Genomic DNA, 92,099 nt, shown 5'->3' on the forward strand with positions numbered 1-92,099 from the left:
GGCTAAGGCAACGAACTCTTTTTTCAGGCTCATGGCGTCTCTCGTATTCCAGGGCATGATGGTTTTCCGGCGTAGTTAGCTCGCCGAAAAGTGTCCACCATGTCCCCGTACACCCGTCAACCATGTGTCCGGTCCGTACACGCTTTTGCAAAGTGACTCGCTGTAAGAGCGAAACCATAAGCAGCCGTTACCCAAATAACGGATATACACACCATCACTCCGGCAAAGGAATCACCCGCAACGGCCGCACCGACTTATAAGAAAAACTCGAGTAAATCTCCTTAACACACGGCAACCCCTGCAACACCTCCCGCGCAAACTCTCCAAACGACTCCAGATCCTTCGCCACCACTTCCAACAAAAAATCATACCGCCCCGAAACGTTATGACACGCCACAATCTCGGGAATCTCCAGCAACCTTTGCTCAAACGCCCGGGCAACTTCCCGGGAGTGCGTATCCATCATGATGCTGACAAACGCCGTCACCCCATACCCCAGCGCCTTGGGCGACAGGATCGCCTGATAACCGCCGATCACCCCGCTGTCCTCAAGGTTCTTCACCCGCCGCCAACACGGCGAAGTGGTCAGCGACACCCGCTCCGCCAACTCCGCCACCGTCAACCGCGCATTACCCTGCAAGGCGTTTAAAAGTGCCTTGTCAGTCCGATCCAGATGCATGGGCATATCTTGCCTCAAAACGTCGTTTTTATTGTTTTTCATCCCAATCTACCGGCCTTTCCCAGCAAACTATGGAACGTTCGGCCGCCGTTATAAGCATAGCATTGTAGGAAATAAGGAGCGTCCGACCATGAAAAATAAACACAACACGTTCGGCTTTTCCACCCGCGCCATCCACCACGGCTATGACCCCCAGGACCACCACGGCGCCCTCGTGCCGCCCATCTACCTGACGGCAACCTTCGCCTTCCCCACCGCCGAATACGGAGCCGCCTGCTTCGCCGGCGAAGAGAGCGGACACTTCTACACCCGCATCTCCAACCCCACCCTGGCCCTGCTGGAATCGCGCATGGCCACCCTGGAAAACGGCGGAGCCGCCGTCGCCTTCAGCTCCGGCATGGGCGCAATTGCCGCGACGTTCTGGACCCTGCTGCGCCCCGGTGACGAAATCATCGTCAGCCAGACCCTCTACGGCTGCACCTTCGCCCTGCTGCACCACGGCATCGGCGAGTTCGGCATCAAGGTGCGCCACGTCGACCTCACCGACCTGAACGCCATGAGCGAGGCCATCAACCCGGCCACGCGCATGATCTACTTCGAAACCCCGGCCAACCCCAACCTGCAACTGGTGGACATCGCCGCCGTCGCCGAGATCGCCCACCGGCAACCCGGTATCACCGTGGTGGTGGACAACACCTACTGCACGCCCTACCTGCAACGCCCGCTGGAAATGGGCGCCGACGTGGTGGTGCACTCGGCCACCAAATACCTCAGTGGCCACGGCGATATCACCGCCGGCATCGCCGTCAGCAGCCAGGCCCTGGCCCAGCGCATTCGCCTGCAAGGGCTCAAGGACCTGACCGGTGCGGTGATGTCACCCCAGGACGCCGCCCTGCTGATGCGCGGCCTCAAGACCCTGGCCCTGCGCATGGACCGCCATTGCAGCAACGCCCTGGCCATCGCCGAAGCCTTGCAGGCCCATCCCCTGGTGGAATGGGTGACCTACCCCGGCCTGCGCTCCTTCCCTCAATACGAACTGGCCACGCGGCAGATGAAACAATCCGGCGGCATGATCGCGTTTGAACTCAAGGGCGGTATCGACATGGGCCGACGCTTCATGAACGCCCTCAAGCTGTTCACCCGGGCCGTGAGCCTGGGGGACGCCGAGTCACTGGCCCAGCACCCGGCCAGCATGACCCACTCCACCTACACCCCGGAGCAGCGCGCCCACCACGGGATTTCCGAAGGGCTGGTGCGACTCTCGGCGGGCCTTGAGGATGTCGCCGACCTGCTGGCCGACGTTGCCCAAGCCCTGCAGGCCTGTGCCGTAAAGCCGAAATCCCGGGCGGTGCAACACAACGTTCATCACGCTTGAAGTAAATTCACAGGCAGGCGCGACGTTTATCAATAGCCCGGCCTGAAAAGGTCGGGCTTCTCCCGTTGCGCCCTGCACCGCAAAAAATTTGATCCATTCATTGGCCCGTTTGCGAAAGCCTGTACTAGCATACGAGGCGGCAGTCATGGAGATCACTGCCCTGTACGCCGCCCTCATTGAAACTCATGGATGAAATGATGAACTCACACCTGTTCCCCCACATTGGCAAAGTAATCGCCAGCACCGGCAGCCGGCATTTCCCGCGCATGCTGCATGACCTGATCCTCACCCAACTGGCGGTCGACGCCACGCACATCACCCAAATGCCTGTGAGTTCACCGCGCAAGGCAGGCAGTTCGCGAATGACGGGGGTCAGCCCGGTGTACACCGACCCGCTGCCAGGGCTGGAAGAGGCCCAGGCCGCCGCCCAACTGCACCTGACCCGGCGCAAGGATGACGTCAGCTACGTGCTGTCGGTGTATCGCTCCAACCCCTGCGAAAGTTTTTCCCAGCAGGAGCGGATCATCCTGCAAGACTTCTCCTCCCTGCTGCTGCCGATGGTTGAAAAACACATCAGCGCCCTGCAACCCAGCGGTCCGGACAGCGAAGCGCCGCAGCAACAAGGCATCGACACCTTGCGCCGGCGCTTTGAAGAGCGCCTCGCGCAATCGGGGCTGGCCCTGTCCAGCCGGGAGCTTGAGGTGTGCGTGGGGCTGCTGGCCGGGCGTACCGCACCGGAACTGGCAGAGCAGTTGGCACTGAAGGTCAATACCATCGAGAGCTACCTCAAGCGGGCTGCGATCAAGATGGGCATCAGTGGCCGGCATTCGTTGATGCGGTGGATGTATTCCACAGAAGAAAACGCCACTCTCTAGAACACCGAGGAACAAATGTGGGAGCGGGCTTGCTCGCGAATGCGCAGTGTCAGTCAATACATGTGTGACTGATCCAGCGCATTTGCGAGCAAGCCCGCTCCCACATTTTTTGATCTCTGCCCGGCCTAATCCCGGGCCAGGGCTTCAATCGGATCCAACCGCGCCGCATTCCGCGCCGGCACAAACCCGAACACAATCCCGATCAACGTCGAACACGCAAACGCCGTCACCACCGAGCCCAGGGAAAACACCATTTCCCACTCTTTCACAAACAACGAAAACAGATAGCCGATGGCGAATGACAGCGAGATTCCGATCATCCCGCCAATCAGGCAGACCATCACCGCTTCCACCAGGAACTGTTGGCGAATATCCGATTGCCGCGCGCCCACTGCCATGCGAATCCCGATTTCGCGGGTGCGTTCGGTCACCGACACCAGCATGATATTCATCACTCCGATGCCGCCCACCAGCAACGAAATCACTGCAATCAACGACAGCAGCAACGCCAGGGAACGGCTGGTTTTCTGCACCGTCTGCATGATGCTGTCGAGGTTGTTGGTAAAGAAGTCCTTGGTGCCGTGACGTTGCAACATCAGCTTGGTGACGTTCTCTTCCACCACCTTGCTCGGCTGGCCGTCCTTGATGCGCACCGTGATGCTGTCCAGATGACGCTGGCCCAACAGCCGCCCCGCTGCCGTCTCGTACGGCACCCACACGTTCAACGCCTTGCTGGCGGCGAACATGTTTTTGTTGTCGGCCGTCACCCCGATCACGGTGCAGGGCAGGTTGCCCACCAGGATCACCTGGCCCAACGGATCCACGCCGGGCGCGAACAGCCGATGGCGCGCGTTGTGGTCGATCACCACCACCTGGGCCTGGCGCCGGGCGTCGCTTTCGCTGAAGGTAATTCCGGCTTCGAGCTTCAGGCCCTTGACCTGGAAATAGCGATCGCTGACCCCATTGACCTGGGCGTCCAGGTCGATATTGCCGTAACGCAGCAACAGGTTGCGCCCCACCACCGGCGTGGCGCTGTCGACGTAATACAGCTGGTTCAGCGCATCCACATCCGACGGCAACAACGTCTCGATGGCTGACGCACGGCTGTCACCAAAACTCTTGCCGGGAAAGATATCAATGGTGTTACTGCCAATGGCCTGGATGTCCTTGAGCACATAGCGCTTGGCGCCTTCGCCGATGGCCGAGATCGACACCACCGAGGTGATGCCGATGACAATGCCGAGCATGGTCAGCAAGGTGCGCATGCGATGGGAAATCAGCGCCACCCAGGCCATGTTGAAGGCCTCCTTGAACAGCCCGAGGCTCGCCACCAACTTGCGCGCACCGCTGCGCTTGGGCTCGATGGGCGCTTCGGTGGGCAGGTCGAGGCCGACACTCTGATTGGCGCGGTCACTGACGATCTCGCCATCGCGCACCTCAATGATCCGCTGGGCATTGGCCGCGACTTTCGGGTCATGGGTAACGATGATCACCGTGTGCCCGGCGGCGTGCAGCTCGGCCAGGATGCGCATCACCTCCTTGCCGCTGTGGGTATCGAGGGCGCCGGTGGGTTCGTCGGCGAGGATCACTTCGCCGCCGTTCATCAAGGCCCGGGCGATACTCACGCGCTGTTGCTGGCCGCCGGACAGCTGGCTCGGGCGATGGGTCAAATGCCCCGACAACCCCAGGCGTGCCAGCAATTCCCCGGCGCGGCTATGCCTGGCGGTTTCCGGCGTACCGGCATAAATCGCCGGCATTTCCACGTTGTGCAACGCGCTCAGGTGCGCGAGCAAGTGGTAACGCTGAAAGATAAAACCGAAGTAGTCGCGGCGCAGCTCGGCCAGTTGCTCATCCCCCAGGGTGCGGGTTTCGATGCCATTGATCTTGTAGCTGCCGGCGGTGGCGTAGTCGAGGCCACCGAGGATGTTCATCAGGGTGGATTTACCCGAACCCGAGGCCCCGGTGATCGCGACCATTTCCCCGGCGTGGATGGTCAGGTCGATGCCCTTGAGCGCAATGAATTCGCGGTCACCGGCCATGAAACTGCGCACGATGCCTTTAAGCTCCAGCAGTGGCTGAGTCATCAATCAGCCCCCCGCCACGGCAGGCGATGGGTCGCCGATCACCACCTTGTCGCCTTCGGCCAGGCCATCGAGGATCTGCACCTTGACGTTGTTGTTGATGCCCGTCTGCACCTGCCGCGTGTTGGCCTTGCCCTTGGCGTCCAGCACCCGCACCGGGAAACTGCCATCGGCATTGCGCGGGCCGAGTGCGGCCACCGGCACGGTCAGTGCGGCCTTGGCGGTGTCGAGCACGATGCGCACCTGGGCGGTCATGGCGATGCGCAGGCGGTGGTCGGGGTTGGGTACGTCGAACAGCGCATTGTAGAACACCGCGGTGTTTTGCTTGGGGGTGCCGGCGGTCTGGGTTTCGAGGAAATTCTGCGGGGCAGGTTCGGTACCGCGCAATTTGGCGTAGTAGCGTTTGTCGGCCTCGCCGAGGATGGTGAAATACACCTGCTGGCCCGGACTGATGTGGATCACGTCCGCTTCGGAGACCTGGGCCTTGACGGTCATGGTGTCCAGGTCGGCGAGTTTGAGCAGCACCGGTGCCAGTTGGCTGGCGATCACGGTCTGGCCTTCCTGGGTGACGATGCCCACTACATCGCCGTCGATTGGCGCGACGATGCGGGTGTAGGCCAGGTTGATCTTGGCGGTGTCGATCTGGATGTGCGCGCTTTTGATCTGGGCGTCGAGGGACATCAGGTTGGCGCGCTGTACCTCGTAATTGGACTCGGCGGTTTCGAAGTCCTGGCGGGACACGGATTCGTCCTCCTGCAGGCCCTGATAGCGTTCGTAGACGGATTTGGTTTCCTTGAGTTGCGCCGCAGTGGCGCGGCGTTGGGCCTGGAGGTTTTCTTCGTCGACCTGGGCTTTGCGCAGGGTGTTCTGCAGGATCAACGGGTCGATTTCGGCCAGCCATTGGCCCTTCTTGACCTTGTCGCCGACCTTGACCTTCAGGGATTTGAGTTGGCCGGAAACCTGGGCGCCGACATCGACCTGCTTGACGCCTTCGAGCAGGCCGGTGGCCAGGACGGCGTTTTCGATGTCACTGCGCTCGGCGGTGGCGGTCAGGTATTGCGGCGCGTCTGCGGGGGCCTGCACGGTGTAGATGGTCAGGGCGGCGGCGATTGCCAGGGCCAGGGCCATTCCTGTTTTGCGAAGCTTTGACTTTTCCATAAGTGACCACAGAAGACGTTGAAGTTGGTCCGGCTTTTGGCTCGGAGTACATATCCGTTTTTTTAGTAACGGCTGATATGGGTTCCGCTCTTACAGCGGCTCACTTTTGAACAGCGCAAAAGTAAGCAAAACGCTCTTGCCCCACCACTCGGCACCTCGCTTAGGCTCGGTGTGCCCTCACTCCGGCTTTGGACCGTGGGCCGCCGTCATGGGCCATCCCTGGCCCAGGACGGCTAACCTGGCGTCCTGCCAGGTTACCCACGCTCCAAAGCCTGCGTTCGGCCAGCGTGGTTTAACGGGGCGCCTAAGATCAAAATCAAGATCAAAAGCAAGAGCACAGCGGCCTGAGAGCCGGCTTGAGTGTGGTGAAGCAAAGGCACAAGCCAAATCAAGAGCGGGCACGGTCAAATGTGGGAGCTGGCTTGCCTGCGATGGCATCAACTGGGTCTGCCTGATCCACCGAGGTGTCTGCATCGCAGGCAAGCCAGCTCCTACAGAAAAGCAGCTTTTGCCTTTGCTTCTAACACTCAGGTCGGCTTTCAGGCCGCCGTGCTTTTGATCTTGATCTTGATCTGCGGGCCCCGTTAACCACGATGGCCGCAAGTAGGCACGGTGGAGCGGGTAAATCGGCAAGGATGCCGATTTAGCCGCGCCGGGCCATGGATGGCCCGTCGCGGCGGCCCGCGCAAGCGTGCCGGAGTGCGGGCATGCCGAGCCTGGGCGAGGCACCGAGTGGTGGGGCAAAGACCTTTTGGTTACTTTTGGGGCGTTTGCCAAAAGTGACCCGCTGTAAGAGCGGAACCCTAAGTGGCCGTTACCGCAGCAACGGATATGTACACCATCAAAAGTCCTCACGAAACCCGCTCCCCAACCACAACCCCATCCCGCCACCAAGCCGCCAAACTAAAGACGTTCGGCGCCTTGAGCAGCGAAAAATGATTCCCCGGCCCATACCAAACCTCCAACACCCCCACGCACCCGCGCCACCCCTCAACCATCAACCCCTGCTCCCGCTGATTCCCTGCCGCGTCCAGGGTCGGATCCTCCGCCAACACCAACCGCACCACCCCCTCATACCGCCGACCAGGCCGATAAACCGTGCGCAACGCCGACGCATACGTACGCGCCGGCCCATCCATGGCATCCACCGAAGACCGCGCAGGCAACAACCCAACCCCCACCATCCCCCCATGCAACAACCTTCGCTGCTCCACTTCATCGCGCCCGGCAAAATCCACCGCATCAATCCCAAGCGACTTACCCGAAGCCACCTGCATCGACTCAATCAGCCGCAACAACGCCGCCGTCGTGGTATAGGGTCGGCCCACCACCCCATTGCCCCCGGGCGCCTCGCTGTCGATCAACGTCAACGACGCCACCTCACGCCCCTGAGCCTGCAACCGCGTGGCCATCTCGAACACCACCCAACCGCCAAACGAATGCCCCACCAAATGCACCGGCCCCGAAGGACATTCCTGCTCCAGGGCCTGCAAATAACAGCGCGCCGCCGCCTCAACCTGGCTATGGGGCACCACCTCCCCATCCAGCCCACGGGGCTGCAAGCCAAAGATCGGCCAGTCCCGGCCCAACGCCTCGGTCAACCCCACAAACCCCGTCACGCTATCCCCCGCCCCCGGCACACAGAAAATCGGCGCATGCGCGGCGCGTCCGCTCTGGATCCGCAACAACGGCTGATGCACCGCCACCGCCGGCGCCTCACTCAACGCCAGGGCCTCACCCATCGCCTGCCCCAGCGCCTGGATATGCGGTGCCTGCATCATGCTCTGGTGATCCCCCGGCACCTCAATGCGGCGCAATTGCCCCGCGGCCAGTGCCTCATCCCATCCCAAATCCAGGCTGCGCCGCGACAGCTCCGTCGGCCGCTCTGCGGCGCTGAACAGGTGCACCGCCAACGGCATCGGGAACAGGCTGTAATGCGCCAACGCATGCCCATGCCCGACTTCCCGCTGGATAAAACTCAACAGGTCCGCGTCCGAAGCCGCCGCCATCTGCGCGTACAACAAATGCCGATCGCGGCAGCGTTGCAGCAAACCCGCAAAGTCCAGCTGTCCAATGTCCGCTTCCAGTTGCTCAAGGCTCGCCAACTCATCCACACCTCCCTGTGCCTTCCAATACGCCGTGCACTGCAACAGCAAATGCCGCTTGAGGGCATCCGGCCCGCTCCAGCGCGCCTTGCCCTGGTCGGTCATGCGCGGCACGTAGCTGTCGATCAACCCGAGGAATGCCACCGGTTCGTCCAGCCCCTGCAGTTGCATCGCCACTTCATAGGCCAACACCCCGCCGAACGACCAACCCGCCAGCCGATACGGCCCATGGGGCTGCACCGAGCGGATAATCCCCACCAGCCGCGCCGCCAGGCCTTCCATGGTCTGCAACTGCACCTCGCCAAGGGGCGTACCGGGCAGGCCATAGATCGGGTAGTCCCCCGGCAGGTGCCGGCCCAGCGCCGGGAAATACACGTCCATGCCGCTGAACTCATGCACCAGGAACAACGGCGGCTGGCTGCCGCTGGCGCGTACGGTGATCAGCGAGCTGTTGTCCTCCCGCGCCGTGCGCTGACCGAGCATCGAGGCGACCGAGGCCACGCTGGCGTGCTGGAACAGCTCGGCCAACGACACCTCAAGCCCCGCCTCTTCCATCAGGTTGACCAGCCGGATCGCCAGCAACGAATGGCCGCCCAGTTCAAAGAAACTGTCATGCCGACCGACCTGCTCCAGCCGCAACACCTCGGCCCAGAGGCGTGCCAGGGTCTGTTCCAGCTCGTTCGCCGGCGCCTCGAACACGCGGCTCGCCGATGCCTCCAGCGCGGGCACCGGCAGGGCCTTGCGGTCGACCTTGCCGTTGGCTGTCAGGGGCATTTTTTCCAGCGGTACATAGGCCGATGGCACCATGTAGTCCGGCAGGTGCTGCAGCAGATGACTGCGCAACACTTCGATGGCCAGCGGCTCGCCGGTGTAGTACGCCACCAGGCGCTTGTCCCCCGGCGCATCTTCTCGTGCCAGCACCACCACATCCTTGATGCCGCTGCAGGTGGCCAGGCGTGCTTCGATCTCGCCCAACTCGATGCGGAAGCCGCGGATCTTCACCTGGTCGTCATTACGCCCGATGCACTCCAGCAGTCCGTCCGCCGACCAGCGCCCAAGGTCGCCGGTGCGGTACAACAAGCCATCGCCAAACGGATCATCGACAAACTTCTCGGCCGTCAGCTCCGGCCGGTTCAGGTACCCCTTGGCCACGCCATGCCCGCCAATGCAGATTTCCCCGACCACGCCCAGCGGCACCGGCTGCAAGTGCGCATCCAGCAGGTGGATTTGCGTGTTGGCAATCGGCCTGCCGATCGGCACGCTTTCGGCATCGGCGGCGATGGCCTGCACTTCATGCGTGGTGGCGTAAGTGGTGGTTTCCGTCGGGCCGTAGCAATGCACCAGCCGCAGTGCCGGCGCCTGGGCCAGCAGGCTGCGGAACGCCGCCGGATCGGCCCGTTCGCCGCCGCACAACAGGATGCGCAGCCCGGCCAACGCGTCGGGAATCAATTGCACGTACTGGTTGAACAGCGCAGTGGTGACGAACAGGATCGTCGCCCCGTCCGCCTTCAGTGCCCGGCCAAACGCGCCGGGGTCGAGCAAGGTCGCATGGTCGATCACCAGCACCTGGCCACCGTTGAGCAAGGGGCCCCACACGTCCATGGTGCTCGCGTCGAACGCCGGGTTGGAAGCGAACGCCACGCGGTCATGGGCGTTGAAATCGGCGTAGCCGTTATTGATCACCAGCCGCGTGATGCCTCGGTGCGGTACCAGCACACCCTTGGGGGTGCCGGTGGAACCGGAGGTGTACATGATGTACGCCACGCGCTCCGAGGACTGCGACAGGTCCGGGTTGTGGCTCGGTTGCGGGTCCAGCGCCAGGGTGTCGAGGTCGATACGTCGGGCCGGGTAAGCGACAGGCTCGCTGCTGTGGGTCAACAGCCACACCGCGCCACTGTCCTGCACCATAAAGGCCTGGCGCTCGGCCGGGGCGTTGATGTCCAGCGGCACGTAGGCCGCCGCGCATTTGAGGATTGCCAGTTGGCTGAGCAACAGGTCAATCGAGCGCGGCAACAGGATCGCCACATGGTCGCCGGGCTGCACGCCCAGGTTGCGCAGGTGGTGCGCCAACTGGTTTGCTCGGGTGTTCAGCGCGCCGTAACTCAGGGTGTGTTCACCATGCACCACTGCGATAGCACCCGGGCGTGCCTGGGCCTGGGCTTCGAACAAACGCTGCACCGTATGTTCGTGAGGGAATTCGCGCTGGGTGGCGTTGAATTCCATCCGCAGTTTTTCACGCTCCGCCGCCGGCAGAATCGACAGTTGGCTGATTGAGCCCCCTGCATTCTGTTCCAGGGCCTGCACCAGTTGCTCCAGGGCAACATGCAGGTACTCGCAGAGGCGTGGCGCGCCCTGCCCCATGGCGTCAAAGCCAAACCCGTCGCCCAGGTCATCGACACTCAGGGACAGCGCAAAGTTGGTACGTTCCTCGGCCTTGAGCACCTGCATGCCCTGCCACGCCTCGGCTACGCCGCCAGCGTGCGGGGCGCTGTGGCGATAGTTGAACAGCACGCTGAACAGCGGCGTATTGGCCGGCAGCCCGCTGCAACGCTGGGCCAGGGCCAGTGGCGCATGTTCGTGACTGAGCAACCGGGTCAGGCTTGCGTGGGTGGCAATCAGCGCTGCGTGCACCGTGCGTTCACCCAGGTCGACCCGCAGCGGCAAGGTGTTGATGAACACACCCAAGGCACGTTCGGCGCCTTCGCCGCCTTGCAGCCGGCCCAGCAATACGGTGCCGAACACCACCTGCTCGCGGCCGGAAACCTTGCCCAGCACCTGCGCCCAGGCCAGGTGCATCAGGCTCGCAGCACTCACCCCAAGCTGCCGTGCCAGGGTGCGCAGGCGCCCGTTCAACAGCGGGTCGACGCGCAAATGTGCCTGTTGCGCTTCACCCGGTGCACTCAATGCCAGCGTCGGCTCATCGACCTCCCCGAGCATCTCGCGGAAGAACGCTTCGTGCTCTTCCTCGCGCATGCCCAACCGCGTCTGCGCCACATAATTGCGATACGGCACCGCCGCACCCAACTGCTCGCGCCGGCCGAGCAAGCACGCCTGCATCTCGTGCTGCAGCACCTCCAGCGCAACGTGGTCCATCACCAGATGATGGAACAGCAACAACGCAACCACCCGCTGGTTGGCCGGGTCCTCGGCGTACACCAGGCGCATCAGCGGTGCCTGAGCCAAGTTCAGCCGATGCTGTTCGAAGCGCGCCTGCAATTGCTCCAGCACATCGCCCGCCAGTTGAATCGGCTCAACCCGCAGCGAGGCCTGGCGCCACACCACCTGCACCGGTTCTTCCAGCCCGTCCCAGTGCATCGACGAGCGCAGGATATCCTGCCGCTCGATCACCGCCTGCAACGCCTGGGCAAACGCTTCAAGGCGCTCGACGCTGGCGAAGGCAAACTGCGCCTGCAACAGGTACGCGTCACCCTGTTGCACTGCGCGATGGTGATACAGGATCCCGGCCTGCAACGGCGCCAGCGGGTAAATGTCCTGAACGTTGGCCGCGCCACCGGGAATGCTCGCGACAAGGCGGTCGATGGCGGGTTGCTTCAAGTTCACCAGCGTCAGCATGTCCGGGGTGATCCGCGTGCAATCCGCGGCGATCCCATTGGCTGGCACCACCACTTCGCGACCACCACCCACGGCAGCCGCCAAGGCTGCAAGGGTGGGTTGACCAAACAGGACTTTCACATCCGCCGACAACCCGACCCGACGCATGCGGCCGATCAGGCTGGCGGCCAGCAGCGAATGGCCGCCCAGCTCGAAGAAATGGTCGTGCCGACCCACACGCTCCACCTTGAGCAAATCCGCCCAGAGGCCGGCCAGGGTGATTTCGGTTTCCCCCACAGGCGCGACGTACTCCCGGGCGCTCACCGATTCCAGGCCTGGCGCCGGCAGTGCCTTGCGGTCGAGCTTGCCATTGGGACTCAGGGGCAAGGCGTCCAGGTGCATGAAGGTGGCCGGTACCATGTAGTCCGGCAGGTGTTCCAGCAAATGGCTGCGCAAAGCGTCGATTTGCGCCGGCACGCCGGTGTAGTAAGCCACCAGCCGTGAATCGCGGGCGACCACGGCGGCTTCATTGATCTGCGGGTATTGCAGCAGTCGCGCCTGAATCTCCCCCAGTTCGATGCGCAAGCCACGGATTTTCACCTGGTCGTCATTGCGGCCCAAATACTCGATGGTGCCGTCCGGCAGGTAGCGCCCGACGTCGCCGGTGCGGTACATCCGGCCCGCGCTGAACGGGTCCTTGAGGAAGCGCTCGGAAGTCAGCTCAGGACGGTGCAGGTAACCCCGCGCCACTTGCACACCGCCGATAAACAGCTCGCCCACCACACCCAATGGAACAGGCTGCAACTGCCCGTCCAGCAGGTACATGCGGGTGTTGGCAATCGGCTTGCCGATGGGGGTGTTGTCCGGCGTGACGGGCCCGGCGCAATCCCACGCCGTCACGTCCACCGCCGCTTCCGTCGGGCCATAAAGGTTGTACAAACCGATGCCCGGCAACTGCTGTTTGAAGCGGCGCACCAGGCTGCCGGGCAACGCTTCACCACTGCACATCACCCGCACCAGCCCGGCGCTCTGGCTGACGTCGCCGTGGGCCAGGAACACATCGAGCATCGATGGCACAAAGTGCAGCGTGGTGATCTGCTCCGCCTCGATCACCTCACACAGGTAGGCCGGGTCTTTATGCCCGCCAGGACGCGCCATCACCAACCGCGCGCCGGTGAACAGCGGCCAGAAGAACTCCCACACCGACACGTCGAAGCTGAACGGGGTTTTCTGCAACACCCTGTCCTGGGCAGTCAGTCCGTACTCGTCCTGCATCCACAGCAGGCGGTTGACCACGCCCGCGTGCTCGTTGATCACGCCTTTCGGTTGGCCGGTAGAACCCGAGGTGTAGATCACGTAGGCCTGATGCTGCGCGGTCAGCCCATCCACTCGTGGGTTGGACGTTGATTGGTGCTGCCAGGTGTTCCGGTCCAGGTCCACCAGCGGCACCGTGACGTCGCCCAGCAACGAACGGGTTTCGCCCTGCACCAGCACGGCGGCCGGGGCGCTGTCCTTGAGCATGTAGGCGATACGGTCCAGCGGATACGCCGGGTCCAGCGGCACATAACCGCCGCCCGCCTTGAGGATTGCGAACAGGCCGATGACCATCTCCAGGCCGCGCTCGACGCAAATCGCCACCCGCGAATCCGGCTGTACACCCCGCTCCCGCAGATGGTGCGCCAACTGATTGGCCCGTTCGTTCAGCTCGCGATAGCTCAGGCACTCCGAGCCTGCCTTCACCGCAAGCGCATCCGGCGTTCTCGCCACCTGGGCTTCGAACATACCGTGCAGCGTCTGGTCGAGGTTGTAATCCACTGTGGTGTTATTGAAGTCGAACAGCAGATGCTGGCGCTCCTGATCGTCCAGCAAGTCAGCCTGCTCCAGCACCGCCTGATCGTTATCCACCATGGCCTGTAGCACGCGGCTGAAATAGCCGACATAGCGTTGCATGGTCGACTCGTCGAACAACGCGATGGCGTATTCCAGGGTGCCGCGAATTTCGCCCCGGGTCTCGCCGAGGTTCAGGGACAGGTCGAACTTGGCAAAGTGACTGTCCTCCACAATGCCTTCAAGGCTCAGGTCGCCGAGGGCCAGCACCGGCGCGTCACTGTCCTGCCAGGTCAACATCGTCTGGAACAGCGGGCTATGGGCCAGGCTGCGCAATGGCCGGGTGATTTCCACCACCTGCTCAAACGGCAGATCCTGATGAGCCTGGGCGTCCAGCGCCAGCCCCTTGACCCGCGCCAGCAGCGCCTCGGCGCTCAGTTCGCCCGAGGTATCAATGCGCACTGCCAGGGTGTTGACGAACAACCCGATCAGGCCTTCCACCTCGGCCCGCTGGCGGTTGGCGACCGGCGAGCCGATCACCACTTCCTCCTGCCCGGCCAAACGCGCGAGCAACGAGGCCCACGCCGTCATCATCACCATGTACAGCGTGGTGCCGTGGCGTTGGCTGAGGGCCTTGAGCCCGGCGCTCAGGCGCTCATCCAGGTGCACCTCGACGCTGCTGCCGGCGTAGTCCTGCTGGGCCGGGCGTGGACGGTCGGTCGGCAACATCAGCAACGCCGGCGCACCGGCCAGGGTGTGTTGCCAGTAGCTGCTCTGGCGATGCAGCACTTCGCCGCTCAGCCACAGGCGCTGCCATACGGCAAAGTCGCTGTACTGGATCGGCAACGGCGGCAGTGGGTCAGCCTCACCGTGGCTGAACGCCTGGTACAGCGCCATCAGTTCGCGGGTCAGCACGCCCATGGACCAGCCATCGGACACGATGTGGTGGATAGTCAGCAGCAACACGTGGTGATCGTCGGCCATGATCACCAGGCGCCCGCGCAACAGCGGGCCGCGCTGCAAATCAAAAGGCGCCGAGGCTTCGCCCTGGATCAACGCGTCGAGCACCTGCTGTGCTTCGGGGTGGCGGCGCAGGTCCTGGACTTGCAGGGGCATCACTTCTTCAGGCGGCACGATCAGCACCTGGGCGTCGTCATCCTGCTGGGCAAACCGGCTGCGCAAGGTCTCATGCCGCGCGACGATCCGTGCCAGGGCCCGTTGCAGCGCGTCGACGTGCAACTGCCCGCGCAGGCGCAGGCCGATGGGAATGTTGTAGGCGGTGTTGGCGCCCTCCATCAACGCCAGGAACCACAGGCGTTGCTGGGCAAACGACAACGGCAACTCCGTGTCCCGCGCCGCCGGCAGGATATCCGGCAAGGTGCTGCGCCCGGCCTGGGCCACTACCTGCGCCACCGCCGCCAGTTCGGCATTGGCGAACAGTTCGCCCAGTGCCAGGTCGACCCCCAGTTGCTGGCGAACCTGGGACACCATGCGCATGGCCAGCAACGAATGGCCGCCCAACTCAAAGAAATGATCCTGGCGCCCAACACGTTCCACTTGCAACACATCGGCCCAGATCTGCGCGAGGACGGTTTCGATATCGCCATGAGGCGCCTCGTATTCGCGGGTGAAGACGGCGGCCAGGTCCGGCTTTGGCAGCGCCTTGCGGTCCAGTTTGCCGTTGGCGGTCAGGGGCAACGCATCGAGTTTCACGTAGGCCACCGGGACCATATAGTCCGGCAGGTGCGCCACCAGGTGGGCGCGAATCGCGCCCACTTCAAGCGGTTCGAATTGCGGGTTTTCGGTGAAGTAAGCCACCAGCCGGGGCTGGCCCGGTTGGTCTTCACGGGCCAGCACCACGGCTTCCTGGAGACCGGGCAGCTGGTTGAGGCGGGTTTCGATTTCCCCCAGTTCGATGCGCACACCGCGGATTTTCACCTGGTCGTCGTTGCGGCCCAGGTACTCGATATTCCCGTCCGGCAACCAGCGCGCGAGGTCGCCGGTGCGGTACATGCGGCCCGAATTGAATGGGTCATCCAGGAAACGTTCGGCGGTCATTTCCGGGCGATTGAGGTAACCCCGCGCCACGCCCTTGCCGCCCACGTACAGTTCACCGGCAACCCCCAAGGGCACCGGGCGCTGCTGTTCGTCCAGCAGGTAAACCGTGGCATTGGCGATGGGTTTGCCGATGTGCAACGGCTGCCCGGGCTCGATCCGCCCGGAGGTGGCGACCACCGTGGCTTCCGTGGGGCCGTAGTTGTTGATCACCTCGAAACGCTGGGCCCGGGTGAACTGGCGCAGGCGGTCGCCGCCAATCAGCAAGGTGCGCAGGGTCGGGTGCTCGATGTTCTGGCTGAACGCATATTCGGCCACCGGCGTGGGCAGGAAACACACGTCCAGCGGTTGTGCGCGCCACCAGTCCAGCAGCGCGTCGATATCTTCAGCGCCGTCGTGGGCCGGCGGCAGGTGCAAGGTGGCCCCCACGCACAGTGCCGGCCAGACTTCCCAGGCCATCGCGTCAAAGCCAAACCCGGCAACGCTCGCGGTGTGGCGGCCTGCGCACAGGTCAAACGCGGTGCAGTGCCAGTCCACCAGGTTGGCCACGGTGTGATGTTCCACCATCACGCCCTTGGGCAGGCCGGTGGAGCCGGAGGTGTAGATCACGTAGGCCAGGTTGGTGGGCGTGACGGCCACCTGCGGGTTGCTCGCCGAATGGTGGTGCCAGGTAAAACGGTCCAGGTTGATCACCGGCACATCGAGCGCGGGCAGGCGCTCCAGCAATGCATGTTGGGTCAGTACCGCGACCGGGGCGCTGTCGCCGAGCAGGTAGCTCAGGCGCTCGGCCGGGTGCGACGGGTCCACCGGTACATAGCAGGCGCCGGACTTGAGGATCGCCAGCAACCCGGCCAGGGTGTCCAGCCCGCGCCGGGCAACGATGGCCACGCGATCGTCGGGTTTTACCCCCAGCGCCAGCAGGTGATGGGCCAGCAGGTTGGCTTGTTGATTCAACTCGGCGTAGGTCAGCTGGCGGCCTTGATACACCGCGGCCACCGCGTCCGGGGTCAGCAGGGTCTGGGCCTCGATACGCCCATGCAGGGTGGTGCCTTGGGGGAAGTCGATGGCTGTCGCGTTGAACTGCTCCAGCAAGTGCCGCTGCTCCGCCTCGGGCAACACCGACAAGCGATTCAAGGGTGTTTCGGGTGCCTGTTCCAGCGCCTGAACCAGGTTCCCCAGGGCAGTTTGCAGATAAGCGCACACCCGCTGCGGATCAACCTGGGCGCTGGCCAACAGGCTCAGGCTGAAGTCTTCGCCCAGGTCGTCGACGCTCAGGGTCAACGGGTAGTTGGTGCGTTCCTCGGAGCGCAACGCTTGAATACCCTGCCAGGCCGAGACCGCTTCGGCGCTCGCGCCGCCTGCGCTATGGCGGTAGTTGAGCAACGCGCTGAACAGCGGCGTCGGCGCCACTACACCGCTGCAACGCTGGGCCAGGGCCAGCGCCGCGTGTTCGTGACGCAGCAAGGTGGTCAGCCGGGCATGGGTCGCCTTGACCCCGGTGCGCACGTCTTCGGCGCCTACATCCACCCGCAATGGCAAGGTGTTGATAAAGATCCCCAGGGCACGGTCGGTGTCGTGGCTGCCCTGCATGCGGCCCATCAGCACCGTGCCGAACACCACCTGTTCCTTGCCCGCCAGCACTCCCAGCACCTGGGCCCAGCCCATGTGGAACAGGCTCGCGGCGCTGACGCCCAACTGCCGGGCCTGGGCGCGCAAGCGCCGGCTCAACTGCGGGGCCAGCGGCAGGCTGATCTCCTGGATGTTGTCGCCGTCGCCCTGCACATCCTGCAGGCCGTAGGGCAAGGTCGGCTCGCTGATGTCGCCGAGCATCTGCCGGAAGAACCCTTCGTGCTCCTGCTCGCTGATGCCCAGGCGCGCCTGGGCGACATAGTTGCGAAACGGCACCGCCTGGCCCAGTTCAGCCGCCCTGCCCAGCAGGCAGGCTTGCATCTCGTGGCAGACCACTTCCAGCGCGCTGTGGTCCAGGGCCATGTGGTGGAACAACAGCATCGCCACCACCCGTTGGCCGGCTTCATCCCAGGCCCGCACCAGGCGCAGCAGCGGCGCGCGGGTCACGTCCATGCGGTAGTGGCGGCCATCGAACAGGCGATGCAACTGGGCGGCGATATCGCCGTCTGCCGGGTCCAGTTCAATCGCCTGCACCGGCAGGCGCGCCGTGCGCCAGACCACTTGCGACGGTTCTTCCAGGCCTTCCCACACCACGCCGGTCCGCAGGATGTCGTGACGGTCGATCACCTGTTGCAAGGCCAGGGCAAAGCCCTCGAAACGCTCAAGGCTGTCGAAGGCAAACAGCGACTGCATGATGTACGGGTCGCCGTGCTCGGCACTCACATGGTGGTAGAGGATGCCCTCCTGCAACGGTGCCAGCGGGTAGATGTCCTGCACATTGGCGACGCCACCCTCGACGGTCTCGAGGATACGGTCGATGGACGCCTGGCTGAGGGTCGACAGGCTCAGCATCTGCGGGGTAATCGAGGTAGCGCCCGGTGGAATGCCATTGGCCGGCACCTGCACCTCACCGGCCTTGGTGGCCGAGTACTCCCCGGCCTTGATCAGCTCGATCAGCGCCGGCTTGTGTTCGCGCAGCGAGGCCACCAGTGCCGCGTCGCTCAGGGCCTGCTTGTTGCCTTGCACCGACAACTGATCGCCCTTGAGCGCCAGTTGCACATCCTTGGCCTTGAGTGTCGCCAACAGTTCGATGATGCTCACAGGACGATCTCCATTCGTTCGGTAATTGCGGCGTAGCCGGCCAGGGTCGGCTGTTCGAACAGGCCCCGCACATCGGCTTCCATGCCTTCCTGACGCAAGCGTCCGATCAAGCTGACGGCCAGCAACGAGTGCCCGCCCAGCTCGAAAAAGTTGTCGTGACGCCCGACCCGCTCCACCTTCAGCAGCTCGGTCCACAGCCGCGCCAGGGTGATTTCGGTAGCGCCCACCGGGGCCTCGTACTCGCGCACGATCAGTGATTCCACACCCGGCGTCGGCAAGGCCTTGCGGTCGAGCTTGCCGTTGGGGCTCAGGGGCAGAGCGTCGAGATGGACGAATACCGCGGGCACCATGAAGTCCGGCAAGCGCGCCAGCAGGTGCGCCCGCAACTGTTCGATATCGGCTGGCACGCCGGTGTAGTACGCCACCAGGCGTTCGTCGCGGGCCAACACGGCCGCTTCCTTCACCTGTGGGTACTCGGTCAGCCGCGCCTGGATTTCTCCGAGTTCAATACGCAGGCCACGGATTTTTACCTGGTCGTCATTACGGCCCAGGTACTCGATATTGCCATCCGGCAGGTAGCGCCCGACGTCACCGGTGCGGTACATCCGGCCTGGGTTGAACGGGTCCTTGAGGAAGCGCTCGGCCGTCAGTTCGGGACGGTGCAGGTAACCGCGAGCCACTTGCACACCGGCGATAAACAGCTCGCCCACCACGCCCAGCGGCACCGGTTGCAACCGGGCATCCAGCAGGTACATGCGGGTGTTGGCAATCGGCTTGCCGATAGGCGTGTTGTCCGGCACCACGGGCCTGGCGCAGTTCCAGGCGGTCACGTCCACCGCGGCTTCCGTCGGGCCATAGAGGTTGTACAAACCGATGCCGGGCAATTGCTGCTTGAAGCGCCGCACCAGGCCGCCGGGCAAGGCTTCGCCGCTGCACATCACCCGCAGCAGCCCGGCGCCCTGGCTGACATCACCGTGGGCCAGGAACACATCGAGCATCGACGGCACGAAGTGCAAGGTGGTGATCTGTTCTGCCGCGATCACCTCGCACAGGTAAGCCGGCTCCTTGTGCCCGCCGGGGCGTGCCATGACCAGCCGCGCACCGGTGAACAGGGGCCAGAAGAACTCCCACACCGACACATCGAAGCTGAACGGGGTTTTCTGCAGTACCGCATCAGTGGCGTTCAGGCCGTAGGCGTCCTGCATCCACAGCAGGCGGTTGACCACACCCGCGTGCTCGTTGATCACGCCCTTGGGTTGGCCGGTGGAGCCGGAGGTGTAGATCACGTAGGCCTGGTGCTGCGCGGTCAACCCGGGAACCTGTGGGTTGGACACCGGCTGGTGCGCCCAGGTGTTCTGGTCAAGATCCACCACCGGCACCGTCACGTCGCCCAGCAACGAACGGGTAGCGCCCTGCACCAGCAGCGCCGCGGGCTGGCTGTCTTGCAGCATGTAGGCGAGGCGATCCAGCGGGTACGCCGGGTCCAGCGGCACATAACCACCACCGGCCTTGAGGATCGCAAACAGACCGATGACCATCTCCAGACCACGCTCGACGCAAATCACCACCCGCGCATCCGGCTGCACGCCCAGTTCCCGCAGGTGGTGCGCCAGTTGGTTGGCGCGCTGGTTCAGCTCGGCATAGGTCAGGCATTGCTCACCCGCCTTCACCGCCAATGCATCCGGCGTGCGCTCGACCTGGGCCTCGAACAGGCCGTGCAGGGTCTGCGCCAGGTCGTAGTCAACCTCGGTGGCATTGAAATCAAACAGCAGTTGCTGACGCTCTGCATCCCCCAGGATCGGCAGGCGGTCAAGGGCCTGGTGCGGCGCGTGCTCCAGGGCCCCCACCAACTGGGTCAACGCCATCTGCATATAACCGCAGACCCGTTGTGCGCCTACCTGGGCCGGGGTCAACGCGGTGAAGTCATAACCATCACCCAGGTCATCGACGTTCAGGGTCAACGGATAGTTGGTGCGCCCGTCATTGGTCAGGGTCTGCATGCCTTCCCAGGCGTGCTGCGCGTCCTGTGAACGGGTGGCGCCGCCCCGGTGGCGATAATTGAGCATCGAGCTGAACAGCGGCAGCGGCGCCGCCACCCCGCTGCAACGCTGGGCCAGGGCCAGGGAAGCATGTTCATGGCCCAGCAGCGCGGTGAGCCGGGCATGGGTGCTGCGCACGCTGTCGCGCACGCCTTGCCCGTCGATATCCAGGCGCAATGGCAGGGTGTTGATGAACACGCCAAGGGCCCGGTCCGCGCCCTCGCCGCCCTGCATCCGGCCGACCAGCACCGTGCCAAACACCACATTCGGCTTGCCCGACGTCACCGCCAACACCTGCGCCCATGCCAGGTGGAACAGGCTCGCGGTGCTCACGCCCAGCAGGCGTGCCTGGGCCCTGAGGCGCCGGCTGACGGCAGCGTCCAGGTGATGCGTGAATTCTTCGATATCCCGACCATCGCCCTGCACATCCTGCAAGCCAAACGGCAGCGTTGGCTCATGGATATCGCCAAGCATCTCGCGGAAGAACCCTTCATGCTCCTGCTCGCTGACACCCAGTCGCGCCTGCGCCACGTAGTTGCGATAAGGCATCGGCGCGGACTGCGGTGCGGGGTGCCCCAGCAGGTAGCCCTGCATTTCCCGCAGCACCACGTCGAACGCGGTGTGGTCCAGCACGATGTGGTGATACAGCAGCACCGCCACCACCCGCTGATTGGCCGGGTCGTTGGCGTACATCAGGCGGATCAGCGGCGCCTGGGCGATGTCCAGCCGGTAGCGCCGGGCGTCGAAACGCTGATGCAGGCCGGCCAGCACATCACCGTCCAGATGCAGCGCTTCGACCGTCAATCGAGCCTTGCGCCACACCACTTGCACCGGCTGCGCCAAGCCTTCCCAGACCACACCGGTACGCAGGATGTCGTGGCGGTCGATCACCTGCTGCAAGGCCTGGGCGAAGCTGTCCAGGCGCGCCTGGGTATCGAATGCCAGGTGCGATTGCAGCAGGTACGGATCGCCCTGCTCCGCCGTGATGTAGTGGTAAAGAATGCCTTCCTGTAACGGTGCCAGCGGGTAAATATCCTGCACATTGGCGGCGCCACCCGGCACGCTGGCGACGATCTGGTCGATCATCGGCTGATCCAGCTCCACCAATGGCAGCATCGAGGGCGTGATGCGCGGGCAATCGGCGGCGATGGCATTCACCGGCACCACCACTTCCCGGCCACTGCCCACTGCCGCTGCCAATGCCGCCAGCGTCGGCTGGCTGAACAGCACCCGCACATCGGCGCTGAGGCCGGCCTGGCGCATGCGCTCGATCAGGCTTACCGCCAGCAAGGAATGGCCGCCCAGCTCGAAGAAGTGGTCATGGCGACCCACTTGCTCCACCTGCAACACCTCGGCCCAGATCCGCGCCAGGGTGGTCTCGACTTCGCCGCGTGGGGCTTCATATTCCCGGCTGAGCACGGCGGCCTGATCCGGTGCCGGCAGCGCCTTGCGGTCAAGCTTGCCGTTGGCGGTCAACGGCCAGCTGTCGAGTTTGACGTAGGCCACCGGCACCATGGCCTCGGGCAGTTGGCTGTGCAGCTCGGCGCGCAGGGTTTCGATAACCAGCGGGGTTTGCTGGGTGAACCAGGCCACCAGGCGGCCGTCGCGCACCAGCACCACGGCTTCCTTGACGCCGTCGACGGCGGCCAGGCGGGTTTCGATTTCTCCCAGCTCGACGCGCACGCCCCGGACTTTTACCTGGTCGTCGTTGCGGCCCAGATATTCAATGTTGCCATCCGGCAGCCAGCGCGCCAGGTCGCCGGTGCGGTACATGCGGCCCGGGTTGAACGGGTCATCGAGGAATCGCTCGGCGGTCAGGTCCGGGCGATTCAGGTAGCCGCGGGCCACGCCGCGGCCGCCTACATACAGCTCACCGGCCACACCCACCGGCACCGGCCGTTGTTGTGCATCCAGCAGGTACACCGTGGCATTGGCCATCGGCTTGCCGATATGCAGCGGCTGGCCGGCGCGCACCCGGCCAGAGGTGGCGACCACCGTGGCTTCGGTGGGGCCGTAGTTGTTGATCACCGCGAAACGTCGCTCATGGCTGAACTGGCGCAGGCGATCACCGCCGATCAACAGGGTGCGCAGGCTTGGGTGCTCAAGGTCCTGGCTGAACGCGTACTCGGCCACCGGGGTGGGCAGGAAGCTCACGTCCAGCGGCTGGGCCAGCCACCAGGCCAGCAGTTCGTCGATGTTTTCATTGCCGACATGGGCCGGTGGCAGGTGCAAGGTCGCCCCCACGCACAATGCCGGCCAGACTTCCCAGGCCATGGCATCGAAACCGAAGCCGGCCACGCTGCTGGTGTGGCTGGCGGCCTGCAGGTCGAAGGCTTCACAGTGCCAATGCACCAGGTTTTCCACGGTGCGGTGTTCCACCATCACGCCTTTGGGCTGGCCGGTGGAGCCGGAGGTGTAGATCACATAGGCGAGGTTCGCCGGGGTCAGGCTGGCGACGTGGGGATTGGTGCCGTCGGGATAGGCGCCATGCAGATCGACGATGGCGATATCACCGAGCACGCCACGGGTGCTCTCTTCGGCCAGGACCGCGACCGGTGCGCTGTCTTGCAGCAGGTAAGCGATGCGCTCGGCCGGATAGGCCGGGTCTACCGGGACGTAGGCCGCGCCCGCCTTGAGAATCGCCAGCAGGCCCGCCAGCATCTGCGGGCCGCGTCGGCAGCAGATCGCCACACGGTCGTCGGGCTGTACGCCCAGCGCCAGCAGGTGATGGGCCAGTTGGTTGGCGCGTTGGTTGAGCTGTTGGTACGTCAGGTGCTGGCCGTCCTGGCTCACGGCAATCGCCTGCGGCAGGCGCAGGGCCTGGGCTTCGAAAGCGCCGTGCAGGGTCTGCCCTTGCGGGTAGTCGCGGGCGGTGGCGTTGAAGCTGCGCAGCAGGTGTTCGCGTTCGCGGGCAGGCAGTACCGGCAACTGATGCAACGGCGTTTGCGGCGCGTGCTCAAGGGCCTCCACCAGTTGCTCCAGCGCACTGTGCATGGAGTCGCACAGGCGCTGCGCGCCGATGGATTCCAGCGCCAGTACCGTCAGGCCGAAGCCTGTGCCAAGGTCGTCCACACTCAGGGTCAGCGGGTAGTTGCTGCGTTCTTCGCCGCCGAGCAATTGCACGCCTTCCCAGATACCGTGGCCGTCGCGGGCCATTTCGCCCGGGGTGCTGTGGCGGTAGTTGAGCAAGGCGCTGAACAACGGCATCGAGGTCGGCACGCCGCTGCACCGCTGGGCCAGCGCCAGGGACGCATGTTCATGGCCCAGCAAGGCACTGAGCCGGGCGTGGGTCGCCTTGACGCCGGCACGTACCGCGTCGGCACCCACCTCCACCCGCAGCGGCAAGGTGTTGATGAACATGCCCAATGCCCGGTCGGCACCTTCGCCGGCTTGCATGCGGCCCATCAATACGGTGCCGAATACCACGTCCTGACGGCCCGACACCAGCCCGAGGACCTGGGCCCACGCGAGGTGCATCAGGCTCGCAGCGCTGACCCCCAGTTGCCGCGCCTGTTCACGAACCCGCAGCGCCAGCCCTGCATCGACGGGCAATTCGGCCTCTTCGATATCCCGGCCATCGCCCTGCACATCCTGCACGCCGAAGGGCAGCGTGGGCTCGTCGACATCGGCGAGCATTTCGCGGAAGAACTGCTCGTGTTCCTGGGCGCTGACACCCAGGCGCGCCTGTGCCACGTAGTGACGGAACGGTGCCGCGGCCGGCAAGTCATCGGCCTGGTTGAACAGGAACGCCCGCATTTCCTGGCCGACCACTTCCATGGCGGTGTGGTCCAGTGCCAGGTGATGGAACAGCAGGATCGCCGCGACCCGCTGGTTGGCCGGGTCCTGCGCATACACCATGCGCAGCAGCGGCGCCTGGGTGATATCCAGGCGATAGTGGCGGGCATCAAAACGCGCGTGCAGTTGTTCGATCACATCACCATCGGCCGGGTCCAGCGGGATGTGCTGTACGACCAATTCGGCATGACGCCACACCACTTGCACCGGGCTGTCCAAGCCTTCCCACACCACGCCGGTGCGCAGGATATCGTGGCGCGCCACGACCTTTTGCAGCGCGCCCATGAAGGCCTGCAAACGCTCGACGCTGTCAAACGCCATGCGCGATTGCAGCAGGTAGGGGTCACCCTGTTCGGCGCTGATGTGGTGGTAGAGGATGCCTTCCTGCAACGGCGCCAGCGGGTAGATATCCTGCACGTTGGCCGCACCGCCGGGCACCGTGGCCACGATGCGGTCGATGGCCGGCTGGTCCAGCTTGACCAGGGTCAGCATCGACGGCGTGATGTGCTCGCAGCCCGGCGCAATGCCGTTGGCCGGCACCACGATTTCCCGGCCACTGCCCACCGCCGCCGCCAGCGCCGCCAGGCTTGGCTGGTTGAACAGCACCCGCACATCGGCGCTCAGGCCAGCCTGGCGCATGCGCTCGATCAGGCTTACCGCCAGCAACGAATGGCCACCGAGTTCAAAGAAGTGGTCATAGCGCCCGACACGCTCGACCTTCAGTACGTCCTGCCAGATTTGCGCCAGCAGGGTTTCCACCTCGCCCTCCGGGGCTTCGAAACCACGGCTGAGCAGCGACGCCTGATCCGGCGCAGGCAGGCCCTTGCGGTCCAGCTTGCCATTCGCGGTCAGCGGCAACAGTTCCAACCAGACATAGGCCGACGGCACCATGTAGTCCGGCAGCCGGCTTTGCAGGTGCGCTCGCAACGCTTCAATACTCAGCGGCGCCTGGGCGGTGTAGTAAGCCACCAGGCGCTTGTCGCCGGGCTCATCTTCACGGGCCAGCACCACCGTGTCTTTCACGCCGGAATAGCTGGCGAGGCAGCTTTCGATTTCACCCGGCTCGATACGGAAACCCCGGATTTTCAGTTGATGGTCATTGCGGCCCTGGTACAGCAAGGTGCCGTCCGCCTGCCAGCTCGCCAGGTCGCCGGTGCGGTACAGCAGCCCATCGCCGAACGGGTCGACGATAAATTTCTCTGCGGTCAATTGCGGCTGGTTCAGGTACCCCTTGGCCACACCCGCGCCACCGATGTACAGCTCGCCAACCACGCCCAGCGCCACCGGCTGCTGCCGTGCATCCAGCACGTAGGCACGGCTGTTGCCAATTGGTCGACCAATCGGAATACCGCCCTCACCCACCGACTTGATCTCGAAGGTGGTGGAAAACGTCGTGGCTTCGGTGGGGCCATAGCCATTCAGCAGGTGCTGCGGCGCGCCGTGCTCAAGCACCCGGGCGATCACCTGCGGGTCGAGCACATCGCCGCCGACGATCAGGTAGCGCAGTTGCCGGAACATCGGCATCAACCCGTCGGCGTACTGATGGAACAGCCCGGCGGTCATCCACAACACGCTGACGGATTGCTCCTGCAACAGGGCGCCAAACGCGGCCTGGGACAGCAACGTGGCATGCTCGACCACCACCACGCAGCCGCCGTTGAGCAACGGCGCCCACACATCGAGGGTGCTGGCGTCGAACGCCGGGTTCGAGGCGAAGGCCACCCGGTCGCGGTGATTGAAGTCGGCATAACCGTTGTTGATCACCAATCGAGAGACGGCGCGATGGGGCACCTGCACACCCTTGGGCGCGCCGGTTGAGCCGGAGGTGTACATGATGTACGCCACGCTTTCGGCAGACTGGGACAGGTTCGGATTATGGGCCGGCTGATTGTCGAGGTTCAGCCCGTCGAGATCACGCAGCACCTGCCCGGCGTGACTGTCCTGCACCATGAACGCCTGGCGTTCGTCCGGCGCATTGATGTCCAGCGGCACGTACGCCGCCGCGCACTTGAGGATGGCCAGTTGGCTGACCAGCAGGTCGATGGAACGTGGCAGCGCGATGGCCACGCTGTCGCCCGGTTTTACACCCTGGTCGATCAAATAGTGGGCCAGGCGATTGGCCCGCAGGTTGAGTTCGCGGTAAGTAAGCGACACGTCGCCGTGCACCACCGCCAGCGCGTCGGGGCTGGTCAGGACGCTGGCTTCGAAGATCCCGTGCACGGTGTGCGCAGCCGGGTAGGCGCGGGCAGTGGCGTTGAAGTCCACCAGCACTTGATGCCGCTCGGCGGGTGGCAGGATCGACACTTGATGCAGCGGTGTGGTCGGCGCCTGTTGCAGTGCCGTGGCCAGGTTGCGCAAGGCACTGAGCATGTAGTCGCCGACGCGCCGCACATCCACCTCCGCCACGCCTTGCACGGTCAGGGCAAAACCTGCGCCGAGGTCGTCGACGTTCAGCACCAGCGGGTAGTTGCTGCGCTCCTCGGAACTGAGGATTTCGATCCCGGCGTCGGCGAACGGGCTGGCGCCCGGCGCTTCACCCGGCGCGCTGTGGCGGTAGTTGAGCAAGGTGCTGAACAACGGCAGCGCACCGGACACGCCACTGCATCGCTGGGCCAGGGACAAGGAGGCATGTTCATGCCCCAGCAACTGTGCCAGCCGCGCATGGGTGGCGCGCACGCCAGCCTGCACGCCCACCGCGCCGACACTGACCCGCAACGGCAAGGTATTGATGAACATTCCCAGCGCCCGGTCGGCGCCCTCGCCGCCGTGCAGCCGGCCCAGCAGCACGGTGCCGAAGACCACGTCGTCCTGGCCCGAGACCTGGCCGAGGACCTGGGCCCACGCCAGGTGCACCAGGCTTGCGGCACTCACCCCCAGTTGCCGGGCCTGCTCGCGAAGGCCCAGGCTGAGGGCCGGTTCCAATGCCACGTGCGCTTCGCGCACACCGCTGCCGTCGCGGTTCACGTCCTGCAAGCCGAAGGCCAGGGTCGGCTCGTCGATGTCGCCGAGCATTTCGCTGAAGAACGCCTCATGCTGCGCAGCGCTCACACCGAGGCGCGCCTGGGCCACGTAGTTGCGGTACTGCATGGCGTCGGGCAGCAAGCCGGTTTCGCCTGCAAGGCTCGCGCTCATTTCCTCCACCAGCACCTGCAACGCGGTGTGGTCCAGCAGGATGTGGTGCAGCAGCAGGATGCCGACGTAACGGCCGTGATCCTCGGCGTAGGCAAACCGCATCAACGAGGCGCGGGACAGGTCGAGGCGGTAGTGGCGTGGGTCGAAGCGTTCCTGCAGTTGCGCCAATACGGCACTGGAAGGATCGGCTTCAACCTGCTCAACCACCAGCAGCGCCTGGCGCAAGACCACCTGCACCGGCTCGTCCAGGCCTTCCCAGACAATCCCGGTACGCAGGATATCATTGCGCTCGATCACACTTTGCAGCGCACGGATAAACGCCTCGACCGGCTCATGGCCGCTGAAGCTGAACTGCACCTGCAACACGTAGGGATCGCCTTCGGTGGTTGCCAGGTGGTGGTAGAGGATGCCGGCCTGCAACGGGGCCAGGCCGTAGATGTCCTGCACGTTGGCGATGCCGCCGGGGACACTGGCGATGATATGGTCGATGGCCTGCTGGTCGAGATTCACCAGCGGCAGCATGTCCGGGGTGATGTGCCGCGTCGCTTCGCCGATCAGGTTGGCCGGGACCTGCACTTCATGCTGCCCGCCCACCGCAGCGGCCAGCGCAGCCAGGGTCGGCTGGCCGAACAGCACCCGCACATCGGCGCTCAGCTCGAGCTGGCGCATGCGCTCGATCAGCTTGACCGCCAGCAACGAATGGCCGCCCAGCTCGAAAAAGTTGTCCTGGCGCCCGACCCGGTCGACCTTGAGCAGGTCTTGCCAGAGATTCGCGATCGCGGCTTCCACCGCGCCTTGTGGCGCTTCATAACCACGACGGGCCAGGGCATCGGCGTCCGGTGCCGGCAAGGCCTTGCGGTCGAGCTTGCCGTTGGTGGTAAGCGGGAACGCGTCGAGCAGCACAAAGGCGCTGGGCACCATGTACTCGGCGAGGGACAGCAGCAGGTGGTCACGCAGCTCAGCGGCAGTGGGCGTGTGTTCAGGCTGGGCAATCACGTAGGCCACCAGGCGCTTGTCGCCCGGTTCGTCTTCGCGGGCAATCACCACGGCTTCGCGCACACCTTCGCAGGTGGCCAGGCGTGCTTCGATTTCCCCCAGTTCGATACGGAAACCGCGAATCTTCACCTGGTCGTCGTTGCGCCCCAGGTACTCGACACTGCCGTCGGCCAGCATCCGGCCGAGGTCACCGGTCTTGTACAGGCGCAGGCCGGTTGCGGGATCCGTCAGAAAACGTTCGGCCGTCAGCTCATCGCGGTTGAGATAACCCCGCGCCACGCCGGCACCGCCGACGTACAACTCCCCGACTACGCCGCTCGGCACCGGTTCGCGGCGGGCGTCCAGCACATACAGTTGCAAGTCGGGAATGCGCACGCCAATCGGGCTCACGCCCACCCGCTGTGCATCCGCCGCCTCCAGGGCACGGTAGGTTACATGCACGGTGGTTTCGGTGATGCCATACATGTTGACCAACCGCGTACCAGCGTTGGTCACCCGGGCGTACCACGGCTTGAGAATCCCCGGTTCCAGGGCTTCACCGCCGAAGATCACCTGGCGCAGCGAGTGCAGTTGCTGGCTGCGGCCCTGTGCCGCGATCAACTGGCGGAACGCGCTCGGGGTCTGGTTGAGAATACTGACGCCGGCTTCGCACAGCAGTGCGTAACACTCGTCCGGCGAACGGCTGACCAGCTGCGGCACCACCAGCAACTGCCCGCCATGCATCAGCGCGCCCCAGATCTCCCACACCGAGAAGTCGAAGGCAAACGAGTGGAACAGCGCCCAGGTGTCATTGGCGTTGAACTTGAACCAGTGCTCGGTGGCGCTGAACAGTCGCGCGACGTTGCGGTGTTCGATCATCACGCCCTTGGGCAGGCCGGTGGAGCCGGAGGTGTAGATCACATAGGCAAGGCTGGACGCGCTGATTGCAACGTTGGGGTTGACGATGGGCTCGTGCTGCAGGCTGTTGAGGTCGATCGACGTGACGTCGCCCACCAGGTGGCGGGTGTCGTCCTGCACCAGCACCGCCAGCGGCGCGCTGTCTTTCAGGGTGTAGGCGATACGGTCCAGCGGGTAGGCAGGATCGATCGGCACATAACCCGCCCCAGCCTTGAGAATCCCCAGCAGGCCAATGATCATTTCCAGCCCGCGTTCGACACAGATCGCCACCCGGTCATCGGGGCGGATGCCATGCTTGAGCAGGCAATGCGCAACCTGGTTGGCGCGCTCGTTCAGCTCGCGGTAGCTCAGGTGTTCGTGTTCAAAGCGCAGCGCGATGGCTTCGGGATGGCTGGCGGCATGAGCTTCGACTTGCTGGTGGATCAGGGCCGAATCGGCGTAGTGCTGGGTGCTGGCGTTAAGGCCGTGCAGCAGATGCTGGCGTTCGGCGGCAGGCAGGATGCCCAGGATGTGCAACGGTGCATCTGGCGTTTGTTCCAGGGCCAGCACCAGGTTTTCCAGGGCGGTGTGCAGGTAACCGGCAATGCGCGTCGCGCCGATGGAGGCGTCCACCATCACGGTAAAGGCAAAGCCTTCGCCCAGGTCATCGACGTTGACCGTCAGCGGGTAGTTGGTGCGTTCTTCGGCGCCCAGCACCTGGATGCCTTCGGCGATGTCGATCACCGCCTGGGTGTCCGAGGCATCGCTGTGACGGTAATTGAGGATGGCACTGAACAACGGCGTGGGTGCGGCCACACCGCTGCAACGCTGGGCCAGGGCCAGGGAGGCGTGTTCGTGATCGAGCAATTCGGTCAGGCGTTTATGGGTGGTTTGTACGCCCTCGCGCACGCTTTGTTCGCCTACATCTACCCGTAGCGGCAGGGTGTTGATGAACATGCCCAGGGCCTGGTCGGAGCCCTCGCCTGCGCCCATGCGGCCGAGCATCACGCTGCCAAATACCACGGCTTCGCGAGCCGAGACCTTGCCCAGCACCTGGGCCAGCGCCAGGTGCATCACACTGGCGGGACTGACACCCAACGGTCTCGCCTGGGCCCTTAGACGGCGACTTAGATCGCCGTCGACGGCAATGCGGGTTTCGTCGATGCCATGCCCGTCACCCTGCACATCCTGCAGGCCGAACGGCAGGGTTGGCTCGTCGATATCGGCGAGCATCTCGCGGAAGAAGGCTTCGTGAGCCTGTTCGCTGACGCCATGGCGGACCTGGGCGATGTAGTTGCGAAACGGCACCGGTGCACTGGCGTGTTCGGTCTGGCCGGCGAGGTGCAGCTGGATCTCCCGGCGCACTACGTCGAGGGCGGTGTGGTCGAGGATGGTGTGGTGGAACAGCAGCATGGCGACCACCCGCTGGTTGCGCGGGTCTTCGGCGAACACCAGGCGCAGCAGCGGTGCCTGGCCGAGGTCCATGCGGTAGTTGCGGGCGTCGTAGAGGGCTTGCAGTTGGGTCAGTACATCGCCGTCGAGGCGGGCTTCTTCGCAGGCCAGCGAGGCCTTGCGCCAGACGACTTGCAGGGGTTCGTCGAGGCGATCCCAGGCCATCGAGGTGCGCAGGATATCGTGGCGGTCGATGACCCATTGCAAGGCCTGGGCGAAGGTTTCAAGACGGGCACGGCTGTCGAACACGAACTGCGCGTGCAGCACGTAGGGGTCGCCCTGGTGCGCTGACAGATGGTGGTAGAGCATGCCTTCCTGGAGCGGCGCCAAGGGGTAGATATCTTGCACATTCGCCGCCCCGCCGGGGATCGCGGCGACGATGCGGTCGATGGCGGGTTGGTCGAGGTTGACCAGGGGCAGCATGTCCGGGGTGATGCGATAGGCCGGGCTGAGCCAGTCGCCGCCGTGTTGGGCGACGAGGTCGAGCAGTTGGGGTTTGTGGGCGATCAGTTGGTCCCATAGGGCGTCATCCAGCGCGTCGTCGTCACCCAGGATGATCAGGTCGCCTTCGTCCATTTGCAGGCGGATCGGGTGGGTGGAAAGAGCTGCCAGTAATTTGCTGAACTGCATGGGGTAACCTGCTTTTTTGAGTCGGATACGGTTGAGGAGAAAGTCCGTTTTCAGCTGTCGCGTAAGTGCCTGGGAGGCCCGGTTTAAAGCGCGGGCGCAGTCGTGGGCCGGGAGGCTTCCCGCAGGGTTGGGAAATTAGAGGATTCGGGGGGTGGGGGGTGACATGGGAAGCGGGGACAAAGCGGCTGGCGTGGGGGAACTTTCGTATTTGTTGGATGGGGGGCATATCCGTTATTTGGGTGATGGCTTCGATTGGTTCCGCTCTTACAGCGGCTCACTTTTGAAGAGCGCAAAAGTAAGCAAAACGCTCTTGCCCCACCACTCGGCACCTCGCCTGGGCTCGGTGTGCCCTCACTCCGGCTTTGGACCGTGGGCCGCCGTCATGGGCCATCCTTGGCCCAGGACGGCTAACCCGGCGTCCTGCCGGGTTACCCACGCTCCAAAGCCTGCGTTCGGCCAGCGTGGTTTAACGGGGCGCCCAAGATCAAGATCAAAAGCAAAAGCACAGCGGCCTCCCGGCCGGCTTGAGTGTTAAAAGCAAAATCAAAATCTAAAGCGGGCACAGTCCAAATGTGGGAGCGGGCTTGCTCGCGAAGGTCGTTAACGAAGACGCGGGCATCCTGAATGAACGCGGCGCTCTCAGGTTCTTCGCGAGCAAGCCCGCTCCCACAGAAAAGCAGCTCTGCTTTCGCCCTGGATCTTGCCTCTGTTTTTAACACTCAAGCCGGCCGGGAGGCCGCTGTGCTTTTGCTTTTGACCTTGATCTGACTGCCCCAATGAGCCCGAGGCCGAACGCAGGCAGTGCGAAGCGGGCCGCTGTAAGAGCGGAACCATCAGCGGCCGTTACCGAAATAACGGATATGCCCCCACCTCAAATCCACCCCAACCAACTCCAATACGTAGCCGCAAATACCAACATCAACCCATATCCAATCAACGTCACCAAAATCCCGACCTTGGCAAACTGCCGCGCGGTAAACGTGCCGGTCCCCAAACACACCATATTCTGCGGCGCATTGATGGGCAGGATAAACCCGTAGCTCATCACAAACCCCAGGAGCATCGTCATCCCCAGCCGACTGAACTCCCCGGGCAACGTCTGCAACACCGCAATCAAAATCGGCAACAACGCCGAGGTCAACGCCGTGGCACTGGCAAACCCCAAATGAATCACGATCAAAAACACACCCAGAATCGCAAACACCCCCAGCGGCCCCACCTGGTCCAACCCGGTATGCGCCACCACCTGCGACCCCAGCCACTGCCCCGCCTGGGTGGTCAGCAACGCCGTCCCCAGGCTGATGCCAACCCCAAACACAATCACCGTGCCCCACGGAATCCGCGACTGCACATCCTTCCAGGTCATCACCCCGATCCCCGGCATCAGCAAGAACACCAGCCCGGCATACGTCGTTGAGGTCGTATCAAAGCTGTGCAACCGCCCCTCAGTCGCCCACGCCAGCAACAGCAACACCGACACCGTCAGCAAGCGCTTCTGCGGCCCCGTCATCGGCCCGATGTCCACCAGCGATTGCGCCACCGCCTCCTTGCCTCCGGGAATGCTGTCACTCTCCGGCGGCAGCAGCTTCAACACCAAAAACAACAACACCGCCGACATGATCAGCGCCCACGGCGCCCCGGCGATCAACCAGTCGATCCACGACACCCGCTGCCCCAGCATCTTGTCCATGAAGCCAACCGTCAGCAGGTTCTGCGCCGCCGCCGTCTGGATACCGACGTTCCAGATGCTCGTACCCTGGGCCACGACGATCATGATCCCGGCCGCAATATTCGAACGCTTGTCCACGCCAAACGCGGCAATCACCCCCATCATGATCGGCACCACACACGCACTGCGGGCCGTGGCGCTGGGCACCACCAGGCTCAAGAGGATGGTCACGGCAACTGCTCCGACGAGAATGCCCCGGGTGCTGGTACCCACGCGGGTCAGGGTGACCAACGCGATGCGCCGGTCCAGCCCGGTATGGGTCATGGCTGCGGCGATAAACAGCGCGCCGGCCACCAGCGCCAGCGCCGGGTTGGAAAACCCCGTCAACGCCATGCTGATCGCCGGGCTGGAACCGATCAGGTGCGTCGGGTCTTGCAGCGACGGCGCAGTGCCGAGCAAAAACGCCATCAACGAGGTGATCATGATCGCGCTGGCCTCGTAGGAGACCGCTTCGGTGATCCATACCACCACCGCAAACGCGAGGATCGCCAGCATCCGGTGCCCGGCCACCGGCAAGTCGGCCGGCAGCGGCAACAGCAGCACGCCGACCATCACCAGTACGCCGACCACCAGGCCCAGGGGCAACTTGAATGAAGCAGCTGTTGTTGCGGGGGCACTCATGGGGTTCTCCGTCGGCCGTGAAATCTGGCCCACAGCATGAGGCAAAGCGTCACGCCCGGTGTTGACGGGTATCAAGTGGCTAGGCCAATAACTGGGTCAACACCGCTCGCAACTTGCCGGGCTTGACCGGCTTGTTGAGCAATGGCACGTCCAGGCGCTGCAATGCACGGCGGCATTGGTCGGTGCGGTCGGCGGTGATAATCACTGCCGGAATCCTGCAGCCAAAATGCTCGCGCAACTGGTGCACGACCTCACAGCCCACCACGCCATGGTCCAGGTGATAGTCCGCGAGAATCAGCTCCGGTGCCCGGCCCTGCAACGCAACCAGTGCGCCGGCCTGATCGGTCGCAGTGACCACTTCGCAGCCCCACTGCCCAAGCAGCGCGCTCATGCTGTCGAGGATGCCGACTTCGTTGTCCAGCACCAGCAGCCGCCTCCCCGGCAACGGGTTGCCGGTGCTCGGTTGCGCGGCCACCACACTGATGGGCAGCGGCATGTCCTCGCTGATGGGGACTTCGATGCTGAACATCGAACCGCGCCCCGGCCACGAACGCACCGCCACCGGATAACCGAGGACCTCGGCGATACGCTCGACAATCGCCAACCCCAGTCCCACGCCCTTGCGGTCGGCGGCGCGGCCCACGTCCAGTTGATTGAACTCCAGGAAGATGGCGTCCAGGCGGTCCGCCGCAATTCCGCGCCCGGTGTCCCACACCTCCAGGCGCAACCGCTCACCCCGGCGGCGGGCGCCCAGCAGGATGGAGCCCGCGCTCGTGTAGCGGCAGGCGTTGCTGAGGAAATTGCGCAGGATCCGCGTCACCAGCCGCAGGTCGGTGTTGATTGCGTAATGGCCTGTACGCGCCCGCAGGTTCAGCCCGGACGCCGCGGCCACCGACTGGAATTCCGAGACCAGCGGTGCGAACAGTTCGTCGAGACGGTACAGGGCGATGTCCGGCTTGACCGCCGCTTGATCGAGTCGGGAAATGTCCAGCAAGTCGGTGAGCAAATCCTCGGCGCCTTCCAGGGCCTGATGGGTGCGCTCCACCAACACGTGTTCGACGCTGGGCAAGTTGCGCTCGCGCAGGGTGGAAATCAGCAAGCGTGCGGCGTTGAGGGGTTGCAGCAGGTCATGACTGGCGGCGGCAAGGTATTTGTCCTTGCTGCGGTTGGCGGCCTGGGCGGCATCCCGAGCATCGCGCAAGTCCTGCTCGATCTTCTCGCGCTGGGCGATTTGCTGTTGCAGGTTGCGGTTGGCTTCCAGCAACTCGTCGGTACGCGCCGCGACCCGCTGTTCCAATTCGTCGTTGAGGCGGATGTAGCGATTGCGCTCGGCTTCCAGCTCGTCGAGGCGCGCGGTCAGTTCGGGGTAATGACTCTTGCGCGCCGAGTGGTTGCCCAGCCCCAGGAGCCCCGCGAGTGCCCGTTGCTGATCGTCAGAGAGCTTCGCCATAGACGACCTCGACGTCACGCTGGCTGGATTCACGCGGGTTGGTAAGGATGCACGGGTCGTGCATGGCGTGCTGCGACAGAAAGGGAATGTCCGCCACTCGAATCCCATGCAGGCCGAGGGTTTCATGGAAGCCGATCGCATGCTTCAACGCGATCAAATGGTCCACCAGCCGGCCGCAGATTTGCCGGTGGTTGAGGCCCCGGCAATCAATGCCGAAGGTCTCGGCAATCACCTTGAAACGCTCCGGTGCCGCGCTGTAGTTGAACGCCACCACATGTTCCACCAGCACCGCGTTGCACAGGCCATGGGGCAGGTCGAGAAAGCCGCCAAGGCTGTGGGACATGGCATGCACCGCGCCGAGGATCGCGTTGGAAAACGCCAGCCCGGCCTGCATGCTGCCCAGCATGATTTTCTCCCGCAGGGCGATGTCGCCGGGGTTGGCGATCATCTGCACCAGGTTGCCATTGATCAGGCGCATGGCTTCCAGCGCGTGGGGATCGGTCAGCGGGCCGTGGCCGGTGGACACGAAGGCCTCGATGGCATGCACCAGCGCATCGATGCCGGTACAGGCCGAGAGAAACGGGTCCATGCTCGCCGTGGTTTCCGGGTCGATCAGTGAAACATCGGGCACCACCGCCTTGCTGACGATGGAGAACTTCATGCGCTCCTGCTGGTTGGAAATGATCACGAACTGCGAGACATCCGCCGAGGAGCCCGCGGTAGTCGGGATCAGGATCAGCGGCGGGCTCGGCACGCGGATGGTGTCGACGCCTTCGAAGTCGAGGATGCTGCAGCCATGGGCGACCACGATGCCGATGGCCTTGCCGCAGTCCATCGGGCTGCCGCCACCGACGGCGACGATCACGTCGCAATGGTTTTCACGGTAGACCTCGGCGCCGAGCATCACCTCTTCAACCCGGGGGTTGGGCGAAACGGCGGTGTACAGGCAGTAGTCGATGCCGATGGCTTGCAGGCTGGCCTCGACATCGGCCACCCAGCCGACAGCAACCACGCCGGGATCACTCACCACCAACACCTTGCGCGCGCCAAAGGTCTTGGCGTAGTTGCCTACGTTGTGCCGGCAGCCGGCGCCAAAGATGATTTCAGGGGAAACGAATTTACGCAGGAGACTCAGGTTCGGGCTCATTGGTAAGCCTGTTTTTATTATTCTGGAAGATGCGCTCCACACTAACCCATCCGACACTGAATGCAATCAGACCAATGGGTGGCGCTGAAACCGCGACGTACGGCACGATCTACTACTTTGGTACTGATTCCCCTCTCTATCGTCGCATTCCCAAGGCATCGAGACTGGCATGTAATGGGCGCATGACCCTATGGATCGGACCTGCTTGAATAAGCAAAAACAATAAGGCGAACGTCCATGTACAAAATTCTGATAGCCGACGATCACCCACTGTTTCGCGAGGCGATCCACAACGTCATCAGCGACGGGTTCCCGGGCAGCGAAGTGATGGAAACCGGCGACCTGGACAGCGCCCTGACCATGAGCCAGGAGCACGACGATCTGGATCTGATCCTGCTGGACCTGAACATGCCGGGCATGCACGGCCTCAATGGCCTGATCAACCTGCGCAACGAGTCGCCGACGATTCCGGTGGTGATCGTGTCCGCCGAGCAGGACAAGCAGGTCGTGCTGCAAGCCATCACCTATGGCGCGGTGGGGTTTATCACCAAGTCCTCGCCCAGGCTGCAGATGACCGAGGCAATCCAACAGATTCTCAACGGCAATGTGTATTTGCCGCCGGAGATTATTCGCAGCCAGAAAATCGGCGGGCAACGGCGCATGAATGATTGCCTGGGGCTTGCGCCGGAGCTGCTGCAGGCCCTGACCCGCAAGCAATTGCTGGTGCTGGAGCGGATGACCAAGGGTGACTCGAACAAGCAGATCGCCTATAGTCTGGAGATTGCCGAGACCACGGTGAAGGCCCATGTCTCGGCGATCCTGCGCAAGTTGAACGTGCACAATCGGGTGCAGGCGATTCTCAGCGCCGGGGACATCGACTTTGGTGCCTACCTGCGGCGCTGATACCCGTAGGGGCGGGATGCTGACCGCATTTCAAGGCACCTGCATGAGGGCCCGAAACAGCATGCCCGCCGCCACCAGTACACACAGGGTGGCAAAACCCACCTGCAAGGTGCGCGCCTTGATCACCGAGCACAGGCGCCGCCCCGCTAACATGCCGACAATGCTCGAACCGATAAACACCCAGCCCATCGGCTCGATACTGACCCCGGCATGAAACGCGCCGATCACGCCGATCAACGAGATCAGGCTGATCACCATCAGCGAGGTGGCGACGATGCCGCGCATCTGCACATCGGTCAGTTGCTTGAACGCCGGTACGATCAGGAAGCCGCCGCCCACGCCGAGCAACCCCGAGACCGCACCGGTCACTGCGCCGAGGGCGGCCAGGGTGGCGGTGCATTTGGCGGTCCAGGAAAAGCGCCCGGTCTGTTGATCGAGCATGCAGTTCTTCTGGCCCCACGACGCGGTGCCGTGATCGCTCGGCCCGGCCTCAAGCTTCTCCCGTTGCAGCATGCGCCAGGCCACCAGCACCATCAGCGCGCTGAACAGGCCCATCAGGACGTTCTCCGACATCTGGTGGGCGAAGAATACCCCCAGCGGCGAAAACAGCGCGCCAAGCAGCGCAATCAGCAGCGCCGCGCGGTAACGCACCAGGCCATGGCGCAAACCGTCGACAGCCCCCACGGCAGCGGCCGCGCCCACCGCGAACAACGACACGGGCGCGGCCTGGGTCATGGTCAACCCCAGCCCCAATACCAGGGCCGGGACACCAAGAATGCCGCCCCCGGCGCCGGTCAGGCCCATGACCAACCCCATCAACACGCCCAGAAAACTTGCCAGCAGCATAGGGTTGCCTCAATCCACCTTGGCCAGACGGGTCAGCCACTCGCGGCCCTTGAGCATGCCGTTCCAGTAGAACCACGGCAGGAAACTCGCCTTGAGGAACCACGCCGAACGCCGCGCCACAGTCGGGTCGAGGGGAAAGGTCGGCAGCAACTTGCCGCCATAGCCGAACTCGGCCAGCACCACCTTACCCTTCTCCACGGTCAGCGGGCAGGAGCCATAGCCGTCGTACTTGAGGGGCAACGGTGCCTGTCTGCGCAGGGCCAGCAGGTTTTCCGCCACCACCACGATTTGCTTGCGCACCGCCGCGGCGGTCTTGGCGTTGGTGGTGGAACACACATCGCCCAGGCCGAAGATGTGCGGGTAGCGCAGGTGTTGCAGGCTCTGGGGATTCACTTCGCACCAGCCGGCGGCATCGGCCAGGGGGCTGTGGCGAATGAAGTCCGGCGAGACCTGTGGCGGGACGACGTGCAGCAGGTCGAAGGTTTTCTCTTCGACGCGCACATTGCCTTCGGCGTCCTTGATTTCGAACCAGGCCTTGCGCGCGGGGCCGTCGACCTTGACCAGGTTGGAGTTGAATGCCAGTTGCGCCGAGTACTTTTCAACGTACTTCATCAGCGGCGGCACGAAGGTCGGCACGCCGAACAAGGCAGCGCCGGCCAGGTTGAATTCGACCTTGATGTTTTTCAGGTCACCCTGGCGGAGCCAGTGATCGCACGACAGGTACATGGCTTTTTGCGGAGCGCCGGCACATTTGATCGGCATGGCCGGTTGGGTAAAGATCGCCTTGCCATTTTTGAGTTGCTGCACCAGCTGCCAGGTGTAGGCGGCGTGCTCATAGCTGTAGTTGGACGTTACGCCATGCCGGCCGAGGGTCTCTTGCAGGCCTTCGATCTTCTCCCAGGCCAGGCGCAGGCCCGGGCACACGATGAGGTTCTTCCAGCTGACGCGCTGGCCGCTGTCGAGCACCAGGGTTTGCTCGTCGGGCAGTAATTCGCTGACCGCGGCCTGGATCCAGGTGACGCCGTTGGGCAGCACGTCGGCCATGGGGCGCACGGTCCTGGTAACGTCATAAGCCCCACCGCCCACCAGGGTCCAGGCCGGCTGGTAGTAGTGGTGGTCGCTGGGCTCGATCAGGATGATGTTCAGGTGCGGGTCGCGCTTGAGCAGGCTGGCCAGCAGGCCGATGCCTGCCGAGCCGCCACCGATGACAACGATATCGCCACTGATGGTAGGTCCCCAGTGTTGGTCGTTCATGGTCTATGGCCTTTTTCAGTTAATGCACGCAAGGGCCGTTGCCGTATGGCACCACGCCCTAGCTGTTTGCCACCACGATGCCATCCTTTGCCTCGGGTCCTTTAATTCACTTAAGCTCACAAGGTTATGTGGAAACCTAACTGAATGTAAGTCGCCATTAGCTATCTGGGAAACCCGTCATGTCAGCGTTGATTCAATCCTTTCTGGACGAGGCGTCGTCGACCTACACCTACGTCGTCTATGAAACGGACGGTGGCCCATGCGCCATCGTTGATTCGGTGCTCAACTACGACCCGGCCTCCGGACGCACCGGCACCGGCCAGGCGGACAAGGTGATCGCGTTTGTGCGCGAGCATGGCTTGCAGGTGCAGTGGTTGCTGGAAACCCACGCCCATGCGGATCATCTGTCGGCTGCGCCTTATTTGCGTCGCCAGCTGGGGGGCAAGATCGCGATTGGCCAGTCCATCAGCAAGGTGCAGGGAGTGTTCAAGAACCTGTTCAACCTGGAGCCGGAGTTTCGGGTGGATGGGTCGCAGTTCGACCATCTGTTTGCGCCGGATGAGGTGTTTCACATCGGCAACCTGAAGGCCCAGGCGCTGCATGTGCCGGGGCATACGCCGGCGGATATGGCTTACCTGATTGATGACCAGTTGATTCTGGTGGGCGACACGCTGTTCATGCCGGACGTGGGCACGGCGCGCTGCGATTTCCCTGGTGGGGATGCGCGCCAGCTGTATGGGTCGATGCGCAAGCTGTTGGCCTTCGCGCCTGAAACCCGCCTTTATGTGTGCCATGACTATCCGCCCGAAGGACGCGCAGCCAAGTGCCTGACCACGGTGGCTGAACAGCGGGCGGGGAATATTCATGTGCATGACGGGGTGGATGAGGCGGCGTTTGTCGAGATGCGCACCACGCGGGATGCCGGGTTGGGCATGCCCACGCTGTTGTTGCCGGCGATTCAGGTGAATGTGCGGGCCGGGGTGATGCCGCCGGCGGAAGGAAATGGGGTGGTTTATTTGAAGATTCCCCTCAACCAGCTTTGAAATGCACTACAAAATGTGGGAGCGGGCTTGCTCGCGAATGCGGTGTATCAGTCTATATTTTCGGTGACTGACACTCCCCATTCGCGAGCAAGCCCGCTCCCACATTTGTTTTGTGTCGTTCGTTAGCCGAGGTTGATGCCGTTGGCCGGTAGCGGCAGCGCGGTTTTGTAGCGCACTTGCTTGAGGGCAAAGCTGGAGCGGATGTTGGCGACACCCGGGACTTTGGTCAGGAAGTCCATCATGAAACGCTCCAGGGACTGGATGGTGGGCACCAGCACCCGAATCAGATAATCGGGGTCGCCGGCCATCAGGTAGCACTCCATCACTTCGGGGCGATCCGAAATCGCCCCTTCGAATTGCTGCAATGCCAATTCGTTCTGCTTTTCCAGGCTGACGTGGATGAACACATTGACGTGCAGCCCCAGCAGGTCGGCGTCCAGCAGCGTCACCTGGTCGCGAATCAGCCCCAGTTCTTCCATGGCCTTGACCCGGTTGAAACACGGCGTGGGCGACAGGTTGACCGAACGGGCCAGGTCGGCGTTGGTGATGCGAGCGTTCTCCTGAAGGGCGTTCAGAATGCCGATATCGATACGGTCCAGTTTGCGCATGAGACAAAACCACCTGTTTATTATGTTTATGCAGTTTTTTTATCCCCAAATGATCTCCAACGCAATGAAACAGAGATAAATATTCTCCTGAGCCGAGCCTATGATTGTTGTAGGACAAGATTTCTTCTACCCGAAGAAGGACTGTCAGCTACCGCGCCCACTACAAGAAATTCACAAGATAGAGCGTAGAAAGCCATGACTCAGCAGTACGAACCACTGCGCCTGCACGTTCCCGAACCCTCGGGCCGCCCAGGCTGCAAGACCGACTTTACCTACCTGCGCCTGACTGACGCTGGCCTGGTGCGCAAACCCCCCATCGACGTAGAACCCGCCGACACCGCCGACCTGGCCAAGGGCCTGATTCGCGTGCTCGACGATCAAGGCCAGGCCCTCGGCCCATGGGCTGAAGGCGTGCCGGTGGAGATTCTGCGCAAGGGCATGCGCGCCATGCTCAAGACGCGGATCTTCGACAACCGCATGGTGGTCGCCCAGCGTCAGAAGAAGATGTCGTTCTACATGCAGAGCCTCGGCGAAGAAGCCATCGGCAGCGCCCAGGCCCTGGCCTTGAACATCGACGACATGTGCTTCCCCACCTACCGTCAGCAAAGCATCCTGATGGCCCGGGAAGTGCCGCTGGTAGACCTGATCTGCCAACTGCTGTCCAACGAGCGCGACCCGCTCAAGGGCCGCCAGTTGCCGATCATGTACTCGGTAAAAGATGCCGGCTTCTTCACGATTTCCGGCAACCTCGCCACCCAATTCGTACAAGGCGTGGGCTGGGGCATGGCCTCGGCCATCAAGGGCGATACCAAGATTGCCTCGGCCTGGATCGGCGACGGCGCCACCGCTGAGTCCGACTTCCACACCGCCCTCACCTTCGCCCACGTGTACCGGGCGCCGGTCATCCTTAACGTAGTGAACAACCAATGGGCGATCTCCACCTTCCAGGCCATCGCCGGCGGTGAAGCCACGACCTTTGCCGGACGCGGCGTGGGTTGCGGCATCGCCTCCCTGCGGGTGGACGGCAACGACTTTGTCGCGGTGTACGCCGCCTCCGCCTGGGCCGCCGAACGTGCCCGCCGTAACCTGGGGCCGACCCTGATCGAGTGGGTGACCTACCGCGCCGGCCCGCACTCCACCTCCGATGACCCGTCCAAATACCGTCCCGCCGACGACTGGAGCCACTTCCCGCTGGGCGACCCGATCGCCCGCCTCAAGCAGCACCTGATCAAGATTGGTCATTGGTCCGAAGAGGAACACGCGGCGGTCAGTGCCGAACTTGAAGCCGAAGTGCTCAAGGCCCAGAAAGAAGCCGAACAGTACGGCACCCTGGCCGGTGGCCAGATTCCAAGCGCCGCGACCATGTTCGAAGACGTTTATAAAGAGATGCCGGAGCACTTGAAGCGCCAGCGTCAAGAGTTGGGGATCTGACATGAACGATCACAACAACAATATCGAGCTGGAAACCGCCATGACCACCACGACCATGACCATGATCCAGGCCTTGCGCTCGGCCATGGATGTGATGCTTGAGCGAGATGACAATGTGGTGGTGTTCGGCCAGGACGTCGGTTACTTCGGCGGCGTGTTCCGCTGCACCGAAGGCCTGCAGAACAAGTACGGCACCTCGCGGGTGTTCGACGCACCGATCTCCGAAAGCGGGATCGTCGGCGTGGCGGTCGGCATGGGCGCCTATGGCCTGCGGCCGGTGGCCGAGATTCAGTTCGCCGACTACGTATACCCCGCCACCGACCAGATCATTTCCGAAGCCGCCCGCCTGCGTTATCGCTCGGCCGGCCAGTTCACGGCACCGCTGACCATGCGCATGCCCTGCGGCGGCGGCATCTACGGCGGCCAGACCCACAGCCAGAGTATTGAAGCGGTGTTCACCCAGGTCTGCGGCCTGCGCACGGTGATGCCGTCCAATCCGTACGACGCCAAGGGCCTGCTGATCGCCTCCATCGAAAACGATGACCCGGTGATCTTCCTCGAACCCAAGCGCCTGTATAACGGCCCGTTCGACGGCCACCACGACCGCCCGGTAACCCCGTGGTCGAAACACCCGCAAGCGCAGGTGCCGGACGGTTACTACACCGTGCCGCTGGATGTGGCCGCCATCGCCCGCCCGGGCAAGGACGTGACGATCCTCACCTACGGCACCACGGTGTATGTGTCGCAAGTCGCCGCCGAAGAAACCGGCATCGACGCCGAAGTCATCGACCTGCGCAGCCTGTGGCCGCTGGACCTGGAAACCATCGTCAATTCCGTGAAGAAAACCCGTCGCTGCGTGATCGTTCACGAAGCCACCCGTACCTGCGGGTTCGGCGCCGAGCTGGTGGCGCTGGTGCAGGAGCATTGCTTCCACTACCTGGAAGCGCCGATCGAGCGCGTCACCGGTTGGGATACCCCGTATCCCCACGCGCAAGAGTGGGCGTATTTCCCTGGCCCGACCCGAGTGGGCGCGGCTTTGCATCGGGTTATGGAGGTCTGAATGGGCACGCACGTTATCAAGATGCCGGACATTGGCGAAGGCATCGCAGAAGTTGAATTGTCGGTATGGCACGTCAAGGTCGGCGACCTGGTGGTAGAAGACCAGGTGCTGGCGGACGTGATGACCGACAAGGCCATGGTGGACATTCCGTCGCCGGTGCACGGCAAGGTGATTTCCCTCGGCGGCGAGCCGGGGGAAGTCATGGCGGTGGGCAGTGTTTTGATCAGTATCGAAGTGGAAGGCGCGGGCAATACCAGGGAGTCGGCGTTGTCGGCGGTGGTTGAAGAGGTCGCGCCGGCACCGGCTCCTGCACCGAAAGTCGAAGCCAGGGCCGCGCCGGTGGTTGAACCCAAGCCGGCAGCCAAACCTGCGGTGGCGGCTGCGCAAGCGCCCGTGGCCCGCGAGGCCGATGACCGCCCGCTGGCCTCCCCGGCCGTGCGCAAACATGCGCTGGATGCTGGCATCCAGCTACGACTGGTCCAGGGCTCCGGCCCGGCCGGCCGGATTCTGCATGAAGATCTGGACGCTTACTTGCTCCAGGGTCCGGCGAAAAATTCCGGGGCCTCCAACCCGTACGCCGAACGCAACGACGAGCAGCAAATCCCGGTGATCGGCATGCGCCGCAAGATCGCCCAGCGCATGCAGGACGCCACCCGGCGCGCCGCGCATTTCAGCTATGTGGAAGAGATCGACGTCACGGCCCTCGATGAGTTGCGCGTGCACCTCAACGAGAAACACGGCGCTACCCGCGGCAAGCTGACCCTGCTGCCGTTCCTGGTGCGGGCCATGGTCGTCGCATTGCGCGACTATCCGCAGATCAACGCGCGTTATGACGACGAAGCCCAGGTCATCACCCGCCTCGGCGCGGTGCATGTGGGTGTCGCCACCCAGAGCGATGTCGGCCTGATGGTGCCGGTGGTGCGTCACGCCGAAGCCCGCGACCTGTGGGGCACGGCGCAAGAAATCAATCGCTTGGCGAATGCGGCGCGCAATGGCAAGGCCAGTCGCGATGAGCTGTCGGGCTCGAGCATCACCCTGACCAGCCTCGGTGCGTTGGGCGGGATTGTCAGCACCCCGGTGCTGAACCTGCCGGAAGTGGCCATCGTCGGGGTCAACCGCATTGTCGAGCGGCCGATGGTGATCAAGGGCCAGATTGTGATCCGCAAGATGATGAACCTCTCCAGCTCCTTCGATCACCGGGTGGTCGATGGCATGGACGCGGCGCAATTCATCCAGGCCATCCGTGGCCTGCTCGAACAACCCGCCAGCCTGTTCCTGGAGTAACCCATGTCTCAAACATTGCACACCACGCTGCTGATCATCGGCGGCGGGCCTGGCGGTTACGTGGCAGCGATTCGCGCCGGCCAGCTGGGCATCCCGACCATCCTGGTGGAAGGCCAATCGCTGGGCGGCACCTGCCTGAACATCGGCTGCATTCCGTCCAAGGCGCTGATCCATGTCGCCGAACAGTTCCAGCAAACCGTGCACCACAGCCAGGGTTCGCCGTTGGGTATCGAAGTCGATGTGCCGACCCTGGACATCGGCAAAAGCGTTGAATGGAAAGACGGCATCGTCGACCGCCTGACCACCGGCGTAGCCGCGCTGCTGAAAAAACACAAGGTCCAGGTCATCCAGGGCTGGGCCAAGGTCGTGGACGGCAAGACCGTCGTTGTCGGCGACCAGCGCATCCAGTGTGAACACCTGTTGCTGGCCACCGGCTCGAAAAGTGTCAACCTGCCGATGCTGCCGATTGGCGGGCCGATCATCTCCTCCACCGAAGCCCTGGCGCCGAAACGCATCCCGAAACGCTTGATCGTGGTGGGCGGCGGCTACATTGGCCTGGAATTGGGGATTGCCTATCGCAAGCTCGGTGCCGAGGTCAGCGTGGTTGAGGCCCAGGACCGGATTTTGCCGGCCTACGACGCCGAACTGACCCAACCGGTGGCCGAATCCCTGAAGCAACTGGGGGTGAAGGTGTTCCTCAAACACAGCGTCACCGGTTTCGAGAACAATACCCTGCAAGTGCGCGACCCCAGCGGCGAGACGCTGTCGCTGGAAACCGACCAGGTGCTGGTTGCCGTTGGTCGCAAACCCAACACCCAGGGCTGGAACCTCGAAGCCTTGAACCTGGACATGAACGGCTCGGCGATCAAGATCGACAGCCGCTGCCAGACCAGCATGCGCAATGTGTGGGCCATCGGCGACCTCAGCGGTGAACCGATGCTCGCCCACCGGGCCATGGCCCAGGGCGAAATGGTCGCCGAACTGATCAGCGGTAAATCCCGCGAATTCAACCCGGCCGCGATCCCGGCGGTGTGCTTCACCGACCCGGAACTGGTAGTGGTCGGCAAGACCCCGGACGAAGCCAGGGCGGCCGGGCTGGACTGCATCGTGTCGAGCTTCCCGTTCGCCGCCAATGGCCGGGCCATGACCCTGGAGTCGAAAACCGGCTTCGTGCGGGTAGTGGCGCGCCGCGACAATCACCTGATCGTCGGCTGGCAGGCGGTAGGCGTTGGCGTCTCGGAACTGTCCACGGCCTTCGGCCTGAGCCTGGAAATGGGTTCACGCCTGGAAGACGTGGCGGGCACCATCCACGCCCACCCGACCCTCGGCGAAGCGGTACAGGAAGCAGCCCTGCGGGCCCTGGGGCATGCATTGCATCTATAAAATGGCGAAGTTCAAATGTGGGAGCGGGCTTGCTCGCGAAAGCGGTGGATCAGCACCGAATGCATCGAATGACACGCCGCATTCGCGAGCAAGCCCGCTCCCACACAAGCCAAGAATGAAGTATTGTTGCGCCCATCCAGAAATAAACCATAAGCCTGCCTTCGACCAGGCGGTTGACAAAAGATAGAGGGTGTCATGGGTAACGAAAGCATCAATTGGGACAAGCTGGGTTTTGACTACATCAAGACCGACAAGCGTTTCCTCCAGACCTGGAAAGACGGCGAGTGGCAAAAAGGCACCCTGACCGACGACAACGTGCTGCACATCAGCGAGGGCTCCACCGCCCTGCACTACGGCCAGCAATGCTTTGAAGGCCTCAAGGCCTACCGCTGCAAGGACGGTTCGATCAACCTGTTCCGCCCCGACCAGAATGCCGCGCGCATGCAGCGCAGCTGTGGCCGCCTGCTGATGCCACAAGTGCCGACCGACGCCTTCATCGAAGCCTGCAAGGAAGTGGTCCGCGCCAACGAGCGGTTCATCCCGCCGTACGGCACCGGCGGCGCGCTGTACCTGCGCCCGTTCGTGATCGGCACCGGTGACAACATCGGCGTGCGCACCGCGCCGGAATTCATCTTCTCGATCTTCTGCATCCCGGTCGGCGCCTACTTCAAGGGCGGCCTGACCCCGCACAACTTCCTGATCTCCGGCTACGACCGTGCGGCTCCCAACGGCACCGGCGCAGCCAAGGTCGGTGGCAACTACGCCGCCAGCCTGATGCCCGGTTCCCTGGCGAAAAAAGCCAACTTCGCCGACTGCATCTACCTCGACCCGGCCACCCACTCGAAGATCGAAGAAGTCGGCTCGGCCAACTTCTTCGGGATCACCCACGACAACAAGTTCGTCACCCCGAACTCGCCGTCGGTGTTGCCAGGCATCACCCGCCTGTCGCTGATCGAGCTGGCAAAATCGCGCCTGGGCCTGGAAGTGGTTGAAGGCGACGTGCTGATCGACAAGCTGTCGGACTTCAAGGAAGCCGGCGCCTGCGGCACCGCCGCCGTGATCACCCCGATCGGCGGCATCGAGTACAAAGACAAGCTGCACGTGTTCTACAGCGAAAAAGAAGTCGGCCCGGTCACCCAGAAGCTCTACAAAGAGCTGACTGGCGTACAGTCCGGCGACGTCGAAGCGCCTGAGGGCTGGATCGTCAAGGTCTAAGCAACACTGCAAAACCAAACTGTGGGAGCGGGCTTGCTCGCGAAAGCGGAATGTCAGTCGACAGATTTATTGGCTGATCCACCGCATTCGCGAGCAAGCCCGCTCCCACATTTGCTTTCAGTGCTTGGAAAACCGGGCTTCAGGCCTTATCCATCGGGATGTTTTCCAGGATCTTCTTGCCCATGCTGATCCGCGGCTCCGCGCCATAACCCAGCGCCTCATAAAACCCCATCACCGCGTCATTGCCACTGGTGATCTGCAGGTTGATCTTCATGCAACCCAGCGCCGTCAACGCCTGCTCCGCATGCCGCACCAACGAGGCGCCCAGGCCCTGGCGGCGATAGTCGTTGTGCACCGCCACTGAATACAACCAGCCACGATGCCCGTCGTAGCCTGCGAGGATGGTACCGATCACCGCCTTCTTGTCGGTGGCCACGAAGAACAACCCATCGTTGACCGCCAGCTTCTTGTCGATCGCCAGGCTCGGCAGGTTATGCGCCGCGTCATAACCAAACGCCGCCTGCCACAACGCCACTACCTGCGCCCGATGGGCCCGATCGCGATAGACGCCGATGGGATGGCGGGATGACAACGCCTTCTCCATCACCAGCGTGCGCTCATTGCCATGGTAGACATCGCGCACCGTGTGGAAACCGAGCTTGGTGTAGAACGGCTCGGCCGTCAGCGAAGACGGCACATGCAACAAGGTCACCCCGGCTTCCCGGGCACGCAGCTCGATTTCAATCATCAGCAAGCGCCCGATGCCCTGCCCTTGCAGCGCCGGATTGACGAAGACCGAGCGCACCACATTGGCGTCAAGTGCCGCCGTGGCAACGATCACCTCATCCTGAATGGCCACCAGCACCGTTCGACGCGCGAGCAACGCCACGACAGCCTCGGGAGTAAAGTTGCTCGCCACCCGCGCAATCACATCCGCCGGATAATCCCGGGCGTTGCTGTCATGCAGGGCCGCCAGGATGACCTGGCTGATGCCCTCGGCATCGGTAGTTTGGGCGAGACGAACTTCAGTGGGCATGGTTTCTCCATCCAGACAAAAAACCTCAGGCAACACAATACCAATGTGGGAGCGGGCTTGCTCGCGAAGGCGGTGTATCAGCCACCGAATTTATTAACTGACCCACCGCTTTCGCGAGCAATCCCACATTTTGATCTCCACTCACCTCCACAGCCGATTCGGCTGCTCCACCCCACTTTTCAGCTTTCCCGGCTGAGCCACCCCCTCACTTCAGCCGGGATTCTTCCTTCACACCGCACAAAATAGCCTCACTGCCCAACCCATGGACCCGTGCCCCCATGCAAACCACCAACACTGTCCTGATGATCCGCCCGGCGCACTTCGCCTTCAACCCGGACACCGCGATCAACAACCGCTTCCAGCGTGCGCCCCTCGACCCGTTGGCGGCACAGCAGAAAGCGCTGGAAGAGTTCGACGGCTACGTCGACACCCTGCGCCACCACGGCGTGGAAGTGCTGGTGGTACAAGACACCCCCGCTCCCCATACCCCGGATTCGATCTTCCCCAACAACTGGTGGAGCAGCCACGCCGACGGCAGCCTGGTGCTGTACCCGATGGAAGGCCAGAACCGACGACTGGAACGCGACAAAGGCGTGCTGCAAGTGCTGGAGCAACGCTTCGCGATCCACAACACCATCGACTTCAGCCACCTCGAACAACAGAACATGTTCCTCGAAGGCACCGGCAGCATGGTCCTCGACCGCCAGCACCGCATCAGCTACGCCTGCCATTCCGGGCGTACCCATCAGGACGCCCTGCGCCAGTTCGCCGAACGCCTGGACTACCAGGTCTGCGTATTCCACGCCGTCGACCGCCACCACGCGCCGATCTACCACAGCAACGTAATGATGAGTGTCGGCCGCGACCTCTCCGTGGTGTGCCTGCAAGCCCTGCCCGATGACCGCGAGCGCCAGGCCCTTGAACGCTCCCTGCGCGATACCGGCAAAGACATCGTCGCCCTGGACTTCGACCAGCTGGAAGCCTTCGCCGGCAACATGCTCGAAGTCCATGACCGCGACGGCCAGCCGCTGCTGGTGATGTCGGCCAGCGCCTGGGGCTCCCTCAAGCCCGCCCAGCGCCAGCACGTGGAGCGTCACACCCGGCCGGTGGTGGTGAACATCGACAACATCGAACGCATCGGCGGCGGCAGTGCCCGCTGCATGTTGGCGGAAGTACATCTGCCCGCCCGCCCCTCATTTCAATAAGGAGTCTTCCCATGACCCGCTATATCGACGTCAACGACTTGAGCTACCTGGTTTCGCAAAAAGGCCTGCAAACCTGCATTACCGAGATGGCCGAGTACATCCGCGCCGACTACCTGCGCTGGCAGGACTTTGAAAAATGCGCGCGCCTGGCCAACCACTCGCCCGAGGGCGTGATCGAGCTGATGCCGGTGTCCGACGCGTCGCTGTACGCCTTCAAATACGTGAACGGCCACCCGAAAAACACCCAGAGCGGCATGCTCACCGTCATGGCCTTCGGCGCCCTGGGTGATGTGGACACCGGCAAACCGGTACTGCTGGCGGAAATGACCCTGACCACCGCGATCCGCACGGCCGCCACCTCGGCCCTGGTGGCGCGCTACCTGGCCCGGGACAACAGCCGCAGCATGGCGCTGATCGGCAACGGCTCCCAGAGTGAGTTCCAGGCCCTGGCCTTCCACGCGATGCTGGGCATCACTGAAATCCGCCTGTTCGACATCGACGCCAAGGCCACCGCCAAACTGGCCGCCAACCTCAAAGCCTTCCCGGCGATCAAGGTGATCCTGGCAGGCAGCGTTGCCGAAGCCGTGAAAGGCGCCGACATCGTCACCACCGTCACCGCCGACAAGGCCTACGCCACCATCCTCACGGACGAGATGATCGAACCGGGCATGCACCTGAATGCCGTCGGTGGCGACTGCCCCGGCAAGACCGAACTGGACCGACGAATCGTCGAACGGGCCCGCGTGATTGTCGAGTACGAGCCACAAAGCCGCATCGAAGGCGAAATCCAGCACATGCCGGAAGATTCGCCGGTCACCGAGCTGTGGCAAGTGATCAACGGCCAGGCGCCAGGCCGCGAAAACGCGCGCCAGGTCACCCTGTTCGACTCGGTAGGTTTTGCCATCGAAGACTACTCCGCCCTGCGTTACGTACTGGACGTGGCCAAGGCGCTGGACGTGGGCAGCGAACTGGAACTGGTGCCGGACCTTGCCGACCCCAAGGACCTGTTTGCCCGCCTGGCCCAAGCACCGGTGGCACAGCAGAAAAAGCGCGCCTGAGACCGCTCTGGCCTGCCGCTTTGCGTGAAAGGCAGGCCGGAAAAACCCGGTCAACAAGCCGATTCAGCGGGTGCCGCAGCCGTTTCCGCTGTGACCCGCGTTTTAACAGCACATTCCGCCCGCCGCAGCGGGGGTAAACGACACAAAAAACGCACCATCTTGAAGCATTCTCTCTGACAACAAACAGCCCAATGTGGCGAGGCAGCCCAATGTGGCGAGGGAGCTTGCTCCCGCTGGAGTGCGTAGCGCTCCCGGGATTTTGGGGCCGCTGCGCAGCCCAGCGGGAGCAAGCTCTCTCGCCACAAAAGCCAGCTCGCCTTAGCTTTCAACTTTTCTACTGCCCTGACATCAATTACAAAATATAGGGAATACACATGACTCCGCTCCGATCACTTTTCGCTGCGCTGCTCCTGCCATTGGCCGCAACCGCTGCCCAGGCTCAGGAATGGAAAGAAATCCGCTTTGGGGTTTTCCCCGAATACCCACCGTTTGAATCCGTCGCCGCCGACGGCAGCCTGCAAGGTTTCGACATCGACCTGGGCAACGCCATCTGCGCCAAGCTGGAAGTCAAATGCGTGTGGGTCCACAACGAATTCGACGGCATGATCCCGGCCCTGCGCGCCCGCAAGTTCGACGCCATCATGTCCTCCATGGCCGTGACCCCGGCCCGCCAGAAAGTCATCGACTTCAGCGACCGGCTGTTCCTCAGCCCGACCTCGGTGATCACCCGCAAAAGCGCCGACTTCGGCGACACCCCCGAATCCCTGAAAGGCAAACAGGTCGGCGTGCTGCAAGGCTCGCTGCAGGAAGCCTACGCCCGTGCGCACCTGGCAAAACTTGGCGCGCAGATCAAGGCGTACCAGTCCCAGGAACAGAACTACGCCGACCTGCAAAACGGTCGCCTCGACGCCACCCTGACCGACAAGCTCGAAGCCCAGCTCAACTTCCTGTCCAAACCTGAAGGCGCCGACTTCAAGACCGGCCCGGCCTTCAAGGACCCGACCCTGCCGCTCGACATCGCCATGGGCCTGCGCAAGAACGACAAAGACCTGGTGGAGCTGATCAACAAAGGCATCGCCGCCGTCCAGGCCGATGGCACCTACACACAGATCCAGAAGAAATACTTCGGCGATCAGGATATCTACAACGAGTGACGCCTCATGTGGGAGCGAGCTTGTGTGGGAGCGGGCTTGCTCGCGAAAGCGGTGGGTCAGTCACACATGTATTGACTGAAACGCTGTCTTCGCGAGCAAGCCCGCTCCCACACAAGCTCGCTCCCACAGTAAAACTCTGCGCCCCATCGAGATACTTCCCATGAATGAACTCCTCAACTTGCAAGGCTTCGGCCCGCTGCTGGCCCAGGGTGCCTGGATGACGGTCAAGCTGGCGTTCCTGGCGCTGCTGCTGAGCCTGTCCCTGGGACTGCTCGCCGCCGCCGCCAAGCTCTCCAGCGTCAAGCTGCTGCGGGTTCCGGCCACGCTCTACACCACGCTGATTCGCAGCGTGCCGGACCTGGTGCTGATCCTGCTGATTTTCTACAGCCTGCAACTGTGGCTGAACGACCTGAGTGAAATGCTCGGCTGGGCCTACTTCGAAATCGACCCGTTCACCGCCGGTGTCATCACCCTCGGTTTTATCTACGGTGCGTATTTCACCGAAAACTTTCGCGGGGCGATTCTCAGCGTGCCGGCCGGCCAGTTGGAAGCCGCCACCGCCTACGGCCTGAGCCGCTGGCAGCGCTTTCGCCTGGTGCTGTTCCCGCAACTGATGCGCTTTGCCCTGCCGGGCCTGGGCAACAACTGGCTGGTGCTGCTCAAGTCCACCGCGCTGGTGTCGATCATCGGCCTGTCAGACCTGGTCAAGGCCGCACAAAACGCCGGCAAGACCACCAATGACCCGCTGTATTTCCTGATCCTCGCGGGCCTGGTGTACCTGGTGATCACCACCCTCTCCAACCGCATCTTCAAACGCCTGGAACGGCGCTACAACGTGGGCATCAAGGGGATGGTGCGATGATCGAACTGATCCAGCAATACGGCCTGGCCTACCTGTTCACCGACGGCAACGGCTTTTCCGGGGTGGCGATGACCCTGTGGCTCTTCATTATCTCGGTGGTGCTGGGCTTCATCCTGTCGATCCCGCTGGCGATCGCGCGGGTGTCGGAACACTTCTGGATTCGCTGGCCAGTGGAGGTCTACACCTACCTGTTTCGCGGCACGCCGCTGTATATCCAGTTGCTGATTTGCTACACCGGCCTCTACGGCCTGGACGTGGTGCAGGACAACGCCCTGCTCAACCAGTTTTTTCGCAATGCACTGAACTGCACGCTGCTGGCGTTTGTACTGAACACGTGCGCCTACACCGTGGAAATCTTTGCCGGGGCGATTCGCAACATCCCCCACGGCGAGATCGAAGCCGCCAAGGCCTACGGCCTGCATGGCTGGCGCCTGAACCTGTTTGTGGTAGTGCCCGCCGCACTGCGTCGCGCACTGCCGGCCTACAGCAATGAAATGATCCTGATGCTGCACGCCACGTCCCTGGCGTTCACCGCCACCATTGCCGACATCCTCAAGGTGGCCCGCGACGCCAACGCCGAGACGTTCCTGACGTTCCAGGCCTTCGGCATCGCTGCCCTGTTGTACATGCTGCTGTCCTTTGCACTGGTGGGCCTGTTTCGACTGGCCGAACGTCGCTGGATGCGTTTTCTTGTTCCTACCCGAGGCTAACCCATGAATCAGTCCGCGCAGGCCCTGGCCGCTTATCCCACCGATGTACGCCCCGCTACCCAGCCGGTCGCCGTGGCCGAAAACGCCAACGTCAAACTCCAGGTCGAAGGCCTGCACAAACGCTATGGCGAGCATGAGGTGCTCAAGGGCGTTTCACTGAACGCGCGCAACGGCGACGTGATCAGCCTGATCGGCGCCAGCGGCTCCGGCAAGAGCACGATGCTGCGCTGCATCAACTTCCTCGAACAGCCGGACGCCGGGGTTATCACTCTCGATGGCATCAGCATCGAAATGCAGCAAGGCCGCGCCGGCACGCGCGCGCCGCACCAGGCGCAATTGCAGAACCTGCGCACCCGCCTGGCCATGGTGTTCCAGCACTTCAACCTGTGGAGCCACATGACCGTGCTGGAAAACATCACCATGGCGCCGCGCCGGGTGCTGGGGGTGAGCGCCGCCGAGGCGGAAAAACGCGCACGCCTGTACCTCGACAAGGTCGGCCTGCCGGGCCGGGTGGCGGACCAATACCCGGCATTCCTCTCCGGCGGCCAGCAACAGCGCGTGGCCATCGCCCGGGCCCTGGCGATGGAACCGGAGATCATTCTGTTCGACGAACCCACTTCGGCCCTCGACCCTGAACTTGTAGGAGAAGTGCTCAAAGTCATACAGACGTTGGCGGAGGAAGGTCGTACCATGCTCATGGTCACCCACGAAATGGGCTTTGCCCGCCAGGTGTCCAGCCAAGTGCTGTTCCTGCATCAGGGCCGCGTCGAGGAACAAGGCGGAGCCGAAATCCTCGACCAGCCGAACAGCGAACGCTTGCAGCAATTTCTTTCCAACCGATTGAAGTGAACACCACACACCATGGATACCAAGGCCACCGGACCGAACGCCTCACCTGTGCTGGACCGCATCGATGAAGCCATCATCGACGTGTTACGGCACCAGGGACGCATCACCTACGAAAAACTCTCGTCGCTGGTGCACCTGACGCCCAGGCCGTGCCTGGAACGGGTACGCAAGCTGGAACGACGCGGGGTCATCCGGGGTTATGGGGCGATCATCGACGTGCAGATGGTCTCGCCGGGGCTGTCACTGCTGGTGCTGGTGGCCCTCTCCAACCAGAGCGGGCGCTCGGCGCAGAAGGCGTTCGAGGCATGTGTCAAAGCCTGCCCGCAAGTGTTCGAGTGCCAGTTGATCAGCGGGCCGTTCGACTACAGCCTGCGCATGCGCTGCCGGGACATGGAGCACTACCGCGTGCTGACGGAAACCTGGCTGAACAATGATGAATTGCACATCGATAAGTTGGTGGCGCATCCCGAGCTGGCGGTCGTAAAAAACACCGCCACCGAACTGGCCTGAATCCGCCCCTACAGGCAATAGAGATCAAATGTGGGAGCGGGCTTGCTCGCGAATGCGGTGTATCAGTCGCTGGATGTGCTGCTGACACACCGCATTCGCGAGCAAGCCCGCTCCCACATTTAACCGTGCCCGCTTGAAATTCGCTTGCCTGGACGCGCCCCAATCATCTTCGCCTGCCCATCCCGCTGCTTGCCCGTGCGCGCCTCGCTGATCAGCCCCGGAATCAACTTGCCCTCCGGCAGATTCTTCCAGAACCGGCTCGGCAAATGCCCTTCCATCACCTTCGGATTCAACCGCGCCGGGTTAAAGATATGGCTGTAGTACGTCAACCACATCGCACTGTGGGGATCCTCGACATTCTGCGCCAACGCCTGCCATTCCACCGGGCATTGCCGCTGGTGAATCAACTGCTCCCCGTCGTAATAAACCCCATCCAGGGGCGTGGCGATCATCCAGCGATGACGCCCCATGCGCCCGACAAAATGCTGGCTGGCCACCTTCAAGATGTCGTGGGCCGGCTCATGCCACGCCACGTACTCCGGCAACTGCGGCCCCGCCTCTGCCGGCAATGCGATAAACCGCACAAACGCATGCAGGTGATGGGCCTCGCGCTGCACCTGCTTGATCCGCCGCTGCAATTCGCTGCCCAGCTTGTCCCCCGACATCATCGCCGTGCGGTCCCCATGGCTGACGCGCCACAGCACCTCATACAACAGGCTCCAGCGCTGTTCACCGTGATAACACGCGGCAGACTCCAGCAGCTCCAGCAGCGCCTTGGGAATCCGCGCCTGGAACGGCCCGCACTCGGCCGGGTACTGCTCGTCGGTGGCAAACAGGTCCGCCACCTCGGCCACGCCCCAACTCACGTGGCTGGGGTCGATCTGATGGCTGAGCAACCAGCGCGCCTGCTCGCGCCAGGTGCTGAACAGGTTGTCGCATTCCAGGCTGATCATCCCCACAGCCCCATTTGCTGCGGCTGCGGGCGGTCGCGCAGTTGTTCGCGCAGCAGCACGCTGGTGCTTTCCGCTTGCTGCGGGTGGTAGTCGCTGGTGATGAAAAACGGCTTGGCCTTGGTCAGCACACACCGCATGCGCGCCAGGTCTTCGAAGCGGATCTTGCGCTGGCGACGCAGGTCCACCAGCCGCTGGGTGGTGCGCAGGCCAATTCCGGGAATGCGCGCAATAAGCGTCGGCTCGGCCCGGTTCAAGTCCAGCGGGAACACCTCGCGGTGCTCCAGCGCCCAGGCCAGCTTGGGGTCGATATCCAGGGCCAGGTCGCCCGGCCCTTCAAACAGTTCATTGGCGCTGAACCCGTAGCTGCGCAACAGGAAATCCGCCTGGTACAAGCGGTGCTCGCGCATCAGCGGCGGCGCGGCCAGGGGCACGCTTTTCGGGCTGTTGGGGATCGGGCTGAACGCCGAGTAATACACCCGGCGCAGTTTGAAATTGCCGTACAACGCCTCGGCGCTGTGGAGAATGGTGCTGTCGTCGGTGTCATCGGCGCCGACGATCATCTGCGTGCTCTGCCCGGCCGGCGCGAAACGCGGCGCGCGGGGTTCGTTGAGCACCGTCTGCTCACCGGTATAGATGGTTTGCATGGCCTGCTTGATCGAGACGATCTGCTTCTCGGGCGCCAGGGTTTGCAGGCTCTTGTCCGTTGGCAACTCGATATTCACGCTGAGGCGATCGGCATACCGCCCCGCCTCGGCAATCAGTGCCGGGTCGGCTTCGGGAATGGTCTTGAGGTGGATGTAGCCGCGAAAGTCATGCTCTTCGCGCAGGAGTTTGGCCACCCGCACCAGCTGCTCCATGGTGTAGTCGGCCGAACGGATGATGCCGGAGCTGAGAAACAGCCCGCTGACGCAGTTGCGCCGGTAAAAGTCGAGGGTCAGGGTCACCACCTCCTCCGGGCTGAAGCGTGCACGGGGCACGTCGCTGGAGCGGCGGTTGACGCAGTATTGGCAGTCGTAGAGGCAGAAGTTGGTCAGCAGCACCTTGAGCAACGACACGCAGCGACCGTCGGGCGTGTAGCTGTGGCAGATGCCCATGCCATCGGTGGAACCCAGCCCCGCCTTGCCTTCCGAGCTGCGCTTGGGCGCACCGCTGCTGGCGCAGGACGCGTCGTACTTGGCGGCGTCGGCGAGGATGCTGAGTTTTTCGATCAACTGCATGGGGCTTCTACCGATACTGGTTTTTTGTACAGTATCAGCAGCCGCCCCCGCGGTTCAAGTGCAGCCTGTCAGCTGGCGGTGGCCAGCAACACGTCCTGCACCGAACGGCTCTTGCCGCGGCTGCGGTCGTACTCGTACAGCGACGCGGCAATCTCGTCGGCACGGATCGGCAGGATCGACAGCAAGGTATCGCTCAGGCCATGGCTGGCCTGGCTGAAGCCCTGCATGTAGATGCCGGCCTTGCAGCGCTCGTCGGTGACGATGCGGTAGTCGCGGCTGACTTCAAAGTCGCCCATATAGTCGGCCAACGGTGCGAGCAACTGACGATGCATCTGACGCTCGTAACCGGTGGCCAGTACGACGGCATCGTAATGGTTGAGGCTGGTTTCGCCGGTGGCGTTGTTGCGCAGCGCCAACTCCACACCCAGCGGCCCGGCCGTGGCTTTTTCCACGGTGGTCAGGGTACGGAACGCGTGACGGGCAATGCCGGAAACTTTCTGGCGGTAGAAGATCCCGTAGATGCGCTCGATCAGGTCCAGGTCCACCACCGAATAGTTGGTGTTGTGGTATTCGTTGACCAGGCGCTCGCGCTCGCTGCCGTTCTGCTGGAACACCAGGTCGGTGAACTCCGGCGAGAACACTTCGTTGACGAACGGGCTGTCATCCGCAGGCTTGAGGGCCGAGCCGCGCAGGATCATGTCGACCTGCACTGACGGGAAGCTGTCGTTGAGGTCGATAAACGCCTCGGCTGCGCTCTGGCCACCACCGATGATCGCGATGCGCATCGGCTTGCCGTCGACACACGGTTGCTGGGCCATGCGTTCCAGGTACTGGGAGTGATGGAACACCCGACCGTCATCCTTGAGCGCCTTGAACGACGCCGGAATACGCGGCGTACCACCGGCGCTGACCACCACCGAGCGGGTGGTGCGCACGTGCTGTTCACCCTGGGCGTCCCGGGAAATCACCCGCAGCGCCTCTACCTGCTGCTGATGCAGGATCGGCTCGATGGCCAGCACTTCCTCGCCGTAGCGGCTTTGCGCCTGGAACTGCCCGGAGACCCAGCGCAGGTAGTCGTTGTACTCCATGCGGCACGGATAGAAGGTACCCAGGTTGATGAAATCCACCAGGCGCCCGTGGGCCTTCAGGTAATTGACGAAGGAATAAGGGCTGGTGGGATTGCGCAGGGTCACCAGGTCCTTGAGGAAGGAAATCTGCAATTCACTCTGGGTGACCAGGGTGTTGCCGTGCCAGCGGTAGTCGGCCTGTTTGTCGAGGAACAGCACGTCCAGTTTGCCCTGGGCTTTCTCGCGTTCCTGCAGGGCGATGGCCAGCGCCAGGTTCGAAGGGCCGAACCCGATACCGATCAGGTCGTGAACGGCGGGCGATGCAATTGCCTGTGTCATTCCAGTGTCCTCTGGATAAGCCCCGTGGCAGTGGGGCGGGAAAGCCTCAGAGACCTGAAGGCACAGCAACAGGTCGTGTGTTGATAGGAGACGAGGACAATGAAATAAAATTTAGCTAACGCTGGAATCAGTGCGCATCCCACTCACGCATGCGCGCCCGGCAATGCTTCATGGCATTGACGATGTGTTTTTCCACCAGCGCGCGGGAAATACCCAGGCGCTCGGCGATTTGCAGGTGGGACAGGCCGTCGAGCTTGCGCAACAGGAAACTGTCACGGCAGAGCGCCGGCAGCTCGGCCAGCGCGCGCTCAAGCATTTCCAGGCGCTGGCCGTGGTCCAGGCAGTGATGGGGCGAAGACAGCGAAAAACGCTCCTCGCTGTCGAGTACTTCCAGGGGTTCATCCTGGCGCAGGGCGTTGCGCCGATGACCGTCGATCACCAGGTTCAGCGCCGTGCGATAGAGAAACGCCCGGGGCTGCTCGATCGGGACCTCACTGGCACGCCCCAGCACCCGCACATAAGCGTCATGCACCACATCTTCGGCCACCTGACGGTTGCCCAGCTTGGCGTTGAGGAAACACACCAGCTCGCGATAGTAGTTTTCCAACATGACTCCCGACCGCCTGTAGGCGGCATTAGGTCCTTTGATTACGAAGATAACGGCCGATTCGATGATGGCAGTTTGAGGTGCGTGTAATTTATAGTAATTCTCATCTAGTTTTAAACAAGACTTGCAACGCCGGCCAATTATTTTGCCTGACACACCTGTAACGGCATATGTAACGGCCTAAATCCCCGGGCAATTTCCTCGTCTACCTGTCAGCTTCCCGCTCCTGCGGGCCGATCTTTCCTGGCTGGAACTCTGCATGAAACGTCCTCGACCTGCCCGACGCGCCCTGCTTGTGGTCGCGTGCCTCATCCCCATCATCGCTTTAGCAGCCTGGCAGGTCCTGCCGCCGGGCCGGGACAAGCTGGCGACCGTCACTGTGACGCGGGGCGATATCGAAAGCAGCGTCACGGCCCTGGGTACCCTGCAACCCCGGCGCTACGTCGACGTGGGCGCCCAGGCGTCCGGACAGATCCAGAAGATTCACGTCGAGGCCGGTGCCCAGGTCAAGGAAGGCCAATTGCTGGTAGAGATCGACCCCTCCACGCAAAAAGCCAAGCTCGATGCTAGCCGCTACGCTATCGAGAACCTGCAGGCCCAGTTGCAGGAGCAACGGGCCCAGCACGAACTGGCTCGCCAGAAGTACCAGCGCCAGCAACGCCTGGTCGCCGGCAACGCCACCCGCGAGGAAGACGTGCAAACTGCCAGGGCCGAACTGAGCGCCACCCAGGCGCGGGTCGACATGTTCCTGGCGCAGATTCGCCAGGCCAGGGCCAGCCTGCGCAGTGACGAGGCAGAGTTGGGCTACACGCGCATTTATGCGCCAATGAGCGGCACCGTGGTCGCGGTGGACGCCCGGGAAGGCCAGACACTCAACGCCCAGCAGCAAACCCCGCTGATCCTGCGGATCGCCAAGCTTTCGCCGATGACCGTATGGGCCGAAGTCTCGGAAGCCGACATCGGCCATGTCAAACCCGGCATGACGGCCTACTTCACCACCCTGAGCGGCGGCAGCCGACGCTGGACCAGCATCGTACGGCAGATTTTGCCGATCCCGCCCAAGCCGCTCAACGAAACCAGCCAGGGCGGTGGCAGCCCGAGCAGCGCCAGCAAAAGCGGCACCGGGCGAGTGGTGCTTTACACGGTGCTGCTGGACGTCGACAACACCGATAACGCCTTGATGGCGGAAATGACCACCCAGGTATTCTTCGTCGCCGGCCAGGCTAGGGACACCCTGACCGCGCCGGTCGCCGCCCTGCAAGGCAGCCTCGGCGGCGACAAACAGATCGCCCGCGTGGTGGCGAAAAACGGCAGCATCGAGCAACGCGAAATCCGCCTGGGCCTCAGCGACCGCCTGCGAGTCCAGGTGCTGGAAGGCCTGAACGAAGGCGATCACCTGCTGATCGGCCCGGCCGATGGCAGCGGAGGTTGAATGTCGACCCCACTGATCGAACTCAAGGGCATCCGCAAGTCCTACGGCGGCGGCGATACGCCGCAGGTTGATGTGCTGCGCGGCATCGACCTGGCGATCCATGCCGGGGAATTCGTGGCGATTGTCGGCGCCTCCGGCTCCGGCAAATCCACGCTGATGAATATCCTCGGCTGCCTCGACCGCCCCACCGAGGGCGACTACCTGTTCGCCGGGGAAAACGTCGCCCGGCTCGACAGCGACGAACTCGCCTGGCTGCGCCGCGAGGCCTTCGGTTTCGTGTTCCAGGGCTATCACCTGATCCCTTCCGGCTCGGCCCAGGAAAACGTCGAGATGCCGGCGATCTATGCCGGCATCAGCGCCGCCGAACGCCATGCCCGCGCCAAGGCCCTGCTCACGCGCCTGGGCCTGGCCGAGCGCACCGGCAACCGCCCGCACCAGCTTTCCGGCGGCCAGCAACAGCGGGTGTCGATTGCCCGGGCGTTGATGAACGGCGGGCATATCATCCTCGCCGACGAACCCACCGGCGCCCTCGACAGCCACAGCGGCGCCGAGGTCATGACCCTGCTGGACGAACTGGCCAGCCAGGGCCACGTGGTCATCCTGATCACCCACGACCGCGAAGTCGCGGCGCGGGCCAATCGCATCATCGAGATCCGCGACGGGCTGATCATCAGCGACTCTGCCGAGACCAGCGAGACGCCCCCCGTGGCCATCTCCGGCGCGTTGCAAGCCGTGGACCTGCGCCAGCGCCTGGCCGATGGCGCCGAGCACAACGGCGCCTGGAAAGCCGAGCTGCTGGATGCCGTGCAAGCCGCGTGGCGGGTGATGTGGATCAACCGTTTTCGCACGGCGCTGACGCTGCTGGGGATCATCATCGGCGTGGCGTCGGTGGTGGTGATGCTGGCGGTGGGCGAAGGCAGCAAGCGCCAGGTGATGGCGCAGATGGGCGCTTTCGGCTCCAATATCCTCTACGTCAGCGGGTCGGCGCCCAACCCGCGCACACCACCCGGCGTGATCACCCTCAACGACGTGGCCGCCCTGGCGGCCCTGCCTCAGGTCAAGCGCATCATGCCGGTGAACGGCGCAGAGGCCGGCGTTCGCTTTGGCAACGTCGACCATATGGCGTATGTCGGGGGCAATGACACCAATTTCCCGGCCATTTTCAACTGGCCAGTGGTCGAGGGGAGTTACTTCACCGAGGCCGACGAGCGCGCCGGAGCCACAGTGGCAGTGATCGGCAAACGGGTACGCGACAAGCTGTTCAAGGATGTGACCGACCCGATCGGGCAATACATCCTGATCGAAAACGTTCCATTCCAGGTGGTCGGTGTGCTCGCCGAAAAAGGCGCCAGCTCCGGCGACAAAGACAGCGACGACCGTATCGCCATCCCCTACTCTGCCGCCAGCGTGCGCTTGTTCGGCAGCTATAACCCCGAATACGTAGTGATTGCCGCCGCCGACGCGCGCAACGTGCACGACGCCGAACAGGCTATCAATCAGTTGTTGCTGCGCCTGCACAACGGCAAGCACGACTTTGAACTGACCAACAATGCCGCGATGATCCAGGCCGAGGCACGCACCCAGAATACCTTGTCGCTGATGCTCGGCTCGATTGCCGCGATTTCGCTGCTGGTGGGAGGTATCGGGGTGATGAATATCATGCTGATGACCGTACGTGAACGCACCCGGGAAATCGGCATTCGCATGGCCACCGGGGCGCGGCAGCGGGACATCCTGCGCCAGTTCCTCACTGAAGCGGTGATGCTCTCTGTGGTCGGCGGCGTCACCGGCATCGGCCTCGCCCTGCTGGTGGGCGGCGTGCTGATCCTCAGCAACGTGGCCGTCGCGTTCTCGATTCCGGCCGCCGTGGGGGCCTTCTTCTGCGCCCTGGTCACCGGCGTTATCTTCGGTTTCATGCCGGCCCGCAAAGCCGCTCGACTTGACCCGGTCAAGGCCCTTACCAGTGAATGATCGCCCTATGAAAGTGTCCCTGACCCTCCTCGCCGCCAGCCTGCTGCTGGCCGCCTGCAGCAGCCCCGCACCGCGTCCGGGCGCAGGCATGCAACCACCGCCCGCCTGGCACAGCGCAAGCGACGCAACGGCGCTGCGGGCCAACCAGCAATGGTGGACAAGTTTCGACAGCCCCCAGCTCAACCAACTGATCGAACAGGCCCGCAGCGGCAGTTACGACCTGGCCAGCGCCATGGCCCGGGTGCGCCAGGCCCAGGCCAGCGCAGTGATAGCCGGCGCACCGTTGCTGCCTGAACTCACCGGCGCGTTCAATGCAAACCGCCAGAAGCTGCTGCGGGGCAAGGGCTACAGCCAGCTGGATGCCACCAGCAGCAACAAGGCCGTGGATTACTTCGATGCGCGCCTGAGCGCCACTTACGAAATTGATTTCTGGGGTGGCAAGCGCGCCGCCCGGGACAGCGCCGTGGAAGAGGTGCGCGCCAGCGAGTTCGACCAGGCCACCGTGGAACTGACCCTGCTCAGCGGTGTTGCGACCAGCTATACCCAGTGGCTGTCATTGCGTGAGCAACTGCGCATCGCCCAACTCAACCTGGACAACGCCCAAAACGTGTTGAAGCTGGTGCAGACTCGCCACGATGCAGGCTCCGCCACCGCCCTGGAACTGGCCCAGCAAAAAAGCCTCGTGGCCGCACAACAACGCCAACTGCCGCTGGCACAGCAACAGGCCGACGAGGCCTTGATCAGCCTCGCGGCACTGCTGGGCACACCGGTGCAGGACCTGCACCTGGCCCCGCAACCCTTCGCCCAATTGAACTGGCCGGGCATCGCCGCCGGTGTTCCCAGCCAACTGCTCAGCCGCCGTCCCGACATCGCCAGTGCCGAGGCCCGGCTGGCAGCAGCCCAGGCAGACGTCACCGTCGCCCGGGCGGCCATGCTGCCCACCCTCACCCTCAGTGCCGACCTTGGCTCGGGCGCCGACAAGCTCGGCGACGTATTACGCAGCCCGTTCTACAACCTCACTTCCGGCCTGGTCGCACCGATCTTCAACAATGGCCGCCTGAGCGCCGAGCGGGACAAGGCCCGGGCGCGCCAGGATGAGCTGCTGCAGACGTACCGGGGAGCGATCATCAATGGCTTTGCCGATGTGGAAAAAGCCCTGAGCAGCATTCGCGGGCTGGATGCGCAGCGTCAGTGGCAGAGCGAGGAACTGAGGGAGGCGCAGACTGCCTTTGAGATTGCCCAGAGCCGCTATGAAGCCGGGGCGGAGGACTTGCTGACGGTGCTGGAGACGCAGCGCACGTTATATGCGGCGCAGGACATGAATGTGCAATTACGCCGATCGCGGCTGAACGCAAGCATTGCGTTGTATAAGGCACTGGGGGGCGGCTGGCAGGTGCCAGCAAGCACAATCAACTGAATGAAAGCCGGGCTTGCCCGGCCCCAGCCGTTGAGCGGCGCGCTTTAGAGCACCCGCTCCTTGACCTTCAAATGGCGCGCGTACCAGGGACGCTTCGGCACCTTGCGAAACAGCCCGGCCAGCCTGTCCTCATCCGCCCCGAAAGTAATCCGCAGCGCCAGCTTCATGGTCTCCGGGTCCATCTCCATCGACTTGCCCATCTGCAACCCCGGCGTGGTGCTGCAACCATGGGTGTCCGGCCCCAGCCACGGGTCATCCACCTCCACCCAGCGCCCCGGCGCAAACCAGGGCACACCGTTGACTTCCAGCCGGCTCACTTCACCCGGATGAAAACGCTCGTGGGCACGAAACCAATCCTCGATGCGGTCATCGATCCAACCATGAAAACGCCAGAACACCGGATTCACGTGAGAAGAAAACGGATCTCCAAGGAAGTCATTCTCTGCCACGTACCAACGCGCGGCAAAGTCAGCCGGGTCCCGTGCAAAAGGCACCGGCGCGCCGTTGGACGGGTCCCGCGGCACCGAGGCCCAGCGCATATGCAGCCAGTCGTGCAGGCCCAGCTCCACCTCAGAGCCGAACTGCCCCAATGTGAGTTTCGCCAGGTAGCGCGGGTCGCGGTACTGCGACTCCCAGACCTCAAAGTTACTGTGGTAAGTCTCGGCCGCCTTGATATCGCTGACCCACTGGGTATACGCACTGTCATTCGCCGCCATCCAGGTAGGCGGCAACGCGAAACCGTCATGATTGTCGAAATAACGCACAAACCCCTGGCGATCACGCTCCAGCCCCGGCTGTGGCTGAGGGAAGTACGTCCACGATGGCAAGTCCTGCATCGAACGTGCGGCGCCCAGCATGTGCCGATGCATGAAAAAGAAGTCGATGCCCGAACCGTTGCGATCCTTGCGCGGCCCCCGTGCATCGCGCTCCCGGTCACGCGGACCAGGCTGCCAGCCGATCCCCCGCAAGGCATTACGCTTGTCTTCGGAGAGTTTGTGCCACTGGTCACGGGAAGCGTGCCAGAGCTGGTGAAACAGGCGATGTTCGGGAGCAATCAACCAGGCCAATAGAACCGGGTTGAGACCGATGCGCTCACGCGCCTCGGGAAACAGCCGCTTGGTGGCGACAAAATGATTGTCCCGTTCGAGCAGGGCCAATGGGCGGTCCAGGCTGAGGATCTGCCCACTCAGGGTGCCGCTGCCGGCGTTACCGAATTCGGCCCAGACTTCATCAAGGGTCATTGTGAACTCGTAGGCCGGAGCCCCGTCCACGGCATCGCGGTCGATCAGGCGCCAGTACAGATGCGCCCCGTCGCCGGGAGTCAGGTCACCCAACACACGATAGCGCGGCTCGCCGTCGGCACGCAGTTGTTCGCCAGTGTCGAGGTAGCCCCGCAGGCCACGCCCACGCGGGGCAACGTCGAGGAGCAATTCCAGGCCCTCCAGGGGCAGGCCTTTCAGGCCGGCATCGCGGCCTGCCAACTGCACATGCCAAACGCCACGCAGGCTGTCCGCCAAATGCTGGCCGGCGGTGTCTGCCAGATCCACCGTGGCTTCGCCCGGGGTAATCGGAAACTCTTCACGCGTCAGCTCGCGATGGGCATAAAAGGCCGCAGGCACTGCAGCGCCAGTCAGCGCCAGGCCGGCGATGAACCCTCGTCGAGAAATCGTCATTGCTTTACCTGTGTCAGCCATCAAGCAGGCTTTATCCAAGCTAGAACGTTCGCTGACAGGGGAAATTTAGCACCGCGCCTCCCAGGCTTAAATTTTCCCGCCCATCGCTCGTTCATCCCAGATAGCAAAGGCCTCAACTGACTGAGATGGCAATGACAAAACCACGTTCGAAAAAGGCGTTGTACTTCGGCCTGCCGCTGGTCCTGGCCATTGGCGCCGGGGCCGGGTTCCTGGCTTGGGACCATTGGTTCAGGGGCAATGCCGGGTACCCGTTGGCGGTAATCAAGCAGGCCAATGAGATGCAGGACCGCCTGCTGTCGTTCGACAGTCACATCACCGTGCCGCTCAACTTTGGTACCGCCGGCAACGAAGCCGACAAGGATGGCAGCGGCCAGTTCGACCTGGCCAAGGCCAGCCGGGGGCGCCTGTCGGGTGCAGCCCTGACGATTTTCGGCTGGCCGGAAATGTGGAACGGCCCCAATGCGCCCCACAAGCCCACCGCGGGTTTTGTCGAAGAAGCCCGCCACCAGCAGGAGACTCGCTACAAGATCATCTCGGGCATGGTCCGCGACTTCCCCAACCAAGTGGGCATTGCCTACACCCCGGATGATTTCCGGCGTCTGCATGGCGAAGGCAAGTTTGCGATCTTTATCAGCATGCTCAACGCCTACCCGCTGGGTGATGACCTTAATCAGTTGAACCTGTGGACCGCGCGCGGCATGCGCATGTTCGGTTTCAGCTACATCGGCAACAACGCCTGGTCGGACTCGTCACGCCCACTGCCGTTTTTCAATGACTCACCCGATGCCCTCGACGGCCTCTCGGATATCGGCAAGCAAGCCGTGCATCGCCTCAATGACCTGGGGGTAATCATTGATGTCTCGCAGATGTCCACCAAGGCCCTGGAGCAAGTTGCGCAACTGAGCCGCACACCGATGGTGGCCTCCCACTCGGCGCCACGGGCGTCGGTGGACATACCGCGCAACCTCAGCGACAAGGAACTGCAACTGATCAAGAACAGCGGCGGTGTCGTTCAGGTGGTGGGCTTCCCAGCTTACCTGCGCCCCCTCAGCCAGCCCACCCAGGACAAACTCAACGCGTTGCGCGCGCGCTTCGACCTGCCGCCACTGCCCAACCTGGCCGTAGCCCTGATGCCCGGCGACCCGATCATCTCGGCCTGGCCAGAACAAAAGTTTGGCCAATACGCCAGTGCGCTGTACGCCATCCTCGAAGAAGAACCCAAGGCCACCCTCAAGGACTTGGGCGATGCCATCGATTACACCGTGCGCAAGGTTGGCATCGACCACGTCGGCATCGCCTCGGACTTCAACGACGGCGGCGGCCTCAAGGGCTGGGAGAACGTCGGCGAAGTGCGCAACGTGACTGCGGAACTGATCCAGCGCGGCTACTCCGAAGCCGATATCGCCAAGCTCTGGGGAGGCAACTTCCTGCGGGTCTGGGACCAGGTACAAAAAGCTGCCAAGCCATTGGCCAACCGCTGAACCACCCTCAATGAATGAAGTGAATTCATGACCGACCGCCGTACGTTTCTCAAGCAGGCCGGGCTTCTTGCCGCGAGCCTGCCGCTGGGCACTGCCATCATCCCCCAGGCACTGGCAGGCAATGCGGCACCACCTGGCGACCCTTGGGCAGGCTTTCGCCAACTGTTTACCCAGGACCCGGACTACCTGCACTTTTCGAATTTCCTGGTGGCCTCGCACCCCAAGCCAGTGCGTGAGGCCATCGAGCGCTATCGCGCGCAGATCGACCGCAACCCCGGCCTGGCCATGGATTGGGACCTGCAAGAGACATGGAAGCGTGAAGGCCAGGTGCGCGAATGGGCCGGCCGCTACCTGAATGCCAGGCCCGGCCAGATAGCCCTGACCGGCAGCACCTCCGAAGGCCTGGCGATGATTTACGGCGGGATCCAGGTACGCCCCGACCAGGAAATCCTCACCACTGTTCACGAACATTACGCCACCGCCTACAGCCTCGATTTCCGGGTACGCAAGGAAGGCACCCAGGTACGCAAGATCAAATTGTTCGAGAGCGCCCATTCGGTGTCCGTCGATGAAGTGCTCGGTTCTATCGAGCGCAATATCCGCCCCAATACCCGCGTGCTCGGCATGACCTGGGTGCAATCCGGCAGCGGCATCAAGCTGCCGATCGGCGCGATCGGCAAGCTGGTGGATGAACACAACCGCAACCGTGACGACAAGGACCGCATCCTCTACGTGGTCGATGGTGTGCATGGCTTTGGCGTCGAGAACCTCGATTTCCCGGACATGCATTGCGACTTTTTCATTGCCGGCACCCACAAGTGGATGTTCGGCCCGCGGGGCACCGGGATCATTTGCGCCCGCTCGGAACAGAACACCGACGTGACACCGATGGTGCCGACCTTCTCCGAAGACACCAACTTCGCCACCACCATGACACCCGGCGGCTACCACGCCTTTGAACATCGCTGGGCTGCGGATGAAGCCTTCAAACTGCACTTGCAGTTGGGCAAGCCGCAGGTACAGGCACGCATTCATCAGCTCAACGACGAACTGAAGACCCAACTGCTGGCGCACTCGAAGATAGAGCTGGTGACACCCCGCAGCAGCGAGTTGTCGGCAGGCTTCACCTTCTTCCGGGTCAACGGCCAGGACAGCCGCGACGTGGCCGCCCACATGATGAAAAACCGGGTAGTGATCGACTCGGTATATCGGGACGCCGGCCCGGTGATTCGCACTTCCCCGGGCCTGCTCAACACATCGGCCGAGATCCAGCGCTTCATGACGTTGCTGAGCCAACGGTTGTGACGCCTCTTTTTCATTTCAGCGAGATGCTCCCATGAACCATCACCCGCACCTGAAACCGCTGGCCGCAGTGATTCTGACAACACTGTGCAGTGCCCTGCTACCGGGGTTGGCCCAGGCGGCCACGCCGACACCCGGTAAAGTGTTCAAGGACTGCAAGGACTGCCCGGAAATGGTCGTGTTGCCCGCCGGTACGTTCACCATGGGCACCCCGGAAGACGAAGTGGGCCGCGAGCCTGATGAAGGCCCGATGCACCCGGTCACCTTTGCCAAGCCCTTCGCCATGAGCCGCTTCCAGGTCACAGCCGGCGAGTGGGACAGCTATGTACGCCAGTCCGGGGTCAAGATTGCCAATGGCGATGAACGACCCGGCCGCGAGTGCGTCGCCAGCAAGCCACGCTACCCCCAGGGGCCGCGCCAACCTGCCGTGTGCATGGACTTCGAGGATGTGCAGAACTACGTCGCCTGGCTATCGAAGAAAACCGGCCATCACTACCAGATGGTCAGTGAAGCCCAACGTGAATACGCCGCCCGCGCCGGCTCCACCGGCCCGTTCCCCTTCCCGTTCGACGAGGGCAAGGGCTACAGCATTGCCCAGCATGCCAACACCTACGGCCCGGCGGATGGCTACAGCTACTCGTCCCCGGTGGGCAGCTACCCGCCCAACGCGTTCGGCATGTACGACATGCACGGCAACGTCTACGAGTGGACAGCCGATTGCTACAACGATGATTACGTCGGCGCCCCAAGCGACGGCAGCGCCTGGCTGACCGGTAAATGCCAGTTCAGACGCATCCGCGGCAACGACTGGGGTGAAGCCCCCGTGTTCTCCCGCTCCGGCAACCGCAATGCGTTGGTACCGGACAACCGCGGCGACTGGATCGGCTTTCGCGTCGTGCGGGACCTGTAAGGCAGCCAGCCCTCTAAATTAACCCTCCCCCCAGTCGTTTTACAGGTGTGTGTGACCCGTCATGCAACGCATTGCGGCGCACCACCGCCCTCTATGCCACCCAGGCCGAGCCCGCGACCGAAGCCGGGCCCGGCCGATCTTCAAGCAGGGAACCTCCATGAGCAAACCAACACGTGGGGTGATCAATGAATTGTTCACCCTGCTCAAACCCTTTCGGCTGATCGTTGTCGGCTCCATTCTGCTCGGCATGGTCGGCGGCCTCAGCGTCACGGTATTGCTGGCGACCATCAATACCGTGCTGCACGCCGACAACGGCCTGACCAACACCGTGGTCGGCGCCTTTGCCGGCCTCTGCCTGCTGGCACTGGTCAGTTCGATCTTTTCCGATATCGGCACCAATTATGTGGGGCAAAAGATCATCGCCCGGCTGCGCAAGGAGCTTGGGGAAAAAGTCCTGTCGGCGCCCATCGAACAGATTGAGCGCTACCGCAGCCACCGCCTGATCCCGGTGCTCACCCACGACGTCGACACCATCAGCGATTTCGCGTTCGCCTTCGCCCCGCTGGCCATTTCGCTGACCGTCACCCTTGGCTGCATGGGCTACCTGGCGATGCTGTCATGGCCGATGTTCTTGATCATGGTGGTCGCGATCATCATCGGCACGGTCGTCCAGTACATCGCCCGGGGCCGGGGAATCAAAGGCTTCATGGAGGCCCGCGACGCCGAAGACGAACTGCAGAAACACTACAATTCCATCGCCGAGGGCGCCAAGGAGTTGCGCATCCATCGTCCGCGCAGGCACCGCATGTTTGTGTCGGGGATAGAAAGCACCGCCGACAAAATCTGCGACACACAAATTCGTTCGGTGAATATTTTCGTCGTCGCCAAGACCCTCGGCTCCATGCTGTTTTTCGTGGTCATCGGGCTGGCACTCGCCCTGCAATCACTGTGGCCGAGTGCCGACAAATCAGTGATGAGCGGCTTTGTGCTGGTGCTGCTGTACATGAAAGGGCCGCTGGAGCATCTGATCGGCACCCTGCCAATCGTCAGCCGCGCGCAGATCGCATTCCGCCGTATCGCCGCGCTGTCGGAGCAGTTTTCCTCGCCCGAACCCCACCTGCTGCTCAGCGACCAAGGCAACCAGAGTACGCCGGTGCACAGCCTGGAATTGACGGACGTGTCCTACAGTTTCCCCGCCACCGAAGGCAGCGCACCGTTTCGCCTGGGCCCGGTCAACCTGAAGATCGAGCAAGGCGACATCATCTTCATTGTCGGCGAAAACGGTTGCGGCAAGACCACCCTGATCAAGCTGCTGCTAGGCCTGTACGCCCCGCAGCAGGGAGAAATCCGCCTCAACGGGCAGCCCGTGACGGCAGTGACACGTGACGACTATCGCCAGTTGTTCACCACGATCTTCGCTGACTACTACCTGTTCGACGACGTGGTGCAGGGCGATACCCATATTCCCGAAGATGCCAACCAATACCTGCAGCGCCTGGAAATCGGCCACAAGGTCAGCGTGCGTGACGGTTCGTTCACCACCACCGACCTGTCCACCGGCCAGCGCAAGCGCCTGGCGCTGGTCAATGCATGGCTGGAGGAACGCCCGGTGCTGGTGTTTGACGAATGGGCCGCAGACCAGGACCCGACGTTCCGGCGGATTTTCTACACCGAGCTGCTGCCGGATCTCAAGCGCCTGGGCAAAACCATCATCGTGATTTCCCACGACGATCGTTACTTCGACATTGCCGACCAACTGGTCCGCATGGAAGCCGGGAAAGTAGCCACCGAACTGCAACCGGCATGAATAAGTTAGATTCTCATTCTGGTTTTTTCGGCCTCGTGCGTCTAATTAAGAATCGCTAACAACTACGCAACCATTAAAACCAGTAAGAGTGAGCACAATGTCAGCAATTGCGGGGATTCCACGTTTTACCAAAGCCTTGTTCATGCGCCGTATGCTGCAGCCGGGCTTCAGCGCCACCGCGTTCAGCATGGCGCTGGCGTTGCCGTTCAGTGCGCAGGTTCAGGCCCAGGAGATCAACTTCAATATCCCGGCACAATCACTGGCAAGCGCCCTGCAGGCGCTGGGCACCCAGTCGAACATGCAAGTGCTGTACAGCGCCGATGATGTAAAGGGCCAGCACAGCCAGCCGGTGAGCGGCCGGTTGTCGCCTGAACAGGCGTTGTCGCAGATGCTGGTGGGGACCGGCGCTGTGTTCACCGTTCAAGCCAACACCGTCACCGTACGTGCCCGGGCAACGGGTGATTCACTGGAGCTGGGTGCCACCACCATCAGTGGCCAGGCTGTTGAATCGGCCTACGGCCCCGTGGACGGCTACGTTGCCACCCGCAGCGCCACCGGCACCAAGACCGATACGCCCCTCCTGGAAATCCCGCAAACCGTCAACGTGGTCACCGCTAAACAGATCGAAACCCAGGGCGCACTCAACCTGACCCAGGCCTTGCGCTACACGCCAGGCCTGAACACCGGCGGCTTCACCGACCGCAATGCGATCGCCGACGAAATCACCAGCCGTGGCTTCGCCCCTACCCAGCTGTACCTGGACGGCGCTTACTTGCCCTATGCCGGCAGCCTCGGCGGCGCCCCGCAAATCGATCCGTATACCCTGGAGCGCATCGAAGTGCTCAAGGGCCCATCGTCGGTGCTCTTTGGCCAGAACCAGCCGGGCGGCCTGATCAACATGGTCTCCAAGCGACCGACCACCGAACAACGCAGCGAGGTCAAGATCGGTGCCGGCAGCTACAACCGGGTCAACGGCGCATTCGACACCAGCGGCCCGCTCGACGATCAGAAAGAGTTCAGCTATCGCATCGTCGGCGTCGCGAAGAAAGGCAACCAGCAGGTCGATCATACCCACAGCGAACGCATGCTGCTGGCACCCAGCCTGACCTGGGCCCCGAACGACGACACATCCCTGACCGTACTGGCGCAGATCCAGCGGGACCGAGGCCTGGAAGACTATCAGGCGTTGCCAATGATCGGCTCTCTCGAGCGCGGCCCCAACGGCAAACGCATCGACCGCAACTTCTTCTCCGGCGACTCGAAATACAACGACTACAAACGTGACCAGTTCATCCTGGGCTACGACTTGACCCACAGCTTCAGCGAAAACCTGAAAGGTCGCTCCACCGCCCGCTACACCGACGTACGCGACGACTACAAAGGCTTCTACCTGCGCAGCTTCGTCACCGATGCAGTCACCGGTGCGGTCGACCAGACCCGGGCTAACCGTGTCAAACTCGACTGGCGCCAGCACAACACCGCCTACACCATCGATAACAACCTGGAATACAAATTCAACACCGGCGCGCTGGAGCACACCACCCTGGTCGGCCTGGATTATCGCAACTTCAACCGCAAATACACCGGCTACAACGCCTACAACGTACTGCCGATCAACCTCTACGGCGAAAACAACAACTACGACACCAGCAGCCTGACCCCGGAAAAAACCACCAAGTGGGACAACACCGTGCGCCAGACCGGCGTCTACCTGCAGGACCAGATCAAACTGGACAAGTGGATCCTGACCATTGGTGGCCGTCAGGACTGGGCTGAAGTTGAAAACAAGGACCTGATTGCAAACTCCATCACCGAACAGCGTGACAACAAGTTCACCGGCCGTGTCGGCCTGACCTATGTCACCGACTTCGGGCTGGCGCCGTACGTCAGCTACTCCGAATCCTTCCTGCCGACCGTTGGCACTACCGCGCCCGAACGTGGCGGCAAGGCCTTCGCGCCGACCGAAGGCGAACAGTACGAAGTGGGTGTGAAGTACCAGCCGTTCGAGAAGACGCTGATCACGGCTTCCGTGTACCAGATCAAGCAGAAAAACGTGCTGAGCCAGGATAACGAGTACACCCAGTACTCGGTCCAGCAAGGCCAGGTTCGCTCCCGCGGTGTTGAACTGGAAGTCAAATCGACGATTGCCAACGTCGACGTACTGGCTGCTGCGTCCTACCTCGACGCGTTCTACATCAAGAACAACTACGGCAACACCGGTAACCGCACCGAGCAACAGGCACCGGTTTCGGCATCGCTGTGGGTTGACTACCACTTCACCCAGGCGGTGCTCAATGGCCTGACCTTCGGTGCCGGCGCCCGCTACACCGGCCCCAAACCCGGTGATGCTGCCAACTCGTTCGAGGTCCCGGGCTTTGTGGTCTATGACACCACCGTCAGCTACGACCTGAGCAAGGTATCGCCAAGCCTGCGTGGCGTGGAAACCAGCCTGAACGTGCAGAACGTGTTCAACCGCGAGTACGTGTCCCACTGCAACTACTCGTTCGGCTGCTACTACGGCCAGGAACGCGTCGCCTCGGTTGACGTGACGTACAACTTCTAGGCAACACCCACAAAAAAACCGGGCCTGGCCCGGTTTTTTTGTGCCTGTTCTCAAGCTGCCAGCGCGGCTCGCAATGCCTGGGTCAATTGAGCGTACACCTCGTCGATATCCGGCACCACGCTCTGCAGGCGCAGGAAATCGTGAATCAACCCGGCGTACTCGATCACTTCCACCGCCACCCCCTGTTCCTGCAACCGTCGGGCATAGGCACGCCCTTCATCCAGCAGCGGGTCATGACCGGCCAACGCAATCAGCGCCGGTGGCATGCCCGGGTACCCCGGCGCCAGCAATGGCGAGAAGCGCCAGTCAAGACGATCCGCCGCCTCCCGGGCGTAATGCCGGTAGAACCATTCCAGTGTCTCGGTCTCCAGCAGATAGCCCTCGCCGAACAGCTCGGTCGACGGGCTATTGGTAGAAGCGTCCGTCACCGGATAGCACAGCAGTTGCCAGCAGGGTTTAATTGCCAGCGTCGCGGGCTCGAGCACCGACTGCAACGCCAGCACCGTCGCCAGCGTGGCCCCCACACTGTCGCCACCGAAAGCCACGCGGGTGAGGTCCAGGCCTTCGGCTGCAGCGTTATCGGCCAGCCAGGCCAGGGCATCGGCGCCATCGTTCAGCGGCGTCGGGAACCTGTGCTCCGGCGCCAGTCGATAACCCACTGAAACCACCGCACACGGAGTTCTGGCGCAGAACTCGCGGCACACCCCGTCATGGGATTCCAGGCTGCCGACCACGTAGCCACCGCCATGGAAGTACACCAGCACCGGCAGGCTCTGCGCCGAAACGTCAGCGGGACGGTACACACGCAACGCCAGCGTCGCGCCATCGCGTGCCGTGAATTCGATGTGGCTGCAGCGCACCTGCGCAGGCGCCTGCCAGCGCAGTTGCGCGGTGGTGCGCTCGAACGCTTCACGAGCCTGGGCGGGCGTTGACAGGTGAAACGGCCCAGGACCGTCCGCCTGGCTTTCTTGCGCCAGGTCGAGGAAGGCATTGAGTTCCGGATGCAAGGACATCGCAGGTTTCCTTATGAAAAAGCCACAGACGAAAGAGGAGCCACAAGGGCCCCTCTTTGTATAACGATGGATCGGCCTCAATCCTTAAGCCGCTTGTGCCACGCAATGCTCGATCAGCGCCTCCAGTTCGGCCTGGTACTCTCGCATCAACTGTTCGACGGTTTCGGCACGGTAGCGGCGCGTGCTGAAAATACAGCGCATCGCCAGGCGTCCGTCATACACCTGCCCCACCACTTCCAGCCAATTGCCCAGGGCCGCTTGCGGGCTGTAGCAACTGCCATAGCTCTCCTGAGCCGGCACCAGCATCGCCTTGTCATCGAAGCTCTGGTCGAACTGCCCCAGGTAGTTGAAGGTGACACGCGCCTGGGGTGCCAGGCGCAAGGTATCGGCCATCGACACACCGCTCATGTGACGCAGGATGCCGTAGCCCAGGCCCTTGTTCGGTACGGCCGCCAATTGCCGCTGCACCGCACGCACCGAGCTCCCGATATCAGCCCCGGCACCGGGTGCCAGGCGCACCGGGAACATGCTGGTGAACCAGCCCAGGCTGCGGCTCAGGTCGATGTCCTTGACCAGGTCTTCGCGGCCATGGCCTTCGAGCTGGATCAATACCGAAGGCTGCCCGCTCCAGCGGCACAACACCCGGCTCAGCGCGGCGAGCAACACATCGTTGATCTGCGTCTGGTAGACCGCAGGCACTTGCTTGAGCAACTGCTGGGTATGCTCCTGCGACAGGCCCATCAGCGCGACCGACTGGTACTGCACCTGGTTCTTGCCACGCGGGTTATCGCACGGCAGCTCACTGCCCGGCTGGTCGATCTGCTCAAGCCACCAGGCTTGCTCCTGCGCCGGATAATTCGCCGCGTACGCTTGCAGACCCTCGGCCCAGGCCCGGTAGCTGCTGGTACGAATCGGCAGGGCCGGCGCCTGGCCATTGCGGTAAGCCTCATAAGCGACCTGCAAATCCTGCAGCAGCAAACGCCAGGAAACGGTGTCGATCACCAAATGATGGATCACCATCAATACCCGCACCTGGCCATCGCCCAACGTCACATGAGCGGTACGCCACACCGGCCCGTCTTGCAGGTCCAGGCTGCGCTGTACCTGTTCGGCGTACAGCTCAAGCTCCGCCTCATCGGCCACGGTGTGTTGCCATAACAAGGGCTCAGTGGCCCATTGCGCCTGCATGTCCTCCAGCGGCTGGTAATGCTGGTAATAGCGTGCGCCCACCTCACGAAAGCGCAGGCGCAGGGCGTCGTGCTGCTTCAACATGCAGCGCAATGCCAGCTCCAGCGCCGGCAGATTCAGCGCCTGGCGTGCACGCAGCATCAATGCCTGGTTGTAATGGTGCGGCTCGCTCATACGCTGGTCGAACAGCCACTGCTGGATCGGAATCAGGTTGAACTGGCCCTCGGCGGCCACCTGCGAAACATCCTCGATCAGCGTGGCGACGGTGCTTGAACGCTGCTCGAAAATCGCCTCGATGGTCTGCCCGCGCATCAGGTCCCGCAGCTTGAGGTCCATCTTCAGTTCAGGGTGGTTGCGTACCCGCGAGACGACTTGCAGGCTGAGGATCGAGTCACCGCCCAACTCGAAGAAGTTGTCGGTGATGCCCACGCGCTCCACTTGCAACACATCAGCCCAGACCTGTGCCAGCAGTTGCTCGTCACGAGTACGGCCGGGAACATACTCGCCGCCCTTGAATTCAGGCTCCGGCAAGGCCTGGCGATCCAGCTTGCCGTTGGGCGTGACAGGCAGCGCCGCCATGCAGATGACCTGGGTGGGCACCATGTAATCCGGCAATTGCGCGCGCAAGTCCGCCTTGAGGCGATCACCGATGGCCATGCCATCGGGCGTCACCACATAACCGATCAGTTGCTTGCCCGACGCACTGTCACGGGCGATCACCAACGCGTCACTGACATCGTCCAGTTGCCGCAGGCTCGCCTCGATTTCCCCCAGTTCAATGCGAAAGCCCCGGACCTTGATCTGGTGGTCAATACGCCCGACGTAATCAAGCACACCATCAACACGCTGGCGTACCAGGTCGCCGCTGCGGTAGAGGCGATCGCCCGGCGACCCGAACGGGTCCGGCACAAAGCGCTCGGCACTCAGGTCCGGACGACGGTAATAGCCGCGGGCAATGCCCTGTCCGCCGATGTAGAGCTCACCGGCAATCCCCGGCGGCAGCGGGTTGAGGTCTTCGTCCAGCACGTACAGCGCGCGCTCGCCGACAGCACGCCCGATCGGCGCATAGGCGGCCTCGCACCGGGTGTCGACCGGGACCTTCCAGAGCATCGGCGTGACCACGGTTTCGGTGGGGCCATAGCCGTTGGTAAAGAACTGTGGACGCAGTGCCGCTTTCACTTGTTCGAAGGTCTGGTCCGGCACCGCATCGCCACCGAAGCAATACACCCGTACCGCGGGTGGTTCCTGTTGGCTATGGGCCGCGTACTCGGCCAACTGCTTGAGGTAGGCCGGCGGGAAACAGGCAATCGTGATGCCGTGTTGATGCAAGGCGTCGAAGGTCTGCTCCGGTGTCCACAGGCTGGCATCGCGGATCACCAGCGTGCCCCCGCTCAATAGCGTACTGAGCCAGCGCTCATGAGCGCCGTCGAAGGCAAATGACATGAAATGCAGCTCGCGGGTGCGCTCATCCATGTCATACAGCCCGGCGATGGCCTGGCAATGCATGCTCATCGGCCCATGCGCCACTGCCACGCCTTTCGGCCGACCGGTGGAGCCCGAGGTATAAATCAAGTAGGCCAGATTGGCGCCCAGCAAACTGCTGGCGGGCGGCGTGTCGCTGTAGCCGGCGCGGTCAAACGTGTCGATGGCCAGCTGCGCCAGGCCTTCCACCGCCGGAAGGCGCGCCTGCACCTGGCTATGGGTCAGCAACAGCGCCATCGCCGAGTCTTGCATCATGAACGCCAGGCGTTCGGGCGGATAGTCGATGTCCAACGGCACATAAGCCGCGCCGCTTTTCATCACCGCCAGTAACGCCACGATCATCTCGACGGAGCGCTCCAGGGCCACCCCGACCACCACTTCCGGCCCAGCCCCCAGCTCGATCAAGCGATGGGCCAGGCCATTGGCTCGACGTTCCAGCTCACCGTAGCTCAGCGAATCGCCCCCACACACCAGTGCCGTCGCCTCGCCACGCGAATCGGCATGGCGTGCGATCAGTTCCGGCAAGAGCTGCGCGTGATAGCTGGCATTCGGCGCCGCACTCCACTGCTCAAAGGCTCGCCACTGCTCGGCCCCAAGGCGCTGAAGGTTGCCCAGGCGCGCCGTCGGCGTAACGATCATGGCCTCGAGGGTGTCTTCCATGCAGCGGCGAATCTGCTCTACCGCCTCGACACTGAAGGCATTGCGCAGGAACAGATATTCGATCGACAACTGTTCGCCGAGATTGACCGCCAGGTCCATCGCAAAGTTGGTCACGTCATGGTTACGCGACTCGCCGAAACTCAGGCCGGTGTCCTGTTGCTCACCCAGGCGCTCATCGATCGGGTAGTTTTCAAACACGATGATGCTGTCGAACAGCCCTTGCCCGCCCAGCCCCGACCAGCGCTGGATATCCGCCAGCGGCGCGTGTGCGTACTCACGGATGTCCATGTTGCAGGCCTGCAACGCTTGCAGCCACTGATCCAGCGGCTGCGCGGGTTCCAGGGTCTGGATCACCGGTAGCGTATTGATGAACAGCCCCAGGATGTTGTCGGCATTGGCCAACCCCGCAGGACGGCCAGCCACGGTGGCACCGAACACCACAGTGTTCTGCCCGGTAAAGCGTTGCAGCAACAACAGCCACGCGCCCTGGATCAGCGTGTTGGGGGTGATTTGCAAGGCGCGGCAAGCCTGTTGCAGGCGTGCGGTTTGCACCGCATCCCAACGTGAGTAAAGCGCCTGGTGCCCGGGCAAATCCTCGACATGCCGCGGGAACATCGCCTGGTTCAGCGAGGTGGCCTGCTCCAGCGTCGCAAGACGGCTTCTCCAGAAGCCCTCCAGCGCCCGTTGATCCTGGCGTTGCAGCCATTCGATGAACTCGCGGTAACGACCGTTGCGTGTCGGCACGTGGCCCTGGGCATAAAACTGCATTACCTCGCCAAACAGTCGCGAACTGCTCCAGCCGTCCATCAGGATGTGATGGCAGGTCCAGATCATCTGGTAACGGTCGTCCTCAAGCCGCAGCAACAGCACACGCTGCAACGGCGCACGGGCCAGATCGAACCCTTGCAGGTAATCAGCCGTTGCGCGCTCGCCGATCGCCTGTTCGCTGATGTCCTGGCCGCGCCAATCTTCGATCAGCAGCGGCAATTCGGCCTGGCGGTGGACAATTTGCACCGGGGCGCTCAAGCCATCCTGCCAGTGAAAGCTGGTCCGCAGAATGTCCTCACGCTCAATCACCGATTGCCAGGCTGCGGCGAAGCGCTCGGTATCCAGCCCGTGTACCGGCAGGCTGATCTGGTTGATGTACAAGCCGCTGCTGTCGTCGGCCAGGGTGTGGAACAGCATGCCTTCTTGCATCGGTGACAACGCATAGACGTCTTGCACCTGCGCCACGGGCACCGGCAAGCCGTCAAGGTGCGCCTGGGTCAAACGGGCCAGCGGGAAGTCAGACGGCGTCAGGCCCTGATGCTCTTCGCCGCAGCAATGCTCGATCAGTGCCTGCAACGCGACGCCGTAGGCATCGGCCAATTGCTGGACGGTGGCCTCATCAAAAACGTCGCGGCTGAAGGTCCAGTCCAGGGACAACTGGCCGTTGTACACCCGGCCATCGATGGTCAGCCAGTTGCCCAGCGCCACGTCATCAGCGTGCCCAGCCCCGCTGCCCTCCTCGCTCGGCGCGAATAACGCCTGCTCATCAAAGCTCTGGTCGAACTGGCCGAGGTAGTTGAAGGTAATCCGGGCCTGCGCGAGTTTCGCCAGACGCGAGCGGACATCCTCTGCACCGAGGTAACGCAGCACGCCATAACCCAGGCCCTTGTTCGGCACCGCGCGCAGCTGTTCCTTGATGCCCTTGATGGTGTCTGCCGCGTGCACCGATGGGGTCAATACCACCGGGAACAGGCTGGTGAACCAGCCCAACGTGCGGCTCAGGTCGACGTCGCCGAACAGTTCCTCACGGCCATGGCCTTCCAGTTGCACCAGGCACGCAGGTTGCGCAGTCCACTGGCAAATCACCTGCGCCAGGGCACTGAGCAAAAGGTCGTTGACCTGGGTGCGATAGGCCGACGGTGCCTGCTTGAGCAGGCGCCGAGTCTGTTCTGTATCCAGACGCGTGTTGACCGAATGGCCATGCACCGAAGCCTGGCTGCCCTCAGGCCGCGCCCGTGGCAGTTCCGGCAACGCATGGGCCTGTTGCCCGGTCCAGTAACTCAACTCCCGAGCCAGCCCTTCGCTGTGGGCGTAGCCCTGCAACTGCTCGGCCCACGCCTTGAACGCGGTGGACTTGGGTGGCAACACCACAGGCTGGTTTACCGCCAGTTGCCGGTAGGCCGTTTGCAAGTCTTCCAGCAGCACGCGCCACGACACACCGTCCATCACCAGATGGTGAATCGCCAGATGCAGGCGCGAACTGCCGTCCTGCACTGCGATCAGGCTGCAACGCAGCACCGGGCCGTGTTGCAGGTCGAGGCTGCGTTGCGCCTGGTTGGCAATGGCGATGATCTCATCGGCGTTCTCTGCCTGGCGCTGCCAGAGGCCTACCGGTTGTGCGCCGACGGCCTCATGGCTGGCCTGCCAGGTACCATCGCCCGATTGCACGAAGCGCAAGCGCAAGGCGTCATGATGGGCCACCACGTGCTCAAGGGCCTGCTGCAGACATGCGCCGTCCAATGGCTCGCGCGGGGTCAGCATCAGCGACTGGTTCCAGTGGTCACGGTGCGCCATGTCATTGGCGAAGAACCAGTGCTGCATCGGAACCAGATGGCTGTCACCGCTGACCGGCCCCTGATCGATCGTTGCGGCTTGATCGGCGCTCGCAGCCCGGGCCAGCGCCTGGATGTTCTGGTGCAGGAACAGGTCCTTGGGGGCCAGGCCGATTCCCTGCTGACGTGCACGGCTGACCACTTGAATCGAATTGATCGAGTCACCGCCCAAGGCGAAGAAGTTATCGGCAGTGCCCACCCGGGCCACGCCGAGCACGGCTTGCCAGATCTCGACCAGGGCACTTTCGACTGCATTGGCGGGAGCCACGAAGTCCTGCTGTACCTCAGCCATGTCTGGCACCGGGAGAGCCTTGCGGTCGAGTTTGCCGTTGGGGCTCAGGGGCATTTTTTCCAGCGGCGTCAGGTGCGTCGGCACCATGTGTTCCGGCAGGGTCTGGCGCAGATGCGCAGTCAGCGCCTCGCGCAGTGCCGGCCAGTCGCTGGCGGCGCCAGGCTGGGTAACGACGTAGCCACTCAGGGCTTTGCCGTTGCGGCTGTCCTGCGCCACCACCACGGCTTCGCGCACGGCCCCGTGCTCCAGCAGACGGGCCTCGATTTCACCCAGCTCGATACGAAAACCGCGGATTTTCACCTGATGGTCGATACGGCCAATGTAATCAATCACCCCGTCAACGCGGTAACGGGCCAAGTCGCCCGTGCGGTACAGCCGTTCACCCGCGACAAACGGGCTTGCCACGAATCGTTCGGCCGTCAGCTCCGGGCGACGGTGATACCCACGCGCCAGTCCCTGGCCGCTGAGGTACAGTTCGCCGTTGACGCCGCAGGGCACCGGGTTGAGCTCGGCGTCGAGAATGTAGGTCATCAAGTTCGCAATCGGCTCGCCGATGGGCACTGCGTCACGGCCCTCGTCACGACAGGTCCAGTGGGTGACATCAATTGCGGCTTCGGTAGGGCCGTAGAGATTGAACAGCCCCGCGCCCGGCAGCTTGGCGAAGACCTGCTGCTGCGCATCGATCGGCAACGCTTCGCCACTGCAAACGATACGGGTGAGGCTGGTGCAGCGGCTGACATTGGCATCCAGCACGAACGCTTGCAGCATCGACGGGACGAAATGCAGGGTAGTAATGCCTTCGCGCTCGATCAATTGGACCAGCTTCTGTGGATCGCGATGATCCCCAGGCGACGCCACGACCAAGCGGACGCCGGTCATAAGCGGCCAGAAAAACTCCCAGACGGACACATCGAAGCTGAACGGCGTTTTTTGCAGCACGCGGTCGTCGGCGTGCAACCCGTAGGCCTGTTGCATCCAGCACAACCGGTTGGTCAGGGCACCGTGGCTGTTGCCAGCCCCTTTGGGTTTGCCGGTGGATCCGGAGGTGTAAATCACATAGGCGAGGTTTTGCGCGACGGCCCGCGACTCGGGGTTGCCTTGCGCCTCACCGGCCAGCCAGGCATCGTCACCATCGAGTATCAGCGTGCGCACCCGTTCCGGCAGCGGCAAGGTTGCGACCAGTGCTTGCTGGGTCAGCAACCATTCGATGCCGCTGTCGTCGATCATGTAGGACAGGCGTTCCGGCGGGTATTCCGGGTCCAGCGGTACATAGGCGCCGCCGGCCTTCAGAATCGCCAACAGGCCCACCACCATTTCCAGGCTGCGGTGCAGTGCAATGCCCACCAGCACATCGGGGCCTACGCCACGCGCGATCAAGGCGTGAGCCAATCGGTTGGCCCGCGCGTTGAGCTGGGCATAGGTCAGCGACTGCCCCTCGAACACCAACGCCACGGCATGTGGGGCCCGCTCCACCTGGGCTTCGATCAAGTGGTGCACCGGCTGGTGGTTCGGGTAGTGGGCGAACGTGCGGTTCCAGTCCTCAACCATCATCCGGCGCTGCACCGCATCGAGCATCGGTAATTCGGCGATGCGCTGGGTGGGGTTGGCCACAATCGCGCGCAGCAGGTTCAGCCAGTGTTCGCCCAGGCGTGCGACGGTGGCTGGCTCAAACAAGTCAGAGGCATAGGACAGTGCGGCACTGATGCCTTCGCTGTACTCGAACGTATCCAGGGAGAGGTCGAACTGCACGCTGCCCGAATCCCAGGTCAATTGCTCCAGGCTCAACCCCGGCAGTTCAATCGCCTCGCGACGAGCATCACTGGCATGGTTGAACATGGCCTGGAACAATGGCGTATGGCTCAGGTTGCGTGCAGGTGCAAGCAGCTCCACCAGTTGCTCGAACGGCAGGTCCTGATGGGCCTGTGCTCCCAGTACCCGCTGCTTGACCTGATGAAGCAATTGGTCAAAGCGCAGGTGCCCCTCAATGTCGGCCCGGAGTACCTGGGTGTTGACGAAGAAACCCAGCATCCCTTCGGTTTCCAGGCGATTGCGGTTGGCAATCGGTACCCCGACACGAATATCCTGCTGCCCGCTGTAGCGGTGCAACAAGGTCTGGAAGCCGGCCAGCAGCAGCATGAACAGTGTGGTGTTTTGCTGCTGCGCCAGGCGCTTGAGACTCTCGGCCAGGGACGGCTCGAGGGTGATCGGCAGCCGGGCCCCACGATAGCTTTGCTGAACCGGACGTGGATGGTCGGTTGGCAGTTCAAGGACCGGTTGCTCGCCGCCCAACTGTTCTGTCCAGTAGCTGAGCTGCCGTTGCTGCTCACCCGCCGCCAGCCACTGACGCTGCCACTGTGCGTAATCGGCATACTGGATCGGCAGTGCCGCCAACGCCGCCGGTTGGCCTTGACTGAAGCCGCGGTATAACTGCATCAGCTCATCGATCATGACCCGCATCGACCAGGCATCCGACACGATGTGGTGCTGGGTCAGGATCAGCACGTGATCTTCAGCGCCCAGTTGCAACAGCTTGACCCGCAGCAACGGCCCACGCTGCAGATCAAAGAGTTGGCGGGTTTCAGTTTCAATCAAGCCGCGCAGGCCAGGGTCATCCAGCCCGGCAGCCGCCGACTCAAGCGCAATCGCCACCGGTGCCGGCGCGTCGACCCGTTGTACGGGACGCTCGTTCTCCAGCACAAACCGGGTACGCAAGCTCTCATGACGCGCCACCAGGGCGTCAAAACACTGTTGCAAGGCCGCCAGGTCAAGGTGTCCGCGCAAACGCAGGGCCGCGGGAATATGGTAGGCGCTGCTGGTGGGCTCCAATTGCCACAAAAACCATTGCCGTTGCTGGGCATATGACAGGGCAAGCGGCTGGTCGCGTGCAACGCGCGGGATGGCCTGTTCAGGAGTCAACGATGCCGGGGCCATCGCCTCGACAAATGCTTGCAAGGTGTTATGGGCGAACAGCAGGCGCAAAGGCACCTGGACTTGCAGTTGCTGGCGAATCCGCGAAACCATTTGGGTCGCCAGCAGCGAATGGCCGCCCAGCTCGAAAAAGTTGTCACTCAGGCCAACCCGCGGCACGTTGAGCACCTCGGCCCAGATCGCCGCCACCGCTTGCTGCACCGGTGTCTGCGCAGCCACGTAGGTTTTCTGCCATTGGCTGGCATCGGGCTTGGGCAGTTGCCTGCGGTCCAGCTTGCCATTGGGGGTCAGCGGGAACCTTGGCAACAGCACCATATGCGCCGGCACCATGTAGTCGGGCAAGTTGGCCTTGAGCCGGGCGTTCAGGCTGTCGCGCAGGCGACCCTGGCCGTCGGCATCCAGGCCCTGCCATTCGGCGGCGGGGACCACATACGCCACCAACGCCTGGCCGCCCGGGGCATCCTGGGCCAGTACCGCGGCTTCACGTACAGCGTCCTGCTCCAGCAGGCGCGCTTCGATTTCCCCGAGCTCGATGCGGAAACCGCGAATTTTCACCTGATGGTCGATCCGCCCCAGGTATTCGAGGATACCGTCCGGGCGCTGACGTGCGAGGTCGCCGGTGCGGTAAAGCCGCTCGCCGGTGCTGGAAAACGGATGGGGAACAAAACGTTCGGCGGTCAATCCCGGGCGCTGGAAGTAACCCCGCGCCAGGCCGTCCCCGCCGATCAGCAATTCGCCGGCAACACCATAGGGCACCGGCATCAGGTCTGCACCGACGATGTACAGCGATGTGTTGTCGATTGGCCCGCCCAGCCAAGGTTGCGCAGCCTGCGGACGCAGCCGGTGCAACGCCGACCAGACCGTGGTTTCCGTCGGGCCATAGAGATTCCAGACTTCACCGCCAAGGCCAAGCATGCGCACCGCCAGTTCCTGGGGCAACGCCTCGCCGCCGCACAGGCACGTGCACCCCTGGAGCACGTGGGCCTGTTCATTGTCGAGCAACATGCGCCAGGTCGAGGGAGTCGCCTGCACCACGTTGACCTGTTCGGCGTCGATCAGGGCCAGCACGGCGTACGGGTCCTGCGCCACCTCCTGGCCGGTCAGCACGATGCACGCGCCGACCATCAGGGGTACGTAGATTTCCAGGCCGAAAATATCAAACGAGAACGTGGTCAGTGACAACGCCCGATCCTGGGCGGTCATGCCCGGCACCCTGGCCATGCTTGCGACAAAGTTGGTCAGGGCGCCATGTCGCACCATCACCCCTTTCGGCTGGCCGGTGGAGCCAGACGTGTAGATGACATAAGCCAGGTGCTCCGGATCCAGCCGGGTAGGCAGATCGTCACCGGCATGGCCGTCAAGCCAATTGCCCGGTTGATCCAGCACCAGCGTAGTGACCGTGTCAGGCACCGGGATCTGGCTGAGCAGTGAATGTTGGGTCAGCAACAGGTCGATGCCACTGTCCTCAATCATGTAGGCGAGGCGATCCTGCGGGAACGCGGGATCGAGGGGCAGATAGGCGCCGCCGGCCTTGAGGATTGCCAACAACCCGATCAGCATGTGCGGGCTGCGTTCGACGGCAATGCCCACCAGCACACCCGCGCCCACCCCGTGACGTTGCAGCTCCACCGCCAACTGATTGGCCCGGGTATTGAGTTGCCCGTAGCTCAAGCGCTGGCCATTGATGACCAGCGCCTGCGCCTCCGGCGAGCGGGCCACCTGTGCCTCGAACAATCGATGAACATAACCCGCCTGCGGGGTGGCTACCGACGTGCGGACGCAATCGTCGAGCTGCGCTTGGCGCTGTTCAGCGTCAAGCAACGGCAGCTCACCGATGCTTTGTGCCGGGTTCGCGATGATTGCCTGCAGCAGGTTTTGCCAGTGCCCGGCCATCCGCGCAACCGTGTCTGCACCGAACAGATCCGTGGCATAGATCAGCGCCGCAGACAGCCCATCGGGGCGCTCCATGGTTTCCAGGGTCAAGTCGAACTGTGCACTATGGGTATCCCAGCGCAGCCCCTCGACCTTCAATTCACCGGCCGGCCCCTCGCCCGCCGGGCCTTGGGTCTGGTGGTTGAACATCACTTGAAACAGCGGGCTGTGGCTCAGGTTGCGTTGCGGCTGCAAGGCTTCCACCAGTTGCTCGAACGGCAGGTCCTGATGCGCCTGGGCATCCAGCGCAGTCTGCTTGACCTGTTGCAGCAAGGCACTGAAGGAGCCCTGGCTGTCGACCTCACTCTTGAGCACTTGGGTGTTGACGAAAAAGCCGATCAACCCCTCGGTCTCCACCCGGTTACGGTTCGCGGTCGGCACGCCAACCCGAATGTCGTTCTGCCCGCTGTAGCGATGCAGCAAGGCCTGGTAGGAGGCCAGCAGGATCATGAACAGACTGACCCCTTCGCGCTGGGCCATCTGCTTGAGGCCGCAGGCCAGCGCGGTGTCGATATCCAACTCCAGCCGGGCACCGCGATAGCTCATCACGGCCGGGCGCGCAACGTCAGTCGGGAGCTCAAGCACCGGCTGCTCGCCGCCCAGTTGCGCGGTCCAGTATTGCAACTGCCGCTCCCGCTCGCCGGCCTCCATCCAGTGCCGCTGCCAGATGGCGTAGTCGCTGTATTGAATCGGCAACGCTGGCAGTTCCAGGCTCAACCCTCGACTGAACGCGGCGTAACCCTTGACCAACTCCTCGACCATTACCTGCATCGACCAGCCATCGGAAACGATGTGGTGCAAGGTGACAATCAGCACATGGTCATCCGCGCCCAGTTGCAACAGGCACGTACGCAACAATGGCCCCTGCTGCAAGTCGAACAGCCGGCGCGTCTCGTCTTCGATCAAGCGCCGCAGTTGCGCCGCATCCGGCACCTGGGCCAGAGGCTGCACCTGCAGACTTACCGGTGCAGCCTCCTGCACTTGCTGCACCACTTGCTCGCCGTGCACCACGAAGGTGGTACGCAGGCTCTCATGGCGCGCGACCAGCGCACTGAAACTCTGTTGCAGCGCCGCAATGTCCAATGGACCGCGCAAGCGCAGGGCCGTAGGCATGTGATAAGCCGCGCTTTCCGGGTCCAGCTGCCACAAGAACCATTGACGCTCCTGGGCAAAGGACAATGACAACGTGTCGAACTCGGCACTGACAGGCGGAATCGGCAGGTTCGCCGGGGAAACGTCCTCTTCGAGCATTTTCTGCAGGTAAAGACGGCGTTTTTCCAGCGGCAGCGTTATGAAGCGCCTGGCAATACGTTGTGCGACAGCGGTGTCCATCAAACCTCCTCGAATTCATCAAGCAGCGCTTCAAGCTTGCTCAATTTTGACGTGCTCATTGACGTGCCGGTCTGCTCCAGTTGCGCGACAAACGCACCGAGGACCGGAAATTGGAATATCAATTGGGGCGTTAACTTCATGCCCAGTTCGAGCTGCAGGCGCGACACCACATTCACCACCAGCAGCGAATGCCCGCCCAGCTCGAAGAAATCATCCGCCAGACCGACCTGCTCAACGTTGAGCACGCCTTGCCAGATGGCCGCGACCTTGCATTCCAGATCGCTTTGCGGCGCCAGGTAAGCCGAATGCAGCGCGCGGTTATCCGGCGCGGGCAGTGCCTTGCGGTCGAGTTTGCCGTTGGGTGTAAGCGGCAGTTGATCGAGGAAGACCAGATGGGTGGGCACCATGAAGTCCGGCATCTGTTGTGCCAGCCGCGCCTTGAGCTGTTCACTCAAGCGCGCCTCGGCCGCCCTATCCAGGCTGCTGTCCTGGCTGACAAGCCAACCCACCAGGCTCGTGCCGGTCGCCGTTTCCCGAGCCAGCACTACCGCATCTCGTACTTCAGGTTGAGCGTGGAGGCGGGCTTCGATTTCACCCAGCTCAATGCGCAGGCCACGGATTTTCACCTGATGGTCAATCCGGCCGATGTATTCGATTACGCCATTTTCGGCGTGGCGCACCAGGTCGCCGGTGCGATACAGGCGTGCAGCGGCCGACTCGCCAAACGGATCGGGAACGAAGCGCTCGGCGGTCAGCCCTGGACGCTGGTGATAACCACGGGCCAGGGATTCACCACCGATGTACAACTCGCCAATCGCCCCCACGGCGCAAGGCTGCAAGGCGCCGTCCAGCACATAGGTGCATACGTTGTTGATCGGACGACCGATGGCGATGATTCGCCCGTCGTCTTCGACAGTGGCCGCCACGGCATGGCTGCTGGTATCAATCGTGGCCTCCGTGGGGCCATAAAGATTGCGCAGCTCGCCATCGAAGAGGCCCAGGACCTGGCGGGAAAGGTGCGCACTCAGCGCTTCGCCGCCGCACAGCAGCAGGCGCAAGGAGGCCAGGTGTTCACGGGTCGCCAGCGGCAACAGCGCCTGCAGCAACGATGGCGCCATTTGCAGCACACTGATCCCCCAACGCTCCACCTCGACCCACAAGGTGGTCAAGTCCAGGTTCAATTGCGGCGCGGCCAATACCAGTTGCGCGCCGCTCATCAGTGGCAACCAGAACTCCCACACCGAGGCGTCGAAACTGATGGCGGTCTTCTGCAGGACACGGTCACTGTGATTCAGCTTCAGGCAACCCTGCATCCATTCCATATGGTTGCTCAGGGCGCCATGGCGAATCGTCACGCCTTTGGGTTTCCCGGTGGAACCGGAGGTATAGATCACATAGGCGAGGTTCTGGCTGTCGACGGTTACCGAAGGCTCATGCTCGCCGTAGCCATCGAACCGCTCGGGCAGTGCGTCCAGCAGCAGGCAGTCCACGGCCACGTCAGCGAAGTACGGCTGTACGCTGGTTTCGGTCAACAGCAAGGCAATGCCGCTGTCCTCGACCATGTACATCAAGCGATCCTGTGGATAAGCGGGGTCCAGCGGTACATAGGCACCACCGGCCTTGAGGATCGCCAGTAGCCCGACGACCATCTGCACGCTGCGCGGCATGCACAGCCCCACCAACACGTCCGGGCCTACACCCCGCTCGATCAACGCATGAGCCAGGCGATTGGCGCGCAGGTTGAGCTGGGCATAGGTCAGCGACGCTTGATCGGCCAACAGGGCCGGCGCATCAGGCGTGCGTCGAGCCTGGGACTCGAACCGTTGATGAACGTGGCGTGGGTCGGTGGCCGGCACTGCCGTGGCATTCCAGTCGCGCAACAGCACGGTGCGCGTCACCGCGCCAACCAGGTCGATATCACCCAGGCTACGGTCGGCGGCCAGGCTCACCATCTGTGCGAGCACGTGCTCCACCTGCTCAGCCAGGCGCTGGATTGTATGTGTATGGAACGCAGCATGGGCATAAGTGAAGTGCAGGCTCAGGGTCTCATTGAGATTAACGGCCAGGGTCAACGGGAAATTAGTCTGTTCCTGATTACCCACCGTGCCGAAGCTCAGGCCTGACGGTGCCTGCGCTTGCAGGGCCTCGGCCAGCGGGTAGTTTTCGAACACCAGCAGCGTGTCGAACAGGCCTTCACCGCCCTGCCCGGCCCAGCGCTGAATCTCGAACAGCGGCGTGTGTTCATGCTCGCGCAACGCAACGTTGCGGGCCTGAAGCTGTTGCAGCAGGCTGGTGACCGATTGTTCCGGCCGGGGGCTGGCAATCACCGGCAAGGTATTGATGAACAGGCCTATCTGCTGTTCGACGCCTTTGAGTTCGCCGGGGCGTCCGGACACCGTGGCGCCGAAGGCCACCGTGTCATGCCCGGTGTAATGTTGCAGGAGCAGCAACCAGGCCGCCTGGACCACGGTGTTGAGGGTGACCTTTTGCTGGCGGGCGAATTCGCCCAGGCGTTGGGTCTGCTGTTGGGACAGTGAGTGATACAGGCTGGCATGGCTGGTTTCGACAGCCGGCTGCGGCGCGGCGAAACGGTTTTCGGCGAGGCGCGTCGGCGCGTCGAGCGCGTGCAGTTGCGCACGCCAGAACGTCTCACTGGCCTTGGCATCACGCCCTTGCAGCCAGGCGATGTAGTCACGATAGCGGCCCGCCGGGCGCGGCAGCACCTGGCCATCGTAACGTTGCAACACCTCGCCCAGCAGCTGCGAGTTGCTCCAGCCGTCCATCAGAATGTGGTGATGGGTATAAATCAGGTGATAACGCTGTTCAGCGGTCTTGACCAGCACCAGCCGCAGCAGCGGCGCGAGGGCGAGGTCGAAACCCTGGTCGCGCTCGCTGGACGCCAACTCGACGAGGGCCTGCGGGGCATCCGTGCGTGTGCTCCAATCCAGCGCGGTGAAGGGTACGCGCACCTGTTTATGCACCACCTGCACCGGTTGCTCGCTGCCTTCCCAGATGAAACTGCTGCGCAAAATGTCATGGGCGTCGACCGCCGCCTGCCAGGCAGCCTCGAAACGCTGTGGGTCGAGACCGTCGATGTTCAGGCACATCTGATTGATGTACTGACCGCTGCCGTGTTCGTACAAGCTGTGGAACAGCATGCCCTGCTGCATCGGCGCCAACGGGTAGATGTCATCCACCGAACGGGCGGCGAGGCCCAGGTTATCGAGCTGCGGTTGGGTAAAGCTGGCCAGCGGGAAGTCGGAAGGCGTCATGCCATGGTTTGCAGGATCGCAGCAATGACCGATCAACAGAGCCAGCTCCACGGCATAATCGTCGGCCAGTTGCTGGATGGTGGTTTGCTCGAACTGTTGGTGACTGAACGTCCAGCCCAGGCTCAGTGCGCCATCAAATACCCGCCCGTTGAGGCTCAGCCAATTGCCCAGGGGCGCCATCGCGCTTTGCTCTTCACCGGCGCTTTCGCTGGCCGGGCTGAACAACGCGCCCTGTTCCTTATCGAAGCTGGCGTCGAACTGCCCCAGGTAGTTGAAGGTAATGCGCGGCACCGGCAGCGCTTGCAAGGCTGACCGGCTGGCCTCGTCACCGAGGAAGCGCAGCGCGCCGAAACCCACCCCCTTGTCCGGGATCGATCGCAACCCTTGCTTGATCGACTTGATCGAGTCCCCGAGTGCCGCCGCCGGCGACAACTGGACCGGGAACATACTGGTGAACCACCCCACGGTGCGCGTCAGGTCGATGTTGGCAAACAACTCTTCGCGACCATGGCCTTCAAGCTGGATCAAGGTACTTGCATGCCCGGTCCAACGGCAGACCACCCGCGCCAGGGCGGTCAGCAACAGGTCGTTGACCTGAGTGCGATAGGCGGCCGGCGCTTCCTGCAGCAGTTGCCGCGTCAGGTGTTTGTCCAGGCGCGTATGAACAGTGATGGCCTGGCCGTTCTGTGGGCTCGCCTCGGGGTTGAGGCACGGCAGGTCAGCCGCCGCACCTTGCAGTTGCGCCTGCCAGTAGGCCAACTGCTGCTGCAATTGCGCGCTACGTGCATGCGCTTGCAACTGTTCGGCAAACGCCTTGACCGAGCTGGTCTTGGCCGGTAATTGCAAGGTTTGCCCGGCGAGCAATTGGTTGTAGGCCGTTTGCAGGTCGTCGAACAGAATCCGCCACGACACACCGTCCACCGCCAGGTGATGGATCACCAGCAACAGCCGCTGGGTGCCATCGTCCAGGGTCGCCAACACGGCGCGCAGCAAGGGTCCGGTTTGCAGGTTCAGGCTGCGCTGGGCTTGATTGGCCAGCACTTCCAGCGCGCCAGCATCGGCCACCGGGCGCACCCATAACAGATCATTGCGCATCGATGCGTCGCGATGGCTGGCACTCCAGCCTTCGGCGCTTTCGTTGAACATCACCCGCAACGCATCGTGATGCAGCACCAGCGCCTGCAATGCTTGCTCCACCAGCGCCGCTTGCAGCGCACGGGCCGGTTGCAGCAGCACCGACTGGTTGTAGTGATGACGCTGCGGGATGGCGTCGGCAAAGTAAGCCTGTTGAATTGGCAGCAGCAACGCCGGGCCCTGCACCGCAGCCTGATCGATTACCTGCACCGGGTCACCGGTCTGCGCGACAGTCGCCAATGCCTGCACCGTCTGGTGCTGGAACAGGTCTTTTGGACTAAAGCGGATGCCGGACTGCCGGGCGCGGCTGACCACTTGAATCGAGATAATCGAGTCGCCACCCAGTTCGAAGAAGTTGTCGGTGAGGCCAACCCGTTCCAGTTTCAGCACGTCTTGCCAGACGGTTGCGATTTGCTGTTCCAGCGCGCTTTGCGGCGCCACGTATTCGTGCTGTACCTGGCTTGCGTCCGGCTGCGGCAGGGCCTTGCGGTCGAGCTTGCCGTTGGCGGTCAGTGGCCATTCATTCAGGAACAGCAGGTGCGTCGGTACCATGTAGTCCGGCAGGTCCGCTTTCAACTGCGCCTTGAGGGCGCCTGCATCCTCGGCGCCTTGCGCCGGGATCACGTAAGCCACCAATTGCTGGCCGTTCAGCCCTTCCTGGGCCAAGACCACGGCTTCGCGCACCGCCGCCATGGTGTTCAGGCGCGCTTCAATTTCACCCAGTTCGATACGGAAGCCACGGATTTTCACCTGATGGTCAATCCGGCCGATGTACTCGATCACCCCGTCGC

General features: G+C 63.1%; 44 protein-coding genes. 24 read left to right on the plus strand and 20 right to left on the minus strand.

Annotated features, from left to right (window positions below; translation table 11 throughout):
• Nucleotides 1-214: 214 nt before the first annotated feature.
• Entirely contained in the window at nucleotides 215-685 is a 471-nt protein-coding gene (locus ACIOMR_RS17575; protein ID WP_008430161.1) for an Lrp/AsnC family transcriptional regulator, read from the minus strand.
• Nucleotides 686-809: 124 nt separating this feature from the next.
• Here ACIOMR_RS17575 and ACIOMR_RS17580 point away from each other — a divergent pair, with 124 nt between their 5' ends.
• Both ACIOMR_RS17580 and ACIOMR_RS17585 read left to right on the plus strand, forming a co-directional pair.
• A complete protein-coding gene (locus ACIOMR_RS17580) occupies nucleotides 810-2,054 on the plus strand; it encodes a methionine gamma-lyase (protein WP_401195479.1) in 1,245 nt (414 codons plus the stop codon).
• Nucleotides 2,055-2,239: 185 nt separating this feature from the next.
• Nucleotides 2,240-2,929, plus strand: a complete 690-nt coding sequence (locus tag ACIOMR_RS17585; protein ID WP_401195481.1) for a helix-turn-helix transcriptional regulator — start codon at nucleotides 2,240-2,242, stop codon at nucleotides 2,927-2,929.
• A 125-nt stretch (nucleotides 2,930-3,054) separates the two neighbouring features.
• Here ACIOMR_RS17585 and ACIOMR_RS17590 read toward each other — a convergent pair whose 3' ends face one another.
• From ACIOMR_RS17590 to ercA, 7 genes are all read right to left on the minus strand, one after another.
• A complete protein-coding gene (locus tag ACIOMR_RS17590) occupies nucleotides 3,055-5,013 on the minus strand; it encodes a MacB family efflux pump subunit (protein ID WP_003212489.1) in 1,959 nt (652 codons plus the stop codon).
• A gap of 3 nt (nucleotides 5,014-5,016) precedes the next feature.
• A complete protein-coding gene (gene macA, locus ACIOMR_RS17595) occupies nucleotides 5,017-6,168 on the minus strand; it encodes a macrolide transporter subunit MacA (protein WP_032898521.1) in 1,152 nt (383 codons plus the stop codon).
• Between the two features lie 851 nt (nucleotides 6,169-7,019).
• A complete protein-coding gene (locus tag ACIOMR_RS17600; RefSeq protein WP_401195486.1) occupies nucleotides 7,020-18,437 on the minus strand; it encodes an amino acid adenylation domain-containing protein in 11,418 nt (3,805 codons plus the stop codon).
• Nucleotides 18,434-31,357 carry an amino acid adenylation domain-containing protein gene (locus tag ACIOMR_RS17605; RefSeq protein WP_401195489.1) on the minus strand — a complete coding sequence of 4,308 codons (12,924 nt, stop codon included), beginning with the start codon at nucleotides 31,355-31,357 and terminating at the stop codon, nucleotides 18,434-18,436. The genes ACIOMR_RS17600 and ACIOMR_RS17605 overlap by 4 nt, the downstream gene beginning before the upstream one ends.
• An 871-nt stretch (nucleotides 31,358-32,228) precedes the next feature.
• Nucleotides 32,229-33,707 (minus strand): DASS family sodium-coupled anion symporter, encoded by a 1,479-nt coding sequence (locus ACIOMR_RS17610; protein WP_008434472.1) that lies wholly within the window; start codon nucleotides 33,705-33,707, stop codon nucleotides 32,229-32,231.
• A 79-nt stretch (nucleotides 33,708-33,786) separates the two neighbouring features.
• On the minus strand, nucleotides 33,787-35,157 hold the full coding sequence (locus tag ACIOMR_RS17615) for a hybrid sensor histidine kinase/response regulator (RefSeq protein WP_003207799.1): 1,371 nt from the start codon (nucleotides 35,155-35,157) through the stop codon (nucleotides 33,787-33,789).
• Nucleotides 35,141-36,304 carry an alcohol dehydrogenase-like regulatory protein ErcA gene (ercA, locus tag ACIOMR_RS17620; protein ID WP_003207798.1) on the minus strand — a complete coding sequence of 388 codons (1,164 nt, stop codon included), beginning with the start codon at nucleotides 36,302-36,304 and terminating at the stop codon, nucleotides 35,141-35,143. Before ercA ends, ACIOMR_RS17615 begins: the two co-directional genes overlap by 17 nt.
• A gap of 237 nt (nucleotides 36,305-36,541) precedes the next feature.
• Here ercA and ACIOMR_RS17625 point away from each other — a divergent pair, with 237 nt between their 5' ends.
• Complete coding sequence (locus ACIOMR_RS17625) at nucleotides 36,542-37,207, plus strand: response regulator transcription factor (RefSeq protein WP_003207796.1); 666 nt, start codon at nucleotides 36,542-36,544, stop codon at nucleotides 37,205-37,207.
• A gap of 30 nt (nucleotides 37,208-37,237) precedes the next feature.
• On the opposite strand, the gene ACIOMR_RS17630 is transcribed toward ACIOMR_RS17625, so the two are convergent.
• Nucleotides 37,238-38,053: a sulfite exporter TauE/SafE family protein gene (locus tag ACIOMR_RS17630; protein WP_401195494.1), complete on the minus strand. Its 816-nt coding sequence runs from the start codon at nucleotides 38,051-38,053 to the stop codon at nucleotides 37,238-37,240.
• Nucleotides 38,054-38,062: 9 nt separating this feature from the next.
• Complete coding sequence (locus ACIOMR_RS17635; RefSeq protein ID WP_087694487.1) at nucleotides 38,063-39,307, minus strand: FAD/NAD(P)-binding oxidoreductase; 1,245 nt, start codon at nucleotides 39,305-39,307, stop codon at nucleotides 38,063-38,065.
• A gap of 179 nt (nucleotides 39,308-39,486) precedes the next feature.
• Here ACIOMR_RS17635 and ACIOMR_RS17640 point away from each other — a divergent pair, with 179 nt between their 5' ends.
• Nucleotides 39,487-40,350, plus strand: coding sequence for an MBL fold metallo-hydrolase (locus ACIOMR_RS17640; protein ID WP_003207791.1), 864 nt, complete (start codon nucleotides 39,487-39,489; stop codon nucleotides 40,348-40,350).
• A gap of 122 nt (nucleotides 40,351-40,472) precedes the next feature.
• Here ACIOMR_RS17640 and bkdR read toward each other — a convergent pair whose 3' ends face one another.
• Nucleotides 40,473-40,958 (minus strand): Bkd operon transcriptional regulator BkdR, encoded by a 486-nt coding sequence (bkdR, locus tag ACIOMR_RS17645; RefSeq protein ID WP_003212855.1) that lies wholly within the window; start codon nucleotides 40,956-40,958, stop codon nucleotides 40,473-40,475.
• Between the two features lie 195 nt (nucleotides 40,959-41,153).
• Here bkdR and ACIOMR_RS17650 point away from each other — a divergent pair, with 195 nt between their 5' ends.
• From ACIOMR_RS17650 to ACIOMR_RS17670, 5 genes are all read left to right on the plus strand, one after another.
• Nucleotides 41,154-42,389: a 3-methyl-2-oxobutanoate dehydrogenase (2-methylpropanoyl-transferring) subunit alpha gene (locus ACIOMR_RS17650; RefSeq protein ID WP_087694488.1), complete on the plus strand. Its 1,236-nt coding sequence runs from the start codon at nucleotides 41,154-41,156 to the stop codon at nucleotides 42,387-42,389.
• Between the two features lies 1 nt (nucleotide 42,390).
• On the plus strand, nucleotides 42,391-43,449 hold the full coding sequence (locus tag ACIOMR_RS17655) for an alpha-ketoacid dehydrogenase subunit beta (RefSeq protein ID WP_003212859.1): 1,059 nt from the start codon (nucleotides 42,391-42,393) through the stop codon (nucleotides 43,447-43,449).
• Entirely contained in the window at nucleotides 43,450-44,733 is a 1,284-nt protein-coding gene (locus ACIOMR_RS17660; RefSeq protein ID WP_102369558.1) for a dihydrolipoamide acetyltransferase family protein, read from the plus strand.
• A 3-nt stretch (nucleotides 44,734-44,736) separates the two neighbouring features.
• Nucleotides 44,737-46,116: a dihydrolipoyl dehydrogenase gene (lpdA, locus tag ACIOMR_RS17665; protein ID WP_177047871.1), complete on the plus strand. Its 1,380-nt coding sequence runs from the start codon at nucleotides 44,737-44,739 to the stop codon at nucleotides 46,114-46,116.
• A 195-nt stretch (nucleotides 46,117-46,311) separates the two neighbouring features.
• Complete coding sequence (locus ACIOMR_RS17670) at nucleotides 46,312-47,331, plus strand: branched-chain amino acid aminotransferase (RefSeq protein WP_003212864.1); 1,020 nt, start codon at nucleotides 46,312-46,314, stop codon at nucleotides 47,329-47,331.
• Between the two features lie 139 nt (nucleotides 47,332-47,470).
• Here the strand turns inward: ACIOMR_RS17670 and ACIOMR_RS17675 are convergent, their stop codons facing one another.
• Nucleotides 47,471-48,367, minus strand: a complete 897-nt coding sequence (locus ACIOMR_RS17675) for a GNAT family acetyltransferase (RefSeq protein ID WP_008434482.1) — start codon at nucleotides 48,365-48,367, stop codon at nucleotides 47,471-47,473.
• A 278-nt stretch (nucleotides 48,368-48,645) separates the two neighbouring features.
• On the opposite strand from ACIOMR_RS17675, the gene ctlX reads away from it, so the two are divergent.
• From ctlX to ACIOMR_RS17710, 7 genes are all read left to right on the plus strand, one after another.
• Nucleotides 48,646-49,572, plus strand: coding sequence for a citrulline utilization hydrolase CtlX (gene ctlX, locus ACIOMR_RS17680; protein ID WP_401195501.1), 927 nt, complete (start codon nucleotides 48,646-48,648; stop codon nucleotides 49,570-49,572).
• Nucleotides 49,573-49,583: 11 nt separating this feature from the next.
• A complete protein-coding gene (locus ACIOMR_RS17685) occupies nucleotides 49,584-50,630 on the plus strand; it encodes an ornithine cyclodeaminase (protein WP_003212869.1) in 1,047 nt (348 codons plus the stop codon).
• Nucleotides 50,631-51,004: 374 nt separating this feature from the next.
• Entirely contained in the window at nucleotides 51,005-51,784 is a 780-nt protein-coding gene (locus tag ACIOMR_RS17690; RefSeq protein WP_003212870.1) for an ABC transporter substrate-binding protein, read from the plus strand.
• Between the two features lie 160 nt (nucleotides 51,785-51,944).
• Nucleotides 51,945-52,646, plus strand: coding sequence for an ABC transporter permease (locus ACIOMR_RS17695; RefSeq protein ID WP_008434488.1), 702 nt, complete (start codon nucleotides 51,945-51,947; stop codon nucleotides 52,644-52,646).
• Nucleotides 52,643-53,356, plus strand: coding sequence for an ABC transporter permease (locus ACIOMR_RS17700; protein WP_003208574.1), 714 nt, complete (start codon nucleotides 52,643-52,645; stop codon nucleotides 53,354-53,356). Before ACIOMR_RS17695 ends, ACIOMR_RS17700 begins: the two co-directional genes overlap by 4 nt.
• Before the next feature lie 3 nt (nucleotides 53,357-53,359).
• A complete protein-coding gene (locus tag ACIOMR_RS17705; protein ID WP_003208573.1) occupies nucleotides 53,360-54,205 on the plus strand; it encodes an ABC transporter ATP-binding protein in 846 nt (281 codons plus the stop codon).
• A gap of 12 nt (nucleotides 54,206-54,217) precedes the next feature.
• Complete coding sequence (locus ACIOMR_RS17710) at nucleotides 54,218-54,715, plus strand: Lrp/AsnC family transcriptional regulator (protein ID WP_003208571.1); 498 nt, start codon at nucleotides 54,218-54,220, stop codon at nucleotides 54,713-54,715.
• 119 nt (nucleotides 54,716-54,834) lie between these two features.
• Here the strand turns inward: ACIOMR_RS17710 and ACIOMR_RS17715 are convergent, their stop codons facing one another.
• The 4 genes from ACIOMR_RS17715 to ACIOMR_RS17730 form a co-directional block, all read right to left on the minus strand.
• Nucleotides 54,835-55,668, minus strand: coding sequence for a TIGR03915 family putative DNA repair protein (locus ACIOMR_RS17715; RefSeq protein ID WP_003208569.1), 834 nt, complete (start codon nucleotides 55,666-55,668; stop codon nucleotides 54,835-54,837).
• Nucleotides 55,665-56,885, minus strand: coding sequence for a putative DNA modification/repair radical SAM protein (locus ACIOMR_RS17720; RefSeq protein WP_003208568.1), 1,221 nt, complete (start codon nucleotides 56,883-56,885; stop codon nucleotides 55,665-55,667). The genes ACIOMR_RS17715 and ACIOMR_RS17720 overlap by 4 nt, the downstream gene beginning before the upstream one ends.
• Nucleotides 56,886-56,953: 68 nt before the next feature.
• Nucleotides 56,954-58,291 (minus strand): lysine N(6)-hydroxylase/L-ornithine N(5)-oxygenase family protein, encoded by a 1,338-nt coding sequence (locus ACIOMR_RS17725; RefSeq protein WP_177041542.1) that lies wholly within the window; start codon nucleotides 58,289-58,291, stop codon nucleotides 56,954-56,956.
• A gap of 127 nt (nucleotides 58,292-58,418) precedes the next feature.
• Nucleotides 58,419-58,901, minus strand: coding sequence for a sigma-70 family RNA polymerase sigma factor (locus tag ACIOMR_RS17730; RefSeq protein WP_032899291.1), 483 nt, complete (start codon nucleotides 58,899-58,901; stop codon nucleotides 58,419-58,421).
• Nucleotides 58,902-59,157: 256 nt separating this feature from the next.
• Between ACIOMR_RS17730 and ACIOMR_RS17735 the strand changes: the two genes are divergently transcribed.
• The 3 genes from ACIOMR_RS17735 to ACIOMR_RS17745 are packed head-to-tail and all read left to right on the plus strand — an operon-like array spanning nucleotide 59,158 to nucleotide 63,718.
• Entirely contained in the window at nucleotides 59,158-60,330 is a 1,173-nt protein-coding gene (locus ACIOMR_RS17735) for an efflux RND transporter periplasmic adaptor subunit (protein ID WP_401195510.1), read from the plus strand.
• Complete coding sequence (locus tag ACIOMR_RS17740; protein WP_177041538.1) at nucleotides 60,331-62,301, plus strand: MacB family efflux pump subunit; 1,971 nt, start codon at nucleotides 60,331-60,333, stop codon at nucleotides 62,299-62,301.
• A gap of 7 nt (nucleotides 62,302-62,308) precedes the next feature.
• A complete protein-coding gene (locus tag ACIOMR_RS17745) occupies nucleotides 62,309-63,718 on the plus strand; it encodes an efflux transporter outer membrane subunit (RefSeq protein ID WP_401195513.1) in 1,410 nt (469 codons plus the stop codon).
• Between the two features lie 44 nt (nucleotides 63,719-63,762).
• On the opposite strand, the gene ACIOMR_RS17750 is transcribed toward ACIOMR_RS17745, so the two are convergent.
• The gene (locus ACIOMR_RS17750) at nucleotides 63,763-65,391 is read right to left on the minus strand and encodes a PvdJ/PvdD/PvdP-like protein (protein ID WP_102369565.1); all 1,629 of its coding nucleotides are present in this window, start codon (nucleotides 65,389-65,391) and stop codon (nucleotides 63,763-63,765) included.
• A 152-nt stretch (nucleotides 65,392-65,543) separates the two neighbouring features.
• Between ACIOMR_RS17750 and pvdM the strand changes: the two genes are divergently transcribed.
• The 5 genes from pvdM (at nucleotide 65,544) to ACIOMR_RS17775 (ending at nucleotide 73,475) form a co-directional block, all read left to right on the plus strand.
• A complete protein-coding gene (gene pvdM / locus ACIOMR_RS17755; protein ID WP_008434503.1) occupies nucleotides 65,544-66,893 on the plus strand; it encodes a pyoverdine-tailoring dipeptidase-like protein PvdM in 1,350 nt (449 codons plus the stop codon).
• A 27-nt stretch (nucleotides 66,894-66,920) separates the two neighbouring features.
• Nucleotides 66,921-68,198, plus strand: coding sequence for an aminotransferase class V-fold PLP-dependent enzyme (locus ACIOMR_RS17760; protein WP_177041533.1), 1,278 nt, complete (start codon nucleotides 66,921-66,923; stop codon nucleotides 68,196-68,198).
• A gap of 31 nt (nucleotides 68,199-68,229) precedes the next feature.
• Nucleotides 68,230-69,105 (plus strand): formylglycine-generating enzyme family protein, encoded by an 876-nt coding sequence (locus ACIOMR_RS17765; RefSeq protein ID WP_008434504.1) that lies wholly within the window; start codon nucleotides 68,230-68,232, stop codon nucleotides 69,103-69,105.
• Nucleotides 69,106-69,262: 157 nt separating this feature from the next.
• Nucleotides 69,263-70,912: a cyclic peptide export ABC transporter gene (locus ACIOMR_RS17770; protein ID WP_003208548.1), complete on the plus strand. Its 1,650-nt coding sequence runs from the start codon at nucleotides 69,263-69,265 to the stop codon at nucleotides 70,910-70,912.
• Between the two features lie 97 nt (nucleotides 70,913-71,009).
• Complete coding sequence (locus ACIOMR_RS17775) at nucleotides 71,010-73,475, plus strand: TonB-dependent siderophore receptor (protein WP_003208546.1); 2,466 nt, start codon at nucleotides 71,010-71,012, stop codon at nucleotides 73,473-73,475.
• Nucleotides 73,476-73,525: 50 nt separating this feature from the next.
• Here ACIOMR_RS17775 and ACIOMR_RS17780 read toward each other — a convergent pair whose 3' ends face one another.
• The 3 genes from ACIOMR_RS17780 to ACIOMR_RS17790 form a co-directional block, all read right to left on the minus strand.
• Nucleotides 73,526-74,488 (minus strand): alpha/beta hydrolase, encoded by a 963-nt coding sequence (locus tag ACIOMR_RS17780; protein WP_134327024.1) that lies wholly within the window; start codon nucleotides 74,486-74,488, stop codon nucleotides 73,526-73,528.
• 84 nt (nucleotides 74,489-74,572) lie between these two features.
• Entirely contained in the window at nucleotides 74,573-86,902 is a 12,330-nt protein-coding gene (locus ACIOMR_RS17785) for a non-ribosomal peptide synthase/polyketide synthase (protein ID WP_401195518.1), read from the minus strand.
• A partial coding sequence (locus ACIOMR_RS17790) for an amino acid adenylation domain-containing protein (protein ID WP_401195520.1) occupies nucleotides 86,902-92,099 on the minus strand: 5,198 nt, incomplete at its 5' end. The genes ACIOMR_RS17790 and ACIOMR_RS17785, both read right to left, overlap by 1 nt.

It is taken from the genome of Pseudomonas sp. NPDC087814, from assembly GCF_044742865.1.
Classification (GTDB): Bacteria; Pseudomonadota; Gammaproteobacteria; order Pseudomonadales; family Pseudomonadaceae; genus Aquipseudomonas.

What these genes read in the sequence shown, in the direction of transcription:
- ACIOMR_RS17575 (WP_008430161.1), bottom strand. Translation starts at nt 685, where the DNA reads ATGCCCATGCATCTGGATCGGACTGACAAGGCACTTTTAAACGCCTTG.
- ACIOMR_RS17580 (WP_401195479.1), top strand. Translation starts at nt 810, where the DNA reads ATGAAAAATAAACACAACACGTTCGGCTTTTCCACCCGCGCCATCCAC.
- ACIOMR_RS17585 (WP_401195481.1), top strand. Translation starts at nt 2,240, where the DNA reads ATGGATGAAATGATGAACTCACACCTGTTCCCCCACATTGGCAAAGTA.
- ACIOMR_RS17590 (WP_003212489.1), bottom strand. Translation starts at nt 5,013, where the DNA reads ATGACTCAGCCACTGCTGGAGCTTAAAGGCATCGTGCGCAGTTTCATG.
- macA (WP_032898521.1), bottom strand. Translation starts at nt 6,168, where the DNA reads ATGGAAAAGTCAAAGCTTCGCAAAACAGGAATGGCCCTGGCCCTGGCA.
- ACIOMR_RS17605 (WP_401195489.1), bottom strand. Translation starts at nt 31,357, where the DNA reads ATGCAGTTCAGCAAATTACTGGCAGCTCTTTCCACCCACCCGATCCGC.
- ACIOMR_RS17610 (WP_008434472.1), bottom strand. Translation starts at nt 33,707, where the DNA reads ATGAGTGCCCCCGCAACAACAGCTGCTTCATTCAAGTTGCCCCTGGGC.
- ACIOMR_RS17615 (WP_003207799.1), bottom strand. Translation starts at nt 35,157, where the DNA reads ATGGCGAAGCTCTCTGACGATCAGCAACGGGCACTCGCGGGGCTCCTG.
- ercA (WP_003207798.1), bottom strand. Translation starts at nt 36,304, where the DNA reads ATGAGCCCGAACCTGAGTCTCCTGCGTAAATTCGTTTCCCCTGAAATC.
- ACIOMR_RS17625 (WP_003207796.1), top strand. Translation starts at nt 36,542, where the DNA reads ATGTACAAAATTCTGATAGCCGACGATCACCCACTGTTTCGCGAGGCG.
- ACIOMR_RS17630 (WP_401195494.1), bottom strand. Translation starts at nt 38,053, where the DNA reads ATGCTGCTGGCAAGTTTTCTGGGCGTGTTGATGGGGTTGGTCATGGGC.
- ACIOMR_RS17635 (WP_087694487.1), bottom strand. Translation starts at nt 39,307, where the DNA reads ATGAACGACCAACACTGGGGACCTACCATCAGTGGCGATATCGTTGTC.
- ACIOMR_RS17640 (WP_003207791.1), top strand. Translation starts at nt 39,487, where the DNA reads ATGTCAGCGTTGATTCAATCCTTTCTGGACGAGGCGTCGTCGACCTAC.
- bkdR (WP_003212855.1), bottom strand. Translation starts at nt 40,958, where the DNA reads ATGCGCAAACTGGACCGTATCGATATCGGCATTCTGAACGCCCTTCAG.
- ACIOMR_RS17650 (WP_087694488.1), top strand. Translation starts at nt 41,154, where the DNA reads ATGACTCAGCAGTACGAACCACTGCGCCTGCACGTTCCCGAACCCTCG.
- ACIOMR_RS17655 (WP_003212859.1), top strand. Translation starts at nt 42,391, where the DNA reads ATGAACGATCACAACAACAATATCGAGCTGGAAACCGCCATGACCACC.
- ACIOMR_RS17660 (WP_102369558.1), top strand. Translation starts at nt 43,450, where the DNA reads ATGGGCACGCACGTTATCAAGATGCCGGACATTGGCGAAGGCATCGCA.
- lpdA (WP_177047871.1), top strand. Translation starts at nt 44,737, where the DNA reads ATGTCTCAAACATTGCACACCACGCTGCTGATCATCGGCGGCGGGCCT.
- ACIOMR_RS17670 (WP_003212864.1), top strand. Translation starts at nt 46,312, where the DNA reads ATGGGTAACGAAAGCATCAATTGGGACAAGCTGGGTTTTGACTACATC.
- ACIOMR_RS17675 (WP_008434482.1), bottom strand. Translation starts at nt 48,367, where the DNA reads ATGCCCACTGAAGTTCGTCTCGCCCAAACTACCGATGCCGAGGGCATC.
- ctlX (WP_401195501.1), top strand. Translation starts at nt 48,646, where the DNA reads ATGCAAACCACCAACACTGTCCTGATGATCCGCCCGGCGCACTTCGCC.
- ACIOMR_RS17685 (WP_003212869.1), top strand. Translation starts at nt 49,584, where the DNA reads ATGACCCGCTATATCGACGTCAACGACTTGAGCTACCTGGTTTCGCAA.
- ACIOMR_RS17690 (WP_003212870.1), top strand. Translation starts at nt 51,005, where the DNA reads ATGACTCCGCTCCGATCACTTTTCGCTGCGCTGCTCCTGCCATTGGCC.
- ACIOMR_RS17695 (WP_008434488.1), top strand. Translation starts at nt 51,945, where the DNA reads ATGAATGAACTCCTCAACTTGCAAGGCTTCGGCCCGCTGCTGGCCCAG.
- ACIOMR_RS17700 (WP_003208574.1), top strand. Translation starts at nt 52,643, where the DNA reads ATGATCGAACTGATCCAGCAATACGGCCTGGCCTACCTGTTCACCGAC.
- ACIOMR_RS17705 (WP_003208573.1), top strand. Translation starts at nt 53,360, where the DNA reads ATGAATCAGTCCGCGCAGGCCCTGGCCGCTTATCCCACCGATGTACGC.
- ACIOMR_RS17710 (WP_003208571.1), top strand. Translation starts at nt 54,218, where the DNA reads ATGGATACCAAGGCCACCGGACCGAACGCCTCACCTGTGCTGGACCGC.
- ACIOMR_RS17715 (WP_003208569.1), bottom strand. Translation starts at nt 55,668, where the DNA reads ATGATCAGCCTGGAATGCGACAACCTGTTCAGCACCTGGCGCGAGCAG.
- ACIOMR_RS17720 (WP_003208568.1), bottom strand. Translation starts at nt 56,885, where the DNA reads ATGCAGTTGATCGAAAAACTCAGCATCCTCGCCGACGCCGCCAAGTAC.
- ACIOMR_RS17725 (WP_177041542.1), bottom strand. Translation starts at nt 58,291, where the DNA reads ATGACACAGGCAATTGCATCGCCCGCCGTTCACGACCTGATCGGTATC.
- ACIOMR_RS17730 (WP_032899291.1), bottom strand. Translation starts at nt 58,901, where the DNA reads ATGTTGGAAAACTACTATCGCGAGCTGGTGTGTTTCCTCAACGCCAAG.
- ACIOMR_RS17735 (WP_401195510.1), top strand. Translation starts at nt 59,158, where the DNA reads ATGAAACGTCCTCGACCTGCCCGACGCGCCCTGCTTGTGGTCGCGTGC.
- ACIOMR_RS17740 (WP_177041538.1), top strand. Translation starts at nt 60,331, where the DNA reads ATGTCGACCCCACTGATCGAACTCAAGGGCATCCGCAAGTCCTACGGC.
- ACIOMR_RS17745 (WP_401195513.1), top strand. Translation starts at nt 62,309, where the DNA reads ATGAAAGTGTCCCTGACCCTCCTCGCCGCCAGCCTGCTGCTGGCCGCC.
- ACIOMR_RS17750 (WP_102369565.1), bottom strand. Translation starts at nt 65,391, where the DNA reads ATGACGATTTCTCGACGAGGGTTCATCGCCGGCCTGGCGCTGACTGGC.
- pvdM (WP_008434503.1), top strand. Translation starts at nt 65,544, where the DNA reads ATGACAAAACCACGTTCGAAAAAGGCGTTGTACTTCGGCCTGCCGCTG.
- ACIOMR_RS17760 (WP_177041533.1), top strand. Translation starts at nt 66,921, where the DNA reads ATGACCGACCGCCGTACGTTTCTCAAGCAGGCCGGGCTTCTTGCCGCG.
- ACIOMR_RS17765 (WP_008434504.1), top strand. Translation starts at nt 68,230, where the DNA reads ATGAACCATCACCCGCACCTGAAACCGCTGGCCGCAGTGATTCTGACA.
- ACIOMR_RS17770 (WP_003208548.1), top strand. Translation starts at nt 69,263, where the DNA reads ATGAGCAAACCAACACGTGGGGTGATCAATGAATTGTTCACCCTGCTC.
- ACIOMR_RS17775 (WP_003208546.1), top strand. Translation starts at nt 71,010, where the DNA reads ATGTCAGCAATTGCGGGGATTCCACGTTTTACCAAAGCCTTGTTCATG.
- ACIOMR_RS17780 (WP_134327024.1), bottom strand. Translation starts at nt 74,488, where the DNA reads ATGTCCTTGCATCCGGAACTCAATGCCTTCCTCGACCTGGCGCAAGAA.
- ACIOMR_RS17785 (WP_401195518.1), bottom strand. Translation starts at nt 86,902, where the DNA reads ATGGACACCGCTGTCGCACAACGTATTGCCAGGCGCTTCATAACGCTG.